The organism is Sulfuricella sp. (assembly GCA_041651995.1).
Lineage (GTDB): Bacteria > Pseudomonadota > Gammaproteobacteria > Burkholderiales > Sulfuricellaceae > Sulfurimicrobium.
In genome coordinates this window covers 458,837-571,618 of sequence record JBAZID010000001.1, presented here as the reverse complement: position 1 = coordinate 571,618, position 112,782 = coordinate 458,837, and the positions used below count along the sequence as shown (strand labels likewise).

Here is a 112,782-nt window from a genome sequence, read left to right as displayed (position 1 = left end):
CTGGTTTTGCGCATCCTGAGCGTCGGTTGAAACCCTCAGATAGACATAAATTGCCATTTTTTCCTCCTCTGAAAAAAACTAACCATGTCAGGATTTAAATTTACCGAGGTGCGATAGGTTTTTCTGTTTTTTTGTTAGCCATGTATTGGGAAGAAGAAACGCTGGTTATTTTTTGCCAGCGTGGAGCTTTCGCTGCCCTTTACGGACGCCATACATCAATCTGTGTGTATTGATGAACAAACATCCATTGGTTTTTTCAAACACGACAGGTTGAGTTTGCTAACGTGGGCAACAGGAGAAAATATAAAATGACCGTTACTTCCAACGAATTTATTCAACTTGTCGTCAGTGCCATTGTCGGTGCTGGACTGGCTGTGCGAATGAGCCGGGAAGGCTTAAGCCTGTCCAATCCGGAGACCAGACGTGCAGCGTTCGAAACACTGATCTTCAATTTTTCTCTCTGGACTTGTGCCATCTGCCTGATTTTCAGCTAAGCGTCACCATTTTTACTGGCTCTGGTGCCAATGTCATTTACTCAACAAACGAATTACTGCCTAACAAGGAAGCTGATTTATTGAAGGTTCTTGCATAAGCAATTCTTCCTCCGAAACCAGAAGGGCGCCAACCATGTTATCAACCATTTCCAAAGTAATAATATCGTCTGGACTATAACCTTTACATACCTGCAGCGCGGCGACCCGTGAGACATATTGCACATCTAAATCCCACGGTTTACCCTCGAATGCCATCAGTCGAGCATCTTCCAAGCGATTGCCCAAAGCCTGCCGAAGGACCCATCTTGTCGCATCGGCAAAAGAAACATTCACTTCCTCGGCAAACAAGTCGATCAATAGAAATAAAGCCCAATCTTCTTCACAGTCTTCGAAAACCAGTTTCAACACCGGGCTTTTATCATAGAGAAGCCCAAACCAATCCATCTTGATCCAATAAAGCAGATCCGGCCCGTGGCTTGCTTTTCCCTTGAATTTTTTAGCTTTTGAATTTTTCTTTTTCTTCATTTTGTATCTCCTGGTTGAATTTAAGCTGTTCTTGAGGTGCATCAGAGGTAATTGGTGTCTTGCGTGGACGTAATTGATGCCCAAGGCTTCCGCAATACATGCCGGTGACGGCCTCACGAAAATGGCCGGCCTCAAGAGACAGCGCAAGCATTGCGCGTTTATATTCAAAGCGATTTTCCGGGAGCGCGGCCCCACCCTTGATTGGTGCGGGCAATCCAACGTAGTGCTCATATTCATCCTGCAGGAACCCGTGACGGAGCCCGTGCGGAGAAACCCCCATCAAATCGTGCGTAGCACCCAAGCGGCGCATCAAATAATAAAAATGGGCCTGCGCCTGGCGCCAGGTCTTGCCTGGCCAACGAAGCTGGGCATTAAGATGCGGACCAATGAGTTCTTTGGAAAAATCGATAATTTCACGCTGCCGATCGCTCCTGATTGGCACCATGCGATGTTTGCCCCCTTTGGTCCCATCGGTAACATAGAGATGCTCATCTCCCTGCGCCGTCGCTCGCCACGGACGCAATTCGATTGATTCTTTTGTCCGTAGGCCAAAATAGCGCTGAAAGCTGAGGTAGAGCCAAAGTCGCTGGTCGACCTCTTTAACCTTTTCAAGGAAAAGCGGAACGTCAATCCCATGGGCTTCCCAGGAAAGATCTATAGTGGCGCCAGTTCGGCGGATTAGATGCTCACGGCCGCCGCAGTACACGCTGATGTCTTGAACAAGGTCTCGCTTCCCAGTCCAACGCGCGAATTCCCTGAAATTTGAGATAAGCCCATGCAGTGTTTTTGGTGCAAGCTCTTTTTGCTGCCAATATTCTGCTAGTGCATGCAGATGTTTTTGCTTCAATGCAGTTGGACTGCTTAAATGGAAGCCAAGCAGGTGCAATTCTGCGAATGATCTTCGAAGGTTGTTTCTTCTTTCCTGACGTGTTTTGGTGCTGCAATCTCTGGAAATAACATTTTTTTCAGCATGCACTTTCCTGTTGTGCTGATTAAAAATGCGCTCCAACTCGTCCCGAAATGATCGCGAAAGGACTCGATCCGCAAGCGACACTCTGCTCATAAATATCCCTCCGCGATGAAGTCAAAATATTTGTGCAGGTGATTGGCAGGTTCTAAAAATGGCCGGAAATTAAATAGATTCGCTGGCCTTGATGTGCGTCTGGTTTTGCCTGGTAAATGTTTCATCGTTGTCGCTCAAAAAATGAGATTCAACGATATCGCCATGAACTAAGTCAGGACAATGGGGAAATAACGCAAAAAAATGGGGTTTAACAGCAGATTTGGGCGTGCTGCCTAAAATATTTTGTTCGAAAGTGTTTTTGTCTAGGCGGATTCAGGAATTTAATGCAATTTTGTGTAACGAGGATTGAGCGAGTGGGGAGCGCGGTAGCACCCATGTTTTTGACTGCCCAGTCAAAACAGCAGAAATGGACCACCCACTTCTGTTATGCAGCAAAGTTCACACGCCTTGGTGGCTTTCAATTATTAAGGTGTGCGTCGTCAGTGATTTGTTATACCAATGTCTGTTGCTCAGCCTTCGGTCTGCTATGGGAACGGCGGAGCATTTGAGCGTATTAGTGGCGATGCTTGCTCGCCTCTCTATGAGCGCGGTAGCGTTTCGCTCGAAGTAGTAAAAACACGCCACCACCGATGGTTAGCACGGCTATTAAGGAAGCCATGAACAAGTCTGTCATCCTGTAAAATGACGATCATTATTTCCCACCCTCAAGCCCAGCCATGAAACAACTGAGTTTTGCTGCCAAAGACTATGTGAAGAAGCCCAAGGAGACGAGGAAGGAGAAGTTTCTGCGGGAGATGGAATCCGTTGTGCCGTGGACGCGTTTGCTGGCAGTAATTGAGCCGCACTACCCCAAGGCGGGGAACGGTCGCCGGCCTTATGCTTTATCTGACATGCTGCGGATCCACTTCATGCAGCAATGGTTCGGCTACAGTGATGCCGCCATGGAAGAAGCCCTGCATGATGTGCCGCTGTTGCGGCATTTCGCCGGGCTGGATGCCGGCACGGATACGATGCCCGATGAGACCACCATTCTCAACTTCCGGCACCTGCTGGAGCGTCATGGCTTATCGAAGCAACTGTTTGCCGAGGTAAATGGCCTGCTCACGGAGCAGGGATTGCTGTTGCGTGAAGGCACCACGGTGGATGCCACGCTGATTGCTGCTCCACCCTCCACCAAGAATCAGGAGGGCAAGCGTGATCCAGCGATGACGCAGACCAAGAAAGGCAACCAATGGTATTTCGGCATGAAGGCGCATATTGGCGTGGACGACCAGAGCGGTCTGGTACACACACTGGTTGGCACCACAGCCAAGGACTCTGACATGTCGCAATTCACCGGTTTGCTGCATGGCGAGGAAGAACGGGTCAGTGCGGATCGGGGTTACGACTACCCGCAGGTGCATGGGCACCTGCAACAGCACTGGGTAGAAGACTGGGTTGCCCGGAAGAGCAAACCCAATCAGGCGCTTGATGCCTGGACACGCGGACTCAATCATGCGATCGCCAGGATACGTGCTATTGGCGAACACCCGTTCCGGATATTGAAGCGCCAGTTTGGTTATACCAAGGTGCGTTATCGTGGGCTGGCAAAGAACACGGCCCAGTTGTACATGCTGTTTGCGCTGGGCAATCTGTTCCAGGTCAGGCGAGCGTTATTGGCATCAGGGGCTTAATCCGCCCGAAAAACGGGGAATCGCCCAGAAACCGGGCGATTCCGGGACAAAATGGCTGTTTTAGGTGGGAAAAGGGCCGGATGCCGTAATTCGTTGAAACCCAAGGCCCTGAATGTTGGCTTGTTCAGAGCTTCCTTAAGGCTAGAAGAATATATTCAGCAGACATGTTCCTCCTTCAAGTCCAATAAAGTTGCAGGCAGGTTAAGCAAAACATGGCTTGCCTTACCTTACCTAGGCACAAGGGAGGCACGATCAAGCCACGGTCTTGGTGGAAACCCTTCTGCAATAGTGGGCGCCTGGGCGCTCCCAGCACCCTCAAGCGACAACACTAATCTGCCATTATCGTCCCCAGCCCTATACCGATCCCAACTGAATCGCCAAGCACACAAGCGGTGGTGCTTGTGTGCCATTGATCAGTGAGGTGATTATGCATGCGGCCAGATATGCGCACTGAATAATACGATTATGCCTCAAGATCCCAAGAAAATTTTTTATGAAACACTGGGGGTGATGCGCTATCGTCAAATTGTAGAAATTTCCTTACTTAAGCCCAAAACTGCTGTTAAAGCCGCCTTTTGTGCAGTATTTCCGGCTTTTCGTGGAGTGATTTGTGGCAGAGAATTATCCCGTCATGATTATTCAACGGGAGAAAAATATGTGTCATGTTGAAAAAAATTCACCTGCAGCAATGATTCGAACAGGATTCTGGAACACGCCTCGTCGGGATAGCCAGTCGTTGGAGGACATTGTATTGCAACTTTATCTGCTGACGGGGCCTGAGCGATCGCCTGTGGGATTGATCGAAATCAATTTGATGTTGGCTGCAGCACGGCTAAAGTGGGATCGGCTTCAAGTACAGACGGTCATGCAGCGACTTGAAGAGCAGGGTGAAATTGTTCGTCATGGCAACTGGCTGTTCGTCAGCTGCTGGTGGGATCACAACTCCAAACCAGGTCCTGGATTGGAAGGCAGGATCATTTCCATTCTCCATGAAGTACCTGAAGCATTGGTGGAAGCATGGGCGCAAGCTACTTTGCAATCCGGAATAAGGCCGGAAATTTGGTTAAATAAAGTGCCGGACTTGAGACATCTATGTGCAATCCATGCTGTGCAGATGAGTGCTATAGGGGATGGGACCGATGGTGCCTCCCAGGGTGCTACCCCTAGTAGTAGTGGGGGTCAAAATAAAACCAAAAATAAATTCAACACAACAACATCAACATTAATTCCGGAAGGTGTTTGTGGTGGTACAGACTTAAGTGGCATCGAGTTGCTACCAGAGGCGGAATTATTTCGTGAGCATCTCAATTTTGCAGTAAAGGAGAATGGTTTGAATTGTGCAATTGCACAAAATCTCGCCGATGAGCTTTCGCAGAGGCTTAATGATCAGTCCAGAAGCATCGGCGTGCCGATCGGAAATGTTGGACCATGGCTCATGTCGTTGGCAAGAGCTGCTGCGGATAACCAACCTATTCAGAATCGAGGAATAGAGCTGGCAAATCGCCGAAAAAAACACCAAAAAGAGATGCAACGAGCAAGTGAAGCCGACGCGATTGAAGAAGTGCAAATGCAACAGCGAGTCGCATCTCGTGAAATGGTTCTGCAGTTTTTGGGTACCCTTGAGGATGAGGAGCTAAATAAATTTGTGGACGAGGTCTGCTCTTCTGTGTTCCTGGCTAAGAAAAAAGAATTAATTGCCAACGCAGTGTTTTCAGGAAGGTTCCCTGAGGCAGGTCTTGCTGCTGCTGAAGTTGAAAAAGTTGGGCTGCGGTGGATTATGGCTAGGGAGGAAAAATGACAGCGGTTTTCGAGATGCCGATAAAAAGCGAGACTCTCGCGCCTGATGAGGTACAAGAAATTACTGGTTGTGCCAGAAAAGGTGATCAGATTGAGTGGTTGGTCGGTAATGGTTGGGAATTCCACAAAAATCGGGCCGGTGAGCCAATCATCGGGCGTATGTATGCACGTTTGCGCATGGCGGGAATAACACCAGCTGCCATGACCACAAGCGGTGGCTGGATCCCCGATTTAAGTAACGTGAGGTAGTGTTGAAATAATGCGGCCAAAATCGTCAGCACGGGATCTCCCGCCACGCATGCTTCGTCGTTCCAAGCGGCTAAAAAGCGGGGGGCTGTGGGTTTCTTATTACTACAATGGGCGAGATGATCAAGGCCGGCGCGTGGAGATCGCGCTGGGGGCCGACCTTAATGAAGCAAAGCGGAAGTGGGCGGAACTGGAGTGCAAGCCTGCACCAGCCGATACCGGCCTGATGAAGCATATCTTCGATCGTTATTTGCGCGACGTGGTGCCAACTAAAGCTATACGCACCCAAAAAGATAACGAGGAAGCGATCAAACAGCTGCGCTCAACATTCGACTCGGCGCCAATCAATGCAATCACCCCGCAGCACATCGCTCAATACCGGGATAAACGCAGTGCCAAGGTGCGCGCGAACCGTGAAATATCGTTATTTTCCCATATCTGGAACATGGCTAGAGAGTGGGGCTATACCGCCAAGGAAAACCCCTGCCGCGGAGTGCGCAAGAATAAGGAAGCGCCGCGTGATTTTTATGCTGACAAGGCTGTCTGGGATGCGGTCTATTCGAAGGCCTGCCAGGAACTGCAGGACGCGATGGACCTCAGCTATCTGACCGGTCAGCGCCCGGCCGATATCCTCAAAATGATGGAGACTCAAATCTCCGACGGCGCTCTCGAAGTGAAGCCAAACAAGACTCGGAACAGCTCAGGCAAAAAATTGCGCATCCTGCTCGACGATACAGATGGCACCCGCACCGAGCTGGGTAAGCTAATCGACCGTATAAAAGCGAGGCCAAGGAAAATCCGCAGCTTGTACCTGATTGCAACACCTGCGGGTGTGAAGCTCAACCGCTGGACACTGAGAACACGATTTGATGAGGCGCGGTCTTGTGCCGTCACAGAGGCAGAGAAAGTAGGAACGCCGAACATGCTTGTGCTGGCGGCAAGGATCAAGGATTTTCAGTTCAGGGATATCCGACCAAAAGCAGCTAGTGAGACTGACCTCGATCACGCCCGCAAGCTGCTTGGACATACCGAAGCACAGATCACCGAGACGGTGTATCGTCGGGTTGGCGAAGTGGTCAAGCCGACCAAATAGGATAACGCAGACAGATATAAAAACGGCCCCGATTGGGGCCGTTTTTATATCTGGCGGAGGCTGTGAGATTCGAACTCACGGACGCTTGCGCGTCGGCAGTTTTCAAGACTGCTGGTTTAAACCACTCACCCAAACCTCCATAAATCTTAAGGAGTTGCGGAAACGATTTCCGCAAGTTGCGGAGATTGTACAAAAAGACACTTAATAATCAATATTGTTTTTGCATCTGCACCGGCTTTCAAGACCGGTGCATTCAACCGCTCTGCCAACCTTCCGAAGCCGGTTATTTTACCGGCTTGCGGGTATTTTTGCCATAGCCGACATGCGGAATGCCTTCTCGCGAGAAGCGTTCAGTTCTTGCCTACAAAACAAAACGTAAGTATTATTACGCGTTTTATCTAATCTCTAACAGGTTTTAAGGAGTTTTAATGGCAAACAGTGCCCAAGCTAGGAAGCGCGCACGTCAGAATGACAAGCAACGCATGCACAATGCCAGCTTGCGTTCTACCCTGCGCACCGCGATCAAAAAAGTGATTAAGTCGATCGAGGGTGGTGACAAGGCTGTGGCTCAGTCTGTGTACCAAGCATCAGTTGCAGTTATCGACAGTATTGCGGACAAGAACATCATTCACAAGAACAAGGCCGCTCGACACAAGAGCCGTCTCTCTGGTGCGATCAAGGCCATGGCTGCCTGAATCTGGCCGGGCGTTCATTCGCCCGACTGCGCTTGCTTAAGTGCGGGCGCTGCTTTCTTCGAGTACTTGTAATCCGTTGTCTTTTGCAAAATTGAGCAGAAACTCAAAGGCGCGTGCATCCACCTCCTGAAGTTTTTTTTCGATGGCGACGGATTTAACTCCTTCGTAAGTCAGTGGTTTTACATAGGGCGAATAGCTCATGCGGCGATCGCCGCCGACGGTAGACATCACCCCCGACAGGCGCTCAGCCCAATCGCTTGGGCGAAAAGTTCGCCCATTCAGGGTGAGGCCTTGAATAATTATGGTTGAAGCCGGGGTCATGTATCATCCTTGAGTCAGGTTTTTGGCAGTATTGCATAAAAATTATTGATTTGCTCATTAGCCATTGCATCTCTATGCCTCTCGACGATTTACTCGTTACAAGTCCTGGTCCGGAGAAAAAATTTTCTCTTGCATGGTTTGGCGCTTTGGGCTAAATATGCTGTTTTCCGTATCGCACGCACACCGTAGCATTTGCTGCCGTGTGCATTTATTTTTCAGGTCATGCTCATGTCTTTCTTGATGAATACCTATGCCAGACAGCCGGTCAGCTTTGCCAGAGGCGAGGGAGTTTGGCTATGGGATGAAGCCGGCAGGAAGTACCTTGATGCTGTGGCCGGAGTGGCTGTCAACGCACTTGGTCATGCGCATCCGCGCCTGGCGAAGGCTCTATGCGAGCAGGCCCATACCCTGATTCACACTTCCAACCTGTATCAAATTCCCAGGCAGGAACAACTGGCTGAGCGCCTGTGCCGTCTGTCGGGCATGGACAAGGTGTTTGTGTGTAATTCAGGCGCCGAGGCCAATGAGGCCGCCATCAAGCTGGCGCGCATGTATGGTCATGGCAAGGGCATTGATATCCCCACCATCATCGTGATGGAAAAAAGTTTTCATGGCCGCACCATGGCGACCTTGACCGCCACGGGCAACCGCAAGGTTCAGGCAGGCTTTGAGCCCCTGCTGAACGGGTTTGTGCGCGTTCCCTATAATGATGTTGCTGCCGTGGCCCAGATTGCCGAGCACAACAAGAACGTGGTTGCCGTTCTGGTGGAACCAGTGCAGGGTGAAGGCGGCATTCAGGTGCCGGCCCCTGCTTACCTGCAGGAACTGCGCCGCTTGTGTGATACCCATGGCTGGCTGCTGATGCTGGATGAAATCCAGACAGGCATTGCCCGGACGGGTTCGTGGTTCGCCTTCCAGCAGGCGGGCATTGTTCCGGATGTCATGGCTCTGGCCAAAGGTTTGGGCGCGGGTATGCCGATTGGCGCGTGCCTGGCAAAAGGCGCGGCAGCGGAAGTCTTCAAGCCGGGCAATCATGGTTCGACATTTGGCGGCAATCTCCTGGCTTGTGCCGCGGCGCTCGAAACGCTGGCTGTAGTTGAAGAGCAGGATTTGTGCCGCCACGCGGCTGAGCTGGGCGAGTTTATCCGTGCTGGATTGAAAGCCCGGCTCAATGGCGTGGCGGGTATTGTGGAAGTGCGTGGCGCCGGCTTGATGATCGGCATCGAACTTGACCGGCCCTGTGCCGATCTGGTGCGGCGCGCTCTGGAGCAAGGCTTGCTGATCAATGTGACGGCGGATAGCGTGGTGCGCCTGTTGCCGCCGCTGGTCATGGGGCGTGAGGAAGCAAGCCAGCTAATTGAAATGTTAGGCAAACTGATCAAGGAGTTCCTGGCGGGTTAACGGGGTGATGCGGGCATCACCTGATAACTCCTCAGTCCCATCATGGAGATCAAACACTTTCTGCAGTTCAAGGACCTGAGCAGCGCCGAGTTCGAATACCTGTTCGAGCGCACGCGCTGGATCAAGTCCCAGTTCAAGCAATATATCCCCTACCATCCGCTGCACGACCGCACCCTGGTGATGATCTTCGAGAAGGCCAGCACGCGCACGCGCCTTTCCTTCGAGGCGGGCATGCACCAGCTCGGCGGCAGCGCCATTTACCTGAACACGCGTGATTCCCAACTGGGCCGCGGCGAGCCGGTGGAAGACGCGGCACAGGTGATTTCGCGCATGAGCGATCTGGTCATGATCCGCACCTTCGAACAGGAAATCATCGAGCGCTTTGCGGCAAATTCCCGCGTGCCGGTGATCAATGGCCTGACCAACGAATATCATCCCTGTCAGATCCTGGCCGACATTTTTACCTTCATCGAGCATCGCGGTTCGATCAAGGGCAAGACCGTGGCGTGGATCGGCGACTCCAACAATGTCTGCAACACCTGGCTGCAGGCGGCCGAAGTGCTGGATTTCAACATCCACGTTTCGACCCCGCCCGGCTACGAGGTTGAGCCGGAGCGCGCCGGCCTGTATGGCACCGATCACTACGAAGAGTTTACCGATCCCATGGAAGCCGCCCGTGGCGCGGACCTGGTCACGACGGACGTGTGGACCAGCATGGGCTTCGAGGCTGAAAATGAAGAGCGCATGCGCGACTTCGAGGACTGGCAGGTGGATGCCGACATGATGAAACTCGCCAAGACGGACGCGCTGTTCATGCACTGCCTGCCTGCACATCGCGGCGAGGAAGTTGCGGCTGAAGTCATCGACGGCCCGCACAGCGTGGTGTGGGATGAGGCAGAGAACCGCCTGCATGCACAGAAAGCGCTGATGGAATACCTGATGCTGGGCAAAATCAATTAGGTGAGGGGTGAGGGGTGAGGCGTGAGGGGAACCCCCTCGCATAAATTCGCCTCACCCCTTACCCCTCTCCCCTCACGGAGAAACAAATGAGCAACGTCAAGAAAGTCGTGCTCGCCTATTCTGGCGGGCTGGATACCTCGGTGATTCTGAAATGGCTGCAGGACAACTACCAGTGTGAGGTCGTCACCTTCACCGCGGACGTGGGGCAGGGCGAGGAGCTTGAGCCGGCACGCGAGAAGGCCAGGAATTTCGGCATCAAGGAAATCTATATCGACGATCTGCGCGAGGAATTCGTGCGCGATTTCGTTTTCCCCATGTTCCGTGCCAACACGGTTTACGAGGGTGAATACCTGCTGGGCACCTCGATCGCACGTCCGCTGATCGCCAAACGCCTGATCGAGATCGCCCGTGAAACCGGCGCGCAAGCGATTTCACACGGCGCCACCGGCAAGGGCAACGATCAGGTGCGCTTCGAGCTCGGTGCCTACGCGCTCAACCCAGAAATCAAGATCATTGCCCCATGGCGCGAGTGGGATCTGCTGTCGCGCGAAAAACTGCTGGCCTACGCCGAGCAGCACGGCATCCCGGTGGACATGAAGCACAAGCAGGGCGGTAGCCCTTACTCGATGGACGCCAACCTGCTGCACATCAGCTACGAAGGCCGCCACCTGGAAAACCCCGCCGCAGAGGCCGAGGAAGACATGTGGCGCTGGACGGTATCGCCAGAGAAGGCGCCAGACCAGGCCGAGTACCTGGACATCGAATACGCCAACGGCGACCCGGTGGCCCTCAATGGCAAGAAACTGTCGCCAGCCGAAATGCTGGCCGAGCTCAACCGCTTGGGCGGCAAGCACGGCATCGGCCGCCTCGATCTGGTGGAAAACCGCTATGTCGGCATGAAGTCGCGCGGCTGCTACGAAACTCCGGGCGGCACCATCATGCTGAAAGCCCACCGCGCCATCGAATCCATCACCCTGGACCGCGAAGTGGCGCACCTCAAGGACGACCTGATGCCGCGCTACGCCAGCCTGATCTACAACGGCTACTGGTGGGCGCCGGAACGCAAGGCGCTGCAGGTGCTGATCGACCATACCCAGAGCAACGTCAACGGCTGGGTGCGTGTCAAGCTCTACAAGGGCAACGTCATCGTGGTGGGGCGCGATTCCAGGACCGATTCGCTGTTCGACTCGACCATCGCCACTTTCGAGGACGATGCCGGCGCCTACAACCAGGCCGATGCAGGCGGCTTCATCAAGCTTAACGCCCTGCGCATGCGCATTGCCGCCAAGGCCGGGCGCAAGTAGCAGGAGGCGGCATGTTCGGTGGCTGGACTGAAGAACAGGTATCCGAATTTGGCATGACCTTTGGTGTGGGCGCCTTCATGCTCTACATGCTGTTCATCATCGGCGAACTGGCATGGAAATCGAAGGCGGGCAAGACCGGAACTTTCGTGCTCTTTTTCGTCCTGGCCTTTGGCATGCTGGGCTTTGTCGCCAAGGCAGTCATTCAAAAAATATGGGGAATCTGAAATGTCGCAGTTCGACAATGTATCCGTAGTCAAAAAAGCCAATGTCTATTTCGATGGCAAGTGTGTTTCCCACACTGTGCAGTTTCCGGATGGAAGCAAAAAATCCGTGGGCGTGATTTTTCCATCCAGCCTGGTATTCAATACCGGCGCGCCGGAAATCATGGAAATCAACGCTGGCGTGTGCAAGGTGCGCCTCAAGGGCGAGAATGAATGGAAAACCTACCGCGCAGGGGAAAAATTCAGCGTGCCGGGCAACAGCAGTTTCGACATCGAAACGGTGGAAATGCTCGATTACGTCTGCCACTTCATCACTGAATCCACCTGTTGCGCGGGTTAAAGGCAGATTGGGTTTGGCGGGTTACGGCCTGCGGCCTAACCCACCCTACATAACACGAGGAGTCAGCCATGCCTTCATTTGATATCGTTTCCGAAGTAGACAAGCAGGAGCTGCGCAACGCGGTGGATCAGGCCAACAAGGTCGTCAGCGGCCGCTTCGATTTCAAGGGCTCCGATTCGCGCGTCGAACAGGCGGAGTATGTGCTGACTCTGTTTGCCGACGATGACTTCAAGCTGGACCAGGTGTTCGACATCCTCAACCAGACTTTCGGCAAGCGCGGCATTGACGTGAGCTGCCTGGACAAGGGCAAGATCGAGAAAATCAGCGGCAACAAGGTCAAACAGACCATCACGGTGAAAACCGGGGTGGAGACCGATCTGGCAAAGAAGATCGTCAAGCTGATCAAGGACAGCAAGCTCAAGGTTCAGGCCAGCATTCAGGGCGATGCGGTGCGCGTTACCGGTGCCAAGCGCGATCTGCTGCAGGACACCATTGCGCTGGTGAAGAAGTCCATTACCGACTTCCCGCTGCAGTACCAGAATTTCCGGGATTAGATTCTTTACCACGGGGCACACGGGGAGCACGGGGAAGATCAAATTCGGTTTTCCCCGTGGCCCCCGTGGCCCCCGTGCTCCCCGTGGTTAACAAAGGGTTTAGCATGCCAAAAGTTCTTGTTCCCCTCGCCGCTGGCTGCGAAGAGATTGAAGCCGTCACCATCATCGACCTGCTGCGCCGAGCCGGAATCGAAGTTGTGGTGGCTGGGTTGCAGCCGGGTATCGTCAGGGCCAGCCGGGGCACGCTGCTGGTGCCGGACTGTACGCTCGACGTTGCGCTGCAGGAAGATTTCGACATGGTGGTGTTGCCCGGAGGCATGCCGGGCATGACGAATCTCAAGGATGATCCGCGCACCATTCCCCTGCTGCAAAAGATGGCGCAAAATGACAAGTACGTCTGCGCAATTTGTGCGGCCCCCGTGGTGCTCGCCGGGGCTGGCTTGCTGAAGGGGAAGGAAGCAACCAGTTATCCGGGGTTCCTGGATACGATGAACTTGCCTGATACCACTTTCAGCAATGCCCCGGTGGTGACGGATGGCAAGATAATCACCTCGCGTGGTCCCGGCACGGCGATGGATTTCGCGCTGGAACTGATCGAAACCCTGGCCGGACGCGCCCGGCGTGATGAAGTGGAAGCCGGTTTGCAGCGGCCCGGAAAATACTGAAGAGACACCCATGAATATCACCGTGCTGGATAATTCCCGTTTACCCGAAAGCGTCCAGTTTCCCATGCCCAGGGCGGCCAAATATGGCTGGCAGGAGTTTGCTCAACTGACGGCTGAGCAGATCGGTGAAAATTGCTGGCGCACACATGTCATCATCACCCTGGGAACTGCGCTGCCAGCCGGATTGCTGGACAAGCTTCCCATGCTGAAACTGGTGATCGAGGCAAAGGACGGGCTGACCGATCTGGAGGCTGCCCTCGCGCGTGGCGTCGCCGTCAGCCGAACCCCGGAAGGGCTGAGCAGCAGTCACTTCTGCCAGGAAGCAGTCGATATTATTGATGATTTCATGGACGGCAAGCGTCGCCATCGCGTGATCTGACACTATTCCCTCGCGCTCCGGGCTACAATAAAGTCATCCTGCTCAGACCCGGAGTGATGCAATGAAAATTCAATTCCATGGCGCCAGCCGTGAGGTAACGGGATCCTGCTATGCGCTGGACGCCGACGGCGTGCGTTTTCTGGTGGATTGCGGCATGTTTCAGGGTGGACGCGAGGCGCGCGACAAGAACCATGCCGCTTTCGAATTCAATCCGCGCGAGATCGACTTCGTGCTGCTCACCCATGCCCATATCGACCATTCCGGCATGCTGCCGCGTCTTGCCGCCGATGGCTTCAGCGGGCCGATTTATACCACCCATGCCACGTCAGAACTGCTTGAAATCATGTTGCGCGACTCGGCGCATATTCAGGAAAAAGAGGCAGAGTGGGGGCAATATGCCAAGGGGCGGAATTCGCGCAAGGCCGGGGATGCAGAGGTAAAACCACTTTATACCGTGGACGAGGCAGAAGCCTGCCTCACCCAGTTGCGTGAGGTTACCTACGACACTGAACTGTCGCCCCATGCCTCGGTGCGCTGCAAATTCCGCGAGGCGGGGCATATTCTTGGTTCGGCGATCATAGAGGTCTGGGTGGAGGATGCCGGGCGGACGCAGAAGCTGGTGTTCTCAGGCGATCTCGGCAACGCCGGCCAGCCCATCCTGCAGGACCCCGCCATCATCGAATCCGCAGACGTGCTTCTGATCGAATCCACCTATGGCAATCGCCTGCACAAAACCATGGACCAGACCATGGATGAACTGGTGCATGCCGTGACCGACACCCTCAAGCGCAAGGGCGGCAACGTCATTATCCCCGCCTTCACGGTGGGGCGTACCCAGGAAATTCTTTACCTGCTCTACGATCTGGTGCGCCAGGGGCGGCTGCATGATCTGGACATCTATGTCGATTCACCCATGGCAACCAGCGCCACTGAAATCACCATGAAGCACATCGAGCTCATGGATACCGAGGCGCGCGGCCTGATGCAATGGATGAGAAGCGGGAAGAACGTGCCGCGCATCCAGTTCACCGAAACCGTGCAGGACTCCATGGCGCTCAACCACATCCAGGGCGGCGCCATCATCATTTCCGCCAGCGGCATGTGCGACGCCGGGCGCATCAAGCACCACCTGCGCTACAACCTGGGGCGGCCCGAGTGCTCGGTGCTGATCACCGGCTTCCAGGCTGGCGGCACCCTGGGGCGGCGCCTGGTGGATGGGGCCAAGATGGTACGCATTTTCGGTCAGGACATCCCGGTGCGCGCCGATCTCTACACCATCGGCGGCCTTTCCGCCCACGCCGACCAGGCAGGCTTGCTGTCCTGGCTGGGGCATTTCAGGAAGCCGCCGCATCATACCTTCATCGTCCATGGCGAAGAAAATGTCGCTTTCGGCTTTGCCGACCTGATCCGCAAAAACTGGAACTGGCATGTCGAAGTGCCGGGGTATCGGGATGAGTTCGAGATTTAGGGTGAGGAGTGAGGAGTGAGGAGTGAGGAGTGAGGAGTGAGGAGTGAGGAGTGAGGAGTTTTCCGGATTAGGCGCAAAGCTGCTGGTGCTGCTGATCGTTTGGTCTTCGGTCATAGCGAATGCAGACAGCTTGCCCGCGCCGGTGCGCGCCGCTCTCAAGGAAGCCGGTTTGCCTCAATCCAGCCTGGGCGTATGGGTGCAGGATACCCAGGCCAGAAGGGCGCTGCTGGATGTGGGCGCGGAGCATGCCATGAACCCTGCATCCAGCATGAAGCTGGTGACCACTTACGCCGCGCTGGAACTGCTCGGGCCGGCGTATCGCTGGAAAACGGAAACCTATGCGGGCGGGCCGCTGACGGGCGAGGCGCTGAATGACGGCCTGATCCTCAAGGGTTATGGCGACCCCAAGCTGACCCTGGAAAATTTCTGGCTGCTGCTGCGCGATCTGCGCCAGCGCGGGGTGCGCGATATCCGTGGCGGAGTGATTCTGGACCAGAGCTATTTTGAGCCCGCCGCGCACGATCCGGCAGCCTTCGATAACGAGCCGCTGCGCGCCTACAACACTCTTCCCCAGGCCTTGCTGGTCAATTTCAACGCCATCCGCCTGCGTTTGCTGCCGGATGGCCATGGGATCAGGGTTGTTCCAGATCCCGCGCCATCTTCATTAAAAGTGGTCAGTTACATCGAAATGGATTCCGCCCCCTGCGGCGACTGGCGCGAAGGCATTGCCACCGAAGTGGCGGCAGCGGGGACAGAGCGAGTACTGACTTTGCGCGGGCGCTTCTCTGCTACTTGTGGAGAAAAGAGTTTCAACCTCAATCTGCTGCCCAATGGCAGTTATGTGGACAGCGTTTTTCGCCTGTTGTGGGAAGAACTGGGTGGAACGCTGAACGGCAGCGTCCGGGCGGGTGAGGTGCCGCCGGGAGCGGCCCTGCTGGCAAGCTTCGACTCGCCTCCGCTGGGCGATGCGATTCGCGATATCAACAAATTCAGCAACAACGTCATGGCGCGCCAATTGTTCCTGACGCTCGGCGCCGCGCAATCCGGCCCGCCCGCCACGCCGCGCAAGGGTACAGATGCGATCGAAGGCTGGCTGGCGGCGAAAGGGCTGGACTTCCCCGAGCTGGTGCTGGAAAACGGCTCCGGCCTGTCGCGTCTGGAACGCATCAGCCCGCGGCACCTCGGGACGCTGCTGGTGAGCGCCAGCAACAGCCCGGTGTTTGGCGAATTCGAGTCTTCCCTGCCCATCGTGGCGGTGGATGGCACCATGAAAAAACGTTTGCAGGATCACGCGGTGGCCGGCCATGCCCACATCAAGACCGGCTCGCTGGAAGGCGTGCGCAGCGTGGCGGGCTACGTGTTCGACGCAAAAGGCAGGCGCATGGCCGTGGTGGCGATGGTCAACCATCCGCGCGCCGGGGCTGCGAGGCCGGCGCTGGACGCCTTGCTGCAATGGGTCTATGAGCGCCATTAACAATATCTTCAAGCTGCCGTCGGCGATGTGGACGCTGTTCGTCTTCTACGGCCTGTTCCTCGCCGCCACCGCGGTTCTGGCGGCGCTGCTGCTGAAATTCTGGGTGGCGCCGCAAGCGCCTGTTAAAAGTGTTTCTTGATTGGGGAATGTGATGATGAGATCAATAATTTACCTGCTGGCGGCCTTCACGGCGCTATGCACGGGCGGCGCGGCTCATGCGCTGACGCTCACGGCGCGCCCCGTGGCGGAGAACGTTTACGCTTTCGTCGGCGATACCGGCATGCGCGCTTACCGGAACGAGGGCATGAACGCCAACAGCGGCTTCGTCGTCACTACGGCGGGCGTGGTGGTGATCGACAGCGGCCCCACCTGGCAGGTGGCGAAGGAAATCCACCGTGTCATCAAAAAAGTGACCAGGCAGCCGGTCAAGTTCGTCATCAACACCGGCGGGCAGGACCACCGCTGGCTGGGCAACGGCTACTTCAAGTCCATCGGCGCGGAGATCATCGCCGCCCGCCCCGCATTGGCCGACATGGAGGCGCGCGGCGAGATGCAGCTGCAAGCCCTGCGCCAGACCATACGCAAGAAAGCGGCGGGCACGCGGCCGGTCTATCCCGGCCGCTTCTTCGACCAGGCGGAAACCCTGAAGCTGGGCGGGCAGGAAATTCAATTGCTGTATTTCCACGGCGGCCATACACCTGGCGACAGCGTGGTGTGGCTGCCGCAGCAGGAGGTATTGTTTTCCGGCGACCTGGTGTATGTGGACCGCATGCTCGGGGTACTGCCCTTCAGCAGCACCCGCGACTGGCTCGCCTCCTTTGCCGCGATGGAAAAACTTGAACCGCGCATCATCGTTCCCGGCCACGGCCAGGTTTGCGACCTGGCCAGGGCGCGGCGGGATACCGGGGACTACCTGGTCTTGCTGCGCGGCCACATGAAGCAGGCGCTGGAGCGCGGCGATGACCTGCAAACGGCCATTTCCTCGCTGGACCAGAGCGCATTCAGGTATCTGCAGCATTACGAATTATTGAGTGGCGGCAATGCCAGCCGGACCTATCTTGAAATGGAAAGCGAGTAATTCCGGAAACAGCGCTCAAATCCAGAGGCGCCGGGATTGCTTGCCGCAAACCCCGCTGGAAGAGGGGGCGTAGTGGCGGTTTACTTTCTCAGGGCGCACCAGGCCTTGCCGAGGGCTCGCGCTGCCCGTCCGATTTCAGCGGCGGTGGTGGATGCGCCGAGAGAAAGACGCACCGCGCCGGCGGCGCGCCCGGAATCGAGCCCCATTGCCCCCAGCACCCCGCTTGCCGGCCCGCTGCCGGCATGGCAGGCGGAGCCGGTGGAGGCGGCCACGTCAGCGGCGGCCATGGCCAGCAGTTCGTGGCCGCTCACACCGGGGAAGGAGACGTTCAGGGTATTGGGCAGGCGGAATTCCGAGGGGCCATTGAGGAGCAGGCCGGGTACTTCAGCCAGCAGTTGCAGGTGCAGCTGGTCGCGCATGGCTTTGAGGCGAGCCTGCGTCTTGGGCAGGCGCTCGTGCGCCAGCCTGGCGGCCATGCCCAGGGCGGCGATAAAAGCCACGTTTTCCGTTCCGGGACGCAGGCCGTGTTCATGGCTGGCGCCCGCCAGTACCGGTGATAGCGCCGTGCCCTTGCGCACGAACAGCGCGCCCACGCCCTTGGGGGCGTAAAACTTGTGTCCGGCCAGGGTCAGCAGGTCGACGCCAAGTTCGTCCACGTTCACGGCGATCTTGCCGATGGACTGCGCGGCATCGCTGTGCAGCAGGATGCCCCTGGGGCGCGTCAGCCGGGCGATTGCGGCGATGGGCTGGATCGTGCCCACCTCGTTGTTGGCATGCATCACGGAAACCAGTGCCGTGTCCGGACGCAAGGCCCGTTCCACGGCTTGCGGGTCAACGCGGCCGCTGCTGTCCACGGGCAGGATGCTCAGCTCCCAGCCTTCGTCGCGCAACCTGAGGAAGGGCTGCATCACCGAGGGGTGCTCGACGGCGCTGGTGACGAGGTGTTGTTTTTCGCCGCCCAGCGCCCGCGCCACGCCCAGGATGGTGAGGTTGTTGGCCTCGGTGGCGCAGCCGGTGAAGACGATTTCATCAGCCTGGGCGCCGATCAGCGTGGCCACTTCTCCCCTTGCCTGTTCCACCGCCTGTTTCGCCCGCTGCCCGTAAACGTGGCTGGAAGACGGGTTGCCGAAATGCTCGCGCAGGTAAGGTTCGATGGCGTCCGCGACTTCCGGCGCGACCGGGGTGGTGGCGTTGTAGTCGAGGTAGACCGGGGTATTTTCCATGTTTTCTCTATTTGCTGCGTCTAAGTTCAGAAAATTAGCTTTATGTCTGCCTGAATAACCACGCCTGAAGCTTCCCCTGTGATGAATTTTAAAAGATGGGAATCAGCGCGTAACCTTTGGCCTGGTACCCGATCAGCGAATTGAAGGTGTTGGCTACCGGCTGTGCGCCCTTTACCAACGTGGCATTGTCCATCTTCATCATGCGCGTGGTAATGCCACAGACTTCGACGCGCACCCCGCGTGCGGCAAGTTGTTCGATGCGCGCTGAAAGTTCCATTGCGGTAGCGGCATGTTCCGGCGGAATGCGGTTGCTGTCGCTGGTCAAAAAGCGCACCGCCGGGCCGCGAAAGGCGATGACAATTTCAGGTTTGATGCCATAGCGCTTTAAGTCATCAATAGTTTCTCCAATGACGTCGAGGGTCGTTACCATGGCATTGGGATTGCCGGTGGCGATATCGAACACCGCTTTGCCGGTCTTTACGCCATCAAGGGCATATCGATCATTCAGCTCGGCAGCGCTGGCACCCAAGGTAAAAAGCAGTGCGAGAAGTGTGGCGAGAAAAGTCATATTGCGCAGTGTATTCAAATACATGGTTAAACTCCTTAATAAGTGGGCGCATCAATAACATAAAAATGCGAGGTTTCAAGTTGTAACGACACCCCGCCGGGGATACCGGTAGAGCGTTCAAATCAGAAGGTCAGGTTCATGTCTGCCTGGATGACCACGTCCTTGTAATATGTGGCTGGGTCGGCCACTTTTACCCCGTCCACGAGGTCGCTGGCGCTCATGCCGAAGAGCGGGACATTCAGCGGACAGGCCAGCAGGGTGGCCCCTTCTGCCACGAGCGCGACAAACATGTCCTCCGGCAGCGGCAAGCCAAGCTCGTCCATGCGCGCCGTCACCTCCGCCCCCAGTTCGGGCATGTCCGGCATACAGACAAGACTGTTCACATGCTCCTTGTGCACGGCAAAAACACCGCGCGAGCCGAAAAAAATCGTCACCCTGGCGCCGTTGCGCAACAGCGAAAGCGCAGTCATCAAGGCATTGAAGACCTGGCAGAGCTCGTCGTGGAAACACATGATGGATACGTTTTTGGAAGGATTCATGATGTCGTACTCCTTTAGTGGTGGCCGGTTTGATGCGGCCGGGTGATGAGCCGTCCGGCCAGTTTGCCGAGGCGGTAGATGCGCAGTTCTCCAGCGGCGAAGGGCGTCCATCCCGCATCCCCGTTCAGTGGCTCGGTGACGATCATGACGCTCGCGGCGGCGGCAGAGTGCCGTTCCAGGTAGTGCAGCCGGTCGTGGCCATAGGCAATCAGGTACTCCCCTTCGGACATGAGGAAATTAAACTTGCCGTGCGAGGCGATCAGTTCGCTGACCATTGCCACGGTTGCGAACGAAGCGCTACTGTCGGCGGCAGGAGAGTGACGGATGTTCTGGGCAATGTGGCTCAGGAGATGGCAAAAGGCATACTCCGAATCGGTGTCTCCCGTTGGCCAGCAGATCGGGCTGTCGTTTGCCTGTTCCATTTCCACAATATCCGGCACCAGGCCATTGTGGGCAAACACCCACCCTCTCCCGCAGCATACGCGCTGGAAAGGATGGGTGTTGTTCAGGGTGTTGATGGGCGGAAACTTCGCCTTGCGTATATGTGCGACGATCAGGTTCGAGCGCGTGGTTTCGCACAAATTTTCAAATATCGCGCTCTGGTGTGCCGGCAGTGGCTCCTTGGAAAGCTGAAATTCACCATTTTCCAGCCAGGCGAGCCCCCATCCGTCCGGGTTGTCCGCCGCCAGTCCGCCGCGCAGGCGGAATTCACGGAGCGATCCCTTCGCGCTCACGGGGCAGCTGGCGGACATGCCGAAAAGTTCGCACACGATTCGTGGGGTCCGTAGCGCGCTAACCCAGCGCCTGCTCCAAATCGGCGATCAGGTCGGCGGCATCCTCCAGACCGGCGGAAAGCCGGATCATGGTGTCGGAAATGCCGCGCCGCGCCCGTTCCGCCGGGGCCAGGCCGTGGTGGGTGGTGGTCACCGGCATGGTGGCGAGGCTTTCCACCCCGCCCAGGCTGGGCGCGATGGCGAACAGCTTGAGCCGGTCCACGGCGCGCACCGCATCCTCGTAGCCACCCTTGATTTCGAGCGTCAGCATACCGCCATAGCCCTTCATCTGTTTCCGCGCCACGCCGTGGCCGGGGAAGCCGGGCAGGCCGGGATAAAGCACGCGCGACACTTTGGGATGCTGCGCCATCGCTTCGGCCACCGCCTGCGCCGTGGCGTTCTGGCGCTCCACCCGCACCACCAGGGTGCGAATGCTGCGCATCAGCAGCGCGGCGATTTCCGGGGCGATGGTGGTGCCGAGGTTCTTGCGCCATGGCCACACCGGGGCGAGCAGGTGGGTCGAGCCCATCAGGGCGCCGGCGGTGAGGTCGCTATGGCCACCGAGGTACTTGGTGGCGCTGTGAATCACGAAGTCCGCGCCGAGTTCGAGCGGGTTCTGGTTTACCGGCGAGGCGAAGGTATTGTCCACCGCCACCAGCGCGCCGTATTCGTGCGCCGTGTCGCTGATGGCGGCGACATCCAGCACTTCCAGGGTGGGATTGGTGGGCGTCTCGAAAAACACCAGTCCCGCGCCCTGTTCCAGGAAGGTTTTCAGCCCGTCCAGTTCGCTGCCCAGCAGAAACCAGGTGGGGATGCCCAGTTCGGGCAACTGGCTGGCCAGCAGTTCCATGGTGCCGCCGTAGGCATCGCCGATGCAGACGATACCCTTGCGGCCATGCGTGAGGAACAGCGCCACTTCCGCCGCCATGCCGGAGCTGAAGGCCCAGGCCGCTTCCGCGCCTTCGAGGCTGGCGAGCTTCTCTTCCAGCGCGCGGATGGTGGGATTGAGGCCGTAGCGGGTATAGAGACTGCCCGCCTTGCGCCCTTCCACCACGTCAAGCAGATCGGCGGTGGAATCGAATTTGAAAGTCGTGGTGGTGTAGATCGGCGTGTGCGGCGAGCCCTGGGCATCTTTCAACTCGCCGCCATGCACGCAGCGGGTGGAAAGGCCGGTTTGGTTTTCGCTCATCGGTTGCGGCATGATTTTCCCTTTATTTAAGTTGAAGAGGGGTTCAGCCGGTCATCGTGGCCTGGTGTACCCCGGTCAGGATTTCCAGCAATTCTACCGGCGCATCGGCCAATGCGGCGCAGACATCCCGCGGCAACAGCACTTCGCCATTCGCAGGAACCAGCGCCACGCCCCCCACCAGCAAGGCTGGCGCAATCCGCCCTTGCACCGGATGGGGCGAGTGGAAGATGGCGGAAAATGGCGTGCCGAGATGCTGGCCGATTTTCTCTGCGTAGCGGATATACAGGGTGCAGCGCTTGCCGGGCGGATTGTTGGCTTCGATATGAATAGTGTAGCTCATGCTCGTTTCTCCTTACAGCACGGTCTTGAGCAGAATGTAGCTCGCCACGAACACCAGGAACACGCCGAAGCTGCGCTTCAGTGTCTCCTGCGAGAAGCGATGCGCAACGCGCGTGCCGATGAAGCTGCCGGCCACCGTGACGGTGGTGAACAAAGCCATGGTGGTCCAGTCCACCGGCACCGCCCCGACATAACCGGCAAAACCGGAGTAGGACTTGGCGGCGACAATGACCAGCGAGGTGCCGATGGCGAGCTTCATCGGAATGCCGGACAGCAGCACCAGCGCCGGCACGATCAGGAAGCCGCCGCCTACGCCCACCAGGCCGGTCAGAATGCCGACACCGACGCCGTGCGCCGCGATATGCCCCATGTGCGCCGAAATGACTTCATCTTCCGGCAGTGGCGGGCCGCCCGCCGTGGCCAGTTGGGCGGCTGGCTGCTTTTTGGGCTGCAGCATCTTCCAGGCAGCGGCATACATCACCAGGGCGAACAGGGTGAGCTGTACCTGTACCGGCGTGTAAACCCCGAGACGGGCGCCGCCGTAGGTGCCGATCACGCCGAACAGGCCGAACCACATCGCCACCTTGAGATCCACATTGCCGCGCCGCCAGTTGTCCCAGCCCGAAATCGTGGCGGTAACGGCGACGATGCCCATGCTCATGGCGATGGCCGATTTGGCCTCCACGTCGAGCAGGTACATCAGCGCCGGCATGGCGATGATGGAACCGCCGCTGCCGAACAAACCCAACACGATGCCGGTGATCGCACCGGAAATAATGGCCAGGAAAATCATGCTGCCTCCTACGCTCTAAAGTTTGCAGGGTTAATAATAAACTATTCAAACGAACTTTAGAATATAAGAGCGTAAAATTATTACGCCGACTTGCCGGGCTCTTGTCCTCGGGTGCATTGGCCGGGGAGAAGCCTGACCTACAGGGCTTCTCCGATGAGGTCGTTTCGTAGGTCGGGCTTCAGCCCGACATTGTTTGCTATTTTTTCGGGCTAAAGCCCGACCTACGAAATCAGGCGCCGCAAATACCACCATTCATACAAGCGCTTCAGCCAGTGCATCCCGGAAAGCGGGGGCAGCATCACGCTCATTCCGGGCGTGCGCCAGATGAACATGCCAGCGTCGAGTGTATCCATAATGCACATCAATTCGACCCTGAAGGTGTGCGACGGCGCGCGCCCGTCCAGCTCGGCCAGCAGGTTGGCCGCCGCGGCGGCGGCCTGCAGCTCGGCCATGTGCGCCTGCTTCGGCATCCAGTCGGGGCCGGGGAAACTGCCGGAATCGCCGGCCACGTAAACCTTGTCCCATCCCTCGACATGGCAGTATTGGTCCGCCTTGAGCAACCCGCCCGGCGAGCGCGGCAGTTCGGTGCTGTCGAACCAGGCGTTGCCGGTCATGCCGGGCATGAACAGGATCAGATCGGCGGGGATGTCGCCGCCCTCGGTCATCACCTTGTCCGCCGCGAAGCCGGTGATCTTGTGGCCCAGGTGAGTTTCGATGCCGCGCGCCGCCATGGCGGCAAGCAGCCCCTTCACCGCCTTGCCGCCGAGGCGCTTGCCCGGCTCCGCCATCGGGTTGAAGAACACCAGCCTGAAACGGTCGCGCCGGCCTTCGCGCAGCAATTGTGTGTGCAGGCCGAAGAGGAATTCGAACAGCGGCCCGCCGCGCATGGCGGAAGGCTCGTTGGGATTGCCGCCGAAGCCGAGGGCGATGGTGCCGCCCTGCATTTCCCGCAGCCGGTCGCGAATCCTGAGCGCTGCGGTCACCCCTTCGCATGGCGTGATGGCATGCTCGATGCCGGGCAGTTTCCTGATGAAGCGCCCGCCGCTGGCGATGATCAGGCCGTCGTTTTCCACCTCCCCGGCATCGGTGAGCACCACCCGTCCACCGTCCCTGAGGCCGGTCGCTTCGCCAGGGTGAAATTTCACCCGCATGCGCCGGAAAAAACCCTCCAGCGGAACCACCAGGTCTTCCGGCTGGCGCAGGCCGGAAGGAATCCAGATCAGGCTGGGCTGATAAACGAATTCGGCCTTCCTGCCGATGACGGTGATTTCCGCTTCGGGGTCGCGCGCGCGCAGCTTGCGTACTGCAGCCAGCGCGGCAAAACCGGTGCCTATGATGGTGATTTTTTTCATGAAATATCCTGGATGATGTGTCAACTGTCATTGCGAGCGTAGCGAAGCAATCTGATCTTTGTCGTTGAATTCAACAAAACAAGATTGCTTCGCTACGCTCGCAATGACCGTCAGGATGTGGGCGCGCCAGAGCATCTATGGCATCCATGCGTTTTATGTTGACTGCAAGTATTCAACATTAGAGACGCCCATACGTTCAAAACGTGAGCACCTTCTCCGCCCATAGGGTCCACTCGGCCAGATGCTCCAGCGTGCTGTGCTGGCTGCCCGGGATGAGTTCTTCATCCTTCAATCCCCGCGCATCCATGCACACCCCGCATACGCCGATCTCCCCGCCGCGCTTCAGGATGCTCTGGGCGAAGAACTCGATGTTGTAATAGCCTTGCGGCACCTTCTGTCCCGCCTTGGCGCACAGGGCCGCATCGCCCAGCAGGAACACGCGGATTTCGTTGCCCTCGATCTTTGTCAGCGCCCGCGCCAGGCGAAAGCCGTTGTAGCTGCGCTCGGTGCCGTAGGGCGGATCGTTGAGGATGAATAGAGTTTTCATGTTGCTCTCCTTTACTTTAACGAAGTCAGATAAGCCACCAGGTCTTCCACTTCCCCGTCGCGCCATTCCATGTCGGGCATCAGGGAAACGCCGTTGGCGCCATAGCCCTTGCCCGGTACGATAAAGGAAGAAGATTGCAGAATTGCGCGCCGCATATAGCCCGGCCAGTGGATGCCGCCGGCGTTGAGCAGGGCGGGGCCGGTGTCGAAGGCCGGCCCGTCGGGCAGGCGGTGGCAGGCGCTACAGCCGCGCTCCGCCGCCAGTTTCTCGCCGCGCATGGCGTTGCCCACCGTGAACGCCTCGGCGGCGTAAGCGCGCAGCCGCGCCCGGTCGTCCCGCATGCCGGGCAGGCGCAGCAGTTGCCAGGATGACAGCCATTTGCGCCCGTCTCGCCCTTGGGCCGCACCGTCCCAGACAGCGAAAGCGACCGGCAGGGGGCTGCCCGCATTGGCTGCAAGCGGCGCTCGCAGAACCACCGCCCATTCGCCTGCGCCATGTACCGCATCGACTTCCGGACCTGTGCCCGGTCGTGCGCTCAAGGAGCCGAAACCGCGCGCCTCGGCCAGTTCGGGCACCGTTCCGGCGCGCCAGAACCACAATGAAACCGGATTGTTCGGCTCACCCATGCCGATGTAAGGCAGAAGCCGCCCCGGCCTGGCGGGAAACTGCACCGCCGCCGCATCGGCGAAGCGGTCGGTGCTTTTGGGGTCAAGCCGGTCCTCGCTTTTGTCCGCCCACGCCAGCCTCAGCGCGAGATGGCCTTTCCCCGCCAGCGCCTGCACTTTCAGCGTGGCCGGAGCGGCCTCCTCGAAGCCGGGCGCCGTGCTGCGCTGGGGATAGATCTTGAGCAGCATTGCGGGCGCTGTGCCCCAGGCCGGGTCGCCTGGGGCCAGCGGTGGCATGTCCGTAGTGACGCCTGCCTCCATGACCCGCCCCGCCTGGCGCAGCAGGTCGAGTTCGGAGGGCGCCGCGAGCGCGCTGCCCGGTGCCAGCAGCGGCAACAATAGAGAGGCGAGCATCAAGTATTCGCGGCTTGATGTAGGTCGGCCTTCAGGCCGAGTTGTCGGCCTGAAGGCCGACCTACATATATTTAAGCGCATAGGCTTCATCATCCCTCCTTGGGCGGGTTCAGCCTAAACATGTCGCCGTGGCGGAATGCGATCAGCAGGTCCATCATCGCCGAGGGTTCGCCCTTTTCCTTCCGGGCGATTTCCTGCTTCAGGGTGGCCAGCGCGGCATGAACCGCCGGCCCGAACAGTTCTTCCAGATATTCGTCAGGAATGCGCGGCTGGCCGGTGGGTTTGCCATCAGCGTCGAAGGTGGAAGGCGACAGCGGCGGCACGTAATAGACATTGGGCTGGGTGCCGTGCTCGGGGTGAAGCGGTAGCGCCACCTTCCATTCGTTGACCAGCCGGTGCACCGCCCCGCCAGTGTCGTCCAGATAGGCGACGTGGCGCGCCCGCCCGACGCACTGGTAGGCGCAGGCCTGGGGCAGGCCGCTTTCCACGCGCGGATAGCAGAAAATGCACTTTTCGGATTTGCCCGCCAGCGGGTTGAAGTAAATCTTCTTGTAGGGGCAGGCGGCGACACAGTAGCGGTAGCCGCGGCAGCGCTCCTGGTCGATCAGCACGATGCCGTCCTGCTCGCGCTTGTAGATTGCCTGGCGCGGGCAGGCGGCGAGGCACGCGGGCTTGGTGCAGTGGTTGCACAGGCGCGGCAGGTAGAAGAAATGGCTGTTGGGAAATTCGCCCGCGCCCTGGTCTTCCTGCCAGTTCGGCCCCCACTGCATCGTCTCCTTCGGGCGCAGCGGGGCGTCGCCCGGCTCGAATAGCGCGTCGTGGTTGAACTCTGCCGGCACGCCGTAATCTTCCGCCAGGCGCGGCAGCCGCCCGGGCTTGAGCTTGCCGTTGTCCCAGCCGCCGCCGGCCTTTTCCCAGTCGCGCGGGTAGCCCAGGCCGGGCCTGGTTTCGACGTGGTTCCAGTACATGAACTCGCGCCCGCCCCGGTCGGTCCACTGGGTCTTGCAGGCCAGGGTGCAGGTCTGGCAGCCGATGCATTTGTTGAGGTCGATGACCATGCCGAGCTGTCTCATGCCTCCGTCTCCTTCTCCACATCCACCGCCGATTCGAAGGCGATCATGTTGCCGTCCCAGTTGGGGTTGAAGGTGAGGTGGCCCCAGCCGTCCACCAGTTCCAGCGGCGAGAGCAGCCCGGCCACGGCGTTGTTGAGGCCGAGGCGTTGCTTGAACTGGTAGGGCTCCCAGGCATGGTCCATCACCACCGAATCCGGCGGCACGCCCGGCATCAGCTTGGCGCGCGCCTGAAATGCTCCGATGTCGTTGAACACCCGCACCGGGTCGCCCTCGGCGATGCCTTTCCCCGCAGCCGTCCGGGGGTTGAGCCAGATATAAGGCTCGCCGCGCTGCAGGCGCAGCAGCAGGGTGTTGCTGCGCCACTGGGAATGGATGCCATGGCGGGTGTGGGGCGTGTAGAAGGCGAAGGGGAAGGTATTGGGCCGCAACGGCTTCATCGCCGTGGGCGTGGGGCAGCCCAGCTTCTTGAACACCGGGTGATCAACATAGAACTGCTGCCGCCCGGACAGGGTCTTGTAGGGCTGGCGCAGGTAGACGTTGTACTCGAAGGAATGGAACGGCCGGTTGGCATAGAGCGGCGAGTTGAAACCCGCCTCGCGGTTGAGCGTGACGAAGCCGCGCTTCATCGCATCCTCCGGCGTCCACGGCTTGATCGCCGGGACGTTGTTCATCACCCAGCGCACCACGTCCTCGTCGGTCATCAGCTTGCCGCCGTCCGTGAAATCCTCCGGCAGGCGCTGAAGGTCGCGCATCACCGGCGCGGCCTTGTCGCCCTTGGTTTCGAGATAGTCCGGGTCGGGGATGGCCGCGATACCGCGTTTCTGCGCCTCTTTCGAGATCGCCTGGGCCAGCAGCAGGCAGATTTCCCATTCAGATTTGGTCTCACCCACCGGCTTCAGCCCCTTGGGCGGCACGGTGATGTTGCAGAAACGGTGGTAACCGAGTTCGCCGCGCAGGTCCCAGCTTTCGTACTGGCTCTTGGCCGGCAGCACGTAGTCCGCCCACAGCGCGGTGGAATCCATGCGGTGGTTGACGTTGACGAACAGCTCCAGGCTTTCGATGAAGTTGCGCCGGTAGTTCGACTCCGACTTGTTGCGCTGCAGCATGTTGTCGGCGAACAGCAGCACAGCCTTGGGCTTGCCGAAATAGGCGTTGCTGGTCTGGCGGAACTTCTCCGCGAGATGGGCGGTTTCGGCGTGGTCAAATCCGGCCGTGCTTTTCAGGTGGGCGTCGGAGTAATGGCGCCGCATGGTTTCCTCCATGCCGCCGTTCATCCATTCGCTGAAGAAACCGGAGGCGAAGCGCGCCGGCTTGGGGCTGGAGAGCGGCCCGATGCCGCCCAGACTCCAGTTGTTCTCGGTGTCCAGCCCGCCGCGCTCCCCCGCGTGGCCGGTCAGCGCGCAGGCCAGCGCCGCGCCCCAGCAGGTCATGGTGCCGGAAACGTACTTGTGCAGCGAGAAACCGATGTTGATGATGGCCTTGTCGGCACCCGCGAGGTCTTTTGCCATGCGCTCCACCAGATCGGGGTGGACGCCGGTCTGCTCCCGTGTCAGCGCAGGCGGAAATTTCAGCGCCTCGGCGCGGGCCTGCTCGTACACCGTGGTGACGGGGATGGACTTGCCGTCCTTGCCCTTGACTTCCCAAGTGCCGCTCAGCGCGGGCTTGAGCTTGACGAGTCGCAGCGATTTCTTGAAATGCCCCATGGTGCCGGGCATGGTCTGGGCGCTGTTGGTCGCCTCGTCCCAGCAGTAGAACACGTCGTCCTTGCCCTTGTCGCGCAGGTCGCGGTGACGCAGCAGATCGCCGTTATCGAGCCGCACCAGGAAAGGCAGGTCGCTCTGCTCGCGGACGAAATCGGTATCGATGAGGTTATCGCGGAACAGCACGTGCAGCAGCGACATCGCCAGGAAGCTGTCCGTTCCCGCCTTGACCGGCACCCAGTCGGTGGAAAGCTTGGCGGTGGCGTTGTATTCGGGCGTGATGCAGTAAATTTTGGCGCCGTTGTAGCGCGCCTCGCTCAGGTAATGCGCGTCGGGAATGCGCGTCACCGCCGCGTTGATGCCCCACAGGATGATGGTTTTCGCCTCGAACCAGGCATCCAGCGAATGGCCGACGGTGGCGATGCCATAAGCGAGCGAGGCGCCGGTGAACATGTCGCCCACCGCGCTGGCAGGGTAAAGCCGCTGCGCACCCAAAAGAGACCCCAGGCGCAGCGGCCCGGCGCGCCGCCCCTGGGAGAGGATGCCGGTGCCGCAGTGCAGCATGAGCGCGCTGAGACCGTCCTGGGTCAGGGTGTCCACCACGCGGGTGGCGATGTCGGCGGCGGCTGACTCCCAGGAGACCCGCTCCCATCGGCCTTCGCCGCGCTTGCCCGTGCGTTTCATGGGATGGAGCAGGCGGTCGGCCTGGTACATCTGTTTGGAATGAATAATCCCCTTGTTGCAGCCGCGCGGGTTGGCGTCGGGGATGTTCGGATTGATCTGCGGATAGGAGGCCGACTGCTCCTCGCGCGTCACCTTGCCGTCCTTGGCGTACACCTTCCAGGCGCAGTTGCCCTGGCAGTTGGAGCAGTGGAAAGCAAAGCCCTGGGCGTCGCCACGGGTGCCGAGGAATTCCTGGCGGTAAAGATTCTCCCAGGCGCGGAGCGGGCCGGGCGCGGCGGCAAATGCGCGCAGGCTGGTGAGCGGCCCGCCGAAGGCCAACGCCAAGCCGCAGTAGGCGGTGCTTTTGAGGAAATCGCGCCGTTTCATAGCTACCTCTCGATTGGCCGAGCCGGGTCGGAGGCCCACTCGATCCACGAGCCGGGATAGACCCTGACCTTGTCGTAGCCGAGCTGGGTGAGTGCGGCGAACAGGAAGGTGGAGCGTCCCAGGCCGCCGTTGCAGTAGGTGACGATTTCCTTGTCCGGGGTGATGCCGGCGTCGAGCAGGGCTTTTTTCATCGCCTCGGCCTGCTTGAAGGTCGCCAGGTCGCCGCTCAACTGGCTCCAGGGAAAGCTGCGTGCGTTCGGGATGTGGCCGCCCTGGCGCGCGCCGCCGTTATCCTTGCCGGAAAACTCCGCCAGCCCGCGCGCGTCCAGCAGCAGGGCGCCCGACGCAGGCAGCGAGCCGGTCTTCACCGCCCAGTCGGTGCGCGGCTTGGCCGCGTAAATCGCCTTGGCGGGCTTGGCCGTTTCCTGGGTTACGGCGCGGCCCTCCTTGAGCCACTTTCGGAAGCCGCCGTCGAGGACGCGTACCTTGTCGTGCCCGAGATAGCGCAGGATGTACCACGCCGCCGAGGCGCCGCGCCCGTCGCCGCTGTCGTACACCACGAGGTCGGCCTCGCGCGTCAGCCCCAGTGCGCCGAACTTGGAAGCCGCCAACTGCGGGAAGATCGGCTGGCCGGTCTTGGCGTTTTCCTCGGCGTCCTCGAGATCCATGAAGTAGAGGTTGACTGCGCCGGGGAGGTGGGCGCGGCTGAAATTCTCGCCGTTCTCGGTGTCGAGCAAGCGGACCTTGCCGGTCTTCAGCTCGGCCGCCAGCTGTTCGGTGGAAACCAGGAAAGACGGCTCGTTTGCCGCCTGGACGGCGAACGGTAGACACATTGCTATCAGCCAGATGAAACGCATGTTTCTTCTCCTTGCCTTATCTCGTTTAGAGCCAAACCCCCTCCAACTCCCCCTTATCAGGGGGAGAGCCTGTCACCTCCCCTGATAAGGGGAGGCCGGGAGGGGTTTGGGGTACAACGCAGAGCAATCTTGTAAGGTGTTTCATTAACCGAGGTGGCCACTACCAAGCGGCTCATTGAGCTTTCTCGATCGCCGTGCGGATCAACCGCTGCATTTCCGCGCTATCCCACGCTTGCGGCCCGGTCTTGCCTGCCAGCATGCGCCCCTCGCGGTCGAGCAGATAGGTCACCGGCACGCCCATGGCGCGGTAGTTCTGCGCGGTCTTGCCCTCGGTGTCGAGCAGCACGTCGAAGGGCGGCGCGCGGCCACCAAGGAAGCGGGCGATGCCGTCCTCGCTGTCGCGCACGCTCACCGCCAGCACGGTGAAATCCTTGCCGCCCAGGGCCTGCTGCAGGCGTTCCAGCGAGGGAAACTCTTCGCGGCAGGGCGGACACCAGCTAGCCCAGAAGTTGAGCAGCACCACCTTGCCCCGGTAATGCGCCTTGGCGCGCGCTTCGCCTGTCAGCGCGGGCAGCTCGAATGCCGCCGCCTTGAGCGGCACCGGATAGGCTTCCATTCCCGCCGCCTTGGCCAACTCCCGATCCAGCGTGCCCGCCCCCGCCGGCAGTGCCAGCATTGCCGTCAGCAGCATGACAAGAAGGATGCGGCCGATCACAGGCAGCCCTTGAAGAACTTGCGCTCGCCGCTGATTTCCAGCAGGTCGAGCTTGACCGGGTGCAGCACGCCGCTCTTGACCTCGCCGCTGAGGCGCACTTTCTTGGCGTAGGCCTTGTCCACCTCCTCGGCGGAAATGGCCTTGCCCTCGCCGGACAGGAAAGCCAGTTTCTGCCCGTTTTCCAGCAACAGCACCGGCTGGTCCACGTAATGCAAAGGGCAATCAGCCACCTGGAGCCGTTCGGCGCACGGCCCGCCCACGATCCAGCCTTCCCATGCCTGCAACTCCCCGGCATGGGCGGCTGGGAAGGACAGCGCAACAACAATGCCAGCCGCCAGCCGCCTCATGTCAGTTGCCCGCCTTGATGGCGGCCTTGAGGGTATCGAAATCCTTTTTGACTTCCATCAGGCGGCCCTGCTGATCCTGCTTCGGCACGCTTTCGATTTCCAGGATGTCGGCGATTTCGGCATAACTCACCATGCCATTCAGCTCGCCCTCGTCCACCGCGATCAGCTGGTCGCCGTAATACACCGCGGGGGCTTTGGCGCCAGCGCCGGCGAATGCCACCGGGACGATCTGGACCGGCAGCTTGTATACATTGGACAGCTCGGCGGCGATCTGCATGTTGTTGTTGCAGCGCACGCCGGGGGGGTCGCGGCTGATCAGGGTGAGCACCTTTTGACCGTTGAGCACCGCCTGACCCGGCGGGCCGCCCGCGTAGGAAACGTGGGGGAATGCCGCGAATGCCAGCAGCAGAACAAGGGGAAAACGTAATTTGTTGAATGACATATCAAGCTCCTTCGGTATGGTTGAATCGCCTGCCTTTACTTCTTGCCAGAACGCCGTGCCGCGCGCCGGTTGGCGTCAAAACCGCCCTTGGCCTTCCACTCGCTGAATCCGCCCTGCAGGATGCGCACGTTGTCCAGCCCGGCCACTCGCAGCGCCAGCCCGGCCTGGGAGGAGAGCGTGCCGGCATTGCAGTACAGCAGCACCATCCTGTCGGTAGGCAGCTCGGCGCGGCGTCCAAGTACCTGGCGCCAGTCGATGTTCACCGCGCCGGGAATATGGGCCTTGTTGAATTGCTCGGCATCGCGGGTGTCGATGACGTGGATTTTCTTCCAGTCCTCCGCCGGGATCTGCTCCGGCAGGATGGTCGCGCCGCCGTATTCGGAAAATTCGAAATATTCTTCCAGCGCTTTCACCGCGGGGTTATCAGCGGCCATGACGGGCAGGGAAGTAATGGCGCACAGGGTGGCGGCGATGAAGATGTTGCGCAGAATGGGCATACTGGCTCCTCGTTTTGCAATTCAAATGAACGCTTGAATAGTGTGCTGAGAAAGAGAGCGGGTGTCAACGATTTTTTATCAGGGGGCGGGGGGCGCGATTCAAACTGATGTGGCGTAGAACAAATGCGTAGGTTGGGTTGAGCGGTTTTTTGCGAAACCCAACAAACCCAAACTTCAAGAGCCGGCTTTGTTGTTTAGATTTGTTGGGTTTCGCGATAGGGCCGCTCAACCCAACCTACAGGCTGCATTTTCACATCAGTTTGAATCGCACCCGGGGAGGGGCGCGCTATTGCAGTTTCAGACTTATTTTCCGCCGATGGGGCGTTGCTCGGCTTTCCATTCGGGGAAGCCATCTTCCAGGCGGCGGGCGCGGAAGCCTTCCTCGCGCAGCCGGGCCACGGCGTCGAAGGCCAGCATGCAGTAGGGGCCGCGGCAGTAGGCGACGATCTCCTGGTCGCGCGGCAACTGGTCGAGCCGATCGGCGAGGGAGTCGAGGGGGATGTTGACCGCGCCTTCGATGTGGCCGGCGGCATATTCGGACGGGGGGCGCACGTCGATCACCATGGCGCCGCCGGCGCGCACCTGCTCCAGCAACTCCTCGCGCCGTAGCGGGGTGAGATTGTCCTTGCTCTCGAAGTTGTCGCGCACGATGCGGTCCACTTCGGCCAGATGTGCTTCCGCCACCTGGTGCATGGCGCTGATGAGATGGAGGACATCGTCGCCCGTGAGGCGGTAGATGACCTGTAGCCCCTCCTTGCGCGACTGCACCAGGCCGCCCTCGCGCAGGATCTGCAGGTGGTGGGAGGTGTTGGCGATTGACATACCGCTGGCCTGTGACAACGCGTCCACGCCGCGTTCGCCCTGGGCGAGGGCTTCCAGCAGCTCCAGACGGTTGGCGCTGGCGAGGGATTTTGCCACGCGGGCGAATTGCTCGAACAGGCGCTTCTTGGGGGAGAGGGGTTGGGTCATGGTGGTTTATTCCTAAAAACCTTGGTTTGAAACCACGGAGAACACGGAGGGCACGGAGAAAAGCGATCTATGGTTATAGGGTTTTTTCAGGCAGGCAGATGCAGAATCGAAGTCGTCAATTGTTTTAACTCCGTGCCCTCCGTGTTCTCCGTGGTTAACAAACTGTTTCAGAATCACAGCCCCAGCTCCCGCCACATCTCGTCCACCCGGCGCTTCACCGCTTCATCCATGACGATGGGCCGGCCCCATTCACGGCTGGTTTCACCCGGCCACTTGTTGGTCGCGTCCATACCCATTTTCGAGCCCAGGCCGGAGACCGGGCTGGCGAAGTCGAGGTAGTCGATGGGGGTGTTTTCCACCAGCAGCGTATCGCGCGCCGGATCGACGCGGGTGGTCATGGCCCAGATCACTTCCTTCCAGTCGCGGATGTTGACGTCCTCGTCGGTGACGATGATGAACTTGGTGTACATGAACTGGCGCAGGAAGCTCCACACCCCGAACAGCACGCGCTTGGCGTGGCCAGGGTACTGTTTCTTGATGCTGACGATGGCCATGCGGTAGGAGCAGCCTTCGGGCGGCAGGTAGAAGTCGGTGATTTCCGGGTACTGCTTCTGCAGCAAAGGCACGAACACTTCGTTCAGCGCCACGCCGAGGATGGCCGGCTCGTCCGGTGGCTTGCCGGTGTAGGTGCTGTGGTAGATCGGGTTCTTGCGCAGGGTGATGCGCTCGATGGTGAACACCGGGAACTCGGCGACTTCGTTGTAGTAGCCGGTGTGATCGCCGTAGGGGCCTTCCGGGGCCATTTCGCCAGGGTGGATCACGCCTTCGAGCACGATCTCGGCCGAAGCGGGCACTTGCAGGTCATTGCCCAGGCATTTCACCAGCTCGGTTTTCGAGCCGCGCAGCAGGCCGGCAAACTGGTATTCGCTCAATGAATCCGGCACCGGCGTCACCGCGCCGAGTATCGTGGCCGGGTCGGCGCCGAGCGCAACGGCGATGGGGAAGGGCTGTCCCGGATGGGCTTCCTGGAAGTCGCGCAAATCCAGCGCTCCGCCGCGATGGGCGAGCCAGCGCATGATGACCTTGTTGGGGGCGATCACCTGCTGGCGGTAGATGCCCAGGTTCTGGCGTTTCTTGTATGGTCCCTTGGTAATCACCAGCCCCCAGGTGATGAGCGGCGCCACGTCGCCCGGCCAGCAGGTCTGGATCGGCAGCTTGGCGAGATCGACGTCTTTGCCTTCCCACACCACCTCCTGGCAGGGTGCGCTGGAAAGCTCTTTCGGCGCCATGTTGAGCACCTGCTTGAAGATCGGCAGCTTGTCCCAGGCGTCTTTCAGTCCCCTGGGCGGTTCAGGTTCCTTGAGGAAGGCCAGCAGCTTGCCGACTTCGCGTAGCGCTTCGACCGAATCCTCCCCCATGCCCATGGCGACCCGCTTCGGCGTGCCGAACAGGTTGGCCAGCACCGGGATGCTGTGGCCCTTGGGATTCTCGAACAGGATGGCCGGTCCTTCGGCGCGCAGCACGCGGTCGCAGATTTCGGTCATTTCCAGGCGAGGGTCCACTTCGGCGCTGATGCGCTTGAGTTCGCCCTGCTTTTCCAGTTGCGCGATAAAGTCGCGCAGGTCGTGGTATTTCATTGGGTGGTGCTTTCGAATGGAGGAAGTTGGCGCAAGAGCGCGATAAGTTCCGGAATGTCGCGGCTTGCGGCAAACCAGATTTCATTCACATCCACGGTATCGTAGGCATGAATCAGAATGTCGCGCATACCTGCCATCTTTCGCCAGGGAATGCCGGGATGGGTGATCTTGAATTCCGGGGAAACCCGTTTTGTGGCTTCGCCGACAATTTCAAACTGGCGAATCACGGCAGACTGTGTTTTCAGGTCGCGGTGAAATGTGCCCTGATCAACACCTTCGAGAAAAGACAGAATAAGCTCGGAGGCTTTCAGGATGTCATCCAGGTGGGCGGCATCACGCTGCGGCATGAATGACCTCGGCCGATTCCAGAATGGCGCGCCGGCGAATTTGATTGCGGCTTTGCTCGACCGCATTGCGGGTCAGCAAATCCACCTTGCGCCCCAGCATGGCGGCCAGTTCGTCGCGCATTTCCACGTGATCGAACAGACTCCAGCTTGCATCGGGCAAAAAAGTCACCAGCACGTCAATGTCACTGTCGGGCCGGAAATCATCGCGCAGCACCGAGCCGAACAGGGCGAATTCAGCGATTTTCCACTGGCGGCAGAAGCGGGAAAGCTGGTCCTGAGGCAGGGAGATTTTCGGCTGGGACATATGGATTTCCTGACTTGGGTAAGGGAAATATTCTACGCCGGATTCACTTCCTTGCCTTCGTTGAGCTTGAGCCAGCCCTTGACGATGCGGTAGATCACCCAGACGGCATCGGCGGCCAGGATGAACCAGCCGACCAGGACGATGAGCAGGATGCTGCCGATCACCCCCCACAGCAGGCCGAACCAGAAGGTGCGCATCTGCCAGCGGAAGTGCGATTCCAGCCAGGTGCCCTGAACGTCGTCGATTTTCACGTAGTTGATCACGATGGCGGCGATGGCGGTGATGCCGACGAAAAAGGAGGCCGCCTGCAGGGCATAGACCACGGTGGCGAGGGTCTTGGCGGAATCGGGGTCGGGAGTGTTGGCGGGTTCGTTCATGGCGATATCCTGTTTAACGGGTGCGGAACGACATATGGCAGGCCACGCAGCTCGAAGTCACCTGTTGCAGTGCTGCCATGGTCTTGGCCTTATTGCCGCTCTTCGCCACCTTGGCGAACTCTGTCGCGGCGTCGTGCATGTTCCAGCCCATCTGCTGCATGGTGCTTGGCATGAAGCGGCCCGGCCCCTGGCCGCGCGCGATGTAGGCGTGCTTGCCCATGGAGCTCTGGCCCATGCGTTGTTCGGCGGTTTCGGCTGCGGCGGCAAGCTTGTTTTCTGCCAGGTAGCCGATGATTTCATTCAGTGCCATCAGATGGTCCTGCATATCGGCGCGCATCAGGCTGCGCGGCAGATCCGGCATGTCGACCAGTTGGCGGGTGTCCTGTGGCGGCGCGGGCGGTTGCGCCTGGGCTGGCAAGGCGGCCAGAAGGAGAGCGAAGGGAAGCAGAAGATGGCGCATGATGGGCTCCTAGTTGGATTGGCTGCGAAGGCTGGTGATGGACTGCCGCAGTACGCTGACGGCGGATTTCAGGAACAGGGCTGCAATGATGCCACCGACGAGGATGTCAGGCCAGCGCGACTGGCTGTAGATCACCGCGATGCCCGCCAGAATCACGCCGCCATTGGCGAACAGGTCGTTGCGCGAACACAGCCACACCGAACTCATGTTGAGATTGTCGGCGCGGTGGCGGTAGAGCAGCAGGAAACACCAGGTGTTGGCGGCCAGGGCAAGCAGGCCGATCAGGCCGATGGTTTCGCCGTGCGGCAGGATGGGGTGCAGGGTTTTGTAGATCGCTTCTGCTGCCACGCCCAAGCCAAAGGCCAGCATGAACAGGCCCTTGAGCAAGGCGGCGCGGGCCTGCCAGCTTTCGTCACGGGTCAGCACATAGAGACTGAAGCCATACACCAGGGCATCGCCCAGCATGTCGGAAGCGTCCGCCAGCAATGAGGTGGAATGGGCAGCCAGACCAGCCAGGGCTTCCACCACGAACATGACGGCGTTGATTGCCAGCACGATTTTCAGCACTCGACCGTGATTGGCGCGCATGGCATCGAGCGTGCAGGACTTGTTTTCGCAGCAGCCGGCCATGGTGGATTCTCAGAATGCTTGCTGGACGATAAACCTGGTCGCCTGCCAGTAGTTCAACAGGATGCCGCCAAAGATCGCCGCGCCGAACCAGTTGTTGTGGATGAAGGCCTTGAAACACTTGTCCCGCTCCCGGCCCCTGATCAGGGTGTAGTGGTAAGCGGCGATGCCGAGTGCCACGGCGAGCCCGAGATAATAATACAGCCCGAGCTTGAGCGCCGCGCCGACCCCGGCGAGGATGGCTAGGGTCATGCCGTAGCAGATCAGAACTGCCAGCACGTCGAATTGTCCGAAAGTGATGGCGGAGGTGCGGATGCCGATCTTGAGGTCGTCCTCGCGATCCACCATGGCGTATTCGGTATCGTAGGCAACAGCCCAGAAAATATTGGCCAGCAGCATGAGCCAGGCGAAGAGCGGAACGGTGCCGGTTTGCGCTGCAAATGCCATGGGGATGCCGAAGCCGAAAGCGACGCCGAGATAGGCCTGTGGAATGGCGAAGAAGCGCTTGGTGAAAGGGTAGCTGGCAGCCAGGAAGAATGCGACGACGGACAGCATGATGGTCAGTTTGTTGAGGCTCAGAATCAGCAGCAAGGCGCAAATAATGAGCGCGGCAAATAGTGTCAATGCTTCTTTCTTGCTCACCAGCCCGGCGGCCATGGGGCGGTTGCGGGTGCGCTCGACGTGCGGGTCGAAATTGCGGTCGGCGTAGTCGTTGATGACGCAGCCCGCCGATCTCATCAATACCGTGCCGAGCATGAAAATCCACAGGATGATCCAGTTTGGCTGTCCGGCGGAGGAAATCCATAGCGCCCACAATGTCGGCCATGCCAGCAGCAGGATGCCGATGGGCTTGTCGATCCGCATCAGCCGTTCATAGAGATCGAGCTTTTGTTTCAAGTGCATAAAATCAAGTTTCATGGAGACAGATCCAGTATTCCGGGCAGAAACACCTCGGTCACCAGGATCGGGTGACGCTGCAGCACAAAGACCGAGCGTCGTGCCCAGAGGTGCGCCGGGCGCTTGTCCAGAATGCGGCAAGCGCGGCGGTATAGCTCGTGGCGCCGGTTGAGTTTCTTGAATTGCAGGGGCTCGCGCCGGACTTTCGGGTTGCTGAACAGCGTGGCGCCCAGCGGCTTGTTGCCCAGTTTGCTGAGCGATTGCCATGGGCCGCGCAACCCGGCGCGAGGGATGACGCTGTGCGCGAAAACCACCGGCGTCTCGCCGCAGTACAGGTGCACTTCGCGCAGCAGGGCGAATTTGCGTGGATTGAGGTTGACCGAGGCCGCTTCATCCCGGCCGGGCTTGCCCAGCACGAGGCGCAATCCGCGCACGCTGAACGCGTTGCAGCGCGTCTGGATACGGTGCGTCAGCGAACCCCGGTCAATCAGCCAGGGGCGGTACGGGCAATGCATGACAGGCGGACGGGGTTGCCAGAACAGGGGCAGGTGGCGCATGAAAAAGGGTGCCTGATTTGTTTGGGGCCGGGTTTACTTTTTTTCCACCCAGTCCTGCAGGTCGAGATAATCTTGCTGGTTGCCGGGCACAAAGCCCTTCACGCCCAGTTTCTCCAGTAGTTTCTTGCCGTCTTCCGAGTTTTCCAGGTTGATCAGCGCGGTCTGGATTTTCAGTACATTCTCCTTGCTCATGCCGGGCGCCGCGATCAGCGACCAGAAAGGCATCTTGCGGCTCTCGAACAATACCCTGCCGCCCTTGGCGCTCCAGTTCTTGGCGACGATGGGAGAAACCATGCCGACATCCGCAAAGCCTTTTTCCACGATGAATTCGATCGCATCCTGGAATTTTGCGGCCTGGATCTGGCTTTCATCCGGAGTCAAATGGCGGTCGCGCAACTCGGCCATGCCCGCCTTTTCCATGAAGGTCCCCTTGGCCAAGGCGATACGCTTGCCCTTGATGTCCTCCGGTTTTTTCAGGGGGGAATTGGCGTTCACAATGAATTTGACCGTGAATTCACCCTTGGCCATGGCGACCAGTTGATATTTCTGATCGCGTATGGCCTTGGCCGTGACGTTGGCCGGCTTGGAGAAAAACAGGGCATAGCGGCCCTTGGCCAGATTGCTGCTTGAGCTTTTCAGGTTCTGCGAGGATTCCAGCTTGACGGGCTGATTGATGGTTTTGGCTAGATAATCAGCCAGCGCCTTGTATTTGCTTTGCAAGTCGCCGAAATCCTTTTGCCCGGCCGTGCCTTCATTGATGCCGAACAGCAGGCCATCCCTGGCCGCTTCGGGTGTGGCGGCGGCCTGGGCGGAGAACGGGAAAACCAGGGCAATGGCCAGATATGACAAAAAGCGTTTCATGTGTTTTCCTGAACAGAGGTTTTTGATGTGGGTGACCGAGGCCAATTCATAGGCACGAACCAGGCTGAAAATTTTAGCAGTATTTGAGCCATGCAATGGATTTATGCCATCAATTTCTCGCATGGAGCATGCATGGCTTTACTCCGTTTCCTGCTCCAGGGTGAAGCATGCCCCGGCATCCTGCCCCAGTGTCTGCACCAGAAAAGGCATGATTTCCGTCAGCGTTTTCTGCAAAGTCCATGGCGGATTGATGATGAACATCCCGCTGCCATGCATGCCGAAGCCGTCGGAACTTGGTGTGTGGACGGTCAGGGAAGCGTTCAGCCAGTTTTTTAGAGGCAGGTGCTTGAGCTTTTCCGGCAGCTGACGAGCCTCCGGTCTGGAGAGTTGCGGATACCAGATCGCGTAAGTGCCAGTGGGAAAACGCTCCAGGCCGTCCTTCAGCGCCGCGATGACATTCGGGTAGTCGTCGCGGGTTTCGTAGGAGGGATCGATCAGCACCAGCGCGCGCCGTGGCGGCGGAGGCAGCAGCGCCTTGAGCGCATCGAAGCCGTTGGCGGCGGTGATGCTTACGCGTTTGGCCTGGGTGCTGAAATTTTCCTGCAAAATCCGGCTGTCGCTGCTGTGCAGCTCGAACAGGCGCAAGCGGTCCTGCGGGCGCAAGGTTTGCAGCGCCAGCCAGGGGGAGCCGGGATAAAAACGCAGCATGCCATCCGGGTTGATGGCGCGCACCAGATCCACGTACCCGGCCAGGGCTGGCGGTAAATCCTGACGCCCCCACAGCCTGCCTATGCCGGTTTCAAATTCCTTCAGCTTGGCCGCATGGTCCGAATCCAGAGAATAAAGCCCCGCGCCGGCATGCGTGTCAATGATCCAGAAGGGTTTGTCTTTCTGCCCCAGATAACGGCTCAGTTCGATCTGCAGCAGATGTTTCAGCACATCGGCGTGGTTGCCGGCGTGGAAGGCGTGGCGGTAGCTCAGCATGAAAAAAGTCCGGTTAGCAGGGCGAGGAAAGCATGCAGGATTCCCCGGCCAGGGTTACAGCACTTCAGCGCAAAATACGGCGGGCGTGACAATCCGGGTGCGTTCGATATGTCCGCGTTGCAGCAGGCCGGCACGGCGATCGCCAGTCACCAGGTAATCCGCATCGCCAGCCAGGGCCATGGCCAGCAGGAACGCGTCGTCTGGATCATCGGTTTCCTCCTTGAGGTTTAGGTGGTCCAGAACCACGGCGCGTTGCAGGTTATTCATCATGGCGCCCACTTTGGCGGGCTGCAAAACGGCCTGAAACTTGGGGTAGCGGCTGGCCCGGCGAATCTCGTCGAGCTGCATGCTCGATGTCACCACTTCGAAGCGTGCCGAACGCCAGGCACGATAGATTGCATCGGGGAAACCATGCGGCGAGATCAGTGCGCTGAACAGAATGTTGGTGTCCAGAACGACCCGCATCAGTTCCTGCGCGCCCACTGGAGGGCTTCATCGACCATGGCGGTCAAATCCGCTTCGCTCACGCCTGCATTGGTGGCCTTGGCCTGCTCGGCCGTCAGTTCCAGAATGTGCGCCCGCACCGCCTCTTCAATAAAACGCGACAGGTCACCTTTCCTGCCGCCGCCCTGGCTGGCCAGAAACATGCGCAGGGATTGGTCGGTGTCGGCAGAGACGGCAACATTCCAGCGAATCGTGTCCATGGTGACCTCTATTGATTGGTGTTTATGTGTTTATACACCGATTAATGAGGTCGTGCAATGGTCCGCATAAATCCAAAATTGTCATGCTTTCAATAACTCCTGCTGCCGCCCCAGCCAGCGTTCAAGGTGGAGCCCGGCAAGGTCAGGAAAATCCGCCAGCATGCGTTCAGCAGTGTGCCGGGCGGCTTCGAGCAGCCGCTGGTCGCGTTCCAGGTCGGCGAAGCGGAGCATGGGGACGCCACTCTGTCGTGCGCCGAGAAATTCTCCCGGCCCGCGCAGGGCCAGGTCCTGGCGCGCGATTTCGAAGCCGTCGCTGTTCTCGAAAATGATCCTGAGCCGCGCGCGGGCGGTTTCGGAAAGAGGGGGCTGGAACAGCAGGATGCAGGTGCTCTGGGCCGCGCCGCGTCCCACCCGGCCGCGCAGCTGGTGCAATTGCGACAGCCCGAAGCGTTCGGCGTGCTCGATCACCATGAGCGAGGCATTGGGCACGTCCACGCCGACCTCGATCACGGTGGTGGCCACCAGCAATTGGATCTCCCCCGCCTTGAAGCGCGCCATGGTGGCGGCTTTTTCCGCTGCCGGGAGGCGGCCGTGCACCAGGCCGATGCTGAGTTCGGGAAAAGTCTGGCTGAGCAGCTCATGGGTTTCGAGCGCGGTCTTGAGTTGCAGGGTTTCCAGCCCCTCTCCCCTGGCCCCTCTCCCGGCACCCGCAGGGAGTGTCCCCGCCGAGAGCGGCAGCGAAGCTGCTCGCACTGGCGAGAGGGGAGAGGGGAACGTTTGCTCACTCTCCCGCTGGCGGGGGAGGGTTGGGGAGGGGGTTTCCTCGATTAGCGGGCACACCCAGTAGGCTTGCCGCCCCTGCACGCAGGCAGCGCGGATGCGGGCGATGACCTCGTCGCGGCGCGAACTGTCCACCAGTTTGGTGACGATGGGGCTGCGCCCGGGCGGCAGCTGGTCGATCACGGAGACATCCAGGTCGGCGTAGTAGCTCATCGACAGGGTGCGCGGAATGGGGGTGGCGCTCATCATCAGCTGGTGAATTTCGCCGCCCTTCTGGCGCAGGGCCAGGCGCTGGTGGACGCCGAAGCGGTGTTGTTCGTCAATGATGGCCAGGCCCAGCTGGCGGAATTCGACCTGTTCCTGAAACAGGGCATGGGTGCCGATGGCAAGCTGCGCCATGCCGCTGGCGACCTGCTCCAGCGCGGCTTTCCTGTCTTTTTTGCCGAGGCTGCCGCTGAGCCAGGCCACGCTGATGCCGAGCGGTTCCAGCCAGGCGGAGAGTTTCAGGTAATGCTGTTCGGCCAGAATCTCGGTCGGTGCCATGATGGCGGCCTGGAAGCCGTTTTCGATGGCTTGGCAGGCTGCCAGCGCGGCCACCACGGTCTTGCCGCTGCCTACGTCGCCCTGCAGCAGGCGCTGCATGGGGTGGGCGCGGGCGAGGTCGGCGCTGATTTCGGCGCAGACGCGCTGCTGCGCCGCGGTGAGCGGGAAGGGCAGCTGTTCCAGCAGGGCGGCGCCGAGCTGCTGCCGCGGTGGCAGGGGCGGGGCGCCGCGCGCACGCCGTTTCTGGTAATGCAGGCGCATGGACAGCTGCTGCGCCAGCAGCTCGTCGAAAATCACGCGCTGCCAGGCAGGGTGGTTTCTTTCATCCAGCGCGGCCGGGACAATGTCGGGCGGAGGCTGGTGCAACAGGGTGATGCTGGCCGCAAAGTCCGGCAGGTTCAGGGGCGTGCGCAGCGCATCCGGCAGGGTGTCGCACAGGTCCGCGCCGGCCAGCGCCTGGCCAATCAGCTTGCGCAAGGTGCCCTGGCCCAACCCCTGGGTGGTGGGATACACCGGGGTGAGCGCCTCGGCGAGCGGCTCGTCTTCCTTCACGATGCGGTACTGGGGGTGGACCATTTCCGGACCAAAGAAACCGTGGCGCAGTTCGCCCAGGACGCGCAGGGTGACGCCAGGGGTCAGGGTCGCGGCCTGGCTGGGGTAGAAATGCAGGAAACGCAGCTGCAATGCGCCGCTGCCATCCTGCATTTTGACAGTCAGCATCTTGCGCGGTTTGTAAGTGACGCTGGCGTGGGTGATGCGGCCTTCGAGTTGCACCACCTGGCCGAGCGGCGCATCCGCAACGGGGTAGAGATGGGTTTCGTCCTGATAGCGCAGCGGCAGGTGGAGCAGCAGGCCGAAGGCGTTGTGGATGCCCAGCCTGGCCAGTTTATCCCGGGTGGCCTTGCCGATTTTCTGGAACATTAGCCTAAAGCCTTATTTTAACCACGGGGCGCACGGGGAACACGGGGGATTCAAGTGTTCAAAAAGTGCACCCACTTTGCTTTGCTATCCCCGCGCGCCCCGTGTTCCCCGTGGTTAATTTTCCCCAGGATCATTCTCCCAGATGCAGCACCGCATCCATTTCCACCAGCGCGCCACGCGGCAGTTCTTTCACCCCCACGGCGGCGCGGGCGGGGTAGGGCTGGTCGAAGTGCCGGGCCATGATCTCGTTGACCTTGGCAAAGTGCACCAGGTCGGTGAGGTAGACGTTGAGCTTGACCGTGGCATTCAGGCCTGCGTCAGCTGCATTGGCCACGGCGCCGAGGTTGATGAAGACCTGATTGATCTGGGCTTCGATGCCTTCGGCCACTTGCATGGTATGGGGATCAAGGCCGATCTGGCCGGAGAGGTAAACCGTGTCGCCAACGCGGATCCCCTGCGAGTAAGTGCCGATGGCGGCGGGGGCGTTGGAGGTGCTCAATACTTGTCTGCTCATGGATGTTTCCCTTGTTTGTTGTTCAAGATTTTCTTGCAAACCCAAACCCCCCAACCCCTCCCGGCCTCCCCTTGTCAGGGGAGGTGTGTGCGCCTCCCCCTGACAAGGGGGGACTGAGGGGGGTTGGGGGTTAGCCCTTGGTTCGGTTGATCCTTACCACTTCCTGCAACTGGCGCAGGCCGCGCATGACGCGGGCGAGGTGCATGCGGTTTTCCACCTGCAGGGTGAAATACATGGTGGTGTAGGCGCTGCCGTCTTCCTCTTCCATGCTGACATTGTCGATATTGGAGTCGGCATCGGCGATGGTGGCCGCTACCTTGGCCAGTACGCCACGCTGGTTGGCAACCACCAGCTTGATCGAGACATCGAAGAATTTCCTGGTGTCCGGATCCCACTCCACGTCCACCCATTTGTCCGGATCGTTGCGGTAATGCGCGATGGTGGGGCAATCGTGGGTGTGAATGATGAGTCCCTTGCCCTTGTTGATGAAGCCCAGAATCGGGTCGCCGGGAATGGGGCGGCAGCAGCTGGCAAGTTGTACCGCCATGCCTTCCGTGCCGCGAATGGTCATGGCGCTCTGTGGCCGGCTTTCGTCGGGCGGCGCTTCGCCGAGGGTTGCCAGTTGCCGTGCCACGACAATGTTCAGGCGCTTGCCCAGGCCGATATCGGCGAGAATTTCGCTTCGGGTTTTTCCTGCGTTTTCGCGTAGCAATTTTTCCCAGGGACCATCGCCGATACTCGCCGGAGCGATCTGCAGGGCGCGCAGCGCCTGCTCCAGCAGGCGTTCTCCGAGCGCGACGGATTCCTCATAGTGCAGGGTTTTGAGGTAATGGCGAATATGGGAGCGTGCCTTGCCGGTGGCGACATAATTCAGCCAGCCCGGATTGGGGTTGGCGTGGGTGGCGGTAATGATTTCCACATGATCGCCATTCCGGAGCTCGGTGCGCAAGGGAGCATGTTCGTGATTGATCTTGACCGTCACGGCCCGGTTGCCTACATCGGTATGCACTGCATAGGCAAAATCCACTGCCGTGGCCCCGCGCGGCAAGGCCATGATCTTGCCCTTGGGGGTGAAGACATAGACTTCGTCTGGAAATAGATCGACCTTGATGTGTTCCAGGAACTCGGCGGCGTCGCGGCTCTCATTCTGGATTTCGAGCAGGTTCTGCAGCCACTGGTGGGTTTTTTGCTGCATGTCGCTGATGCCGGTTTCGCCGCTCTTGTACAGCCAGTGCGAGGCGACGCCCGCCTCGGCAATGTGGTGCATTTCCTGGCTGCGGATCTGGATTTCGATCGGCGTGCCGAAAGGGCCAAACAGCGTGGTATGCAGCGACTGGTAACCATTCGCCTTGGGGATGGCGATGTAATCCTTGAATTTCCCCGGGATCGGCTTGTACAGGCTGTGCAGGGAGCCCAGGGCGAGGTAGCAGGTCGATGCGTCCTTGACGGTTACGCGGAAACCATAGATGTCGAACACCTCGGAAAAGGCCAGGTTTTTTTCCTGCATCTTGCGGTAAATGCTGTAGAGGTGTTTTTCGCGTCCGGTGACGCTGGCTTCGATATTGCAGCTGGCAAGCTTGTTCTTGATCGCTTCCAGCACCTTGCTGACGACCTCCCTGCGGTTGCCGCGCGCGGCTTTGACGGCCTTGGAGAGAACAGTGTAGCGGTTGGGATAGGCAAAGTGGAAGCCGAGATCTTCCAGCTCGCGATACACATTGTTGAGACCGAGGCGGTTGGCAATGGGCGCGTAGATTTCCAGGGTTTCGTGGGAAATGCGCTGTTGCTTCACCGCCTGCATCGACTCCAGTGTGCGCATGTTGTGCAACCTGTCGGCCAGCTTGATCAGGATCACCCGAACGTCGCGTGCCATCGCGAGCAGCATCTTGCGGAAATTTTCCGCCTGGGCGTGGGCTTCTGACTGGAATTCAATCTTGTCCAGCTTGGAAACCCCATCTACCAGCTCGGCCACCTGCTTGCCAAACTGCGCGCCGATTTCATCGCTGGTGGTCGGGGTGTCTTCCACCACATCATGCAGCAGCGCGGCCATGATGGCCTGGGCGTCAAGGCGCCATTCGGCCAGGATGGTGGCGACTGCGAGCGGGTGGGAAATGTAGGCTTCACCGCTTTTGCGCATTTGCCCGTGATGGGCTGCTTCGGCAACGCGAAAAGCTTCCTCGACCTGGGTAATGTCCTCAGGCTTGAGGTAGGTGGAGAGAATCTCGGTGAGTTGGGACGGGTTGGACATGGGGGTTAGGGGTGAGAGGTGAGGGGTGAGGCGCTAGACATCATTGCCATGTTTTTCGCCTCGCCCCTCACCCCTAACGCCTCACGGTGTTACGCCTGTCCGCGGTTGAGAATTTCCCGGCCTACCTTGCCCAGTGCGATTTCCTTCAGCGCGACAACGGTCGGCTTGTCGCGGCCGGCCTCTACCAGGGGCGTGGCGCCGTTGGCCAGTTGCCGGGCGCGGTAGGTGGCGGCCAGGGTCAGTTCAAAGCGGTTGCCGAAATTTTTCAAGCAGTCGTCTACGGTAATACGTGCCATGGTAAGGGTTCCTAATGGGTTTTCAGGTATGTTCAGGTCAGGCTGGCGATGAGTTCGCCATGCCGCGCCAACTGTGCGGCGATAGTGAGCCGCTCTGCCCGGACCACTGCCAGCAGATCCTGCTGCGCGGTCTCGAAATCGTCGTTGATAATAACATAATCAAATTCGCTGACATGGCTGATGTCCTCGCGCGCGGCCGCGACACGGCGCTGAATCACTTCTTCCGCATCCTGGCCCCGGCCCCGCAGACGCAGTTGCAGAGCATCCACAGATGGCGGCAGTATGAAAATACTGATCGCGTCCGGAATCAGCTTGCGCACCTGGGCGGCGCCCTGCCAGTCGATTTCCAGCAGGATGTCCGTGCCAGTCCTGCGTGAGGCTTCAATCCATGGCTGCGAGGTGCCGTAGAAGTTACCATAGACTTCCGCGCTTTCGAGAAAATCGCCATGTTCCAGCCTCTGCATGAAAGTTTCGCGGCTGACGAAGTGGTAGTGCTGGCCGTCCACTTCGCCCGGACGCGGTGCGCGTGTGGTGTAGGAGATGGAAAGCTGGATGCCCGTGTCGGCGGCAAGCAATTTCTTTACCATGCTGGTTTTTCCCGCACCCGATGGCGCGGCGACAATAAACAGGTTTCCGGTGGTCATGATGGTATGCTCTTTTCAAGAAATGCAAATTTCGCTAACGATACCAGATTTATATTTTGCGCTGAATGCTTCATGAGTTCTGTTCAAGCCCGGCACGGCGAGTAAAATCGCGTTTATTATTTATGCTCATATCCTGTTTATATGCCCCCCTGGTTTTTTGTGGAATCTGACACCCCGAAACGTTTATCACTCAGACGCCTGGCCCGGTTTCTTGCTCTTGGCGCCGCAGCCCTTTTTTTGCTCGCGCTGCTCGCACTGGGTGCGCTGGCCTATTATGAAGGCCAGACTTCGACATTTCAGGCCGGATACCTGGCCCGGCTTGGCAAGTCGCTGAATTTCGAGCTTAAAAACGGACCCAATCCATCATTTAATGTCATCCAGGCCGGCCCTTACGACGAGCGTATGGGTTATAGCCGAATCAAGGGCTGGACACCGCGCCTGCTCGAACAGGGTTTTCAGGTTAGCCATCAGGCGCGAATTTCAACACAGATGCAGGACCTGATCGATCGTGATCTCTTTGCGCCCTACCGTGAGAAAACCCAGGCCGGACTGAACATTCTCGATCAGCATGGCGAACGCCAGTATGGTGGCCTTTTTCCCACGCGCATTTACCCGAATTTCGATGCTGTCCCATCGCTGGTGCGCGATACCCTGCTGTTTATTGAAAACCGGGAATTGCTTGATCAGGCCAATCCAAAAAAGAATCCGGCGCTGGAGTGGGAGCGCCTTGGGCGCGCCGTGCTGGACAAGGGGATTCAGGCCGTCAGGCCGGAGCATGATGTACCGGGCGGCAGTACGCTGGCCACGCAGATCGAGAAATACCGCCATACGCCTAATGGCCTGACGCTGAGTGCCGAGGACAAGCTGCAGCAGATGGCATCGGCTTCGGTGCGTGCTTATCTGGATGGCGAAAACACCTTGCCATGGCGCAAATCTATCCTGGTGAGTTATCTCAACACCGTGCCGCTCGCGGCAGTCGGCGGGTTCGGCGAAGTCAATGGCATGGGCGATGGGCTATGGGCCTGGTACGGTCTGGATTTCGAGCGTGTCAATCAGACCTTGCGTGCCTGGTCCGGCACCCCAGCCGAAGTCGAAGCCGTGGCGCCGGTCTACAAGCATGTGTTGAGCCTGATGATCGCGCAGCGCCGGCCATCGGGCTATCTTGGAGGCGGGCACGAGGCCCTGGATGCGCTGACCAACAGCCATCTGCGCGTACTGGCGGCCGAGGGTGTGATTCCGGCAGGTTTGCGCGATGCCGCGATGCGGGTGAAATTGCAGTTCCGCAAGGCGGCGATCGTCGAGGATAGCGGCGCTTATTCCTCGCGCAAGGCGGTGAACGCGGTGCGCGTGCGGCTTGCCTCGTCGCTCGGGATGGCTCGCCTGTATGAACTGGATCGTCTCGACCTGACGGTGAAAACCACGCTCAACAAGGATCTTCAGCAGAAGGTCACCACTATTCTGCGCCAGTTCGGGCAGCCGGAATACGCCCGAGCCGCCGGCCTGTATGGCGAACGCTTGCTGGGCGCGGCCGATCCGGGGCGTGTCATCTACAGTCTGAATATTCATGAATTGACGACGGAAGGCGCCAAGCTGCGCATCCAGGCGGACAATTATGACCAGCCCTTCGATATCAATCAGGGCTCCAAGCTGGATCTGGGCTCTACCGCCAAGCTGCGCACCCTGGTGAACTATCTCGAAATCATTGAAAAACTGCACCAGCGCTACGCCGCCACTCCGGCAGACGCGTTGCGCAAGGTCGAAAGCGCTCCCATGGATGCCCTGACGCGCTGGTCGGTCGATTACCTGCTTGAGCATGAAGATAAAAATCTGGCGGATATGCTGGATGCCGCTCTGGAGCGGCGTTATTCCGCCAGCCCCGGCGAGGCGTTTTTTACGGGGGGCGGGCTGCACTACTTCCATAACTTCAAGCGCGAAGATGATGGCCAGGTGCTGAGCGTGCGCGAGGCCACGCGTAACTCGGTGAATCTGGTATTCATTCGCATCATGCGTGATATCGAACGTTATTACATGTTCAATATGCCGAATTCATCGGCCAATATCCTCAAGGATGCCAAGGATCCCAATCGCAAGATTTATCTGAAACGCTTCGCCGACAAGGAAGGCAAGGAGTTCCTCAGCCGTTTCTATCAGAAATACCGCAACAAGAAGCAGCAGGAAGTCAGTGATGTCTTCTTTTCCGGCATCAAGCCCGCCCGGCGGCGGTTGGCGGCGGCTCATCGCTACATTTACCCCAAGGCTTCGCAGGCTGAATTTGTTGCTTTTATGGATGCACGCCTTCCCGGTTTCAGGAGCGAGGGGGAGCGCGCCACCACCGCTTTGTACGAAGAGCTTTCTCCCGGCCGGCTATCGCTGGCGGATCAGGGGTACACGGCGCGGGTTCACCCGCTTGATCTGTGGCTGGCGGCTTTTTTCGTGCAACATCCGGGCGCACTTTACAAGGATGCCATCGAGGCCAGCGCGGCAGAACGCATCGAAGTGTACAGCTGGCTTATCAATACCAGCCGCAAGAACGCCCAGGACGGCCGCATTCGCAGCCTGCTGGAAGTCGAAGCTTTCCTGGAAATACACCGCGACTGGAAGCGTCTGGGCTACCCCTTCGACTATCTGGTGCCCTCTCTTGCTACCGCTATTGGCAGTTCAGCCGACCGGCCCGCGGCGCTGGCGGATCTGATGGGCATCATTCTCAACAATGGCGTGCGCCCCCCCGCCAATCTGATCGAGGAACTGCATTTCGCTGCCGGTACGCCATTCGAAACGATCTACAAACGTACACCAGAAAAAGGGGAGCGAATGTTCTCCCCGGAACTCGCTTCCGCCGTGCGCGGGGCGCTGATCAACGTGGTGCAGCATGGAACCGCTTCCCGTCTGGCAAATGCCGTCGTCAAGGATAATGGCGAGCACATCGCCATTGGCGGCAAGACCGGCACCGGCGATCATCGTTATGTCACATTTTCGTCTGCTGGTGTGATCAAGGAATCTCGCGCGGTGAATCGTTCGGCCACCTTTGTTTTTTTTATCGGCGATCGCTTTTACGGTTCGCTTACCGCCTTCGTTCCGGGTGTGGCCGCTGCCGATTACAAGTTCACATCGTCACTTTCCGCGCAGGTCCTGAAGCATCTGCTGCCCACCCTGAAACCGCTTACCGATACGGCCCACCCCTTGCCGGAGCAGATCAAGCCAGGGAAGAAGGAAACGCCGCATGTCGCGCCACAAAAATCCACTCCTCGCCAGGATGAGCTTGTTGATTCAACAATAAAGGAAACGGTGGGCGAAGCCGAATAATCCTGGAAAAAGCAGTTGCACCGCAAAGGACGCTAACTCCCATCCCAGCCTTCCCCCGTGATTATCCATTCGAATGCGCATTCATGTAGCATGTAGGAGGAGCGGCGCCCTCGCCGCGAATGCGATTGCAATTCGCGGCGAGGGCGCCGCTCCTACAGCGGTGTTTTGGTGCTATGGATAAAATTACATCTGCATCCAGCAACCTGAATCCATTTTCTCCGGCGCAGCGCCATCTGAAAGAACTAGTCCCTTTGTGCTATTGCAAAGCCACACTGGTAACATGGCATAATTACCCTGGAGAAATTGTCTGTTGCCGATGCAGGTTGCGGTGAATGTCCATGAAATTTTTGTGGGCATATTGCGGATAATGCGATCTCAATGATAGACTGCCATCAGATAATATGATCCGAACATAAAATTAAGTAATGAGATGGCTGCGGCGATTTAGGAAAACAATGAAATTTAGTTGGTCTGAGTGGAAGCATGTTTTGATGCTGGCCTGCCTGGGTGTTGCCTCGGCGGGGCTTTTTGGCTGCGCGACAGAGGCGCCGAAGAAGAAGGATTACAGTGACCTGACATGGCCCATGCCACCGGAGCAACCGCGGGTCCGTTTTGTTGCCGAGTATTATGGGCAGAGTGATCTGGCGGTAAGGGATGAGTTGAAAGCGGCGCTGCTGGGCGAAGAGCGGGCTGGACTGGTCCTTCAGAAGCCCTATGGGGTAACGGCTACCGCCGATGGCAAGTTGATCTACGTCACCGACACCAAGCTGCGAGCTGTTGTGGTGTTCGATCTCGAGAAAAAAGAGTTGCGTGCGCTCCAGACCGATGCGCAGGGCGCCATGTATAACCCGCTGGAGATCCGTCTCGACAGCCGGGGCCGCATTTTTGTTACGGATTCCGAGCGCAAGGAAGTGCTGATACTAAGCCCGGAAGGCAAGACGCTGATGGCTCTGGGCAAGAAGGAAGACATCGGGCGTCCGACCGGCCTGGCCCTGGATGAGGCGCGTAACCGGTTTTATGTCGCGGATACCTCCAAGCACCGGGTGCTGGTGTACGACATGGAGGGCAAGCCTTTGTCCGTGTTCGGCGAGCGGGGCTCGGAGCCGGGGCAGATGAATTATCCGGTCAATCTTGCAGTGGACCGGGAGGGCCGGTTGCTGGTGTCCGATACCGGCAATTTCCGGGTTCAGGTGTTCGATGGCGAGGGGAAGTTTCTTAGTGCGTTCGGTCAGCTTGGCGATTCGTATGGCAGTTTCAGCCGCCCTAAAGGAATTGCGCTGGACTCCGATGATAATGTTTATGTGCTGGATGCGGCATTCAACAACTTCCAGATTTTTAACCGCGAAGGGAAAATTCTACTCTTTGTCGGCACCATGGGCCGTGAGCCGGGCATGTTCTGGTTGCCAGCGGGGATATTTGTGGATGGGACAGACAAAATTTACGTAGCTGACTCGATAAATGCACGCATACAGGTATTCCAGTATCTAAAGGGGAAAGGAGCCGCTATTGACAAATAAAGCAGCAAAGGGTTTCGCCAGAGCATAAAATTAATGAAAGCCGGGTAAAAACCCCGGAAGGGTTGCAGGCGGTATGAAGTTTTCAATACTGGCTGTTGCCAAAAAATCAAGATTAATTTGGAGGAGTAATATCATGAAACAAACTTCAGTAAAGCGGGCCTGGATAGCGGGGCTGGTTCTTGCCCTGACAGGCGTTTTCTCCGGAGGGGCGATGGCAGGCATAGCGCTAACCAAGCATAACCTCTCCACATCAAAACCGGTTGGTGCGACAATTTATTCGTCTGACCAGACAGAGATCTGCATTTTCTGTCACACCCCGCACGATGCGATCAAGAACAACAATATTCCGCTGTGGAACCACACGCTTTCAACGACTGCTTCGTATGGTGTTTACACCAGCCCGACCTATCAGGCTACTGATACCGCAGATGTGGGTGGAGTGACGGCCTCGACGGCCGCGGTCAGCAACCTGTGCCTGTCCTGCCATGACGGTACCGTGGCAATCAATTCCTTCAACAATCCCTCCAACCTGAACCCGACCACCACCATGGTGGGGACAACTGGCGGGAATCTGCCAACTGGAAACAGCAATCTGGGTACGGACCTGACCAACGATCACCCGGTCAACTTTACTTACAACACAACGCTTGCCACGAACGATGGCTCACTGGTCAATCCTGTGGATGCAACGGGTAGCGGTTTGTCAAACGGCGTCAAGCTCTACAGTGGCAAAGTCCAGTGCGCTTCCTGCCATGATCCACATACCAGTGCTCAAGGTGCATTCCTGCGCACCGCGATGACAGGCAGTCAGTTGTGCTTCTCCTGCCATAGCAAGTAACGCCTGGGTGTGGCTAAGGAAGGTGGTCGATACGGCTCCGGGAGGGTCGGGGGTGCGTTTGTCGCACTTCTGCTCCTGTTTCCCGGGCCGGCCCTGGCACTGAGAAATTCGGAATCGCAAGGCGGGGCGGGTCGGCTGACCTTCTACGGCTCGGTGGGCGTGGAGGCGGAAGACTACCAGTATGAATCGGACTATGGAACGCGTGACCGAACCAGGTTTCGCACGCGGTTCGACCTGAATGGGCGCGGATTTATCTGGGATCCACGCTTTGCGACATTCGATGCGGGGGTAACCCTGCAAAGAGAAAGTGTGCAGACCAACGAGAATGATACTGGGGGAGATACCAGTTACAACATGCTCGGCTACCGCCTCAATACGACCTGGTTTGCCAACAAGCCCTACCCCCTGACGCTTTATGCCAATCGCAGCCAGAGTACCGTTTCGGACTTCTGGAGCCCTTCCTACGAGCTGACCACAAACAATCTCGGCGCACGCTGGGGCCTGCAAAATAAATGGCTGGGACGAAGTAATTTTTACCTGGACCGGACCAGTTCTGAATCGTCCAGTTCTCTGGTGCCACGCTCGGAACAGCAACTTTCTCTGGGTATGGATTCGAGCCAGAAGTTGCGCCCCAAGCAATGGGGGGAGTCTGACCTGTCCTACGGCTACCGGTATACCGCCTGGGAGGAGCAGGTGTATGGCGGCAACCAGCGCCAGAATTATCTTTACCTCAATGACCGCTCTCTCTTTGGCGACAAGGCAAACCTGACGGCCAATCTGACCTATTATGATCGTAGCGACGAGTGGGGCGGGACAGGTTTGGGCAGCAATGCCATGGAGTCAAGGTTTCTCGGCTTCAACAGTATGTACACCGTGCAGCAAACAGATAACTTCCGCCATTTCTACGGGCTGGGCCTGGGGATGAATAACACCGGAAATTCGCAAAACACTTCCCACAATATTTCAGGCGGTGCGAATTACCGCTTTAACGCGCAGTGGCAGGTCACCGGAATGTTGGGCATGAGCGGTTCCAGGTCAGAGACGTCCGCAACGAGCTTGGGTGATCCTGGGCAGCAACAGGAAACGACCTCGCTGACTGGCAACGTGGCGGCAATGTACACCGATACTTATTTCGGGAACTACCTGGTGAATGGCGGTTACACCCTGGGACTGATGCGATCAGAGACCACGTCAACCTATGGCATGCCAGCGCAAGAGAATACCATTCACACCGTCAATCTGGGCTACACCCGGATGAACTCGCCACTGTTTTCCGATTCGCTGCAGCTGCGCTTGAGCCAGACGATGGGTGAGCCCAGCGGTAGCGAATCCAACATCCGTTACAGCGTAACCAGCATGCTGACGCAAAGCGACATGCTGCAGGGGATTGTTGAATTTCGCCGCTATCAACAGGAGTATATGATCTGGACGAATGATCCCGCCACGTCAGATTATTATTACTACGGTATGAATTCACAAAGCACGCGCATGGATTTCGGCTGGTCGCATCGCTTTCAGGACTCAGGGAGCCTGATGTTATCCGCCGGCGCCACACGCGGGGATAGCCAGGGCGTTGCCCTGGATACCCGCTATATGCAGGCGCGCGCCGTCATGCGATTGCGCAGCGCACTGAACTGGACAGCCCTTGCGCGTGCGGAACAGATCGAAGGGTCGGCATATATTGCGGGCCGGAAGGTAACACTCGAATCGGACCTGAATTACCGTATCGGAAAATGGCAGGCGACCGCGCGCTACCGCTATCGGGATGCCCAACAGGAGTTTGCTCCGTTCAAGGAACATTCGATCAACTTGATGCTGAAGCGGGATTATGGCTTTCGTTTGTGATTTGTTTCGCGTAGCCCTCGCTTTATCCTTCCTTGCGTGCCAGTCATCTGCGCTGGCGGCCAACTGGCCGATGCTTGGTGGTGGTCCGCAGCATGCCCACCAAAGTTCGGATGCGTTGCCTGCCAGAGAAGCGGTACAGCAGTGGGAGCTTGCGACGGGAGGTAAGGTTTCTGCCGGGCCGGTTTCCGATGCCCGCATGGTATTTGTCGCCAGCAGTGACCGCCGGCTGAGTGCGCTGGATGCTAGAAATGGACATGTTTTATGGCGTTTTGAAGCGGGCGGGCCGCTTTTGTCCGAGCCGGTGCTTGCTGACGGCATGGTCATCGTTGCCGCCAGGAATGGTGAGGTAACGGCATTATCCGCCTTCGATGGCAAACAGCGCTGGCAGGTCAAAAATGTAGGTGGCGGGGTCGTTGCCGCACCGGTTGTGCGTGACGCCAAATTATATCTGGCTAGCGTGGACCAGTTTCTCTATGCGCTGGATGTGAAAACCGGCAAGGAACTCTGGCGCTACCGCGCAATGGATTATAAGTATGGTGGTATCTACGCTTCTCCAGCGGCTGATGGCGCGAGGGTGTATGTTGGTTCCAAAAACGGGGTGTTGCATGCCATCCTTGGTGATACCGGAAAACTTGTTTGGCAGGCAGATCTGGGCTCATCACTTTATGGCGCTCCGGCATTGGTTGAGGGTAAGGTGTACCAGGGTTCATATGATCGTCATGTTTATGCGCTTCAGGCTGAAGATGGGAAAGTTCTATGGCGCACGGAGCTGGATGATTGGCCGCAAGGGACACCGGCGCTGGCAGGCAACATGTTGTATGTGTGCAGTCGTAGCGGGATTCTTTACGGCCTGAATAAGGATGATGGCCAGATCGTGTGGCAGATGCCACTGGGCGGGGAAGTTCGGCATTCGCCCAGTATTGGACGCAACCACATCGGTGTCGTGGCTACCATAGATGGTATTCTGGTCGCAGTGGATCTGGAGCGGCGGCGGGTGGCATGGGAACGGAAATTGAAAGGTGGCGCTTTTGGAGGCCCGGCGATCAACGACGGTGGCGTGCTGGTTACGACTCAGGAGGGTGTGGTGAGCGCATGGCGCTAGGGGGTCTGGGGCGCAGTTTCGGTGATCTCCGGTGGTGGGTTTGTTTGTTGTTGATGCTTATGGCATTTCCTTTGAGCGCCGCGCCTCAGGAAAGCACGAAACCAAAAACAATATGGGATGAAAAAGCGCTGTTTGACCGGGCTGACGAAATTCCGCAACTGTTGCGCAAGGGAATAATTAATGCGGAACAGATCCCCGATCCTCACTGGCGCGATGATGGCAAGGGATGTCAGTCCTGCCATCGTGACACCCCCCTTGGTAATGACGCAAAGCTGCGCACTAAGGACATCAACGCCCTGTGCAATAATTGCCATGACACGGTTTCCGTGCACAACTACATCCATGCGGTGGGCATGGAGCCTACCGCCGAGAAACGCGACCGGATGCCGGACCACTTCCGCCAGGCGGTAAAGCGTGGCGGTGGTGTGCTGACTTGCATCGCATGCCATGATCTGCCGATGCAGTGCAAAAAGGAGCGCTTTGAGGAAAAAGGGCTCAACCCAAGATTCTTTCGTGGCGGGCCATACACGGCTCGTACGGATCTTTGCTTTAACTGCCACAACCCGACGCACTATGAGCGCCTCAACCCACATGACCAGATCAGCGACAAGGGAGAATTGAATACCCAGCGCTGCCTGGTATGCCACAGCGTGACGCCAAACCGGCGGGCGGCCAAAAGCATTGATGACGTAAGCTTCAACGTGACGGACGACCTGACAAAATTATGTACCGGCTGCCACCCTTGGCGGCCCCATCCGGGCGGAGGGTGGGCAACATTCGCGACAAACTCGAACCGGGAAGGGCCGAATCATCTGGTCAAGCCGCCTGAAGCAATACTGAAACGCCTCAAGGAATCCGAGGTAAAGCAGGATGTTGTTCTTCCGCTGGACCCTTCGACCGGGCAAGTTTTTTGTGCTACCTGCCATAACCCGCACGAGCGCGGGGTGCAGCGGCATGCACGTGCCGATAAGGGTGCCGATGGGTTCAAGCGCTTGCGCTTAACAGCGAAGGTGCCAATTTGTAACAACTGTCACAACAAGTGATGGGATATTGCCGGCCCGATCTCAGGATGCCTCACCATGAAGCCCCGCTCTGGGCTGCATAATTCACTTCCCCTGGAAGAGTTAAGCGGGTGATTCTGATTCGAGTTGCTCTCGGCTTAACCCAGTACGCCCACTGCCTGTGGCTTGCTTCGTCGCAACGCTTCTCCCGTGCTGCTTCTGCTTTGTTTTTCATCATTGCGAGGAGAAGCGACAAAGCAATCTGCAGCTTGTTGATGTTCAAGAAATGAGATTGCTTCGCTACGCTCGCAATGACAGGGCAACGGAATACAGCACTTCCTTAAACCCGGGTTGTAGGTCGGGTTTTAACCCGACATGTCGGGCAGTACCCGTTAAGGGCATCCCCGCCGGGAATGGATGCTTCGCATCTCGTTCCGGCGAGAAAGCCCGACCTACGCCCAAATGGATTGTCTGGGTTAAGTCTGCACTACCATGGCTTTAGCGCTCACTCCGGGTATTGCGCATGAGCGAAGGCAGATAAAAGTCCTTGTACTGCTTGATGATATTCGCGCCTTCGCCAAATGTCAGGAGCTGTGCCCTTTGTGGCGAATACATGAGTTGCACGAAATCCAGCGGACCATTTTCTCTATGGCATTCATCACAAAATATGGGCTTCGGCGAAAACTCCTTATGAATGTCCGTGTTAAGGCGCATCTTGCGCTTTTCGTAGTCTCCGTCGCTATCCTTGGCCGCAGATTCATCCAGGAATTGTAGTGCTTCCGGGTTTTCATCCAGGCGTCTGGAAACACCATTTTCGGTCTTGAATGGAATGATTGTCCCTCCATAATCACCCGGTTGGCCTTTCAAAGCGGTCAGGGGTGTATTGGAGCCACGCTGCAGCCATTTGTATTCGAACTTCTCGCCTTCCTTGGGGGCGATGTGGCAAACCTCGCAGGCCAGGAAGAACGAGTGGGCGTTGAGCATTCCCCTTGCTTCCTTGGATTTCGAGTGTGACAAATCTTCATGGCACTTCAGGCACCACGATTTCGACTTGCTTCCGGCAAGCACGGACTCGTCGATGCCGTGAAAAGACTCGTAAAGCATCTCTTGTCGCGGGACTGCCTTTTTCGCCAGCGTCTCCTCGTCGCGTTGTGCGCCCTTGAAATAAGTTAGATAGACCAGCCAGATAGAGAAAGATACCAGCAGAATTCCTATCGTAAGCATCACGAAATGGACGAGGAGCCTTTTCGGAGCGCTTGCGCCGCTTCCTTTATGCATTGCGCCCTCCTTCGGTGGCGTTCGCGGTGTTCGCTGATTTAGATGCTTCATCCGCAATGATTCGTTCGTACCAGAGCGAATGCTCATCCTTCATCATCGATTCCGATATGTTTCCGTCGATAAAAGCCTTGTTCATCGGGTAGACATGCGGGTTGTAATGAACCGTAAATATATGGCCAACAATAATCGCCAGTGCGGCCAGGGTTGCCTCTCCCAAATGCAGCGCGTCGGCCACGTCGAGGTAAAATTTCGGCCAGTAGGATTGTGTCCACATCATGGTTCCGGTGCTGATAACGATGAACATGCCGAAATAGACGGAAAAATACTCCAGTTTTTCAAGGTAGGTAAATCGATCCATTTTGGGACGCGCATCCCGCTTGCCTAACATGTACATGACGTTCTGATACGCATCCACCCCGTCTTTAAGCCTGGGCAGCATGGCGCGTATCCAGCTTTTGCCATCGGTTTTGAGCAGAACGTAGTAGAGGTGATAGAAGCATACCGCGGTAACCGCCACGGCAGCGATGCGGTGAACGATTCCGCGCCAGTAGAAGATGCTTTTCCCGGCCGAGCCGAACAGCTTGATGGCCCATACTTCGCCCATTAACATGAACCCCGTCAAGATCAGCAAGCCTGTTGAAACAAAAAGAATGACGTGCTGAATTCTCTCGCTCTTGGTAAGCCGAACGAAGGCCCTTTCGTTATTGCCGTGCCCGCCCATCTCAGTGCCCTCCTTTTTTACTGTCCCGGTATGTCGCATAAAGATCCAGCAGTCTGTGCCCGCCAAGCCCGAGAACTACCCCTGCAATGAGAATCTGATAGAAGAGGTTGATCAAGTTCAACACCATGGTCTGGAAAGCCTCGTCCTGGAGAACCGAATCGGTGCCTGCCTTGCCACCCGCCGTCTCGAGGACTGCCTTGAACTGGGATGCGTGCGCCTTGCTGCCCGTGGCAAACTCTTGCGTTGCCGAAGCATGGCAGCCAGCCTGTGCGCAGGTTTCACGCTTGTTATCGGCATTGACCGGCGAGTTCTTCATCTTGTGCGCAGTGATCTTGTGGGGTGAAAATCCCAGCGCATAGGGCGCATGGCAGTTCAGGCAGTTTGCTACTTCCTCGTCGCCATACAGAATCGCCTTGCCATGGTAGGTATCCTGAAATCCAACTACCACATCCAGCTTGTGTCTTGCCATCATGCTCGGATTGGCGTGGCATTTGCTGCACAGCCTGACCACCTCGGATGATGGGCGGCGGCTTGAAAGCCGGTAATCGATGTGGCTCAGAAAGCGGGTGATCCATGCTTTATCTTCGTGGCATTGGTGGCAAATCTCCATGGATGCCTTCGTTTTCAATTGTTGCTGAAGATTGAGCAGGTAGGGTTTGTTCGTATGGCAGTCCCTGCAGGCGGGTAAATCGGACTGGTTTTCAGCGCCGGCACCCTTTGCACCGTGTGCACTCTTCTCCAGATCTTCCACAATGGCCTTGTGCGAGAATTTCTTGCCGGAAGAGGGTTCGTTGAGATGGCAGGTCTTGCCGCAATCAACTTTTTTCGCGTCCGTATGAGGGATTTTATCCACGCCTTCATGGCAATCCGAGCAGTTGAATCTGCCATGGTATGAGGCATTGTGCATGTCTTCATTGACGTAAAAGACCCGCTTTACGATCCGGTTCCTCGCGTCTTTGTCATAGCGGCCCAAGCCGGGATACTTGTGGCATAAGAGACAGCCATCCTGACCTTTTGGGACGGACACCTGAACGCTGGACGCGGGAACCGCATGTCCTGGGTTCAGGAATCCTGGAGTGGGCGCCGCGACAGTCGACGCGAACCCTGAAGTTGCCGTCATGGCCATCGCCGCTGCAAAGGCAATGCCTGTAAGAAATGCCCAGACTCTTCCTGGGGGCTTGGCGGGTAGGTATTTCTGCGATTGGTGCTTCATCTGTTGCCCTTTATGCCATCAGACGGATTTTGCTGATCCGATATGGGTGGGGCCATCCCTCCCATATCCGGCCGCCAGGCAGCCGAAATGTTCGTTCCTGTTTGCTTCCTGGCCGATCGATCGCGTGCATTTGCACTCCATCTGCCGGCGCTGTTAACGCGCATAAAAAGCTCTCAATGTCCTTTTACGTAGCATTTTAACTCTCTTTTTTGCCGTTTGTGTGCCTTGCTGCGCATTACAAGCCGGTACACGCTCGGCGTACCGATATTGACCTTTTCATGCGGATGATCCCGGATTTAAGGAGTCGTTCCCGCAGTTTCAATCGCCCATGCTATAGACCGAGATCTTGTTGCGTAAAATCTCGGCGGTATAAATCCGGTTGTCGCTGCCGACTGCGATTCCGCCAGCAGATACAAATCGCTGCGGCTTGCCGCCTCGGCCCAGAACGTGCAGGAATCGGCCTTCATTGTCAAAAACCTGAATCACATCCATATAGCTGTCGCTGATGTAGATGTTTTGTTTTCCATCGATGGCCACGCCTTTGGGGCGGAAGAGCTGGCCCGGGAGCACGCCCCAGTTACCGACCTGAATAAGCAATGCGCCCAGATCATCAAACCCCTGCACGCGGGAATTAAGCGCATCCGCTATATATACGTCCCCTTCCGAGGATAATGCAACAGATGCAGGGTAGCGGAATAGCCCTCCACTCTCGCCATTTCCGCCCCACTTTCCGACAAGTCTGCCCGGTGCCGCAAAGGCCATGATTTTGTGGTTGTTGTTGCCACTCACGAAAATTTTGCTGCCCGTGATATCCGTTGCCACATCTATAGGGCGTATCGCCAGGCCGTCTTCGATAACCGGGAATGCATATTGAAATCGTCCGTCGGAAGCGAATACCTGGATGCGGTGGTTCCCCGTGTCGGCCACATAGACACGCCCCTTCCCATCGGCCCCGACACCAACCGGGTCCTTCAGTTGGCCCTCTCCAGACCCTTTTCGGCCAATGGTAAAAAGAAATTTTCCATTCCGGTCAAAGGCAACAACTCGATGATTGCCGCCATCAACTACAAATATACGACCGTCGCTGCTGACTGCCACATCGGTAGGCAGGGATAGCCCGCCAGCGCCCTGGCCGGTGATGTCGAATAAATGGCGGATGTCTGCGGTGGGTATCCCGGCCGCAAATGAAATGACCGCCCAGCCCATAAGCAGGGCTGTGATGCCCAGCTGTGACGATCGCCGGAAAGCCGTACCCCACACACTCATACCAAACCCACGTAACTTCTGCATCCATGCCCTCATCAGCTTATATCCGGATTTCATGCTTGCCAGGCCATGCATGGCTGTGTCTGACTTTCCCAATCATCGTACTCAATTTGCGAGGGGGTGAACAGGGCGATAAGGGGGCGACACAAACGTATTTGTTTTTCCGTGGAACGTGCCAGGGGCAATGCTTGGTCGCAGAAGTGAAAACAAGAGCGGGTTCCGTCGCTTGAATAAAAAATCGAATCAGTAAAGCTAATGCTATGGATCAGTAAAACTAATAGGTATATGATATAGGGCGAATCGTTGTTGTCAATAGCTCACTTCGAACGGTTGTTTCAAATGTATCGCTTTTGCTTTGGATGGGGTGCGTGCCGGGTGCGGGATTCAAGCGAGGATTGTTCGAAGGCGGTAGATGTGAGGGCTGAAGTTGGCCGGGTGGCGTCGCTTTTGGTGGCGTTCGCATGTTTGGTCATGGCTTTTTTTTTCGGGAGTAGCGAATCCTTTCATCTTTCCGTCACCGTTGTGGTTCTTCCGCTCGGCTGCATTTGGTATGGCAGTGAGATCGGCAGTTTCGTGGGCATGACCGCGAATGGAGAGAGCGAGGCCGGCAATTTTTTTGGTGTACTGGTGGTGGCAATCGGCTGGGTTGTGCTTTTTGCCATGCTGGCGGGTATTGTGTTTTCTACATTTGGACGTTTGTAGCAATGCGGTGGCTTGCTGTTTCGCCAGCCATGCTTCTACGAAATTTTGCCATTTAGCCGCGTTGCCACGGTGGATTGTAGAGAGTGAGGACTTGCTTTGATTTTATTAAGACAATATGATCTTGTGATCGTGTTGTTTAATTTAGTTGATTCATGTCAAGTATTTTATGGGGAGTGCCCGAATAAACTAGAAACATGTTTTTGCGGTGCAACTGGCGGAAAGGTTGGCAGTGCTTGAATGTGTGGAAGTGGCGGGGTTGAACCCTGAAGCGGTAATCGCCAGGGTAGCGTTGGATAGTCATGTGGGCTGATGCGGCATGAGTTCAACTAAAAAAGAGACAAAAATATAAGGCCAGGTCAATGGGTAAGTCATCCTTCAAAACTCGTGTTATTTTGTTTTTCGCGGCCTTGCTTCTTTTCGGTGTGGGGGGGGAGACCTATGCCGAGGACGAATTGAACTGCGTTCTCTGCCACAAGCATCGCGGCCTGAGCCGCATTGATGAAAATGGCAATTTCCGTCTGTTTTACATCAACGAAGCCCTGTTTGAGGAGGGCCCTCATGTCCGGGTGAAGTGTATGGACTGTCATCAGGATATCAGCAAAATCCCCCATGACCCCGCCAAGAAGGTGGATTGCACCACCGAGTGCCATCTGACCGAACCCTCTGGCAAGAAAAAATTCTCGCACAAGCCGGTGTCGGATCTGCTGGCCAAGAGCGTTCACGGCAAGCTCGATGCCGAAGGCAAGCCCAAGGAACACCAGCAAGACTACCCCAGCTGCAAGGATTGCCACGAAGAGCCTTTGTACCGCCCGTTGTCCTTCTTCAAGGGCAAGTCCCATGGCGTATCCGAGCGCGGGCTCAGCCGATGCAAGACCTGCCACAGCACGGGGAACTTTGCTGAGTCCTTTTATAAACATGTGACTTCACGTCTGCAAAAGATGCGCAAGCCATCTGAAATTGTAGGTATCTGTGCCAGGTGCCACGGAGACAAAGGGTTCCAGCAACGGCACGATCTTGACGATGTGGTCACTTCCTACAAGGAAACCTTTCACTGGAAGGCGATTCGTTTTGGCTCCGAGGAGACGCCGGACTGCATGGACTGCCACGTGGTCAAGGGTGAGAGCGTGCACTTCATCGAGGGTCAGGACTCCCCGACATCGGCCAGCAACAAGAAAAATGTCCCGACAACCTGCCGCACCTCCGAGTGCCATGAAAAAGCGGGCCCGAAACTGGCCGGTTTTCAGGTTCACGTCACCTATGACAAGGACAAATACCCCTTGCAGCATTACATGTTGAAATTTTTCACGGCGCTAATGGCGGGCGTGATGTATTTCTTCATGGTTCTCATTATTCTGGAACTGCTGAGGAGGCTCTTCCCGAACTTCTCCTTCAGGAAGTCGCCGGATGATGATCACCACTCCTCCAAATAACAAGCCGAAAATATGTACTGATTGAGGGTTACTTGAAAATGGCCATGCCGAAATATCCGATAATATGTGAAAGAAACGGGCGGAGATATTTCTACCGGTTCTCGCTGCATCAACGATTGCAGCACATTGTACTGTTCACCACGGTGATCACCCTGTCATTAACCGGGTTCCCGCTGAAATACCACGATCAGCCGTGGGCGGAGTCCATCTACAAGGTATTCGGCGGCATCGACCATGCGCCGACGATTCACCGTATCGTGGGCTCCGTCCTGCTGGGCCTGTTTGTCTACCACACCATTTACTGGATGTATCTGTTCTATACCCGGCGGGTGCTGCGCCTGAAGAAGGAAGGGCGTCTTACCCTGGGCAATATTGGCAGGGAATTCCTGGCCCAGGAGATGGTTCCGAACAAGAAGGACTTCTTCGACCTGATCGACATGTTCAAGTACCTGTTGTACTTCACCAATCGGCCACCGCGCTATGACCGCATGTCATGGAAGGAGAAGTTCGATTACTACGCGCCCTACTGGGGTATTCCCATCCTGGGGCCGGCAGGTTTCGTTCTCTGGTGGCGGGATGAGTTCAGCCACATCCTTCCCGGCATTGCGATGAACGCCTTCTACATCATGCATACCGACGAAGCATTGCTGGCAGCGCTGTTCCTGTTCTTCGTCCATTGGTACAACGTGCATTACTCGCCCGAAAAATTCCCCTTGGGTACGGTATTCATCACCGGATATCTCACGGAAGACGACATGATCCACGAGCATTATGCGGAATATGCGCGGATCATGACCGAACAAGGCCTCCAGGACGAAATCAGACCTCAGCACCACTAAGGGCCGGAGAAATATATGTATAGTCGATTCAAAACACTTATAGGCAAGCTCTACGCAATCGTCCTGATCATCTTCGCGGTATGGTACGGAAATTTCATCTACCCGATTATCTTCAGCCATGCGGATCATCATGAAGAGCCGCCAGTGGAACAGCAGGTTTTTGGCACCACGGTGAAAGCACCCGAAGCCGCGTCTTTTGAAGAAGAGGCGCTGCAGAAGGTCATGAAGGAGCAGAAAGCGACGGCCACCACCGATCTCGGCTATACCGTTGTGAAGGAACAGTATGTGAAAGGCCACTTTCACCATATCGGCATGATGGTGGAGCCGGACGAAACCAATGTGTGCACGCGCTGTCATGGCGCGGTGCCTCATGACAAGTCCAAGCCCATACGCGCCTTCCTGAACATGCACGCGTTCTTCGTCGCCTGTGAAACCTGCCACATCAAACAGAAGCCGGACCAGGGGCCGTGGGCATTCCGTTGGTACGACAAGGCAAACGGCCAGGTAGTGGCCAACCCCCCGGGGCTGGTGGCAACCGAGAAGGAAAAATATGGCAACTACGGAACCAAGATTGCGCCCGGAACATTGGCCGCTGACGGCAACTTCCGTTTCCTGAATGGGGATCGTGAACGGGCGTTTGTGACTGATTACCTGAAAAACAAGGACGGCCTCAGCACTACCGAGCAATCCAAGATGAAGAAAGTGATTCACCGCATGGTGGACGAGAAGCCTCTTCTATGTGACAGCTGCCATACTTCAACGCAGACGCCCTATGTTCCGTTTGCGGAGCTCGGTTATCCGCCCCGCCGGATACAGCAGCTGACCAACACCGAGGTGGTGGGAATGTTGCATAAATATAGTGATTTCCATATTCCCAAGTTTCTGCTGCCGGGCACAGGCGCGGCCTGGACCGAGGGAGAGAAGTCCAAGCCAGGGCAGTCTCCGGACCCGAAGGTAGAGTGGGCCGAAACATCGAAAGCTAAATAAGTATCAGGTTTCAGGCCGGTTTTAAGCAAATGGGAGCGTATTGAAGCACCCATTTGCTTTTTTCCGTTCTTGGTCCGATGCGGCAACAAAATGGCATTCCCCGCAATGACCGGTCAGACTAAAAGCGAGGCTTGATTTAACAGGCCACACAGGCTTGTGCGGCGGTGATCGGATGAACCATTGGTAAGCAGGCCCGGCCGGGTTATCTGGCCGTAGAGCCGTGTTTGAATGCAGGTTCAGCTCGCAGGGGAGGGCAGCAATGAATTCATTGGCTTCCATTGTTGACAACCAGGCACTCTTCGCGAAAGATGCCGGGTCGCGCTGGTGGATGTCTCTTCCGGAGTGAAAAAGGCGGGAAGAATGGCAGTGGACGATCCCGATTCAAGCAGTAGACGGGAGCGTGCTTAAAGCCCTGATGCGTCACGATGTAAAACTTGTTTTATGCCTGAGTCCCTGGGGTGGCGTGGATGCCTTCGCCATTGCCCCAAGACCACTGCAGGCCTGGGGTTAAACGGGCAGTTGTTGAGGTTGTCTGACTGAACGGTGTTGGATCAGGTTGCTGAAATAATAAAAGGATAAAAGAGGATGGAGATGCTTATCAGATGGTGCGTTGCGGGCATGTTGTCCCTGTTTCTGGGGTATGCCGGGGCGGCTTTGGCCTTCGAGGATGATGAGGCCTGCCTGATGTGCCACAAATACCCAAAAATGGGGCGTGTAACCGAGGACGGGTTGCAAAAGACGTACTACATTATGCCGAACGTTTTTTCAAAAACCGTGCACCGCAATGTGCCCTGCCGCGACTGCCACAGTTATATCAAGGAGTTGCCGCACAAACCAGTGACGGAAGGGGTGACCTGCAACGCAGAGTGTCATTCGATCAAAAATCCTGCCACCGGCAAGCCGTTCAGCCACAAGCCAATTTATGATGCATTCAAGAAAAGTGTCCATGGCCGGGAGAAAGTCGCCAAAGGCAATGATGCCGACAAGCCCTATTGCGTCAACTGCCATACCAACCCGCTCTACAACGCCAAGGAAGATAAACCGCCCAAGCACATCATTGACCGCTGCGTGGTCTGTCACGAGGACGCCAAGTTTGCGGAGAAGTGGTACAACCACACCAGCCGCCGTATTCGCGAAGTCAAGCGTTCGCCCCAGGAAATCGTCGCGATGTGCTCATCGTGCCATTCCGACAAGCAGATGCTGGATCGCCACCAGCTGGCGGCCAAGGAAGAAGGGCGCGAGTTGGGGCGGAAATTCCCGATCGCGGCGGAATCTTACGAGGAAAGCTTTCACGGCAAGGTGACCAAATATGGCAACACCAAGGCGGCCAACTGCCTGGATTGTCATGCCAAAACCGTGAATTACTATCTCAGCGTGCATGAACTGCTGCCCTCGCGAGACCCGAACTCACCGACAAGCGCGGAGAACAGGGTAGAGACTTGCAAGCAATGCCACGTCAGAGCCGACAAGAACTATGCCGAGCTCGATCCGCATCCATCCAGCAAGCGGGAAGACAACCCCTTCAAGCATTATGCCGAGATGATCTATACCATCGTGGGCGATAGTGTGCTGCTGTTACTGGTGGGGATGGCCGGATTCGAAACCTGGGGACGTTTGCGCGATGGCGCAAGCTGGCGCTTCCGTGATGGGTCATCGTGGTGGCGGCGCACCCGGCGCAATAGCAACCGGCTTCCCTGATGAAATCCATTGCAGGCCGGGCGGCACCCGCAAGGAGTGTCCCCGCCTGCAGGTGGTTAACCAGGTAGTGCAGAATTTATAAAGCTTTGACGCATAAGGACACGTAGAACATGAAATTAACACAAGAAGCACGCGAGGTGCTGGACACCGCAAAGCGCCACAACAGGGTGAGCCCGGAAGAAGAGCGCGATATCGAGGAAGTGGTTGCCCTGCTGCCGGACGATCGCTCGATGCTATACAAAAATGTGGATTCAAACCCGATTGGCGATTTCTACCGCTACAACATCCATATCCGTATTCAGCATCTGCTGATTTTCAGCACTTTCCTGTTGCTGGCCTTTACTGGATTGCCTATTCACTACAACACCGCTTTCTGGGCGGAGCCGTTCAACTCCGTACTGGGTGGACTGGAAGTGACGCGGGTGATACACCGCACGCTGGCGGCGGCCATGATTTTTGCCATGGTTTATCACTTCGTCACCATCGGCCTTGGCTCGTTGCTGAAACTGCGTGCCCGCGTATTTGAATTGCGCCGCACCATCCTGCCGGTATGGAAGGATATTAGCGACTTCAAGGAAGACATGCAGTTCTTCGGCGGCAAGCGCACCGTACGTCCGGAAATGGACAAATTCATGTACAAGCAGAAAATTCACTATTTTGCTGCCGGCTTCGGCAACACGGTGATGGTGATTTCCGGATCGACCTTCCTGTTCCCTGACGTCTGGGCCAGCATTCTGCCGCTGGAGATGGCCTCACATTTTCAGGAAATGATGCGCCTGTCCCATCCCCACGAGGCCCTGCTGGCCTTGCTGGTGATCGCATTCTGGCATTGGTACAACGTCCACCTGGCACCTGGGCGCTTCCCCATGCAATGGACCTTCCTTACCGGCAAGATCACGCGTGAACACCAGATCGAGGAGCATTTTCTCGAGTATCTGCGCTGCATCGTGACCATGCCCGAGGAACGCAGCTATCTCAGGAAACTGATCGAGAGCAAAAAATTGTGGGGGACGCAACCTCATGATTAGAAATCAACATGAAGAAAATGACGCCGGATATCGCGATCTATGAGAGCCGAGCTTAAACCCTGGCAGAAAGTATTGGCCTATGGCTCGCTGGTGTTTGTCCTGGCGTGGACCGTTTTCGGGCTGTACGCGATCTGGCTGATGTTGACCCAGGGCTGATGATTATTTTAAGGATTGACCATGCATCATACCGTTGAACTCGATAGTTATTTTATTGCGCTGGCAGTGGTGATGTTCCTCCTCTTCGCCATCGCGCTGCTGATCATTGTTGACCACAAGGCACGTATTCCGGGCGAGATCAGGCGCGACGCCTTCAGCATTTCCGGTTTGCGCCGCAACCACCCGATATGGGCGTGGATGGTGTCTTTTCTGCTGTGGATCATCATCGCGGTTTTGCTTGCCTCTTCCGTCTATTCCATGATGGGCGGCGGCCATGAAAAAGAACCCGAGGCGCCAAAGCTTCTGGAAAGGCTGGATATCGAGCGGCAGAAGGAAAAAATCAAGCACTTCCACAATTTGCCCAAGGTCGACCCCCTGACTCTGGGGAAACGCCCGATCTGCTATACCTGCCACAGCGAATATCCGCACGCGAAAAAACCGATGATACGGACCCTGCTCAACATGCACACCCAATTCATCGGCTGCATGACCTGCCACACCGACGATCGCAAGGTGCCGGAAAGTTCCATGACCCTGCGCTGGCTCAACTATTCGGGGATCGAGGTCAAGGGCAAGCCGTATGGGCTGGATGTTGAACCGGGAACAGGGTTCCTGCTCGAAACCGACGACTACTATTCCAAGGTTGTGGCCTATACCAACGTCAACGGGCGGGAGGCATTGCTGGAAATCACCGAGGATGCGCCCGAAGCACAGGAATTCATCAAGCTGCGCAGTCAGCTTTCCGATCAGGACATGGGGTCGATCAAGAAAGCCTTCCATAGCCAGGTGAACCCGGTTGGGCGTTTCTGCACCCGCTGCCACGCTTCCGAAAATGAGAGTTTCCTGCCGTTCCGCGCGCTCGGCTTTTCAGACAAGCGCATTGCTGCCCTGACCAATGTGAATATCATCGGCATCACGCAGAAATACAAGGAATTCTATATTCCTACCATTTTCCTCGACGATGCCAGCAAGTCGCGTCAGGGCGTGCTGTTTGGCCCATCCGGCAAGGCGCCCGAACCGCCTACGGAGGAAATGAAGCGTGATCCGCGCGGCTGGTGGCGCAATTCGTTCGATGCGCCATCCCAGCCCGCCGCAGCGCCATAACATGAGTGGCATCACTATGCGCCAGTTTCACCTGTTCGATTTGCCGAGAGTTGAATGTTCAATCGCGTGATTGGATGTCGCCCCGACGGATTGTTCATGAAACTGGCGCTGATGCTCGTGCTCCTGTTCGGCATGGCGCGTGGCGCGGAGGCTGCACGCGATATTTCCCCGCAGCGTGAATGCGCCAACTGCCACATCGCGTGGCTGGTCGATTTCAACCGCAAGGATGTCACGCCACTGATCGCACACAACCCCAGGCCGGTGGAAACAACCGGCAAGCAGGATGTGGTGAGCACCGATCGCATGTGTTTTTCCTGCCATGATGGTTTCGTGCTGGACTCCCGGTTTGCGTGGCAAAATCGACAGAATTTCCACCCCATCGGCGTCAAGCCATCGGACAAGGTGAAAATTCCCACGGCCGAAGGAAAGATGGTGTTTCCGCTCAACGAAGATGGCAAGGTGTATTGCGGCACTTGCCATAGCGCCCATGGCGTGGCCTGGGGGGACAAGACTGCCACGGTGTTCATGCGCATGAAAAACGCGGATTCCGCCATGTGCATGGCCTGCCACCTGGAGCGCGGCACCGGACCGGAAGAGGGCAACCATCCGGTACAAAAGGAAATGAAGGAAACGCCGCACGCGCTGATGGAAGCTGGCGCGAAAACCGGAATCGGCGGCACCGTGATCTGCCAGTCCTGTCACCGTGTCCACGGCGCGCCCGAGAAGAAACAGCTGATAGTGAAAAATGCCAATTCCGAACTGTGCGGGACCTGCCATGCCGACCGCTACGCCAATACGCCTGCCGAGGCCGGGCACAAGGGCACTCATCCGGTGAATATCCGGCCCGGCAAGGTGAAGATTCCCCAGGCTCTGCTGGAGAAGGGCGCGAAACTGGGCGAGGGCGGCACCGTGATCTGCCAGACCTGCCACGAGCCGCATTTTGCCGGAGCAGGCCCCAAGCTTCTGGTTGCGCCCAATCCGCAGTCGCAATTGTGCCAGTCCTGCCACCTCGAACAGCGCAAGGTGGCGAACAGCAAGCATGACATGACGCTGGTCAACAACTCGGACAAGAATATACGCAGCCAGGAAGTGGGTCAGGCCGGGGTGTGCAGCGCCTGCCACCTGCCGCATGGCGGGCAGGGGCCGAAAATGTGGGCACGCCCGGTGAAGCACGGCGATGACCCGGTGGCCGATCTGTGCCTGACCTGCCACAGCGAGGGCGGATTGGCCAAGGACAAGCAGGTCGGCCAGCATACCCATCCGGTGGGCCGCGCCATGGCAAGTCTGGGTGAGGTGGTGGAGTTGCCGGGCTACACCAGGGAAGGCGTCAAGTCGGTGGGCGACAGCAAGGGCCGGGTCAGCTGCCCCAGTTGTCACGAGCCGCACCAGTGGGATCCGCTCGACCCGGAAAAAACCTCGAAACCGGGCGATGATAGCGATGGCAGCAACAAATTCCTGCGCAAGCCCAATGGCCCTGAGGCCAGCCTGTGCCTGACTTGCCACAAAAACAAGATTGGTGTCGTCAACACCAAGCACGATCTGGCCATCATGGCGCCGGAAGAGCGCAATATCAAGGGCCAGAAGCCGTCCGAAACCGGTGTCTGCGCCAGCTGCCACCTGCCCCACAACGGCAAGGGCTCACGCATGTGGGCGCGCGAACCGCTGGCCGGGGTGGACCCGGTTTCTTCAACCTGCCTGAGCTGTCACAACCCAAAGGGGGTGGCGAAGGATAAAATCATCGGCGCCAACAGCCATCCGGTGGATGTGCCCATTGCCAATATCGGCATCACGGCCAAGGACGGGAAATGGGTGGCACCGCCGCAAAGCATTGCCCAGCCAGGCAAGGTGCTGCCACTTTACGACCATCGCGGGGTGCCGGCGGCTGAAGGCGGCAACGTGGTGTGCGGAACCTGCCACGATCCGCATAACTGGTCACCTTTGAGCAAGAAAGCCCCCGCCGGGGACCCGCGCCAAACGAAGGCCACGGGTGATAGCAGCTTCCTGCGCATGCCTAACGACAATAAAGGCACGCTGTGCGCCAACTGCCACGTAGACAAGGGGCCGATTGCCCTGTCCAAGCACAATCTCGCCATCTCTGTGCCCGAGGCGAAAAATTTCCAGGGGAAGACCACTGTCGAAACCGGCGTGTGCGGCTCCTGTCATCTGCCGCACAACGGTAATGGCGCAAAAATGTGGGCGCGCGCCACCGGCCCGGGCCAGGACGGCGTCGAGGTGCTGTGCAACGAGTGCCACCGTGACGGGGGTATGGCGGAGAAGAAGCAGACCGGCGCCAATAGCCACCCCTTGCGCGTGGACCTGAAAAATACCGGCGGCAAGACCACTCTGCCGCTTTACACCGCCGAGGGTAAAAAAGACACGGTCAACGGCAAGGTCGCCTGCGCCACCTGCCATAACCTGCACCAGTGGGATGCGGCAGACCCCGCCAGCAAAGCTGGCGCGAAGGCAGATGTGGAGGGCGGAGCTGCCGACAGTTTCCTGCGTCAGCCCGCCTGGCCCGCTCCCCAGCTCTGTGCCAACTGCCACCAGAACAAGCAGCAGGTGAAGAAGACCGACCACGACCTTTCCGTCACGGCGCCGGCGGAGACCAACACCCGCGGCCAGAACGCGCAGCAGTCCGGCGTGTGCGGGCAGTGCCACATGGTACATAATGCGGTGGTCAAGGAGCGCTTGTGGGCGCGTCAGTCGGGGGAGGGCAATGACGCCATGGAGCGCCTGTGCCGTTCCTGCCATGCCGCAGGCAAGGTGGCGGCGGCCAAGTTGCCAGTCAAGGGCAGCCACCCGGCCAAGGTGAACGTGATTTCCAACCCCGGCAGCCAGCGCGAGGGCGGCGGGAATTTTCCGGTGTTTACACTCGATGGCGTGAGAAGCGGCTCGGGCATCATCTCCTGCCCGAGTTGTCATAACGCCCATCAGTGGAACCCGCTCAAGGCCGAAGAGGGCGAGGGCCGGAATATAGAGGGTGATGCGCGCAACAGTTTCCTGAGAAATACCAGCGATTTTTCGCTGTGCGCCGACTGTCACGGCCTGGATGCGCTGTTCCGCTACAAATATTATCATGGTGAAACTTCGCGCAAGAAGCATATGCTTTACAAGTGAGATTAAAATCTGCCGTTGTAGGTCGGGATGAATCCCGACCTACAACGGCGGCTCGGACTCGTAGGTCGGGTTTTAACCCGACAAATCCATGCAATGAATATGGAGAAAAATGTTGCATCTTGCCGTAAAAACAATGCTGGCTGTCATCGCTGCCCTGTTGCTGGCGGCAGCACCTCTCCGGGCGGAAGAAAGCCCGTCTGCCGAGGCCGCTCCGCAAGCGAAAGAGCAAGCTGCCGCGGCGCCCGAACTGGTCTGGCCGGCGCCGCCGCTACAGCCGCGGATCCGTTTCCTCGGCTCGATTTCCAGCCCGGAAGATTTCGGGCGCAAGAAAGGTTTCTGGCGCAAGGTGTGGGAATTCATTCGCGGCGATGAGGACGACGAGCGGGTGAATCGCCCCATGGCCGTGGCGCTGGACAGCAAGGACCGGCTGCTGGTGGCCGATACCCAGCGGGGAAGAGTGCACATTTACGACCGCCGCGAAGGCGAATATGCCCACCTGCGCGGCAGCGAGTGGGAGCCCATGCGTCTGCCCATCGGCCTGGCGGTGGATGGCGGGGACAATGTTTATGTCGCGGATGGTGAACTGAACAAGATTTTCGTGTTCCGGTCGGATGGCAAATTTGACCGCATGCTGGACACTGCGGACTGGCTCAAGCGCCCCTCAGCGCTGGCAATCGACCGTGAGCGGCAGCGGCTGTACGTGGTGGATACGCCGTCCCACGACATCAAGGTGCTTGACCTGCCGACAGGGAAGGTTCTCAGTGTGATCGGCGGCCGTGGCGTGGAGCGCGGGCAGTTCAATTTCCCCACCTACGCCACGCTGGACCGCCAGGGGCGGCTGGCAGTTACGGACAGCATGAACATGCGCGTCCAGATCTTCGACAGCGAGGGGCAACTGGTTGCCGCTTTCGGTAAAAACGGCGATGGCTCCGGTGATTTTTCCGCCCCCAAGGGCGTGGCGCTGGATAGCGAAGGACATGTGTATGTCGCCGATGCGGGTTTCGATAATGTTCAGGTTTTTGACGAAACCGGGAAACTGTTGCTGTTCTGGGGAACTTCGGGCCAGGAAGCCGGAAAGTTCTGGTTGCCAGCAGGCTTGCTGATCGATGCCCAGGACCGGATTTATGTTGCGGACTCGTACAATAACCGGGTGCAGATTTTCCAGTATCTTGGAGGCAGCGATGCAAAGTAGGCCGGGTTTTATTACCCTGCCCATGGAACCCCCTGTAGGTCGGGCTTCAGCCCGAAATTCCGGGCTGCACCCGCTAGGGGCGTCCCCGCCGAGAGCGGCAGCAAAGCTGCTCGCTCTGGCGAGAAAGCCCGACCTACAGGGTGGCCGCATGCTCTTAACGGGTATAACCCGACAAACAACAAATACGTCACGTCATTTGACCGGAGTCTTTCCGCTATGAATACGCGCAACTATGCATGGTTAACTGCCATCCTGCTGATCGCGGGCCTGCTGGGCTGGACCGCACCTGGCATGGCAGGCATCGCCACCACCAAGCACAATCTTTCCGCTTCCGGAACGGGCACTTACAAGGCGACCAGCGAGACGCAGCTCTGCGTGTTCTGCCATACCCCGCACAACGCCAATCCCGCCGTGCCGCTGTGGAACCATAAGCTTTCGGCGGAAATTTATACGCCCTACAGCAGCAATACGCTGGCGGCAGCCGCGCCGGGTCAACCGAGCGGCACATCGAAACTGTGCCTGACCTGCCACGATGGCACGGTGGCCCTGGGCGGGGTGCAGAACCTGCCCTTCGCCCACCAGGCGGGCACGGTTTCCGGGCTGGAGGCCTTCCTGACCGGACCCGCCAATCTGGGCAGCGATTTGCGCAATGATCACCCGATTTCCTTCCTTTACGATCCTGTGTTGGCAGCCACCAACCTTGAGCTGGTGTCACCCGCCCTGCTCACGGGCAAGATCAAGCCCGACAGCACCGGGCAGATGCAGTGCACCAGTTGCCACGACGCGCACAGCGATGCCAATCCCAAGTTCATGCATGTGGGCTATACCGACGGTGCGGGCTATGGTTCGCCGCTGTGCCGCACCTGCCACAGCAAGATGTACTGGTCCACCGTGACCAACCAAAGCCACCGTGAATCCCTTGCCCAGTGGAACGGTACCGGTGATAACCCCTGGCACGTGCCGGGCCACAACCTCCCCCTGGATGCCAATTCCACGCCCAAGGCCAACGGCTGCGAGAGCTGCCACCAGCCGCACAACGCCGCCACCAGTGGTAGCCGTATCCTGAAGCAGGACGGTGAGGCCAAGGTGTGTCTGGTGTGCCACAGCGGCAGTGTGGCAACCGGTACCAAGAATATCGACTATGCCCTCGGCCTGGCCTATGTGCATCCGGCAAAGAATCCTGCCTATGACGGACGCCATAACCCCAAGCGCATCGGTGGCGCGGTGCGCGAGGAAGCATCCAACCTGGGCACCAACCGTCACGCCGAGTGCGAGGACTGCCACAACCCCCATGCTGTTTCCCCCGGCGTCTCGCCCAACGTGGGTAGTGGCACGCCCACCTCCAACCTCGCCTCCAACGTGCTCAAGGGCATCTGGGGCGTGTCACCCACCTGGCCAGCCATTTGGGGGAATGTCACCAGCTACACCGAGGTGAATGATGTGCAGTACCAGTACCAGTTATGCCTCAAGTGCCATTCCTATTATGCGTTCGGACTGACTCCGCCTCCCGAGCCGTATGCTCACGACCCGGTGACGATGCCTAATCTGACCGACCAGGCCAAGGAATTCAATCCCAACAACAAGTCCTTCCATCCGGTGGTGGCGCCGGGCAAGAATGACTTCATCGCATACGATGGTGTGAGTTATACGGCAGCGCTGATCGGCGGCATGACGCCCGCCAGCGTGATGGGCTGCGCCGACTGCCACTCCGACAGCCAGAATCCCACCGGCATGAAGGGTCCGCACGGCGCCGATTACTGGCCCATCCTGTGGGGGCCTTACGATTTTTCCACCGGCATGAACGGTACCGACCATCACCTGTGCTTCAAATGCCATGATCGCGGTATTTATGGCGGCGGTACCAATACCAGCGCATACAGCACCGGGTTTTCCGGTCGAATGGGCGGCGCGGCCAAGAATCTGCACAATCGCCACATCGACTTCCGCAATATGCCCTGTTACGCCTGCCACGCGGCGGTACCGCACGGCTGGAAGCGGCGTGCCTTCCTGGTTTACGGCACCGGCACGCCGGATGAGGCGCCCTACAATGCACATGCCCGTTACCCAATCAACGGCAGCACCATCTATGGCCTCAATTCCGGCATCAACCTCGATGCCATTCAGAGCGGCAACTGGAGAAGGACGGATTGCCATAGTGCCAGCGACCCCGGCACCACCGGGGTGACCGGGGTAGGGAGCTGCAGCTGAGCAGGGTGCGCCGCCTGCTTGCCAGTTTGTTTCGCCATGCGGCTTCGCCCGGTCTTGCCCTGGCTTTGCTTGCCCTGCTTGGCTTGGCGGCGCTGGCAGGCGGAACTCTGCCGCAGAGCTGGCGCCTGTCGCCCCAGGAGCTGGATGCCTGGCATCAGTCCTGGCCGGTGGTCTCGCTGTGGCTGGAACGTCTTGGCCTGGCAGATGTGTACGCCTCGACAGGGTTTCTCGCTCTCTATGTGGCCTTGATTGTAAACCTGACGGCGGGCACGGTTGCGCATGCAGCCTGGCTGTTTGTCTGGTTCAGGGGATTGACCCCCGCCCGCGCCCTTTCCTTTTCCGCACTGCCCCCCACCCTGCAAGCGCTGGAGGATGCCGGGCCGGACGGGCGCCGCAGCGGCAACTTTGGGCTGCCTGGGCTGCCGCTGCTCCATGCTGGTGTCGTGGTCATCGTCATTGCGGCCTCGGTCCATGCTTCCCAGCGCCTGGGCGCCCATTTCGAGCTGGCCGAGGGGGAGGTGCTCAGCCAGGCGAAGGGCAAGCTGCTGCTGGAGCGGGGCTCGCGCCTGCCGGACAATGAACTGGGCTTTCAACTGCGCCTCGATGCCCTGCGGGTGGAGATGGAGAGCGGGCGCCTGAAGGAGTTGCAGGCGCTCCTGACGCTACAGGAGGCGGGTGGCCCCGTGCGCCAGGAAACCCTGGCGGTGAATCATCCGCTCAGGATTGGTCCCTATCAGGTTTACCTGGACAAGAACGTGGGGCAGGCGGCGCTGTTCGAGCGCACCCTGCCGGATGGACAGCGCCGCAATCTGCTGATCAATTTCAGCGTGATGAAGAAATCCTGGGGCAAAGATACCCCGCTGGAGCGCGATGAAGTGATGATGTTCGAAAATCGCCCGGTGAATTTCCGCATGGCCCTGACACCCGGCGCTGCCCCCCGTTTCCTCCTCGTCGCGGAGCATCGCGGTAAGCCGGTTTTCGATGGCGTGCTGGCGCCGGGAGAGGTCGCGGATCTGGGCCTGTACCAGCTTAAATTTATCGGCACGGCGCCCTGGGCGGGCCTGTATCTCGCTTCCGGCCAGGCATTGAAATGGGTCTTTGCCGGCTTTGTCCTGGCCCTGGCGGGGTTCGCTATGCACCTTCTGTTTCATCCGCGCCGCCTGCGCCTGCGCCGTGACGGAGATGGATGGCTGCTCGAAGCTTGGACCCTGCGCGACGACTGGCGCTTTGAGCGGCAGTGGCGCGAGTGGGAGGGCGGAAGATGACCGTGACCGCATTTTTTCAGGGCGGCATCGCGGCCCTGTACCTGGGCGCGGCACTGCTGCTCTGGCCGTCAAGTGCGCGCACGCAGCGTCTTGCCATCGCGCTTGCCCTGCTGGGCGCCCTGTTGCACCTCGGCTTGTTGTCCCTGCGCTGGCAGGATATCGGGCAGATTCCCATCATTACCCGCTACGAAGATCTGACGGTGGATGCCCTGGCGGTGACCCTGGTCTTTCTTGCCGTGCAATGGCGCCTGCCGGAGTTGCGTCCGGCAGGCTTGCTGGCGTTGGGCGTGGCGGGGCTGGGCGTGGCATGGGCCTTGTTCCATAGCCGGGGCGCTTTCCCCATGGACCCTTCGCTACGCACTAACTGGCTGATTATCCACGCCCAGCTCAATTCCTTCGCCATCGGCGCGGGTACGCTGGCGGCAGGCGTGCACCTGGCCTGGCTCGCGGGGCGCATCACCAGCCCCGACCTGCCAGCACTGGCGGGGAGGCTGGCGGGGTGGGCATTCTTTCTCTGGGCAGCGATGGTGGCGGCTGGTTCGTACTGGGCCAGCCTGGCCTGGGGCCGTTACTGGGGCTGGGACCCGATCGAGAGCTGGGCATTCGCCACGCTTATGGCTTATGCGTTCGTGCTTCACCTGCGGCACAAGCCGGCATGGCGCGGAAAACGCTGGGCGGTGGTCGCGCTCTTGCCCTATGCCATGATGCTGTTTACCACCTACGGCCTGCTGCTGATCATGCGCAGTATTCATGGGCAGTATCTGTTCAAGTAGGGGTTGTCGGGCTGAAGCCCGACCTACAAAAAATCGTGGGTGCTGAACGCAGGTCGGGTTTCAACCCGACAAGGCGTCATCCAACCAGACCGCATCCCACAGCGGATAATCGCCGATGCTGTTGACCAGGTTGGCGCGCAATGGGTTGGCCACCATGTAGCGTGCCATCTTGCGTAAATCCTCTTCCTGCCGCACGGCATGGTCGTAATAGTTGGCTTGCCAGAGTGCTTGCCCGATGGCGTGGGCGGAACGTCCTTTCAGCAGACGCATCACCTCGGGCAAATTGTCATCCTGCAAGACCATGAGCCAGTGCAGGTGATCTGGCATCAGGACGTAGCATAGCGTTTCTGCCTTGCCTTGTTCCTGTAGGGTTTTCAGTTCCCGCACCACCTTGCGCCCCTTGTCGAGCTCCGCAAAATGCGGCGTCCGGTCAAGAGTGACAGTTGTGACGTGATACACCATCCCGGTTTGGGAGAACCTGCTTTTGCGGAGATGGGTGTAAGGCATGGCGGCGGGTCCGTAGGTCGGGTTTTAACCCGACATTTTCGGGCTGAAGCCCGACCTACAAATATCCAGATTACGGATGTAGGTCGGGCTTCAGCCCGAAATTTTGTAACTTACTTCAGGCTCCTGGCCGTTCTATCCCAGCGGATGCCGCCTTCGTCGAAGTTCCACGACCAGAATACCTTGGTGGCCGTGCCGCCGACCTGGTCTTCGTGGATGTAGCCAAGGATACGGCTGTCGATGCTTTCGTTGCGGTTGTCGCCCATGACGAAGTAGTACCCGGATGGAACCAGTTTGGGGCCGAAATTCGAGCGTTGTGTGCTATTGAAGCGGAGCACGCCCTTGAAGTGCGCATAGGATTCGTCGATTTTCTGGCCGTTGATCCACACTACGTCGTCACGGATTTCAAGTGTGTCGCCGGGAAGGGCGATAATGCGCTTGATGAGTTGATCGTCGATGAGCTGTGTCAGTTTGGCGCTGGGTTTGCTCTTCCCTAATTTGATCAGCGCGATTTCGCCACGTTTGGGAAAGGCCAGTTTGTTGATCAGCACGATATCGCGGTCGAGGATGGTCGGCGACATGCTGATGGAGTTCATGAAAAAGGCTCTTACTACATGCTGGCCAACCAGGAAATCCATCAGCGGGTTGACCGTGAACAGCAGGGTGAGGAAAACCACGGCATAAATCCAGGGCTTGTTGAACCACTGCAGGTGATAGTCGCGTGGCTGGCGGCGGGCACAGGCGTAGGCGTCGAGCGCGATCAGTCCCACACCGATGAAGGGTACGCCGAGGAGGATGATGCTGAGCTTGCTTTGAATCGACATGAAGGCGATCGCCGCCATCCAGGAGGCGATGACCAGGGCGATGTAGAACAGGATCCCACGCTTCATGTGGCCCGCGTAGTGCTGCCCCAGCCCCGGGCAGGCGGACATCAGTAGCGCGAAAAGAGGTTTGCGCGGGGAGGTTCCGTACATGCCGCCGCCGGAGCTGATATTAGTGCTGGACATTTTGTGGCCTTTCTTGAAAATTAAGTAAGCGTCAGATGGTCTCGCCACGAATCGAACGGACAAAAGCGAGGAAGCTGCCCTTCTGGGCGCTTACGCTTGCAGCCTTGCCGTGAAGCTGGATGATGAGGTTGCCTTCGGGTGTTTCCACTACAGCGGCGAGCAGGGTCTGACCGGGCTTGGGGACGCCCACGGGGCCGACACCGATTCCGCGCGCATAGGCGCCATGCAATTCGGCAGTGGTGATGGTCATGCCGTTGGATTCGAAGCGATTGACGGCCGGGATGACGGGGTGGTCTTTCGTGCTGACGAATTGGCCTTGCCAGCGTTCGATGTTGGCCTCTGCCGTTCCTCCGTCGCCCTTGCCGAAATAATAGACGATCACTTCAGCCGTCATGCCCTCGCCGGGTGTTGTAATCTTGAATTGCGCCAGCCGTTTGTCGGTCGCTGGCGGCACCATGGTCCAGGCTGCTGGCGCGTGCGCCTCAAGGCCGATAAAGGCGAGTTTTGTCGTGGCCTGTGCGGATGGCGCCGGCTCGGCAGCGAAAGCCGGAGCAGCCGGAGCGAGAGACAGAATCAGGAGAGGCAGCGCAATATGAACAGGGAGGCGAGGCATGATGGTTCCATTAGAAGCCTGATGGGCTTGTTCATTGGCGAGCTTAACGGCCGAAATCGAGTTGGGGCGTGCCAAATGAATTACGCAGGAAGGCCAGCACGTCGTTCATGTCGCGGTCATTCATCATCTGGGGCGGGCACTGGCCTGCCGAATAGATTTTGCCCTGGGTTCGCAGGGCGCCCGAGCGCAGGTTATGGCTCAGTTCCTGGTCGGATTTGGTGAGCCGGTGCCATTCGCCCACCAGATCGGCAGCCATGCCATCGCGTCCGCGTCCATCTTCGCCATGACACATGGTGCAACGCTGGGTGAAAATCATTTTTCCCCGGTCCGGGTTGCCCATGCCGCCGAAGGCGTGGGCTGCGGGGGCGCTGCATAAAAGCAGTAGTGCGATAATCAGGGGCGATTTCATGGCGTGCTCCTAGGTGGAGTGGTGGTGTCAGGTGGATTTGCTGCATCCGGTGGTGCGTCAAAAGGGGTTTTGATGCTGGTCTGGATAATGAGCACAGGCGCTGCCCCGTAACGTCCGCCGCCGAAACGAGAGCCTGGAATTCCATCGCCATCCTGATCGCTCAAGGTTTTGACGGCTGCGGTAATTTTTTCCGGGCGCTCTTCTTTTTTCAGGGCAAGGACGCTGCTTACCAGTTGCGGCAGATCGTCCTGAATGAACGCTTCCGGTTGTCTGGGTTCTCCCGTGGCCGGGCCTTCAGCCTGCATCAGGCCGCCCTGCTTGAGCACTGCTTCGATCAGGCGGTCGCCATGCTGTCTGGCTTCGCCCGGCGGGAGCCGTTTTTCAAGGTGCCGCCAGGTGGCCAGCGTCAGCCCGAACACGCGCCCGTCATAGGCGGTGACTGTCTGGCCCGCAGCGGAACGGAAAATTCCTGCCTGGGCTGACCAGAGGAGCGGACGGACGGCATTGAAGATATCCAGCGCGACCTTGCCGTAATGTTCCTTGCCGATGGCTTGTTCCGCAGCCAGCAGGCCATTTACGATGGAAAACTGGTTTTCGAGCTGTAATAGCATGCCAGCGAAGGTCTGGTTGTTTTTTACCAGGAAAGTTTTCGGCGCCGCTGTCTTCCCTTCCATGCGCGCTACTATGTAGTCGGCCTGTGCGCTCAGGCGCCCGAGTACATCCGCGCGCAGCGGATCGTTTTTTTGCAGGGCCGCTGCCAGGTCCGCCAGTGCTTCCATGGTGTAGCCAGCGTCATCTGCGGCGAGCCGCTCCGCGGCGCTCTTGCTGTTGCCATGATCGCTGATGAAGCTGCCGGATTTGCTGTCATGGTGAAGCTTGAGGGTGGTTTGATAAACCTTGTCCAGCGTGCGGCGGACTTCCTTGCGCCATTCCGGTACGCGCTTGCCTTCGATCGTTTCGTTTTCCAGCGAGGGAAGCGAGAGCAGGGCGTGCAAGCGGGAAAGCCCCTGGATCAGGGACATCTGGCCGTAGAGATGGCTGGAGGCGCTGACCGCCGACCATTTGTCGTGTTCCAGCTTGAGCAGGGCGGGCATGTGACTGGCGCCCTTGTCACCGCCCAGTTCCAGGAGAGGAAGAATGGCCTGAAATTCGTGCAGGGCAGATGCCAGTAATATTGCTCTGAGTTTTTTCCCGTCTTCGGAAGTGTCCTCCAGCACGTAGAGTGACTTTGCAGCAAGAGACTGGCCGACGGTTTCCGGGGCGGTTTGCCGCTCGAAGCGGGCAGGGTCCCATTTGAGCGTTGCCGGCTTGGCAAAATCCGGCTGGGCGGTGTAGCGCGGCAGGCCCTTGCTGAAAAGCAGCCCGACAGGCTGTCCTTCCCATTTGCTGCCGGGAAGGGAAAGGCCCATCCCGGAATCACGTACCACCGCTTCCAGTCCGGCGCGCGTCATGGCCACGAGATCGTTGCGTTGTTGTTGGGGCGCCGCCTGTGCCCAGAGCAACAACTCGCGGTAGGCATACATTCCGTGAAAGCTGGAGAAATTAAAGTCAATCTGGTATTTGTCAGCCTGATTGACATTCAGGGTCAGAATCTGGCGCTGGATGGCCTGGCTCAGTTCCTTTTGATTTTGCGCCGGATCGTCGGCTGCCCGTGCTTCAAGCATGATGCCGTTGCTGACCAGCATTGCACCAAGCAGGGGGAAAAAGCGGGACTGATTCATGCGTATGCCTCTTGGCCGGGCCGTAAGCCGGTCTTTATTTCTTGGTGGGTTCGGCGGAGATCAGGCGTATCTTGACCTGTTCGCTGCTGAACGAATTGAATTCGGGAAGGTTCTGGAAAATCCAGCCTTCACTGACTACCTGCCCGTTTGCGATTGCCTGAACCTGAATGGCGGGATTGATCTGCTGGTTGGACGAACTGGTCACGGTCTGAAAGTCGCTGGTGTATGCCGGAAGGTAATGAACCAGTTGCAGTTGCAGATTTTTCCCCAGGGAAACCTTGTCGCCAATGGCCAGTTTGATTTCCTTTTCTGCACCATCGGCGGTGACGGCGAGCGTGGCCGAGGCCCACTTGCCTTTTACGCTGTCAGGCACGACCACGGCGAGTTTCTTCTTGCCCTCGGGTTTGGGGTGCTGGGAGGCCAGTTGCTGGTTGAGGTCGGCAGGATTGCCGGCGTCGCTGGATGGGTGGGGCGGCGGGGCGGACGGCAATGGCGGGTGGCTGGGCGGAAGCGCCTCATCACCCTTGACCGGGATATTGGAGCGCATGTTCCCTGCCGGCGCGGGTGCGGTGTTGGCCTGGCCCGCGGCAGGGGGCGTTTTTTCAGCAGGAGGGGGCGGGGTCTGATTGCAGCCGTTGATCGCCACGAGGCAGACAAGAATCAGGCTGGTTGATGCGTAGCGGGCAGCAGGTGGAATGAGGCGCATGGGGTTTTCTCTCTGTTTCAGGGCGTTTGTTGTGCTTTGGAATGTACTTATGTCAGTATAAGTAAAAATTGTGCGCAATTCTATCAGAGTTCTGGCGATAATTGCGACCGGGCTATCCGTTTTGTGGGGGACGTGGCATGACTTTTGAGGGTGGCTTGATATGAATAAAACGGCTTCCAGCTTGGCTGAAAAAAGAAATCCTTACCGTGTCGTGTGGGGCGCTCAGCGTTTCCGGCTGTCGATTGGCTGGAAAACACTGATCGCCTTTTTTATTGTGGCCTTTATCCCGCTGATTGGCGTCACCATGCTGGTGGAAGATGTTCTGACCGGTGTGGCGCGTCAGCACGTCTCCAACACACTGGCTGCCAGCTTGCGCACCGCCCAGGCGGCACATGTCGACCGGCTGGGTACGATTAGCGTGATTCTGGGTTACTCGGCCTCTTCCCCTCTGGTCAAGGAGGCGCTGGCAGAGAAGAAAAAAGCCCCGCTTGTAGACCTGTTGCAGGACTATGCATTCAATCTTCCGTTTGTGGATTCATGGCTGGTGGTGGATACCAAGGGCAATGTGATTGCCCGGCGCAACGGCAGCTCCGGCGATCAGGTGGCATTGAGCGCTCTTCTGCCGCAGGTGGTGAGCAACGGTTATGCCGTCGTGTCGACCGAGGCTCTGTCACGGGATGTTTTTCTGCGCGAGAACCCGGAACGCTACCTGCGCCTGGAGCGGGTGGTGATGTCCAGCGTGGTGGCAGTTCCGGTAATGAAAGATGGCAGCGTGATCGGCGTCCTGATCGGCATGGTACTGCTTGATGGTTATGATTGGCTGCCCAACCTGATCCACGATGGCTCGGGTGAAGGGGCGCGCCTGTTCGGTGCGCTGGTGCAGGAATCCAGGGTCGTGGCGGCATCGCGGCGCCCCGGTAACTTCTGGGTCGAAGGCCAGTTGCTGCCGACGGAAGTGAATGATCCGCTGCTCAAGGGCAAGCCTTTCAGAGGGCAGGCGATAATCAATAACGAGCGCTGTTTCATCAGCGCGGAGCCGATCCTGAACGCTCAGAAGCACGTCATCGGCTCACTGGTGGCGAGTAGCAAGACCGGCGCCGTCGATGCCTTCATCCGCAGCAACATGCTGACCGTTTATGGCTTCATGGTGCTGGGTGGTTTTCTTTCACTGGTTATTGCCTTTTTTTCCCACCGTGACACCCTTCGCCCAATCCGGGCACTGGTCAGCGCGATGGATGATTTTGCGGCAGGCAGGCTGGAAGTGCGCACCGAGATCGTGACCAAGGATGAATTTGATGATCTGGGCAAAGGTTTCAATCGCATGGCGGATGCCATCTGCGTGCAACAGACGCGGGTAGAAAAATACAACTCCCTGGCCAAGTTGCTGATCACCACCCTGAATCCAAAGGAACTGCTGAAAAATGCACTCGACAAGGTGCTTGAGCTGACCGGATCGAAGTTGGGCGTGATCTATCTGATGAATGAGCAGGGTGAAGAGCTGGTGCCATTTGTCACCTACGGCATCGAAGCTTCCGCCCTGCCAGCGCTGAAGCTGGGTGAGGGCGTTGCCGGATTTGCTGCCCAGGAACGCCATTCGGTGGTGCTGGATCATATTCCGGAAAATTGCTACATCCGGGTCGATCTGGGGTTCGCCGCGGCCTTGCCCCGTGAAGTGGCCGCATTTCCCTTGATGTACAAGGAGAGAGTGCTGGGGGTCATGCTGCTCGGTACGTTTGAGCACTATCAGGCTGAGGAGTTGCCTCTGATCGAATACCTGGCCAACCAGATTGCAATAACGCTCGACAACGCCCTGACGCACGAAAAGGTGGAACGCCTTTCCATCGCAGATGGCCTGACCGGCCTTTACAACCGCCGCTTCATAAGCGAGAGGCTGGACGAGGAATATTCCAAGGCGGTGCGTTATGAAATGCCGCTATCCCTCCTGATCATGGATGTGGATTTCTTCAAGCGGGTGAACGACACATTCGGGCACCAGGTTGGCGACAACGCCCTGATTGCAGTAGCGAAGGTGCTGCGGGAGTCGGTACGCGAATCAGATCTGGTGGGGCGCTATGGCGGAGAAGAGTTTGTGATTTTGCTGCCGCATACCGGCCTCGAAAAGGCGTTGAGCGTGGCGGAAAAAATTCGCCAGGCAGTGAGCGAGACGCCAATCGAGGGTATGGGTGAAAAGCGTCTCACCATCAGCATCGGCGCGGCCGGCCTGCCGGACATCAAGGTGGTCAGCATGGAAGAATTGGTACGCAAGGCCGATGAGGCGTTATACCGCGCCAAGGAAGGCGGGCGCAACCAGGTCGTCAAGGCAGAATAATCTTTCTGTCTGGGGGTGCGCCATACCAAAAGTGAGCGTGCCGCCAGAGCAAAAAAACAGCCGGTTTTTGCCGGCTGTTTCTTTGCTGTTCCCCTTTTTGAAATGCCGACTTACTGCTTTTTCTTCGTGGCCGCCTTCGGCTGCGGCACGCCCTGGAAGGTGTTTTCCACCAGCGGCGGGGCATCGACCTGCGGCACATGGCACTGTACGCAGGCGTGACGTGCGGCGGACACCTGTTTCATGATTTCGCCGGTTTGCATGTTGCGGAAGTGGCTATCGCCGATTTTGGGTGATTTCTTTTCCTTGTATTTTTCCGGGCCATGGCAGGTCATGCACTGGTTTTCCTCCAGGGTGATTTCATCGAAATTTTCCGTTGCGTGCGGGATCACTGGGGGCTGCTGCTCAAAAGTGCGCGGGACCGGTTTTTGCGAACCGGGGCGTTTCCCCGGGTTGAATTTCTCTTCGGGCGCCTGATCCGCTACCTGGGCGTCCACGCCGCGCAGTGAGTGGACCGCGCTTTCCGCGGACAGCGCCGGAGCTGTGGCGGCGAGTGAGAAAGCAGATGCAGACAGTGCCACCAGGACTAAGCGCAGTGAGTTTTTCATGGTCGATCTCCTCTTTGATGATGTCATGGCCTGTGATCATGGCCTGTTGCCGAGCGCGGTTGTTTCCCCTTGCGGGGCGTTGTTGTCCGCCTTGTTGATGAAACGAAAACCAAATCTGAATACTTCTTTCGAGCACACATCGATGCAGCGTCCGCAGTTGGTGCAATTGGCTGCGGTGATCACCGGCCCGAGGCCTTTCGCCGCGCCTTTGAGAGCGGGTTTGATGACCTGCGCTTCGGGGCACACCACGAAGCAGTCCATGCAGTCGTTGCATGCAGCCCGCCGCGCTGCATTGACACGTAACAGGCTGGTTTTGCCCATCAGGCTGTAAAAGGCGCCCACCGGGCAGAGATGGCCGCACCAGCCATCCGGGCTGATGAACAGATCGAACAGGAACACTGCAAGGATGATGGCCCACGCCGTTCCCAGGCCGAAAATCAGGCCGCGATGCAGCATCGATACCGGATTGAGCATTTCCCAGGCGATGGTGCCGGTGGCGCCCGCCAGAACCAGTGTCATGGCCAGCATCCAGTAGCGGGTCTGGCGCGAGAAACGTGCGCCGCTCTTGATGCCGAAACGGCGCCGCAGCCAGGCAGCGAAATCGGTCACCATGTTGACGGGGCAGACCCATGAGCAATAGCTGCGGCCTCCTGCCAGAATATAAAATCCGATCACGATGGCGCCCCCGGTAAAGGCGAGTTTTTCCGGTACGTGCCCGGTCAGCAATGATTGCAACAGCACATAGGGATCGGCCAGCGGCAGAAAATCGAGCGTCAGGCTATAGGCCAGGTTGCCCTTGACGAACCAGATGCCCGCCAAAGGGCCGAGCAAAAACAGGGCGAGGATGCCAAGCTGGGTGGCACGGCGCAGCAGCAGCCATTTGTGAGCGGCCAGCCAGCCTTTTGCCATGACGGCGTCGGCCCCCATTTTCTTGTCCGCGCTCACAGCTTGTCTCCGTGCAGCGCCTGGGGAATGCCGGGCTGCGCTCCCGGTGCCGCGGGCGGAGCGACAGCCTCGCCGCTCAGGCCCGGTCCCTGTTCATACTTGAGGCCTTCCGGCAGGGTGTACTGGTGCTCGATCTCCGGCGCCACCAGGCTCTCGCCGGCCTTTTTCTTTTCTTCCCAGCCGAGCCGGTAATGCTTGCCCAGTTCGCCCTTGGCAAGCTGGACCGGGAATACCTTGATGGCCGCCACTTCCAGGACGCAGGATTTCTCGCACTTGCCGCAGCCGGTACAGTGCTCCGAGTGCACGGTAGGCAAAAACATGGTGTGCTTGCCGGTACGGAAATTGTGCACCCGCTCCAGCGTGATGGCCTTGTCGATCACCGGGCACACGCGGTAACACACATCGCAGCGCAGACCGAGGAAGTTGAGGCAGGTCTCCTGGTCGACCAGCGCGGCCAAGCCCATTTTTGCCTTGTTGATGTCGCTTAGCTGGTGGTCCAGTGCTCCGGTGGGACAGGCCTTGACGCACGGGATGTCCTCGCACATTTCGCAGGGTATCTTGCGCGCCACGAAATAGGGCGTGCCGGTGGCGAGATCGTCCTCCGGCTTCGCCAGTTCCAGGATGTGGTAAGGGCAGTCGCGCACGCACATGCCGCAGCGGATGCAGGCACCCTGAAAATCAGGCTCCGGCAAAGCGCCCGGCGGGCGGATGGCCGTCGGCGGCAAGGCGCGCGCCTGCCGGGCGTACAAGCCCAGCCCCAGGCCGAGCATACCAACACCGCAGGCGGTCTTGGCCATGTCGAGCAGGAACTGCCGCCGGGAGTTAGTGTTGGCTGCCATGATATTGGTCAGGGGAAAGGGGGTTTTTCTCCTCACCCCTCACTCCTCACCCCTCACGCCTTAACGATCTTCGCCGCACATTTCTTGAAGTCGGTCTCTTTCGAGATCGGGCAGGTGGCGTCCAGGGTCAGCTTGTTGACCAGGCGCGACTCGTCGAAGAAAGGCACGAATATCAGTCCAACGGGTGGCTTGTTGCGTCCGCGGGTTTCCACCAGGGTGGTGATTTCGCCGCGCCGGCTGATCACCTTGACCTTGTCGCCGCGCTTGAGGCCGCGCTTCTTGGCATCCTCCGGGTGCATGAACACCCAGGCATCCGGCACCGCCTTGTAAAGCTCCGGCACGCGCCGCGTCATGGAGCCGGTGTGCCAGTGTTCCAGCACGCGGCCGGTGCACAGCCACAGGTCGAACTCGTTGTCCGGCATCTCGGCGGCGGGCTGGTAGGGCAGGGCGAAGATCACCGCCTTGCCGTCGGGGTTGCCGTAGAACTTGACCCCCTCGCCTTTCTTGACGTAAGGATCATAGCCCTCGCGGAAGCGCCACAGGGTTTCCTTGTTGTCCACCACCGGCCAGCGCAGGCCGCGCGCCTTGTGGTAGGTGTCGAAGTTGGCCAGATCGTGCGCGTGGCCGCGGCCGAACTGGGCGTATTCCTCGAACAGCCCTTTCTGCACGTAATAGCCGAAGGCAGTGGATTCGTCATTGCTGTAGTTCTTGATGCCGTGTTCGTTGACCTTCTTCAGCTCGGCCAGCGGGAACTTGTTGACCTCGCCATTGGCGAACAGCACGTCATACAGGGTTTTGCCCTTGTATTGCGGCGCCTTTTCCAGCAGCTCGGCCGGCCATACTTCTTCCATCCTGAAGCGCTTGGAGAATTCCATGTACTGCCACAGGTCGGAGCGGGATTCGCCCGGCGCCTTTACCTGCTGGCGCCAGAACTGGGTGCGGCGCTCGGCGTTGCCGTAAGCGCCTTCCTTCTCCATCCACATGGCGCAGGGCAGCATCAGGTCGGCGGAAACGGCCGATACCGTGGGGTAGACATCGGAGACCACGATGAAATTGTCGGGATTGCGCCAGCCGGGATAAATCTCGCCGTTGATGTTGGGGCCAGCCTGCATGTTGTTGGTGGTGGAGGTCCAGTAGAAATTGATCAGGCCGTCCTTGAGATCGCGGCTTTGTTTCACCGCATGCGAGCCGATCCAGTCGGGAATGGTGCCGGCGGGCAACTGCCAGATTTTTTCCGTGGCTTCGCGGTGTTTCGGGTTCATCACCACCATGTCGGCGGGCAGGCGGTGGGCGAAAGTGCCCACCTCGCGCGCCGTGCCACAGGCCGAGGGTTGGCCGGTGAGGGAAAAAGGGCCGTTGCCGGGCTCGGAAATCTTGCCCACCAGCAGGTGCACGTTGTAGATCATGTTGTTGACCCAGGTGCCGCGCGTATGCTGGTTGAAGCCCATGGTCCAGTAGGATGTGACTTTCTTCTTCGGGTCGGCGTAGAGCTTGGCCAGTTCAATCAGCCTTTCCTTGGGCACGCCGGAAATTTCAGAAGTTTTTTCCACCGTGTACTCGGACACGAACGCCTTGAATTCGTCGAAAGTCATCGGCGAGGCATTGTTCGGGTTGCCCTTGGGCTTGCCATCGGCGCCGGGATAGCCGTTGTTGTTGGCGGCCACTTCAAGAGGGTGCTTGGGGCGCAGGCCATAACCGATGTCGGTGACCCCTTTCTTGAAGTTGACGTTCTTCTTAACGAACTCTTCATTCACCGCATTGTTCTGGATGATGTAGTTGCAGATGTAGTTGAGGATCGCCAGATCGCTCTGGGGTTTGAAAATCAGCGTGTTGTCAGCCAGCTCTGTGGAACGGTGGTCAAAAGTCGAGAGCACGTGAATCCGGACATCCTTGCCGGTGAGGCGGCGGTCGGTGATGCGCGACCACAGGATGGGGTGCATCTCGGCCATGTTGGCGCCCCACAGCACGAAGCCGTCGGCATGCTCGGCATCGTCATAGCAGCCCATCGGCTCGTCGATACCGAAGGTGCGCATGAAGCCGGCCACGGCGGAAGCCATGCAGTGGCGTGCGTTGGGGTCGAGGTTGTTGGAGCGGAAGCCTGCTTTCATCAGCTTGGCGGCGGCATAGCCTTCCCACACCGTCCACTGGCCCGAGCCGAACATGCCGACACCCTTGGGGCCCTTGGCCTTGAGCGCGGCCTTGCATTTCTCCGCCATGATATCGAAAGCCTGGTCCCAACTGATGGGAGCGAACTCGCCGTTCTTGTCGAATTTGCCGTCCTTCATTCTCAGCATGGGCTGGGTGAGGCGGTCCTTGCCATACATGATCTTGGAAAGGAAATAGCCCTTTATGCAGTTGAGGCCCTTGTTGACCGGCGCGTCCGGATCACCCTGGGTGGCCACCACGCGGCCATCCTTGGTGCCCACCAGGACGCCGCAACCGGTGCCGCAGAAACGGCATACGCCCTTGTCCCAGCGCACCCCGCTATTGCCTGCCGCTGCCAGCGCTGCCTGGGCGCCGGGTACGGTGACGCCGGCGGCTGTGGCGGTGGCGGCGACTGCACTGAGTTTTACAAATTCACGGCGAGTCAATTCCATTTTGGGTCTCCTCTGCTGAATTATTTTGAATCTGTTTCGGGTTCGAAATGGTGGTACACCATGGTGGCGGAGAGCACGTCGGGTAGCTCGTTGAGCAGTCCGAAAGTATCCACCGTTGTCTGTTCGTCCTCTTTTTCGAGGGTGACGATCAGTTTGCCTTCAACGTCGCTGTTATGGACTTCCACACCGGGAATGGCGGAAAGCCGTTCATGGACCTGCGCAGCACACCCGGGGCGGGCATGTACGAGTACTCCGGAGATATGCATGTTTTGGATGTTCATCCTGGCTGAGAATACTGGATACAAGAATGTGGGTATTTGTGTTGTTTTGCATTGACACAGATCAACAATTCTTCATTCTTGAGTTGCATGGTTGTTATTGGCTGGCGCAAGCTTGTGCAAACGTCTGAAGTCAAAAAAACTTGACGTGCATCAAGGTTCGCTCCCTTCCCTTGGAACATGATGCGGCCATAGGGTTTATGACCCTGTGGTGTTCATGGATTTAAATAAATCTTTTAAGGAGGTGTCAAATGAAGAAGCCGTATTTCGCTGCATCGGTTCTTGCCATGTCGGTTGCTGGTGTTTTCAATGTTGCGTCTGCTGCTGATGAGCCTACGCTGACGGCGGAACAGAAGGCAGCTGCTTCCAAGATTTATTTCGAGCGTTGTGCCGGTTGTCACGGCATTCTGCGCAAGGGCGCCACGGGCAAAAATCTGGAGCCGGTCAATACGCTCAAGCTGGGCCAGGCAAGGCTTGAAAAAATCATCAGTTATGGCACCGATGGCGGGATGGTCAACTTTGACGACATCCTGACCAAGGATGAGCTTTCCATGATGTCGAAATACATCCAGATGACTCCTGATACGCCGCCGGAGTGGGGCATGAAGGAGATGATGAACAGCTGGAAGCTGGTCATCAAGCCGGAAGATCGCCCCAAGAAGCAGATGAACAAGATCAACCTGAAGAACGTTTTCTCGGTGACCTTGCGTGATTCCGGCGAAGTTGCGCTGATCGACGGTGACACCAAGCAGATCTGGGGTATCGTGAAAACCGGCTATGCCGTGCATATTTCCCGTGTATCCAAGTCCGGCCGCTATGTCTACGTAATTGGCCGTGACGGCAAGCTGGACCTGATCGATATGTGGTTTGACAAGCCCACCGTGGTGGCGACTCTCAAGATCGGCATCGAGGCGCGTTCGGTGGAAACCTCCAAGTTCAAGGGCTATGAGGACAAGTACGCGATCGCCGGCTCCTACTGGCCGCCTCAGTACGTGATCACCGAAGGCGATACGCTGAAGCCGCTGAAAATCATGTCCACCCGTGGCATGACGGTAGACGGTGAGTATCACCCCGAGCCGCGTGTGGCTTCGATCGTGGCGACCGAGGACAAACCGGAATGGGTAGTGAACATCAAGGAAACCGGCATGATCAGGCTGGTGGATTATTCCGACATCAAGAACCTCAAGGAAACCACCATCGAGTCCGCCAAGTTCCTGCATGACGGCGGCTGGGATTCGACCAAGCGCTACTTCCTGGTGGCAGCAAATGCTTCCAACAAGGTGGCAGTGGTTGATACCAAGACCGGCAAGCTGGCTGCACTGGTCGATACCAAGGCCAAGCCGCATCCCGGTCGTGGCGCCAACTTCGTGCATCCCAAATTCGGACCGGTATGGGCGACTTCCCACCTGGGTGCAGACGTGATTTCACTGATCGGTACCGATCCTGCCAAGCACAAGCAGCATGCCTGGAAGGTGGTGGCCGAGTTGAAGAATCACGGTGCGGGTTCTCTGTTCGTCAAGACCCATCCCAAGTCCAAGAACCTGTGGGCTGATGCGCCTCTGAATCCGGACAAGGAAGTGGCCGAGTCAGTGAGCGTGTATGACATCAGGAATCTGGACAAGGCGCCGGAAATCATCAACATCGCCAAGCTGGCAGACCTGCCCGAATCCAAGGCGGTCAAGCGCGCGGTGCATGCGGAATACAACGCGACTGGTGATGAAGTGTGGTTCTCCCTGTGGGCCGGCAAAACCGAGCCATCCGCGATCGTGATCATGGATGACAAGACCCGCAAGCTGAAGCACGTGATCAAGGATCCGAAGCTGATCACGCCGACCGGAAAGTTCAACATTCTTAATACCCAGCACGACATTTACTAAGACCTGACCCGGCGGGCGGGGGAACAACCCTGGCCCGCCGCATAATTTTCAGCTGAGGAGAGAAATATATGGCAGCAAAACAGGGATGGTGGGCAAAACTGCGCTCGCCCAGTGCGAAATACTCTCTCCTCACTTTGCTCGGCGGCGGTTTTGTCGCCGGAATTTTGTTCTGGGGGGGCTTCAACACCGGTATGGAAGCCACCAACCAGCTTGAGTTCTGCATCGGTTGTCACGAGATGAAGGACAACGTATATCAGGAATACAAGAAAACCATTCACTATTCCAACCGCACCGGCGTACGTGCGGCGTGTTCCGACTGCCACGTGCCCAAGGACTGGTCGCACAAGATGATGCGCAAGATCCAGGCTTCCCGCGAGGTGTGGGGAAGAATCACGGGAACCATCGATACCAAGGAAAAATTCGAGGCCAAGCGCCTGGAACTGGCGCGCCACGAATGGGCGCGGATGAAAGCCTCGGATTCACGCGAGTGCCGCAACTGCCACACGTTTGAAGGCATGGATGTGGAAAAGCAGAAGAGCAGGGCAGCAAAACAGCATGAAAATGCCAAAAAAGACAACATGACCTGTATCGACTGCCACAAGGGTATCGCCCACAAGAAGCCTGAAGGGATGACAGAGGAAGAGGCTGGCGGTTAAACACTGCTGATCGCCGCATGAATGAAATCGCACAACATATTCGATAGGAGCTTGAACATGAATAAGACTTTGATTGCCACTTCCGCCTTGGGCTTGTTGCTGGCCGGTATGGCTGGGTCCGCGGTGGCTTCCCCGGACTGGAGCAAGGTGCCGTCACGCAGTGTGACCGTGTTTCACCCGGGCACTTCGGGCCTGGAGTGGATCATGAAGGGCACTGATCACGGTGGCGCCAAAGGAATTTCAAAAGGTGAGCGCTGCACCGGCTGCCATGAGGATGAAAAGAAACACACCATTGATATTGCTGCCGACAAGATTCTCAAGGGCGAGAAGCTCGAGCCCAAGCCAATCAGCGGCCATACCGGAACCATCCCGGTGACCGTGCAGGCAGCCAATGACGGCGCCAACCTCTACCTGCGTTTCAGCTGGAAAGAGCCCAAGGGCGGCGTTGAGAAAATGGACAAGGACAACCCTGTCAAACTGGCGGTGATGCTGGAAGACAACAAGGTGGTGACCAAGGACTCCAAGGGCAAGGATGTGCAGATGGGTCTGGCGGGCGGTTGCTGGGGCACTTGCCACACTGACGCACGTACCATGCCCGGTGCCGACGACAAGAAAACCAAGTATGTCACCGGTGGTTCGCTTGCCAGCGGCAATTACTACGACCTGATGCAATGGAAAAGCGGCAAGGGCGCCAAGCCGGTTGACGGCTATGTGGCCGACAAGCGTGTGATGGAAGGCGGCAAGGCGCTGGTGAGTGCGGAAGGCAAGAAAGATGGCGATACCTGGACCGTGACTTTCACCCGCAAACTGACCGGCGGGGAGGGTGATATCGCCTTGGCTTCCGGCAAGACCTACAACATGGGCTTTGCCATTCATAACGATCACTCGGCTGGCCGTTTCCACCATGTTTCCTTCGGTTACAGCCTGGGGATCGATTCCAAGGCCGATATTACGGCAGCTAAATAATCATGGAGAGGGTGGCCAAGGGTGTGGTTTTTTGCGCTTGATGTGAACAGCCTCTCCCTCCGGGTACAAAGGGGGCTGCATGGCCCCCTTTTTTATGGCCTGCTGTGTCTGGTTCTCAGTGTGACGGGCGGAGTCAGGAGTGTTCTGGCGGATGAACTCCCGGGATTGCAGCGGCAGGCCGATCTGGTGAGGCTGGTGCGCCAGGATTGCGGTTCCTGTCACGGCATGACGCTGGCTGGAGGTCTCGGCCCGGCGCTGTTGCCCGCCCAGTTGCGCGACAAACCTCCGGAGAGCCTGGCCGCTACCATTCTCTATGGCCGTCCGGGCACCCCGATGCCGCCGTGGGGCGCATTCCTTAACGAAAATGAGGCCAAGTGGATTGTGGACAACTTGCTAAAAGGATTTCCTGATGAGCATTAAAGCCGTGATGGCGGTGCTTGCAATCTCCCTGCTCTCCGCCTGCGCTACGCCTCAACTGCGCGGCACGGGTGACTTGGGGGTGGTAATCGAGCGTGCCAAAGGCCGGGTGGAAATCGTGGAGACCAGCGGGCGCTCCGTGCTTGGAAGGGTGCCCGGCCTGGGTGATCTCTCTCATGCCTCCTTGAATTTCTCTCGTGATGGCCGCTTTGCCTATGTGTTTGGCCGTGATGGCGGCCTGAGCAAGGTCGACCTGCTGGAAATGCGCATCGTCAAGCGAGTATTGCAATCCGGCAACAGCATTGGCGGCGCAATTTCCCAGGACGGCAAGCTGGTCGCGGTAGCCAACTACACGCCGGGTGGCGTCAAGGTATTCGATGCCGCTACGCTGGATCTGGTGGCGGATATTCCTTCGCTGGACGAGGCCGGTAAACCTTCCAAGGTGGTGGGGCTGGTGGATGCACCGGGTAACCGCTTCGTGTGGAGTCTGTTCGAAGCGGGGGAAATCTGGGTGGCGGATATGACAACGCCGGCTTCGCCCGCGCTGCGGAAATTCAAAAATATCGGCAAGGAACCCTATGACGCCATGATCACGGCCGATGGGCGCTATTATCTGGCAGGACTGTTTGGCGAGGACGGTCTTGCGATGCTCGATCTGTGGAATCTTTCTGCCGGAGTGAAGCGCGTCCTGGATGGTTATGGCAGGGGCGAGCAAAAGCTGCCGGTATTCAAGATGCCTCACCTTGAGGGATGGGCGGCCACAGGAAATGAACTGCTGGTGCCGGCGGTGGGGCGTCACGAGGTGCTGGTGGTTGATCAGGGCGGCTGGAACGAAGTCGGGCGCATTGCGGTGCATGGCCAGCCGGTTTTTGTGGTGGCGCGCCCGGATAACCGCCAGGTGTGGGTGAATTTCGCTTTTCCTCACAATGATACGGTGCAGGTGATCGATGTGCCGAGCCGCAAGATTGTTCACACTTTCAAGCCCGGCAAGGGTGTGTTGCATCTTGAATTTACCCCGCGCGGGGAGCATGTCTGGCTTTCCTTGCGTGATGAGAATCGCGTAGAGATTTACGATAGCGAGAGCTTTGCCAGGCTGGGCGATCTGCAGGCAGACAGCCCGAGCGGCATCTTCTTTACCCACCGCGCACATCGGACCGGCTTATGAATACATCACTGGAAAATCGTCTTCTAAATGACTATCAGCATGAATTCCCGCTGCTGGCGGCGCCATTTGACGCAATAGCGCACGAGCTGGGTGTCACCGAGGGTGATGTGGTGGACAGCCTGAACCGCCTGCAGCGGCAGGGCGTGGTCAGCCGCGTCGGAGCCGTTTTCCGCCCACGCAGCATTGGTGCCAGCACGCTGGCTGCGCTGGCGGTGCCGGAGGAAAACCTGGAAAAAGTTGCCGCAATGGTCAGCAGCTATCCGGAAGTGAATCACAACTATCAGCGCGAGCACCATTACAACCTGTGGTTTGTGGTGGCGGCTCCGGATGAAGTCGCGCTGCAGCGGGTGCTGAAGGAAATCGAGGAGCGCTCGGCATGCCGGGTGCTGTTTCTGCCTCTGATGGAGGATTATCATATTGACCTGGGCTTCGACATGACCGGCAGCCGGCGCAAAAGCAATGCCTTTGTCGATAGCCACGCCGGCTCGCCGCGCCAGCCTTATCTGCCCAGCCCGGACGAAAGTCGCGTGATCGCAGATATTCAGTCCGGGCTGCCGCTGGTGGCGCACCCTTATGCGGCAGTGGCTACAAGCCAGGGAATGTCCGAGGCCAGGGTGATCGAGTGCCTGCAAAGCCTGATCCGGCAGGGCGTGATCAAGCGCATGGGGGTGGTCGTGCGCCATCATGAGCTGGGTTATCGCGCCAATGCCATGGTGGTGTGGGATATTCCGGATGAGGAAGTCAGCTCGCTCGGCCACTGCCTGGGCAAACTGGAATTTGTGACCCTGTGCTACCGCCGCCCGCGCCGCCTGCCGGTCTGGCGCTACAACCTGTTCTGCATGATCCATGGCCACGACCGCGAGGAAGTTCTGGCGCGCGTGGATGAAATGCGTCAAGGATGCGGACTGCAACATATTTCTTATGAAGTGTTGTTCAGCACTCGCCGCTTCAAGCAGTGTGGCGCACGTTATGCCAGAGCGGCGGCATGACCGGACTGGATGCGCTTGACCGTGCCATCGTCAATCGCCTGCAGGATGGCTTCCCCGTTTGTGAACGCCCTTATGCTGCAATAGCCAGGGAATTGGGCATTGACGAGCAGGATCTGCTTGGCCGGCTGGGACGTCTTTTGCAGGAGCGGGTGCTCACTCGCTTCGGCCCGATGTACCACGCTGAGCGCATGGGTGGCGGGTTGAGTCTGGCGGCAATGAAAATTCCCCCGGGGGATTTTGAGCGGGTAGCCGGGGTAGTCAATCGGATGCCAGAGGTGGCTCACAACTATGCCCGCGATCATGCGCTCAACATGTGGTTCGTGCTCGCCACGGAAACTCCGCAGGGCCAGCAGGAGGCCATTGCCTCGATAGAGCGCGAAAGCGGTTATCCCGTCTACAACATGCCGAAAATCAAGGAATATTTCGTTGAATTGAAGTTATACGTCTGATCATGATGGATTCTCCGGGAAAGTTCCCATAAAATGGACGCGTTTGTCCACATAGTGGAAACGCTGATAACGAAATAGGGGATTCCATGATGACGTGCCGGTTTTCGCAAGTTTTTCCATATCAAATTGTCTGTTCCGAAAAGAAAAAGGCGGGAAGAAAGGAGGCGCCAATCAGGAAGTTTCTGGCAACTCTTCTTTTTGCGTGCCTGGTGATTCTGTTAAGCAGCGCCAACAATTCTGCGATGGCGGAGATTAATGACATCAACTCGGCGATCAACAAGGCTGGCCGCCAGCGCATGCTGTCACAGCGTATGGCCAAGGCATACCTGCAGATCGGCCAGAAGATAGATACCCAGCGCTCCACGAAAATATTGGAAAGCTCGGTCGCGCTATTTGACCAACAACTGGTTGAGTTGAAGAATTATGCCCCGACCCCCGAAACCAGGAACACTTATGCCAAACTGGAAAAAACGTGGCTCACCTACAAGGATGTGCTGATCGGCATTGCCCCCGGTCGAGAAGGCGCAAAAAAGGTGATGGAGATCAGCGATGCTGTATTGCAGCTTTCACATGAAGGTACACTCCATTTGGTCAGCCTTTCAAAGTCCGAGAGCGGTCCTCTGGTCGGTGTTGCTGGCCGTCAGCGCATGCTGTCCCAGCGCATGGCAAAACTTTACCAGGCGATCAACTGGGGGGTGGCGTCTGCCAATGAAACCGCTGAACTAGGCAAGGCGCGCGGAGAATTCACTACCGGCTTGAAGGCGCTCTCCAGCGCACCTGGCACATCGCAGGCAATCCGGGGTGAACTGGAATTGGCGCGCCAGCAATGGATGTTTTTCGAAACCGCGCTGGGTAATGGCGGCAGTGACAAAGCCATGCAGGCCACTACGGTTGCAACCACAAGCGAGCGCCTGCTTGATGCGATGGACAGAATCACCTTGCTGTTCGAAAAAATGGAGGCAAAGTAGGCCTTGATGTCACCTGAAACCCCGCGGCTTGAACAACTTGACCGGCTGATCATTCTTGCCACCCAGGACGGCCTGCCGCTGGTGCCGCAGCCATATCATGCGGTGGCGGAACAAGTCGGAAGCACGCCGGAAATGGTGATGCAGCGTATGCGGCTCATGCTGGAAAGCGGCGTGATACGCCGCATTGCCGCAGTACCCAATCATTACGCACTGGGTTACAGTGCCAACGGCATGACGGTGTGGGACGTGGACGGCGAACAGATCGACGAACTGGGCGAGCGCATCGGCCAACTCGAATCCGTTAGCCACTGTTACCAGCGCCCGCGTTATCTGCCGGACTGGCCCTACAACCTGTTCGCCATGGTGCATGGCCATGATCGGGCCGAAGTGGAGTCAAAGGCGAGGCAGATTGAAGAAATGCTGGGGAATGCTTGCCATGGGCACGAAATTCTTTACAGTACGAAGATATTAAAAAAAACAGGTTTGCGGATAATCTGATTGTTGTTGATAACTGGAGGCTTTATGTTCGAGTTCTTGTGGAAAAGAAAAAAACCGGCGACACAGGAAGTGGCAAGGGAGCCAGTAAAGACTGCAACACCTGCCGAATCCGGGGTTGCAGCCGGAACTCAGTTGCATTATGACCCCAATCTGGTGCCCAATCTGGTATCGGATCATCACATGTTGCTTGGAATCTTTGGCGAAATTACCGCCGCGATGGAGCAGAAAAACATGATCCGTACCAAGGAAAAGCTGGGCGAATTCGGTGATGCCCTGCGTGGCCACCTGCTCAAGGAAAATGTACGTTTCTACGTCTACCTTCAGCACAGCCTGGAAGGCGATGCCGAGAATGCCGCGATCATGCACGAATTCCGCAGGGAAATGCAGCACATCGGTAAAGCGGTGGCTGATTTCCTGCACAAATACACCGCCGAGGGCGAATGGGACGGGAGGATGTGGCAGAGCTTCCAGCAGGAGGTGGGAGGGATTGGCAAGGTGCTGACCAAGCGCATCGAGACCGAGGAAAACAGTCTCTACCCGCTCTACCTGCCGCAGCAGGATTATCGCTAGTACCATGTAACACATGAATCTTCGCAAACCAACCCCTCCAAACCTCCCCTTGTCAGGGGAGGCTTAAAGGCTTCCCCCTGGCAAGGGGGGGCTGAGGGGGGGTTAAGGTGTTACATGGCGCTAGTTTTTTGCAAAATCCGGGTGCCTTTGATCTAAATCATTTCCGGCGCGAATTGGGCCGGGTACATTCGTCCCAATATTTTTTTCCGAGACTCCGGAGTGTTTCATGTTTCGCATTTCCCAGTTTATGCAGGAAATCGCTCAACCTACCCCGCTCGGGCCCAAGCGCAATCCGCCCGGCCCGGTGGTGATCTGGAATCTGATCCGCCGCTGCAACCTTACCTGCAAGCATTGCTACTCAATTTCGGCTGATAAGGATTTTCCCGGCGAGTTGTCCACGCAGGAAGTGTTTGGCGTGATGGACGACCTCAAGCGCTTTCATGTGCCCGTGCTGATTCTTTCGGGTGGCGAACCCTTGCTGCGAGCAGATATTTTCGAGGTATCCCGCCGTGCCAGGGAGATGGGCTTTTATGTCGGGCTTTCATCCAACGGCACGCTGATCGACGAGAGCAATATTGAGCAAATCGCTGCTATCGGTTTCGATTATGTCGGCGTCAGCCTGGACGGCATTCAGGCTACGCACGATAAATTCCGCCGCATGGATGGGGCGTTCGAGAAGTCTATGCACGGCATCCGCCTGTGCAAGCAACGCGGCATCAAGGTCGGCATTCGTTTCACCTTGACCGAGGACAATGCGCACGATTTGCCGGCGTTGTTGCAACTGATGGAAGACGAGGGGCTGGATAAATTTTATCTCTCCCACCTCAACTACGCCGGGCGCGGCAACAAGAACCGCAAGGACGATGCCTTTCACCAGACAACCCGGCAGGCCATGGACCTGCTCCTCGATACTTGCTGGCGTGACCAGCAGGCGGGCAGGCCGAAGGAATTTGTCACCGGCAACAACGATGCCGATGGCGTGTATCTGCTATTGTGGGTGAGGAAAAACTTCCCGCATCTGGAGAGCCACATTCGCGCCAGGCTTGAGCAGTGGGGAGGCAACTCATCCGGGGTGAACGTGGCCAATATCGACAACCTGGGCAATGTTCATCCCGATACCATGTGGTGGAACTACAATCTGGGCAATGTGCACGAGCGCTCTTTTTCGGATATCTGGGCAGACACCTCGGACCCCATCATGGCCGGGCTCAAGGCGCAGCCGAGAACCGTGAGCGGCCGTTGCGGAGCATGCGCCTACTTCGCAATCTGCGGTGGAAATACGAGGGTGCGGGCATGGCAGACAACGGGCGACCCGTGGGCGGAAGACCCGGCCTGTTATCTGGATGATGAGGAGATTGGGGTTTGAGATGAAAACTAACAGGGAAGGTGATATGGAAGGCAAAAGGCAAAGGGCAAAAATGGAAAGGCAAAAGGGCGGGGCCGCTGCGCGGCGATTTTTGCTTTTTGCTTTTTGCTTTTTGCCTTTTGCCTTGCCCTTCAAAGCCCAGGCCGCGCCGGATGTGAATCAGCTCTACACCGAGCATTGCGCTTCCTGCCACGGCGCAGACCGCCTGGGCGGTATCGGTCCGGCGCTGTTGCCGGAAAATCTGGCACGCTTGCGCCGCCCGGAGGCGGTCAAAACTATCGCCCAAGGCCGCGCTGCTAGCCAGATGGCTGGGTTTGGCGACAAGCTGGGCAAGGAAGAAATTGAGGCGCTGACAGGGCTGATCTACAGCAAGCTGCCGCAGATGCCGGTGTGGGGCGAAAATGAAATCATTACTTCCCATATTCAGCATGTGCCTGCGGGTAGTCTGGCGGACAAGCCGATATTCAGCGCCGACCCGCTCAACCTGTTCGTGGTGGTGGAACTGGGCGACCATCACGCCACCATTCTTGATGGCGACAAGCTGGAGCCGATTCACCGCTTTGCTACCCGCTTTGCCTTGCATGGCGGACCAAAGTTTTCTCCCGATGGGCGTTTCGTCTATTTCGCCTCGCGCGATGGCTGGGTGAGCAAGTTCGATATCTACCATATGAAAACCGTGGCGGAAGTGCGGGCCGGCATCAATACCCGCAATCTGGCGGTATCCGGCGACGGCAAGACGGTGCTGGTGGGCAATTACTTGCCGCACAGCCTGGTGCTGCTGGATGCTGAAAACCTCACGCTGCTCAAGGTGATTCCGGCCCAGGGGCTGGATGGAAAGAGTTCACGGGTATCCGCCGTGTATCAGGCCGAGCCGCGCGGCAGTTTTGTGGCGGCGCTGAAAGACACGCGCGAGGTGTGGGAGATTGCCTATGGCGAGAAGGATTTTCCGATCCGCCGCATCGCGGTGGATGATTACCTCGATGATTTCTTTTTCGATCAGAGCTACAAACTGCTGATTGGTACCGCACGCGACAGCCACAAAGGGCAGGTCATCGATCTCGATACCGGGAAAAAACTGGCGCAACTGGATCTGCCCGGCATGCCGCATCTCGGTTCAGGCATTACCTGGGAATATCAGGGACGGCTGGTGATGGCCACACCCAACATGAAAGACGGCGTGGTAAGCGTAATCGATATGCAAAGCTGGAAGACAATCAAAGAGATCAAGACGCTGGGGCCGGGTTTTTTCATGCGCAGTCATGAAAATACGCCTTATGCCTGGACGGACGGATTTGCCACCGGCAATCCGGCGAGCAACGACGTGATGCACCTGATCGACAAGAAAACTCTGGAAGTCGCGCATATCCTGCGGCCAGAGCCGGGCAAGACGGCAGCCCATGTGGAATTCTCCCGCGATGGAAAATATGCACTGGTAAGCGTCTGGGAAATGGATGGCGCGCTGGTGATTTACGATACCGCGACGCTGAAGGAAGTGAAGCGTATCCCGATGAAAAAACCATCGGGCAAGTATAACGTCTACAACAAGACTACCCGCTCTGCCGGAACCAGCCACTAGCCCGTCATTGCGAGCCGAAGCCGCGAGCGGAGCGTGGCGGTCAGCGAAGCAATCCTGTTTTCCCTGGGCGGCATGAAACAGATTGCTTCGTCGCTACGCTTCTCGTATACGATTCCACATGAGCTTTAGCTCGTAGTGGATCGGTATCCCTTTCTGGGGCAATGACATCAATAAATTACTGGCGTACTTTAATGATCGCCGCCCCGATCTCGTAACCCTTGTGGTCGCCCTTCTGGCTGCAGCGGCGCACCTGAACCAGCGCCTTGAAGGGTTTGACGCTGGAGCCGAGCGGTGACTGCAACTGGATTTCCATCAGCTCGCCATAGCGAGGCACGTAATGGGCGGTGAACGCGACGCCATCCACGCTCAGATCCTTGCTCATGGCATAGAAAACCTCGCCACTTTCCGTCATTCTGACCTTGACGTAGCATTCCATGGGGATGCGGCGGGAGCAGCGCAACTCCCCGCGTGGTTCGTTGATGCGCTGGCCGCCATTGATAACGCGAAGATGAACTTGATGCGGGCGGTGTGCTTCGGATTGATTATTCTGCTGGTAGGCTTTGGCGAACGGCATTGAATCCTCCTCACGTTATTTCTAATTGTGAGGAAGATTATAACAACATATTGTGGTTACTTGTAAATCAAAAACACTACAGGTGGTGGCGGGGTGTTTTACGCCAGCAGGCGGGTCCTGAGCTTTCCGAACAGGTGCGCGGGCAGGAGGCTGCTGAAGTCCAGCGGTGGCAGTTCCAGGCTGTCCAGCGTGTTTTTTACCAGCAGTCCCAGTTCGGTATCGCCTTCCATCACCAGTCTGCGGGAGAAAAACAGGGTATCCGGATCTTCCTTGCGCAGCGCCAGCAGCATGAAATCCTGAGCGCTGGCGCTGATGGACAGGTCGGCCTGCGCGGGGTGACGGGCGGAGATGCCATGCGGGTTGAAGGTGAAATGGAAGGTGATGCCCGCATCCCGCACCCGGACGCTGACCTGTTTCCCATGCAGCGGTTGCCAGACCGGGTCATGAAGTTTTGCACCCAGCGCCAGATTCATTGCACGGCAAAAAATCAGTGAATGGGGATATTGCGGCAGCTTGGAAAGCAAGTTGCTGATTGGCTGGGGAATGAAGAATGGACGCATGGTGTTCCTTTCAGGCGCTTCTTGCGAGAGCGGGTTGAGGGATGAAATCCAGGCCGGGTTTGCCGTGCCAGTAGCCGTTGCAGGGCAGTTCGGGCATCAGTTTTTCCATCTGGAGCAATGCCAGGCTGGGCGGGATGCGCTGTTCCAGCGTTTCGCGGAACAGATGCAGGATTTTTTCGGTGTGGTACGCCTGTGGGCTGATACGCACCACGTCCACGCCAGTGGTGCGCATTTCTTCAAACTCGCCCAGCAAATTGTAAACTCGTGCAGACATCGTCTGGATGCCATTGAGCGTGAGAAATGGCTGGCCTTCGCGGGTTTTGAGGGTGAGGCCGTTTTCATAATCGAGGCAGCGGAACTGGCAGTCGTCCTTCTGCAGATTGTGGTGGCGTGCGGTGAAACAGCGCGCCGAGAATGCCAGCGGTAGTCGTCCATAGGCGAAGGTTTCGGTTTCCACGCCGTCTGGACAGCTTTGCCGCATCGCCTCCAGTGCCGATCTGGACATCTCCACCGGCATGACCCAGCGCATGGCGCCCATCCCGGCCAGTAGCTGAAGAGTTTGCGGGTTGTAGATGTTCAGGGTGGGACCGGCCACGAAGGGCACCCGGTTCGCCAGCAGGCGCACCGCGCCCATGTCGTTGGCCTCGACCCTGAAATTGACGTTGCCGGTAATTTTGCGCAGGGTTTTGAGGTCGGATTCAGATTCGATCAGGGTCTGGGTGGAGAGCACCACTTCCTTGCCTGCATCGCTGAGTTTTTTTGCCACTTCAAGCCAGTCATCCAGCCGCAGAAGATGGCGGCGCGAACACACCGTTTCGCCAAGGTAGACGATGTCCACTGGAGAATGCGCCACTGCGTCGTAAAAGGCGTTTACTTTTTCGCTGTCCCAGTAGTAGAGGAGGGGGCCGAGTGAGAGTTTCATGTTCTTATTTCCAGGGGCGGTAGTAGGCGCCCAGCGTTTGCTGCTGGCCTTCGGAGACCTTGCCAAGTTCATTCATCCAGGCCGGTTTGACGGTAAATTGTTCGCGATTGCGGCGGCAGGCGTCAATGGCTTCGCGCCATACCTTGGTGACCTGGCCGACATAGGCCGGGCTACGCTGGCGCCCCTCTATCTTGATCGCTGCGATACCCATGCGCATCAGCTCCGGCAACAGTTCGAGTGTATTGAGGCTGGTAGGCTCCTCGATGGCGTAATAGGTTTCTCCCCCCACATCGAAGCGCCCCTTGCACAGCGTGGGGTAGCCGGTGTTCTCGTCCTTGGCGTAGCGGTCGATCAGGATGCCGTTGAGGCGCGATTCCAGCCCTTCGGGGGTTTCCTGCCAGCGCACCGCCTTGGGTGGAGAGCACACGCCGCAGGTGTTGGGCGATTCTCCCGTGGCATAGGATGAGAGCGCGCAGCGCCCTTCCACCATGACGCACAGACCACCAAAACCGAACAGCTCGATTTCAACCTGGGTATTGGCCATCAGTTGCTCAACCTGTGCCAGTGCCAGCACGCGCGGTACTACGGCGCGCCGGATTCCGAAGTGTTCATGGTAGAAATTGATCGCCTCGTAATTGGTGGCGGAGCCTTGCACCGAAAGATGCAAACGAAGGTCCGGATGGGTTTTGGTGGCATATTGCATCAGTCCCGGGTCGGCGAGAATGACCGCGTCCATACCCAGGTCGGCAGCATTGTCGATGGCGGATGTCCAGCGTTGCCAGCCGGTGATCTGAGGGTAAGTATTGAGGGCCAGCAGAGCCTTCCGGCCCTTGGCGTGAGCATAGCGCACCCCCTCTTTTGCATTCGCAAGATCGAAATTCAGGCCGGTGAAATTGCGCGCGTTGGTGTCGTCGCGAAATCCCATGTAGACACAGTCCGCGCCATTATCAACCGCAGTTTTCAGGGCCGGCAGACTGCCAGCGGGGCATACCAGTTCGAATTTTCCTGTTTCAGGCTGCATCGGGAATTTCCTCATTGATCCATGGTAAACCGGCGAACCGGCCTTGACGGTGGCCACGTCGCGCGAGTTCGCACTCGATGCCGTTGAGCACGTTCCATTTCTGTGAACACCATTCAGGCGCGAGCAGAATGTCTTTGCTCGCGGTGCCGGTGACGCGGTGGTAAATAATATGTTCCGGAGTCCGTTCGATCAGGTCACAGGCGTGCCGGATGTAAGTCTCGCGCGTCATCGGCTGGTATTGGCCGCGCCGCCACTGATTGGCGAGAACCGTGTGTTTTACGACATGCAGGGGGTGAAGTTTGAGTCCGTCCACGCCAATATCGAGCACCCTGTCCAGAGTGGTGTGGTAGTGGTCCTCGCCCTCGCCCGGCAGTCCCAGGATGAGATGGGCGCACACCGGAATGCCGCGCCGCCGCGCCGCAATGGCGACATCGCGGTATTCTTTCAGGCCGTGCCCGCGATTGACCCGTTGCAGGGTCTCGTCAAAGGATGATTGCAGCCCGAGTTCCAGCCAGACGAGCCGTCCCTGGGACTGATAACCGGCCAGCAGGTCCAGCACCTGTGGCGAAACGCAGTCTGGCCGCGTGCCGATAGACAGGCCAATGATGTCCCGGGCCTGCATTGCCTCGCAGTAGAGCTTGTCCAGCTCGGCCACATCGGCGTAGGTGTTGGTATAGGCCTGGAAGTAGGCGAGAAATTTTTTCGCGCGCGTTCGCTTCGCGATGGCGCGCCGTCCACTGTCCAGCTGCGTTTCCATTGCTTGCGGCTGTTGGCCGTTGGGGTTGAATGAACTGTTGTTGCAGAAAGTGCAGCCGCCGATGCCCTTGGCGCCATCGCGATTGGGGCAGGTGAATCCTGCATCAAGGGCGATTTTGTGCACCCGCTCACCGTGAAGTTGGAGCAGGTGTTGGCCAAATGTATGAATGTAGTCGGATAGCGCCATAATTTCAGGACAAGAAGACTAGCATGTCCCGATGCCATGTTCAACCGCGTTGTTGATGGGGGTATAAATCAGGCTTCCAGCACCCTGTTAAACTTGTTGTAACAGGCGCTGTCACAGCAAGAAGGGAGTGCGGTGGTAAACTGTTTTGCATGTGGCGTACCAGGCAAATCTGATATTTTTAGACTTTAAGGAAGGGAAAATTCATGAGCACGATTAAAGCGGCAGGTGCAATGCTGATTGCAGCAATGGTTCTGGGTGGATGTGCTTCGAGTATGTCGGGCGGCGCCTATACACGTTCGCAGGCACGCCAGGTACAGGAAGTCCAGATGGGCGTGGTGGAGAGCGTGCGCCAGGTGAACCTTGAAGGCACCAAGACGCCGGTGGGTACGGTCGCGGGCGCCGCAGTGGGCGGCATTGCCGGCAGCAGTATCGGCAGCGGCAAGGGCAGCGTGGTCGGCGCCGTTCTGGGCGCGGTTGCCGGTGGTGTGGCAGGTTCTGCCATTGAAGAAGGCGTGACCAGAAAAACCGGCTTGGAGATCACCGTCAAGCTGCATAGCGGCAGAATGATCGCCGTCACCCAGGAAGCCGACGAAGACATCCGCCCCGGCGACCGGGTGCGTGTGCTGAGTGGCGGTGGCGTGACACGTGTGACGCGCGACTGATAAGTTCCAGTCGTTTTCACCAAAAGGGCGTACCACTGGCACGCCCTTTCTTGTGTCTGACTGAGTACCGGTGGTCGCTGCTTACTTCGTTTATGGCAAATGGGGCCGGATTTGAGTAAACCGTTATTGAAGTATCTTTCACGCGCATTGTGCGCCCTGGTTTTGGTTCATGGCAGTTTTGCCCAGGCCGATTTCGCCGAAGAAGCCTCTTTCTGGGGTGAGAGCAAGACAGTGATCGCGCCGCCCCTGGGGGACGCTTCTTCGCCTGGCCGGGTGGATGGGGCCAGAATCGTCGCGGCGCACAATAAATGGCGTGCCGAAGCCGGTGTTCCGGGGGTCGCGTATTCCAAAAAGCTGGCCTCCTCGGCGCAGGCATGGGCAGACCAGCTAAAAAACAGCCATGACTGCGACATGAAACACAGCAATGGTGCGGCAGGTGAAAATATTTTCTGGCAAAGCGCAGTCATCTGGTCAGATGGCAGGCGAGAGCTGCGTCGGGTCGATCCTAAAGCGGTGGTGGATGCCTGGGGTAGTGAAAAAAAGCATTACCGCCATGCGGATAATGCTTGCGCACCTTCCGAAGTGTGCGGACATTACACCCAACTGGTATGGAAAAAGACGACGTCCGTAGGATGCGGCATGGCTGTGTGCGGGAGCCGGGATCAGATCTGGGTCTGTCAGTATTCACCCGTGGGAAACTGGGCCGGCCAGAAGCCATATTGATGATCGGCCGGAAGGGCTGCCATGTGCCATTTGCGGTCAGACAAGAACTTGAAATGGCAGTCAGAAATATGGTGCACAGCGGCCATTCAGTAATGTGATGGATGGTGATTTTCTACAGCGCCAACGTGGAGTTGAGGCGCCTGCGCGGCTTTTCGCGCAGGTGCCTCAAACGAAAGTTGGGTTTCTCGGCGAGCAATGAGTTGTTCCTCAATCTCAGCAACAAGGTGGGTGCACTGCTTTACTAGCTCAATGATTGCATCGCTTTCGATTTGTTGCTGATTCCCGGCCTTGTCAAACCCATTGCGATGAACGCAATCATGGCGGACGATAACAGCCTTGAAAAGCCATGCGACGTCGCCGAAGTCGATATCCAGTACGGCTAGATACATTGGCTTGATTTTCTTGAGATCGTGGAAGATCAAATCTTTGAGGTGGCGTGCAACTAGGTGCTTCAGCTCTTCCCATTGGGTGAATATCTCCCTCAATGAGAACTGCCTTTTCGCCAATTCAGGGTCCGTTTCGACAAGGCGTCGAATAAGTGCTTCGTCATTAACGACCGTCGAGATAAAGCTGCTCGAAAGATAGGCTTCCATAGCGGTTACTACTTGGGCGAAGAGCATGTTGTTCAATGTTGCTTGGACTTCTGCTGAATGTGGATTGCGCAAAAGCGAGATTATGTCCGTTGATACTTTGCGGTAGACGTCCAGTTGTCGGGTGCTCTCGATTTCTGATACCACATCCTCCTGCTCGAAGAGATCGTGAACGTCAAAGGCAAGGTCGACAACATTGGGTACGCTAATGTTGGTATCGGAAAGTGTGCAAATGATGCGAGTGTCGTAGTCCTTCCCACAACCATCGCAAATGATGGTTTCCCAATACTCACGAAGGCTGGCCGAATTAGTCTCTGCCAAGACATTGGGGCCGTCACATGCGACCGTTTCATCGACGAAAGCGCCGCACTGGCATGAGAAAGTGAGGTCTATTTCCATGGCAGAAACCTAATGTCTTTTTATGGGGACGAGCGGACTGTGGCCAACAAGGCCATGACCGTCTGATACGGGTCGAAAGCGGAATTCGCGGTCTGAAAGAGCCTGTCAGACCGCAGTCGGCACTGCGGCAGCTTATTTTTGCCGCTTCATCATTTCCTGGAATTTCGGGTCATTCATCATTTCGTTGATATTCATGCCCTTCATGTTCGGCATGATCACGTCGCCGGGTTTCTGACCCGCCTTGCAAGGCCCCAGCCATTTGGCTTCCATGGCCATTTTTGATTCGCTCATTCCATGCATGGGCGGGCTGTAGCGGGTACGCATGTCGCCCTTGTATGCTGAATCAAATGTGCCGGTGAACACCGCATCAGTCGTTGCGGTGGTGTTCTCGATTTTGCAGACCGAGTGCATGGTGAGCTTGTTGCCCTGTTGTTTAACGTCCATCACGCTGCAATTGGGTTTGTCCTTCTGCGCCTGCTGCTGCATGAGATTGTCGGTGTTCTTGTCAATGCATTGCTGGATGGGGCCCATGTTGGGGATTCCCTCCATGCGGGTGCTGATTTCCCACAGGCCGGATTTCCGCTTGGGTGTATCGGCGGCGAGCGCCCCTCCTGCCAGCGACGTGGTGACAAGGCCCAGCAGCAGCAGGGAGAAAGGGCTGAGAATGTCGAATCTGGATTTCATCGTTGCTCCTTGAGACGAGAGTACGGGGGAGGTGCAATATTAACCCAGATTATGCTCGTACATGTAGGAGCCCCGCCCCGGCGCGAATGCAACCACAAATCGCGGCGAGGGCGCCGCTCCCGCCGCAATGTTTTGGCTCTAATAAAACGCCCGGCTTGTCCCGTTGTTCAGGAAGCGGCTTCCTGAAGATAGGTATTGAGTTCTGACATGGCAGCAAAGCGCGCGGGTGAAATACCTGCTCCACCCAGGTTCAGTGAGTCCGGATAAGGGCTGGCCGCTTCGGCGCGTGTTCGGGCATCGCGGTGCCAATCCGCTACCCAGCTGGCAGCGGAGAGCAATGCCGGGTCCGGCAGGTGCCGGATGGCAGCCAGCACGGTCTGGTGGAAGCCGTTGCGTGATAGCGCGGCATGCACGTTTTGAATGTCGCCCAGATTTTTCTCGCCAAGTGCGCCAAGCAGACGGGCGAGGTTGTCTTCCATCACGTGTTTGCGCGCCGTGGCGATATGCTGTTCGAGGACCAGCTTGATGTTTTGGTAAGCGTTACCGGTCTTGTTGCCGGGCTCGGCTGTCGCCGCGATGAATGATTGCAGGGCAATCAATGCCGCCAGTGCCTGCCCGGAATGCCGGTTTTGCGTGACCAGAGTCCGGCAATGGGCATCAGCCTGCTCGGAACTCAAAAGCAGAGTCAGCTTTTCCATGGCTCAATTCAGAACGATCAGCCGGGGATCGTCGATGTGCTCGATCAGGATGCGCCTGACCCGATCCTGCCACAGTCTGGCGAATTCATTTTGTTCCAGCGGGGTGGCGGCACCCGCCTGTGCCGCTTGCATCAGCTCCTTCATGGCTGCTTCCGGGGGCACGATTTCAGGGTGGTACGTGGTGTTCACGGCAATTCCCGTATCACTGCGTTCGAAACATATCTCGCCACGGATGGGCGCATCAAAGAACAGCAGATTGCGCCGGTCGAATTTTCCGCCAATCCCCTTGAAGCCTTTGTCCTCTGTGGCGCCCGTGATCAGTGTGGCGATATTCGCCATGACGCCGGTCACGCCGCTGCTGCCGGATGCGCGGAAAGATACCTTGATGCCGCCACGTTGCGGCATGGTTCCGGGGTAAAGGTGCCCTAATGCCTTCAGGGTTGCCAGGTAGGCACCTGCCACAGTGGGGCAGGAGTGCCCGGCGAGTTTTACCGCGTCGAGATAGGTGTATTCGATCTGGCCATCCTCCATCGCGCCGAGGAAGGCGGCCAGGGGATCGTACAGTCTGATGGTGCGGACAGCAGCAAAAAAGTGAGGGGTTTGCATGGAGTTTTCTGTTCCGGACGGATCAGCGCGCCTGTGGTGAGTTTCCTGCACAAACGAAATTCAGGGCGCCTTCGTCGATGCTCCCTTTGGTCACGGGCAAATCCTGCGGTTGCAGGATTTTTTGCTTGCTGATCAGCACCATTTTCTCGTCGTAAGCCTCGGTGGCGAGTTGGGCCAGGGTGCGGAAGCCACAATTGGCGCGGGAGTGAATCAGGAGATATTGCGCTTCGCGCCGGCTCACCTTGTATTCGTTCCGGTCCACGAAGGTGTGACGTGCGGTGAAGGTCACCAGCGGACCATTCTTCTTGATGCTGGCGGTGTCTATCTCGCGTACTGTATGATCTTCCTGCTTGATCGGTGCCCATTCGGCCGCCAGTACCTGGCCGCCGAGCAGCATTCCGGCCAGTGCTGCCGCGCGAGTCCATGTGCCCATCGATTTACTCCTTGAATGTATTCAGACTAAACTGGCCGGTATTTTAGCCAATGCCGTCAGTGGCATGAATTGATTTTATAACAGGATGAAGAAATGACCCCAGCCCGCATTATTACATCGATTGCTAGCACTATTGCGCTGGTCGCCAGTTTTTCTGCCTCTGCCGTTACCATACACGAAGCCGTGAAGGCCAGGGATGCGCAGGCAGTCAGCAAATTCATTGCCGCAAATCGCGGCATGGTAAATGCAAAAAACGATCTGGGCTCAACGCCGCTCCACATCGCGGCGAGCACTCCCGCGCCGGACATCACCAGGCTGCTGCTCGACAAGGGTGCGGCCGTCAATGTAAAGGACAGCAGTGGTGCCGCTCCGCTGCATATCGCCGCGTTCTCCGGCCAGAAGGCGAATCTTGAGCTGCTTCTCGCAAAAGGCGCCGATGTGCATGCCAAGGACAATCAGGGGAAAACCGCGCGTGATTATGCAGACACTGCCGTAAATCGCGAAATTTCGGCCATCTTGTTGATCAAGATGCTGGCCACGCCCGCACCGGCGGTGCGGAAATAAAAGACCCAATATATTTTGCTACAAAAGGAAAAATTGATGATGAAACGTTTTGCTCTTGCCCTGTGTCTTCTGGGCCTTGCCCTGCCAGTTGCCGCGGATTCCCATTCCGATGCCGGATTGGCGGAAGTGCGTGATCTGGGGCTGCTCAATGGCCAGGCACTGGCCTGTTCCTACAAGCCTGCGGCTACGCGTATCAAGGCGGTTATGATCGAACATGCGCCCAAATCACGGCGCTATGGAGAGGTTTTTGAGTCGGCCACCAACGAGGCTTTTCTTGCCCAGGTTAAAAAAGATCCGGCTGTCTGCCCGGACGAGTCCGCGCTCACCAGCAAGGCAGAAGACTTGACGGCACGTTTGCGGGCCGCCGTTCCGGCTCCCGCGTCCCAATAGGATATTCGCCATGAAAAGATTATGCCTTGCTGCCCTCGCCGCCGTGCTGATTGGCGCGCCCATCGCATGGGCCGAGGTTGCGCCAGCGGACAGCGAAGAGCAGCCGGAAGCCGGAATCGTCTCGCGCTACCTGCTCATGGATCACCGGGGGCGTGCCGTTACCGACCAGGATTTTCCTGGCCGTTTCCAGCTCATTTCCTTCGGTTACACTTTTTGTCCGGACATTTGCCCAACCACTTTGGCGGAAATGTCGCTCATCATGGGTAAACTGGGCAAACAGGCCGATCGTTTGCAACCGCTGTTCGTCACGGTGGACCCGGAACGTGACACGCCGGAAGTGCTGCGCCGCTATACCGCTTTTTTCCATCCCCGCATTATTGGGCTCTCCGGTTCGCCGGAACTGGTACGCCGGGTGGCGGACCACTTCAAGGTGCGCTATGAAAAACACTGGGAACCGGGGGCCGCGAAGGATAAATATTCGGTCGATCACTCGGCCGGCATGTATCTGCTGGGGCCGGATGGGCGCTTCCTTGCCAAGTTCGCCTATGCCTCGCCGCCCGCCGAGGTGGCCGAACGCATCCGGCGCTTGATGGATGAACGGCCCTTGCCGGCGGATGGCGTTCGGGATTAAGCCGGATTTTCTGAACTCCTGTTCCAGATCAAGTTCAAAAATGAGTGGAAAAGTATAAAATTGTCCGTTTAATCGCAATAAACTCGAGATGGTGTCGTAATGAAAATACTGGTGGGGCTGTTCGCCCGTTCTCCTTCAAAAGAAAAAATGGCATGTCGCAATAGCGGCAAATTTCTGGCGGGTTTTTTCGCGTTGGCGCTGGGTATGTCCAGCCTCGAAGCAAATGCTTTCGATGCGGAAAGCGCCCGTGACATGATGGGGGTCTGCGCGACTTGCCATGGCGAATTCGGCCAGGGCGGCTCGCGCGGCGAATATCCCCGGCTCGCCGGACAGTCGGAAAAATACCT

General features: G+C 58.0%; 119 protein-coding genes and 1 tRNA gene (2 of these 120 only partly in view). 55 read left to right on the top strand and 65 right to left on the bottom strand.

Annotation, left to right across the window (positions count from 1 at the left end):
* Positions 1-57, bottom strand: the beginning of a protein-coding gene (locus WC392_02765) for a recombinase family protein (protein ID MFA5241279.1). 564 nt of this gene lie to the left of the window's left edge; 57 of the gene's 621 nt are visible here — the first part of the coding sequence; its start codon is at positions 55-57; its stop codon lies off the left edge, out of view.
* A gap of 251 nt (positions 58-308) precedes the next feature.
* On the opposite strand from WC392_02765, the gene WC392_02760 reads away from it, so the two are divergent.
* Positions 309-494: a hypothetical protein gene (locus WC392_02760; protein ID MFA5241278.1), complete on the top strand. Its 186-nt coding sequence runs from the start codon at positions 309-311 to the stop codon at positions 492-494.
* A 60-nt stretch (positions 495-554) separates the two neighbouring features.
* On the opposite strand, the gene WC392_02755 is transcribed toward WC392_02760, so the two are convergent.
* Together WC392_02755 and WC392_02750 are read right to left on the bottom strand one after the other, a co-directional pair.
* Positions 555-1,019 carry a hypothetical protein gene (locus WC392_02755; protein ID MFA5241277.1) on the bottom strand — a complete coding sequence of 155 codons (465 nt, stop codon included), beginning with the start codon at positions 1,017-1,019 and terminating at the stop codon, positions 555-557.
* Positions 991-2,082, bottom strand: a complete 1,092-nt coding sequence (locus tag WC392_02750; protein ID MFA5241276.1) for an integrase domain-containing protein — start codon at positions 2,080-2,082, stop codon at positions 991-993. The genes WC392_02755 and WC392_02750 overlap by 29 nt, the downstream gene beginning before the upstream one ends.
* Before the next feature lie 677 nt (positions 2,083-2,759).
* Between WC392_02750 and WC392_02745 the strand changes: the two genes are divergently transcribed.
* From WC392_02745 to WC392_02730, 4 genes are all read left to right on the top strand, one after another.
* Positions 2,760-3,716 carry an IS5 family transposase gene (locus WC392_02745; protein MFA5241275.1) on the top strand — a complete coding sequence of 319 codons (957 nt, stop codon included), beginning with the start codon at positions 2,760-2,762 and terminating at the stop codon, positions 3,714-3,716.
* A 610-nt stretch (positions 3,717-4,326) separates the two neighbouring features.
* Entirely contained in the window at positions 4,327-5,514 is a 1,188-nt protein-coding gene (locus WC392_02740; protein ID MFA5241274.1) for a hypothetical protein, read from the top strand.
* Entirely contained in the window at positions 5,511-5,762 is a 252-nt protein-coding gene (locus tag WC392_02735; protein ID MFA5241273.1) for a DUF4224 domain-containing protein, read from the top strand. The genes WC392_02740 and WC392_02735 overlap by 4 nt, the downstream gene beginning before the upstream one ends.
* Before the next feature lie 49 nt (positions 5,763-5,811).
* Positions 5,812-6,852 (top strand): integrase, encoded by a 1,041-nt coding sequence (locus WC392_02730; GenBank protein ID MFA5241272.1) that lies wholly within the window; start codon positions 5,812-5,814, stop codon positions 6,850-6,852.
* A 51-nt stretch (positions 6,853-6,903) separates the two neighbouring features.
* Here the strand turns inward: WC392_02730 and WC392_02725 are convergent.
* Positions 6,904-6,991, bottom strand: a tRNA-Ser gene (locus tag WC392_02725).
* Between the two features lie 289 nt (positions 6,992-7,280).
* Between WC392_02725 and rpsT the strand changes: the two genes are divergently transcribed.
* The gene (rpsT, locus tag WC392_02720) at positions 7,281-7,547 is read left to right on the top strand and encodes a 30S ribosomal protein S20 (protein ID MFA5241271.1); all 267 of its coding nucleotides are present in this window, start codon (positions 7,281-7,283) and stop codon (positions 7,545-7,547) included.
* Between the two features lie 36 nt (positions 7,548-7,583).
* Here the strand turns inward: rpsT and WC392_02715 are convergent, their stop codons facing one another.
* Positions 7,584-7,868, bottom strand: coding sequence for a DUF3579 domain-containing protein (locus tag WC392_02715; GenBank protein MFA5241270.1), 285 nt, complete (start codon positions 7,866-7,868; stop codon positions 7,584-7,586).
* A gap of 228 nt (positions 7,869-8,096) precedes the next feature.
* Between WC392_02715 and WC392_02710 the strand changes: the two genes are divergently transcribed.
* The 12 genes from WC392_02710 to WC392_02655 all read left to right on the top strand — a co-directional run bounded on the left by WC392_02710 (position 8,097) and on the right by WC392_02655 (position 17,712).
* Positions 8,097-9,269 (top strand): acetylornithine transaminase, encoded by a 1,173-nt coding sequence (locus tag WC392_02710; protein ID MFA5241269.1) that lies wholly within the window; start codon positions 8,097-8,099, stop codon positions 9,267-9,269.
* Between the two features lie 42 nt (positions 9,270-9,311).
* Complete coding sequence (gene argF, locus WC392_02705) at positions 9,312-10,229, top strand: ornithine carbamoyltransferase (GenBank protein MFA5241268.1); 918 nt, start codon at positions 9,312-9,314, stop codon at positions 10,227-10,229.
* 86 nt (positions 10,230-10,315) lie between these two features.
* A complete protein-coding gene (locus WC392_02700) occupies positions 10,316-11,533 on the top strand; it encodes an argininosuccinate synthase (protein ID MFA5241267.1) in 1,218 nt (405 codons plus the stop codon).
* 11 nt (positions 11,534-11,544) lie between these two features.
* Positions 11,545-11,757, top strand: a complete 213-nt coding sequence (locus WC392_02695; GenBank protein MFA5241266.1) for a DUF2788 domain-containing protein — start codon at positions 11,545-11,547, stop codon at positions 11,755-11,757.
* 1 nt (position 11,758) lies between these two features.
* Positions 11,759-12,094, top strand: a complete 336-nt coding sequence (locus tag WC392_02690) for a pyrimidine/purine nucleoside phosphorylase (protein ID MFA5241265.1) — start codon at positions 11,759-11,761, stop codon at positions 12,092-12,094.
* Positions 12,095-12,162: 68 nt separating this feature from the next.
* Positions 12,163-12,648, top strand: coding sequence for a YajQ family cyclic di-GMP-binding protein (locus WC392_02685; protein ID MFA5241264.1), 486 nt, complete (start codon positions 12,163-12,165; stop codon positions 12,646-12,648).
* A 104-nt stretch (positions 12,649-12,752) separates the two neighbouring features.
* Complete coding sequence (locus WC392_02680; GenBank protein ID MFA5241263.1) at positions 12,753-13,313, top strand: DJ-1 family glyoxalase III; 561 nt, start codon at positions 12,753-12,755, stop codon at positions 13,311-13,313.
* Between the two features lie 10 nt (positions 13,314-13,323).
* Positions 13,324-13,692 (top strand): hypothetical protein, encoded by a 369-nt coding sequence (locus WC392_02675; GenBank protein MFA5241262.1) that lies wholly within the window; start codon positions 13,324-13,326, stop codon positions 13,690-13,692.
* 61 nt (positions 13,693-13,753) lie between these two features.
* Entirely contained in the window at positions 13,754-15,160 is a 1,407-nt protein-coding gene (locus WC392_02670; GenBank protein MFA5241261.1) for an MBL fold metallo-hydrolase, read from the top strand.
* Between the two features lie 43 nt (positions 15,161-15,203).
* Complete coding sequence (gene dacB, locus WC392_02665) at positions 15,204-16,634, top strand: D-alanyl-D-alanine carboxypeptidase/D-alanyl-D-alanine-endopeptidase (protein ID MFA5241260.1); 1,431 nt, start codon at positions 15,204-15,206, stop codon at positions 16,632-16,634.
* Positions 16,621-16,773, top strand: coding sequence for a hypothetical protein (locus WC392_02660; protein MFA5241259.1), 153 nt, complete (start codon positions 16,621-16,623; stop codon positions 16,771-16,773). The genes dacB and WC392_02660 overlap by 14 nt, the downstream gene beginning before the upstream one ends.
* 12 nt (positions 16,774-16,785) lie before the next feature.
* Positions 16,786-17,712 carry an MBL fold metallo-hydrolase gene (locus tag WC392_02655; GenBank protein ID MFA5241258.1) on the top strand — a complete coding sequence of 309 codons (927 nt, stop codon included), beginning with the start codon at positions 16,786-16,788 and terminating at the stop codon, positions 17,710-17,712.
* Between the two features lie 80 nt (positions 17,713-17,792).
* On the opposite strand, the gene WC392_02650 is transcribed toward WC392_02655, so the two are convergent.
* From WC392_02650 to gmk, 35 genes are all read right to left on the bottom strand, one after another.
* The gene (locus tag WC392_02650) at positions 17,793-18,935 is read right to left on the bottom strand and encodes a cysteine desulfurase family protein (GenBank protein ID MFA5241257.1); all 1,143 of its coding nucleotides are present in this window, start codon (positions 18,933-18,935) and stop codon (positions 17,793-17,795) included.
* A gap of 88 nt (positions 18,936-19,023) precedes the next feature.
* Positions 19,024-19,527: a DsrE family protein gene (locus WC392_02645; protein MFA5241256.1), complete on the bottom strand. Its 504-nt coding sequence runs from the start codon at positions 19,525-19,527 to the stop codon at positions 19,024-19,026.
* Between the two features lie 98 nt (positions 19,528-19,625).
* Complete coding sequence (locus tag WC392_02640; protein ID MFA5241255.1) at positions 19,626-20,042, bottom strand: DsrE/DsrF/DrsH-like family protein; 417 nt, start codon at positions 20,040-20,042, stop codon at positions 19,626-19,628.
* 14 nt (positions 20,043-20,056) lie between these two features.
* Positions 20,057-20,812: a class II glutamine amidotransferase gene (locus WC392_02635; protein MFA5241254.1), complete on the bottom strand. Its 756-nt coding sequence runs from the start codon at positions 20,810-20,812 to the stop codon at positions 20,057-20,059.
* A gap of 22 nt (positions 20,813-20,834) precedes the next feature.
* Positions 20,835-22,004 carry an aminotransferase class I/II-fold pyridoxal phosphate-dependent enzyme gene (locus WC392_02630; protein ID MFA5241253.1) on the bottom strand — a complete coding sequence of 390 codons (1,170 nt, stop codon included), beginning with the start codon at positions 22,002-22,004 and terminating at the stop codon, positions 20,835-20,837.
* A 43-nt stretch (positions 22,005-22,047) separates the two neighbouring features.
* Complete coding sequence (locus WC392_02625) at positions 22,048-22,344, bottom strand: hypothetical protein (protein MFA5241252.1); 297 nt, start codon at positions 22,342-22,344, stop codon at positions 22,048-22,050.
* 12 nt (positions 22,345-22,356) lie between these two features.
* Positions 22,357-23,136 carry a sulfite exporter TauE/SafE family protein gene (locus WC392_02620; protein MFA5241251.1) on the bottom strand — a complete coding sequence of 260 codons (780 nt, stop codon included), beginning with the start codon at positions 23,134-23,136 and terminating at the stop codon, positions 22,357-22,359.
* Positions 23,137-23,357: 221 nt separating this feature from the next.
* Positions 23,358-24,488 (bottom strand): FAD-dependent oxidoreductase, encoded by a 1,131-nt coding sequence (locus WC392_02615; protein ID MFA5241250.1) that lies wholly within the window; start codon positions 24,486-24,488, stop codon positions 23,358-23,360.
* Between the two features lie 196 nt (positions 24,489-24,684).
* Positions 24,685-25,035 carry a DsrE family protein gene (locus WC392_02610; protein MFA5241249.1) on the bottom strand — a complete coding sequence of 117 codons (351 nt, stop codon included), beginning with the start codon at positions 25,033-25,035 and terminating at the stop codon, positions 24,685-24,687.
* Between the two features lie 11 nt (positions 25,036-25,046).
* Positions 25,047-26,054: an ethylbenzene dehydrogenase-related protein gene (locus tag WC392_02605; GenBank protein MFA5241248.1), complete on the bottom strand. Its 1,008-nt coding sequence runs from the start codon at positions 26,052-26,054 to the stop codon at positions 25,047-25,049.
* An 89-nt stretch (positions 26,055-26,143) separates the two neighbouring features.
* Positions 26,144-27,127: a 4Fe-4S dicluster domain-containing protein gene (locus WC392_02600; protein MFA5241247.1), complete on the bottom strand. Its 984-nt coding sequence runs from the start codon at positions 27,125-27,127 to the stop codon at positions 26,144-26,146.
* A complete protein-coding gene (locus tag WC392_02595) occupies positions 27,124-29,877 on the bottom strand; it encodes a molybdopterin-dependent oxidoreductase (protein MFA5241246.1) in 2,754 nt (917 codons plus the stop codon). The genes WC392_02600 and WC392_02595 overlap by 4 nt, the downstream gene beginning before the upstream one ends.
* Positions 29,878-29,879: 2 nt before the next feature.
* Positions 29,880-30,734 carry a sulfurtransferase gene (locus tag WC392_02590; protein ID MFA5241245.1) on the bottom strand — a complete coding sequence of 285 codons (855 nt, stop codon included), beginning with the start codon at positions 30,732-30,734 and terminating at the stop codon, positions 29,880-29,882.
* A 172-nt stretch (positions 30,735-30,906) separates the two neighbouring features.
* Positions 30,907-31,449 carry a TlpA disulfide reductase family protein gene (locus WC392_02585; protein MFA5241244.1) on the bottom strand — a complete coding sequence of 181 codons (543 nt, stop codon included), beginning with the start codon at positions 31,447-31,449 and terminating at the stop codon, positions 30,907-30,909.
* On the bottom strand, positions 31,446-31,796 hold the full coding sequence (locus WC392_02580) for a hypothetical protein (GenBank protein ID MFA5241243.1): 351 nt from the start codon (positions 31,794-31,796) through the stop codon (positions 31,446-31,448). Before WC392_02580 ends, WC392_02585 begins: the two co-directional genes overlap by 4 nt.
* A 1-nt stretch (position 31,797) precedes the next feature.
* Positions 31,798-32,238, bottom strand: coding sequence for a hypothetical protein (locus WC392_02575; GenBank protein ID MFA5241242.1), 441 nt, complete (start codon positions 32,236-32,238; stop codon positions 31,798-31,800).
* Positions 32,239-32,273: 35 nt separating this feature from the next.
* Complete coding sequence (locus WC392_02570; GenBank protein MFA5241241.1) at positions 32,274-32,735, bottom strand: rhodanese-like domain-containing protein; 462 nt, start codon at positions 32,733-32,735, stop codon at positions 32,274-32,276.
* Between the two features lie 303 nt (positions 32,736-33,038).
* Positions 33,039-33,704 (bottom strand): metalloregulator ArsR/SmtB family transcription factor, encoded by a 666-nt coding sequence (locus tag WC392_02565; GenBank protein ID MFA5241240.1) that lies wholly within the window; start codon positions 33,702-33,704, stop codon positions 33,039-33,041.
* A gap of 173 nt (positions 33,705-33,877) precedes the next feature.
* Entirely contained in the window at positions 33,878-35,341 is a 1,464-nt protein-coding gene (gene ubiD, locus WC392_02560; GenBank protein MFA5241239.1) for a 4-hydroxy-3-polyprenylbenzoate decarboxylase, read from the bottom strand.
* Positions 35,338-35,688 carry a DUF86 domain-containing protein gene (locus WC392_02555; GenBank protein ID MFA5241238.1) on the bottom strand — a complete coding sequence of 117 codons (351 nt, stop codon included), beginning with the start codon at positions 35,686-35,688 and terminating at the stop codon, positions 35,338-35,340. Before WC392_02555 ends, ubiD begins: the two co-directional genes overlap by 4 nt.
* Entirely contained in the window at positions 35,675-35,992 is a 318-nt protein-coding gene (locus tag WC392_02550; protein MFA5241237.1) for a nucleotidyltransferase family protein, read from the bottom strand. The genes WC392_02555 and WC392_02550 overlap by 14 nt, the downstream gene beginning before the upstream one ends.
* A 32-nt stretch (positions 35,993-36,024) precedes the next feature.
* Positions 36,025-36,369, bottom strand: a complete 345-nt coding sequence (locus tag WC392_02545) for a hypothetical protein (GenBank protein ID MFA5241236.1) — start codon at positions 36,367-36,369, stop codon at positions 36,025-36,027.
* Between the two features lie 13 nt (positions 36,370-36,382).
* Positions 36,383-36,829: a cytochrome c gene (locus WC392_02540; protein ID MFA5241235.1), complete on the bottom strand. Its 447-nt coding sequence runs from the start codon at positions 36,827-36,829 to the stop codon at positions 36,383-36,385.
* Positions 36,830-36,838: 9 nt separating this feature from the next.
* Positions 36,839-37,459 carry a cation diffusion facilitator family transporter gene (locus WC392_02535; protein ID MFA5241234.1) on the bottom strand — a complete coding sequence of 207 codons (621 nt, stop codon included), beginning with the start codon at positions 37,457-37,459 and terminating at the stop codon, positions 36,839-36,841.
* A gap of 9 nt (positions 37,460-37,468) precedes the next feature.
* Complete coding sequence (ubiA, locus tag WC392_02530; GenBank protein ID MFA5241233.1) at positions 37,469-38,359, bottom strand: 4-hydroxybenzoate octaprenyltransferase; 891 nt, start codon at positions 38,357-38,359, stop codon at positions 37,469-37,471.
* A gap of 11 nt (positions 38,360-38,370) precedes the next feature.
* Complete coding sequence (locus WC392_02525; protein MFA5241232.1) at positions 38,371-38,910, bottom strand: chorismate lyase; 540 nt, start codon at positions 38,908-38,910, stop codon at positions 38,371-38,373.
* 33 nt (positions 38,911-38,943) lie between these two features.
* A complete protein-coding gene (locus WC392_02520; protein MFA5241231.1) occupies positions 38,944-39,771 on the bottom strand; it encodes a PhnD/SsuA/transferrin family substrate-binding protein in 828 nt (275 codons plus the stop codon).
* 138 nt (positions 39,772-39,909) lie between these two features.
* Entirely contained in the window at positions 39,910-40,755 is an 846-nt protein-coding gene (rlmJ, locus tag WC392_02515) for a 23S rRNA (adenine(2030)-N(6))-methyltransferase RlmJ (GenBank protein MFA5241230.1), read from the bottom strand.
* 54 nt (positions 40,756-40,809) lie between these two features.
* A complete protein-coding gene (locus WC392_02510) occupies positions 40,810-41,220 on the bottom strand; it encodes a putative toxin-antitoxin system toxin component, PIN family (GenBank protein ID MFA5241229.1) in 411 nt (136 codons plus the stop codon).
* Complete coding sequence (locus tag WC392_02505) at positions 41,220-41,459, bottom strand: ribbon-helix-helix domain-containing protein (protein ID MFA5241228.1); 240 nt, start codon at positions 41,457-41,459, stop codon at positions 41,220-41,222. The genes WC392_02510 and WC392_02505 overlap by 1 nt, the downstream gene beginning before the upstream one ends.
* Before the next feature lie 81 nt (positions 41,460-41,540).
* Positions 41,541-43,703 (bottom strand): ATP-dependent DNA helicase RecG, encoded by a 2,163-nt coding sequence (recG, locus tag WC392_02500; protein ID MFA5241227.1) that lies wholly within the window; start codon positions 43,701-43,703, stop codon positions 41,541-41,543.
* Positions 43,704-43,833: 130 nt separating this feature from the next.
* Positions 43,834-44,217, bottom strand: a complete 384-nt coding sequence (locus WC392_02495) for a RidA family protein (protein ID MFA5241226.1) — start codon at positions 44,215-44,217, stop codon at positions 43,834-43,836.
* A 130-nt stretch (positions 44,218-44,347) separates the two neighbouring features.
* Positions 44,348-46,462: a bifunctional (p)ppGpp synthetase/guanosine-3',5'-bis(diphosphate) 3'-pyrophosphohydrolase gene (locus WC392_02490; GenBank protein ID MFA5241225.1), complete on the bottom strand. Its 2,115-nt coding sequence runs from the start codon at positions 46,460-46,462 to the stop codon at positions 44,348-44,350.
* Between the two features lie 89 nt (positions 46,463-46,551).
* Positions 46,552-46,758 (bottom strand): DNA-directed RNA polymerase subunit omega, encoded by a 207-nt coding sequence (rpoZ, locus tag WC392_02485; protein ID MFA5241224.1) that lies wholly within the window; start codon positions 46,756-46,758, stop codon positions 46,552-46,554.
* Positions 46,759-46,790: 32 nt separating this feature from the next.
* Positions 46,791-47,402, bottom strand: coding sequence for a guanylate kinase (gene gmk, locus WC392_02480; protein ID MFA5241223.1), 612 nt, complete (start codon positions 47,400-47,402; stop codon positions 46,791-46,793).
* Positions 47,403-47,639: 237 nt separating this feature from the next.
* On the opposite strand from gmk, the gene WC392_02475 reads away from it, so the two are divergent.
* From WC392_02475 to WC392_02450, 6 genes are all read left to right on the top strand, one after another.
* A complete protein-coding gene (locus tag WC392_02475) occupies positions 47,640-50,705 on the top strand; it encodes a transglycosylase domain-containing protein (GenBank protein MFA5241222.1) in 3,066 nt (1,021 codons plus the stop codon).
* A 455-nt stretch (positions 50,706-51,160) separates the two neighbouring features.
* Positions 51,161-52,222 carry an SMP-30/gluconolactonase/LRE family protein gene (locus WC392_02470; GenBank protein ID MFA5241221.1) on the top strand — a complete coding sequence of 354 codons (1,062 nt, stop codon included), beginning with the start codon at positions 51,161-51,163 and terminating at the stop codon, positions 52,220-52,222.
* 133 nt (positions 52,223-52,355) lie between these two features.
* Positions 52,356-53,060, top strand: a complete 705-nt coding sequence (locus WC392_02465; protein ID MFA5241220.1) for a cytochrome c3 family protein — start codon at positions 52,356-52,358, stop codon at positions 53,058-53,060.
* Between the two features lie 9 nt (positions 53,061-53,069).
* The gene (locus WC392_02460; protein ID MFA5241219.1) at positions 53,070-54,905 is read left to right on the top strand and encodes a hypothetical protein; all 1,836 of its coding nucleotides are present in this window, start codon (positions 53,070-53,072) and stop codon (positions 54,903-54,905) included.
* A 1-nt stretch (position 54,906) separates the two neighbouring features.
* On the top strand, positions 54,907-56,007 hold the full coding sequence (locus tag WC392_02455; GenBank protein MFA5241218.1) for a PQQ-binding-like beta-propeller repeat protein: 1,101 nt from the start codon (positions 54,907-54,909) through the stop codon (positions 56,005-56,007).
* The gene (locus WC392_02450; GenBank protein MFA5241217.1) at positions 55,905-57,050 is read left to right on the top strand and encodes a cytochrome c3 family protein; all 1,146 of its coding nucleotides are present in this window, start codon (positions 55,905-55,907) and stop codon (positions 57,048-57,050) included. The genes WC392_02455 and WC392_02450 overlap by 103 nt, the downstream gene beginning before the upstream one ends.
* A 456-nt stretch (positions 57,051-57,506) precedes the next feature.
* Here WC392_02450 and WC392_02445 read toward each other — a convergent pair whose 3' ends face one another.
* The 4 genes from WC392_02445 to WC392_02430 form a co-directional block, all read right to left on the bottom strand.
* The gene (locus WC392_02445) at positions 57,507-58,286 is read right to left on the bottom strand and encodes a hypothetical protein (GenBank protein MFA5241216.1); all 780 of its coding nucleotides are present in this window, start codon (positions 58,284-58,286) and stop codon (positions 57,507-57,509) included.
* Positions 58,279-59,007 (bottom strand): hypothetical protein, encoded by a 729-nt coding sequence (locus tag WC392_02440; GenBank protein MFA5241215.1) that lies wholly within the window; start codon positions 59,005-59,007, stop codon positions 58,279-58,281. Before WC392_02440 ends, WC392_02445 begins: the two co-directional genes overlap by 8 nt.
* A gap of 1 nt (position 59,008) precedes the next feature.
* A complete protein-coding gene (locus WC392_02435; protein MFA5241214.1) occupies positions 59,009-59,860 on the bottom strand; it encodes a hypothetical protein in 852 nt (283 codons plus the stop codon).
* Positions 59,861-60,538: 678 nt separating this feature from the next.
* Entirely contained in the window at positions 60,539-61,561 is a 1,023-nt protein-coding gene (locus WC392_02430) for an NHL repeat-containing protein (protein MFA5241213.1), read from the bottom strand.
* Between the two features lie 339 nt (positions 61,562-61,900).
* Between WC392_02430 and WC392_02425 the strand changes: the two genes are divergently transcribed.
* The 12 genes from WC392_02425 to ccsA all read left to right on the top strand — a co-directional run bounded on the left by WC392_02425 (position 61,901) and on the right by ccsA (position 77,985).
* A complete protein-coding gene (locus WC392_02425; GenBank protein MFA5241212.1) occupies positions 61,901-62,188 on the top strand; it encodes a hypothetical protein in 288 nt (95 codons plus the stop codon).
* A gap of 359 nt (positions 62,189-62,547) precedes the next feature.
* The gene (locus WC392_02420) at positions 62,548-63,618 is read left to right on the top strand and encodes a hypothetical protein (GenBank protein ID MFA5241211.1); all 1,071 of its coding nucleotides are present in this window, start codon (positions 62,548-62,550) and stop codon (positions 63,616-63,618) included.
* Positions 63,619-63,734: 116 nt separating this feature from the next.
* Entirely contained in the window at positions 63,735-64,457 is a 723-nt protein-coding gene (locus WC392_02415; protein ID MFA5241210.1) for a hypothetical protein, read from the top strand.
* A 15-nt stretch (positions 64,458-64,472) separates the two neighbouring features.
* Positions 64,473-65,444 (top strand): hypothetical protein, encoded by a 972-nt coding sequence (locus WC392_02410; GenBank protein ID MFA5241209.1) that lies wholly within the window; start codon positions 64,473-64,475, stop codon positions 65,442-65,444.
* Between the two features lie 591 nt (positions 65,445-66,035).
* Positions 66,036-67,142: a hypothetical protein gene (locus WC392_02405; protein ID MFA5241208.1), complete on the top strand. Its 1,107-nt coding sequence runs from the start codon at positions 66,036-66,038 to the stop codon at positions 67,140-67,142.
* Positions 67,143-67,252: 110 nt separating this feature from the next.
* The gene (locus WC392_02400; protein MFA5241207.1) at positions 67,253-68,170 is read left to right on the top strand and encodes a cytochrome b/b6 domain-containing protein; all 918 of its coding nucleotides are present in this window, start codon (positions 67,253-67,255) and stop codon (positions 68,168-68,170) included.
* Positions 68,171-68,347: 177 nt separating this feature from the next.
* Positions 68,348-69,430 (top strand): multiheme c-type cytochrome, encoded by a 1,083-nt coding sequence (locus WC392_02395; protein MFA5241206.1) that lies wholly within the window; start codon positions 68,348-68,350, stop codon positions 69,428-69,430.
* 96 nt (positions 69,431-69,526) lie between these two features.
* The gene (locus WC392_02390) at positions 69,527-72,547 is read left to right on the top strand and encodes a cytochrome c3 family protein (protein MFA5241205.1); all 3,021 of its coding nucleotides are present in this window, start codon (positions 69,527-69,529) and stop codon (positions 72,545-72,547) included.
* Positions 72,548-72,656: 109 nt separating this feature from the next.
* Positions 72,657-73,739 (top strand): 6-bladed beta-propeller, encoded by a 1,083-nt coding sequence (locus WC392_02385; protein MFA5241204.1) that lies wholly within the window; start codon positions 72,657-72,659, stop codon positions 73,737-73,739.
* A 216-nt stretch (positions 73,740-73,955) separates the two neighbouring features.
* Positions 73,956-75,947 (top strand): cytochrome c3 family protein, encoded by a 1,992-nt coding sequence (locus tag WC392_02380; GenBank protein MFA5241203.1) that lies wholly within the window; start codon positions 73,956-73,958, stop codon positions 75,945-75,947.
* Positions 75,948-75,952: 5 nt separating this feature from the next.
* Positions 75,953-77,212: a cytochrome c biogenesis protein ResB gene (locus WC392_02375; GenBank protein ID MFA5241202.1), complete on the top strand. Its 1,260-nt coding sequence runs from the start codon at positions 75,953-75,955 to the stop codon at positions 77,210-77,212.
* Between the two features lie 2 nt (positions 77,213-77,214).
* Complete coding sequence (ccsA, locus tag WC392_02370) at positions 77,215-77,985, top strand: cytochrome c biogenesis protein CcsA (GenBank protein ID MFA5241201.1); 771 nt, start codon at positions 77,215-77,217, stop codon at positions 77,983-77,985.
* Between the two features lie 60 nt (positions 77,986-78,045).
* Here the strand turns inward: ccsA and WC392_02365 are convergent, their stop codons facing one another.
* The 6 genes from WC392_02365 to WC392_02340 all read right to left on the bottom strand — a co-directional run bounded on the left by WC392_02365 (position 78,046) and on the right by WC392_02340 (position 82,945).
* Positions 78,046-78,492, bottom strand: a complete 447-nt coding sequence (locus WC392_02365; GenBank protein ID MFA5241200.1) for a transposase — start codon at positions 78,490-78,492, stop codon at positions 78,046-78,048.
* Between the two features lie 110 nt (positions 78,493-78,602).
* Positions 78,603-79,496, bottom strand: a complete 894-nt coding sequence (gene lepB, locus WC392_02360; protein MFA5241199.1) for a signal peptidase I — start codon at positions 79,494-79,496, stop codon at positions 78,603-78,605.
* 31 nt (positions 79,497-79,527) lie between these two features.
* On the bottom strand, positions 79,528-80,109 hold the full coding sequence (locus WC392_02355) for a hypothetical protein (protein ID MFA5241198.1): 582 nt from the start codon (positions 80,107-80,109) through the stop codon (positions 79,528-79,530).
* Between the two features lie 43 nt (positions 80,110-80,152).
* Positions 80,153-80,518, bottom strand: a complete 366-nt coding sequence (locus tag WC392_02350; protein ID MFA5241197.1) for a cytochrome c — start codon at positions 80,516-80,518, stop codon at positions 80,153-80,155.
* Positions 80,515-82,239, bottom strand: a complete 1,725-nt coding sequence (locus tag WC392_02345) for a hypothetical protein (GenBank protein ID MFA5241196.1) — start codon at positions 82,237-82,239, stop codon at positions 80,515-80,517. Before WC392_02345 ends, WC392_02350 begins: the two co-directional genes overlap by 4 nt.
* A gap of 34 nt (positions 82,240-82,273) precedes the next feature.
* On the bottom strand, positions 82,274-82,945 hold the full coding sequence (locus WC392_02340) for a hypothetical protein (protein ID MFA5241195.1): 672 nt from the start codon (positions 82,943-82,945) through the stop codon (positions 82,274-82,276).
* Between the two features lie 181 nt (positions 82,946-83,126).
* Here WC392_02340 and WC392_02335 point away from each other — a divergent pair, with 181 nt between their 5' ends.
* Entirely contained in the window at positions 83,127-85,274 is a 2,148-nt protein-coding gene (locus WC392_02335) for a diguanylate cyclase (protein ID MFA5241194.1), read from the top strand.
* A gap of 110 nt (positions 85,275-85,384) precedes the next feature.
* Here WC392_02335 and WC392_02330 read toward each other — a convergent pair whose 3' ends face one another.
* The 5 genes from WC392_02330 to WC392_02310 are packed head-to-tail and all read right to left on the bottom strand — an operon-like array spanning position 85,385 to position 90,526.
* Positions 85,385-85,879, bottom strand: a complete 495-nt coding sequence (locus WC392_02330) for a nitrate reductase cytochrome c-type subunit (GenBank protein ID MFA5241193.1) — start codon at positions 85,877-85,879, stop codon at positions 85,385-85,387.
* 36 nt (positions 85,880-85,915) lie between these two features.
* Positions 85,916-86,824 carry a quinol dehydrogenase ferredoxin subunit NapH gene (napH, locus tag WC392_02325; GenBank protein MFA5241192.1) on the bottom strand — a complete coding sequence of 303 codons (909 nt, stop codon included), beginning with the start codon at positions 86,822-86,824 and terminating at the stop codon, positions 85,916-85,918.
* Entirely contained in the window at positions 86,821-87,699 is an 879-nt protein-coding gene (napG, locus tag WC392_02320; GenBank protein ID MFA5241191.1) for a ferredoxin-type protein NapG, read from the bottom strand. The genes napH and napG overlap by 4 nt, the downstream gene beginning before the upstream one ends.
* A 17-nt stretch (positions 87,700-87,716) precedes the next feature.
* Positions 87,717-90,260 carry a nitrate reductase catalytic subunit NapA gene (gene napA, locus WC392_02315; GenBank protein ID MFA5241190.1) on the bottom strand — a complete coding sequence of 848 codons (2,544 nt, stop codon included), beginning with the start codon at positions 90,258-90,260 and terminating at the stop codon, positions 87,717-87,719.
* 20 nt (positions 90,261-90,280) lie between these two features.
* Positions 90,281-90,526, bottom strand: a complete 246-nt coding sequence (locus WC392_02310) for a chaperone NapD (GenBank protein MFA5241189.1) — start codon at positions 90,524-90,526, stop codon at positions 90,281-90,283.
* A gap of 263 nt (positions 90,527-90,789) precedes the next feature.
* Here WC392_02310 and WC392_02305 point away from each other — a divergent pair, with 263 nt between their 5' ends.
* The 12 genes from WC392_02305 (at position 90,790) to WC392_02250 (ending at position 102,035) form a co-directional block, all read left to right on the top strand.
* Entirely contained in the window at positions 90,790-92,415 is a 1,626-nt protein-coding gene (locus WC392_02305) for a cytochrome D1 domain-containing protein (protein ID MFA5241188.1), read from the top strand.
* 68 nt (positions 92,416-92,483) lie between these two features.
* Positions 92,484-93,071, top strand: a complete 588-nt coding sequence (locus WC392_02300) for a NapC/NirT family cytochrome c (GenBank protein ID MFA5241187.1) — start codon at positions 92,484-92,486, stop codon at positions 93,069-93,071.
* 57 nt (positions 93,072-93,128) lie between these two features.
* Positions 93,129-94,037, top strand: a complete 909-nt coding sequence (locus WC392_02295) for an ethylbenzene dehydrogenase-related protein (protein MFA5241186.1) — start codon at positions 93,129-93,131, stop codon at positions 94,035-94,037.
* A 42-nt stretch (positions 94,038-94,079) separates the two neighbouring features.
* Positions 94,080-94,457 carry a cytochrome c gene (locus WC392_02290; GenBank protein ID MFA5241185.1) on the top strand — a complete coding sequence of 126 codons (378 nt, stop codon included), beginning with the start codon at positions 94,080-94,082 and terminating at the stop codon, positions 94,455-94,457.
* The gene (locus WC392_02285) at positions 94,447-95,619 is read left to right on the top strand and encodes a cytochrome D1 domain-containing protein (protein MFA5241184.1); all 1,173 of its coding nucleotides are present in this window, start codon (positions 94,447-94,449) and stop codon (positions 95,617-95,619) included. Before WC392_02290 ends, WC392_02285 begins: the two co-directional genes overlap by 11 nt.
* On the top strand, positions 95,616-96,608 hold the full coding sequence (locus tag WC392_02280; GenBank protein MFA5241183.1) for an Lrp/AsnC family transcriptional regulator: 993 nt from the start codon (positions 95,616-95,618) through the stop codon (positions 96,606-96,608). The genes WC392_02285 and WC392_02280 overlap by 4 nt, the downstream gene beginning before the upstream one ends.
* Positions 96,605-97,057, top strand: a complete 453-nt coding sequence (locus WC392_02275) for an AsnC family transcriptional regulator (protein MFA5241182.1) — start codon at positions 96,605-96,607, stop codon at positions 97,055-97,057. Before WC392_02280 ends, WC392_02275 begins: the two co-directional genes overlap by 4 nt.
* Before the next feature lie 242 nt (positions 97,058-97,299).
* The gene (locus WC392_02270; protein ID MFA5241181.1) at positions 97,300-98,025 is read left to right on the top strand and encodes a type IV pili methyl-accepting chemotaxis transducer N-terminal domain-containing protein; all 726 of its coding nucleotides are present in this window, start codon (positions 97,300-97,302) and stop codon (positions 98,023-98,025) included.
* Positions 98,026-98,031: 6 nt separating this feature from the next.
* Positions 98,032-98,523 carry an Lrp/AsnC family transcriptional regulator gene (locus WC392_02265; protein MFA5241180.1) on the top strand — a complete coding sequence of 164 codons (492 nt, stop codon included), beginning with the start codon at positions 98,032-98,034 and terminating at the stop codon, positions 98,521-98,523.
* Positions 98,524-98,547: 24 nt separating this feature from the next.
* Positions 98,548-99,093, top strand: coding sequence for a hemerythrin domain-containing protein (locus WC392_02260; protein MFA5241179.1), 546 nt, complete (start codon positions 98,548-98,550; stop codon positions 99,091-99,093).
* A 226-nt stretch (positions 99,094-99,319) separates the two neighbouring features.
* Complete coding sequence (gene nirJ, locus WC392_02255) at positions 99,320-100,459, top strand: heme d1 biosynthesis radical SAM protein NirJ (protein MFA5241178.1); 1,140 nt, start codon at positions 99,320-99,322, stop codon at positions 100,457-100,459.
* Between the two features lie 124 nt (positions 100,460-100,583).
* Positions 100,584-102,035, top strand: a complete 1,452-nt coding sequence (locus tag WC392_02250) for a cytochrome D1 domain-containing protein (GenBank protein ID MFA5241177.1) — start codon at positions 100,584-100,586, stop codon at positions 102,033-102,035.
* 175 nt (positions 102,036-102,210) lie between these two features.
* On the opposite strand, the gene WC392_02245 is transcribed toward WC392_02250, so the two are convergent.
* The 5 genes from WC392_02245 to WC392_02225 all read right to left on the bottom strand — a co-directional run bounded on the left by WC392_02245 (position 102,211) and on the right by WC392_02225 (position 106,055).
* Positions 102,211-102,609, bottom strand: a complete 399-nt coding sequence (locus WC392_02245) for a PilZ domain-containing protein (protein ID MFA5241176.1) — start codon at positions 102,607-102,609, stop codon at positions 102,211-102,213.
* Between the two features lie 98 nt (positions 102,610-102,707).
* Positions 102,708-103,169: an SCP2 sterol-binding domain-containing protein gene (locus tag WC392_02240; GenBank protein ID MFA5241175.1), complete on the bottom strand. Its 462-nt coding sequence runs from the start codon at positions 103,167-103,169 to the stop codon at positions 102,708-102,710.
* Positions 103,170-103,179: 10 nt separating this feature from the next.
* Positions 103,180-104,091 (bottom strand): U32 family peptidase, encoded by a 912-nt coding sequence (locus WC392_02235; protein MFA5241174.1) that lies wholly within the window; start codon positions 104,089-104,091, stop codon positions 103,180-103,182.
* Positions 104,092-104,095: 4 nt separating this feature from the next.
* On the bottom strand, positions 104,096-105,112 hold the full coding sequence (locus tag WC392_02230; protein ID MFA5241173.1) for a peptidase U32 family protein: 1,017 nt from the start codon (positions 105,110-105,112) through the stop codon (positions 104,096-104,098).
* Positions 105,102-106,055: a TIGR01212 family radical SAM protein gene (locus WC392_02225; protein MFA5241172.1), complete on the bottom strand. Its 954-nt coding sequence runs from the start codon at positions 106,053-106,055 to the stop codon at positions 105,102-105,104. The genes WC392_02230 and WC392_02225 overlap by 11 nt, the downstream gene beginning before the upstream one ends.
* Before the next feature lie 203 nt (positions 106,056-106,258).
* Here WC392_02225 and WC392_02220 point away from each other — a divergent pair, with 203 nt between their 5' ends.
* Together WC392_02220 and WC392_02215 are read left to right on the top strand one after the other, a co-directional pair.
* Positions 106,259-106,717, top strand: a complete 459-nt coding sequence (locus WC392_02220; GenBank protein ID MFA5241171.1) for a glycine zipper 2TM domain-containing protein — start codon at positions 106,259-106,261, stop codon at positions 106,715-106,717.
* A 111-nt stretch (positions 106,718-106,828) separates the two neighbouring features.
* Positions 106,829-107,440, top strand: a complete 612-nt coding sequence (locus WC392_02215; protein MFA5241170.1) for a CAP domain-containing protein — start codon at positions 106,829-106,831, stop codon at positions 107,438-107,440.
* An 86-nt stretch (positions 107,441-107,526) separates the two neighbouring features.
* Here WC392_02215 and WC392_02210 read toward each other — a convergent pair whose 3' ends face one another.
* The 5 genes from WC392_02210 to WC392_02190 form a co-directional block, all read right to left on the bottom strand.
* Entirely contained in the window at positions 107,527-108,429 is a 903-nt protein-coding gene (locus WC392_02210) for a hypothetical protein (protein MFA5241169.1), read from the bottom strand.
* A gap of 132 nt (positions 108,430-108,561) precedes the next feature.
* A complete protein-coding gene (locus WC392_02205; GenBank protein MFA5241168.1) occupies positions 108,562-109,113 on the bottom strand; it encodes a DUF3617 family protein in 552 nt (183 codons plus the stop codon).
* Positions 109,114-109,280: 167 nt separating this feature from the next.
* The gene (locus WC392_02200) at positions 109,281-109,811 is read right to left on the bottom strand and encodes a hypothetical protein (GenBank protein MFA5241167.1); all 531 of its coding nucleotides are present in this window, start codon (positions 109,809-109,811) and stop codon (positions 109,281-109,283) included.
* A 3-nt stretch (positions 109,812-109,814) separates the two neighbouring features.
* Positions 109,815-110,417: a hypothetical protein gene (locus tag WC392_02195; protein MFA5241166.1), complete on the bottom strand. Its 603-nt coding sequence runs from the start codon at positions 110,415-110,417 to the stop codon at positions 109,815-109,817.
* A gap of 22 nt (positions 110,418-110,439) precedes the next feature.
* Entirely contained in the window at positions 110,440-110,850 is a 411-nt protein-coding gene (locus WC392_02190) for a surface-adhesin E family protein (protein MFA5241165.1), read from the bottom strand.
* Positions 110,851-110,943: 93 nt separating this feature from the next.
* Between WC392_02190 and WC392_02185 the strand changes: the two genes are divergently transcribed.
* The 4 genes from WC392_02185 to WC392_02170 all read left to right on the top strand — a co-directional run.
* The gene (locus WC392_02185) at positions 110,944-111,414 is read left to right on the top strand and encodes an ankyrin repeat domain-containing protein (GenBank protein MFA5241164.1); all 471 of its coding nucleotides are present in this window, start codon (positions 110,944-110,946) and stop codon (positions 111,412-111,414) included.
* Positions 111,415-111,450: 36 nt separating this feature from the next.
* Complete coding sequence (locus WC392_02180; GenBank protein MFA5241163.1) at positions 111,451-111,804, top strand: hypothetical protein; 354 nt, start codon at positions 111,451-111,453, stop codon at positions 111,802-111,804.
* A 10-nt stretch (positions 111,805-111,814) separates the two neighbouring features.
* Positions 111,815-112,435, top strand: coding sequence for an SCO family protein (locus WC392_02175; protein MFA5241162.1), 621 nt, complete (start codon positions 111,815-111,817; stop codon positions 112,433-112,435).
* A gap of 99 nt (positions 112,436-112,534) precedes the next feature.
* On the top strand, positions 112,535-112,782 hold the start of the coding sequence (locus WC392_02170; GenBank protein MFA5241161.1) for a c-type cytochrome. Its footprint extends 475 nt past the window's final position; the window shows 248 of its 723 coding nt (coding positions 1-248); the start codon lies at positions 112,535-112,537; its stop codon lies off the right edge, out of view.

Coding starts and splice junctions, on each gene's coding strand:
- WC392_02760 (MFA5241278.1), top strand. CDS start 309: ATGACCGTTACTTCCAACGAATTTATTCAACTTGTCGTCAGTGCCATT.
- WC392_02755 (MFA5241277.1), bottom strand. CDS start 1,019: ATGAAGAAAAAGAAAAATTCAAAAGCTAAAAAATTCAAGGGAAAAGCA.
- WC392_02750 (MFA5241276.1), bottom strand. CDS start 2,082: ATGAGCAGAGTGTCGCTTGCGGATCGAGTCCTTTCGCGATCATTTCGG.
- WC392_02745 (MFA5241275.1), top strand. CDS start 2,760: ATGAAACAACTGAGTTTTGCTGCCAAAGACTATGTGAAGAAGCCCAAG.
- WC392_02735 (MFA5241273.1), top strand. CDS start 5,511: ATGACAGCGGTTTTCGAGATGCCGATAAAAAGCGAGACTCTCGCGCCT.
- WC392_02730 (MFA5241272.1), top strand. CDS start 5,812: ATGCTTCGTCGTTCCAAGCGGCTAAAAAGCGGGGGGCTGTGGGTTTCT.
- rpsT (MFA5241271.1), top strand. CDS start 7,281: ATGGCAAACAGTGCCCAAGCTAGGAAGCGCGCACGTCAGAATGACAAG.
- WC392_02715 (MFA5241270.1), bottom strand. CDS start 7,868: ATGACCCCGGCTTCAACCATAATTATTCAAGGCCTCACCCTGAATGGG.
- WC392_02710 (MFA5241269.1), top strand. CDS start 8,097: ATGTCTTTCTTGATGAATACCTATGCCAGACAGCCGGTCAGCTTTGCC.
- argF (MFA5241268.1), top strand. CDS start 9,312: ATGGAGATCAAACACTTTCTGCAGTTCAAGGACCTGAGCAGCGCCGAG.
- WC392_02700 (MFA5241267.1), top strand. CDS start 10,316: ATGAGCAACGTCAAGAAAGTCGTGCTCGCCTATTCTGGCGGGCTGGAT.
- WC392_02695 (MFA5241266.1), top strand. CDS start 11,545: ATGTTCGGTGGCTGGACTGAAGAACAGGTATCCGAATTTGGCATGACC.
- WC392_02690 (MFA5241265.1), top strand. CDS start 11,759: ATGTCGCAGTTCGACAATGTATCCGTAGTCAAAAAAGCCAATGTCTAT.
- WC392_02685 (MFA5241264.1), top strand. CDS start 12,163: ATGCCTTCATTTGATATCGTTTCCGAAGTAGACAAGCAGGAGCTGCGC.
- WC392_02680 (MFA5241263.1), top strand. CDS start 12,753: ATGCCAAAAGTTCTTGTTCCCCTCGCCGCTGGCTGCGAAGAGATTGAA.
- WC392_02675 (MFA5241262.1), top strand. CDS start 13,324: ATGAATATCACCGTGCTGGATAATTCCCGTTTACCCGAAAGCGTCCAG.
- WC392_02670 (MFA5241261.1), top strand. CDS start 13,754: ATGAAAATTCAATTCCATGGCGCCAGCCGTGAGGTAACGGGATCCTGC.
- WC392_02660 (MFA5241259.1), top strand. CDS start 16,621: ATGAGCGCCATTAACAATATCTTCAAGCTGCCGTCGGCGATGTGGACG.
- WC392_02655 (MFA5241258.1), top strand. CDS start 16,786: ATGATGAGATCAATAATTTACCTGCTGGCGGCCTTCACGGCGCTATGC.
- WC392_02650 (MFA5241257.1), bottom strand. CDS start 18,935: ATGGAAAATACCCCGGTCTACCTCGACTACAACGCCACCACCCCGGTC.
- WC392_02645 (MFA5241256.1), bottom strand. CDS start 19,527: ATGTATTTGAATACACTGCGCAATATGACTTTTCTCGCCACACTTCTC.
- WC392_02640 (MFA5241255.1), bottom strand. CDS start 20,042: ATGAATCCTTCCAAAAACGTATCCATCATGTGTTTCCACGACGAGCTC.
- WC392_02630 (MFA5241253.1), bottom strand. CDS start 22,004: ATGAGCGAAAACCAAACCGGCCTTTCCACCCGCTGCGTGCATGGCGGC.
- WC392_02625 (MFA5241252.1), bottom strand. CDS start 22,344: ATGAGCTACACTATTCATATCGAAGCCAACAATCCGCCCGGCAAGCGC.
- WC392_02620 (MFA5241251.1), bottom strand. CDS start 23,136: ATGATTTTCCTGGCCATTATTTCCGGTGCGATCACCGGCATCGTGTTG.
- WC392_02615 (MFA5241250.1), bottom strand. CDS start 24,488: ATGAAAAAAATCACCATCATAGGCACCGGTTTTGCCGCGCTGGCTGCA.
- WC392_02610 (MFA5241249.1), bottom strand. CDS start 25,035: ATGAAAACTCTATTCATCCTCAACGATCCGCCCTACGGCACCGAGCGC.
- WC392_02605 (MFA5241248.1), bottom strand. CDS start 26,054: ATGCTCGCCTCTCTATTGTTGCCGCTGCTGGCACCGGGCAGCGCGCTC.
- WC392_02600 (MFA5241247.1), bottom strand. CDS start 27,127: ATGAGACAGCTCGGCATGGTCATCGACCTCAACAAATGCATCGGCTGC.
- WC392_02595 (MFA5241246.1), bottom strand. CDS start 29,877: ATGAAACGGCGCGATTTCCTCAAAAGCACCGCCTACTGCGGCTTGGCG.
- WC392_02590 (MFA5241245.1), bottom strand. CDS start 30,734: ATGCGTTTCATCTGGCTGATAGCAATGTGTCTACCGTTCGCCGTCCAG.
- WC392_02580 (MFA5241243.1), bottom strand. CDS start 31,796: ATGAGGCGGCTGGCGGCTGGCATTGTTGTTGCGCTGTCCTTCCCAGCC.
- WC392_02575 (MFA5241242.1), bottom strand. CDS start 32,238: ATGTCATTCAACAAATTACGTTTTCCCCTTGTTCTGCTGCTGGCATTC.
- WC392_02570 (MFA5241241.1), bottom strand. CDS start 32,735: ATGCCCATTCTGCGCAACATCTTCATCGCCGCCACCCTGTGCGCCATT.
- WC392_02565 (MFA5241240.1), bottom strand. CDS start 33,704: ATGACCCAACCCCTCTCCCCCAAGAAGCGCCTGTTCGAGCAATTCGCC.
- ubiD (MFA5241239.1), bottom strand. CDS start 35,341: ATGAAATACCACGACCTGCGCGACTTTATCGCGCAACTGGAAAAGCAG.
- WC392_02555 (MFA5241238.1), bottom strand. CDS start 35,688: ATGCCGCAGCGTGATGCCGCCCACCTGGATGACATCCTGAAAGCCTCC.
- WC392_02550 (MFA5241237.1), bottom strand. CDS start 35,992: ATGTCCCAGCCGAAAATCTCCCTGCCTCAGGACCAGCTTTCCCGCTTC.
- WC392_02545 (MFA5241236.1), bottom strand. CDS start 36,369: ATGAACGAACCCGCCAACACTCCCGACCCCGATTCCGCCAAGACCCTC.
- WC392_02540 (MFA5241235.1), bottom strand. CDS start 36,829: ATGCGCCATCTTCTGCTTCCCTTCGCTCTCCTTCTGGCCGCCTTGCCA.
- WC392_02535 (MFA5241234.1), bottom strand. CDS start 37,459: ATGGCCGGCTGCTGCGAAAACAAGTCCTGCACGCTCGATGCCATGCGC.
- ubiA (MFA5241233.1), bottom strand. CDS start 38,359: ATGCACTTGAAACAAAAGCTCGATCTCTATGAACGGCTGATGCGGATC.
- WC392_02525 (MFA5241232.1), bottom strand. CDS start 38,910: ATGCGCCACCTGCCCCTGTTCTGGCAACCCCGTCCGCCTGTCATGCAT.
- WC392_02520 (MFA5241231.1), bottom strand. CDS start 39,771: ATGAAACGCTTTTTGTCATATCTGGCCATTGCCCTGGTTTTCCCGTTC.
- rlmJ (MFA5241230.1), bottom strand. CDS start 40,755: ATGCTGAGCTACCGCCACGCCTTCCACGCCGGCAACCACGCCGATGTG.
- WC392_02510 (MFA5241229.1), bottom strand. CDS start 41,220: ATGCGGGTCGTTCTGGACACCAACATTCTGTTCAGCGCACTGATCTCG.
- WC392_02505 (MFA5241228.1), bottom strand. CDS start 41,459: ATGGACACGATTCGCTGGAATGTTGCCGTCTCTGCCGACACCGACCAA.
- recG (MFA5241227.1), bottom strand. CDS start 43,703: ATGTTCCAGAAAATCGGCAAGGCCACCCGGGATAAACTGGCCAGGCTG.
- WC392_02495 (MFA5241226.1), bottom strand. CDS start 44,217: ATGAGCAGACAAGTATTGAGCACCTCCAACGCCCCCGCCGCCATCGGC.
- WC392_02490 (MFA5241225.1), bottom strand. CDS start 46,462: ATGTCCAACCCGTCCCAACTCACCGAGATTCTCTCCACCTACCTCAAG.
- rpoZ (MFA5241224.1), bottom strand. CDS start 46,758: ATGGCACGTATTACCGTAGACGACTGCTTGAAAAATTTCGGCAACCGC.
- gmk (MFA5241223.1), bottom strand. CDS start 47,402: ATGACCACCGGAAACCTGTTTATTGTCGCCGCGCCATCGGGTGCGGGA.
- WC392_02470 (MFA5241221.1), top strand. CDS start 51,161: ATGAAATTTAGTTGGTCTGAGTGGAAGCATGTTTTGATGCTGGCCTGC.
- WC392_02465 (MFA5241220.1), top strand. CDS start 52,356: ATGAAACAAACTTCAGTAAAGCGGGCCTGGATAGCGGGGCTGGTTCTT.
- WC392_02450 (MFA5241217.1), top strand. CDS start 55,905: ATGGGAACGGAAATTGAAAGGTGGCGCTTTTGGAGGCCCGGCGATCAA.
- WC392_02445 (MFA5241216.1), bottom strand. CDS start 58,286: ATGCATAAAGGAAGCGGCGCAAGCGCTCCGAAAAGGCTCCTCGTCCAT.
- WC392_02440 (MFA5241215.1), bottom strand. CDS start 59,007: ATGGGCGGGCACGGCAATAACGAAAGGGCCTTCGTTCGGCTTACCAAG.
- WC392_02430 (MFA5241213.1), bottom strand. CDS start 61,561: ATGCATGGCCTGGCAAGCATGAAATCCGGATATAAGCTGATGAGGGCA.
- WC392_02420 (MFA5241211.1), top strand. CDS start 62,548: ATGGGTAAGTCATCCTTCAAAACTCGTGTTATTTTGTTTTTCGCGGCC.
- WC392_02410 (MFA5241209.1), top strand. CDS start 64,473: ATGTATAGTCGATTCAAAACACTTATAGGCAAGCTCTACGCAATCGTC.
- WC392_02405 (MFA5241208.1), top strand. CDS start 66,036: ATGCTTATCAGATGGTGCGTTGCGGGCATGTTGTCCCTGTTTCTGGGG.
- WC392_02400 (MFA5241207.1), top strand. CDS start 67,253: ATGAAATTAACACAAGAAGCACGCGAGGTGCTGGACACCGCAAAGCGC.
- WC392_02395 (MFA5241206.1), top strand. CDS start 68,348: ATGCATCATACCGTTGAACTCGATAGTTATTTTATTGCGCTGGCAGTG.
- WC392_02390 (MFA5241205.1), top strand. CDS start 69,527: ATGAAACTGGCGCTGATGCTCGTGCTCCTGTTCGGCATGGCGCGTGGC.
- WC392_02385 (MFA5241204.1), top strand. CDS start 72,657: ATGTTGCATCTTGCCGTAAAAACAATGCTGGCTGTCATCGCTGCCCTG.
- WC392_02380 (MFA5241203.1), top strand. CDS start 73,956: ATGAATACGCGCAACTATGCATGGTTAACTGCCATCCTGCTGATCGCG.
- WC392_02365 (MFA5241200.1), bottom strand. CDS start 78,492: ATGCCTTACACCCATCTCCGCAAAAGCAGGTTCTCCCAAACCGGGATG.
- lepB (MFA5241199.1), bottom strand. CDS start 79,496: ATGTCCAGCACTAATATCAGCTCCGGCGGCGGCATGTACGGAACCTCC.
- WC392_02355 (MFA5241198.1), bottom strand. CDS start 80,109: ATGCCTCGCCTCCCTGTTCATATTGCGCTGCCTCTCCTGATTCTGTCT.
- WC392_02350 (MFA5241197.1), bottom strand. CDS start 80,518: ATGAAATCGCCCCTGATTATCGCACTACTGCTTTTATGCAGCGCCCCC.
- WC392_02345 (MFA5241196.1), bottom strand. CDS start 82,239: ATGAATCAGTCCCGCTTTTTCCCCCTGCTTGGTGCAATGCTGGTCAGC.
- WC392_02340 (MFA5241195.1), bottom strand. CDS start 82,945: ATGCGCCTCATTCCACCTGCTGCCCGCTACGCATCAACCAGCCTGATT.
- WC392_02330 (MFA5241193.1), bottom strand. CDS start 85,879: ATGAAAAACTCACTGCGCTTAGTCCTGGTGGCACTGTCTGCATCTGCT.
- napA (MFA5241190.1), bottom strand. CDS start 90,260: ATGGAATTGACTCGCCGTGAATTTGTAAAACTCAGTGCAGTCGCCGCC.
- WC392_02310 (MFA5241189.1), bottom strand. CDS start 90,526: ATGCATATCTCCGGAGTACTCGTACATGCCCGCCCCGGGTGTGCTGCG.
- WC392_02305 (MFA5241188.1), top strand. CDS start 90,790: ATGAAGAAGCCGTATTTCGCTGCATCGGTTCTTGCCATGTCGGTTGCT.
- WC392_02300 (MFA5241187.1), top strand. CDS start 92,484: ATGGCAGCAAAACAGGGATGGTGGGCAAAACTGCGCTCGCCCAGTGCG.
- WC392_02295 (MFA5241186.1), top strand. CDS start 93,129: ATGAATAAGACTTTGATTGCCACTTCCGCCTTGGGCTTGTTGCTGGCC.
- WC392_02285 (MFA5241184.1), top strand. CDS start 94,447: ATGAGCATTAAAGCCGTGATGGCGGTGCTTGCAATCTCCCTGCTCTCC.
- WC392_02280 (MFA5241183.1), top strand. CDS start 95,616: ATGAATACATCACTGGAAAATCGTCTTCTAAATGACTATCAGCATGAA.
- WC392_02275 (MFA5241182.1), top strand. CDS start 96,605: ATGACCGGACTGGATGCGCTTGACCGTGCCATCGTCAATCGCCTGCAG.
- WC392_02270 (MFA5241181.1), top strand. CDS start 97,300: ATGGCGGAGATTAATGACATCAACTCGGCGATCAACAAGGCTGGCCGC.
- WC392_02265 (MFA5241180.1), top strand. CDS start 98,032: ATGTCACCTGAAACCCCGCGGCTTGAACAACTTGACCGGCTGATCATT.
- WC392_02260 (MFA5241179.1), top strand. CDS start 98,548: ATGTTCGAGTTCTTGTGGAAAAGAAAAAAACCGGCGACACAGGAAGTG.
- nirJ (MFA5241178.1), top strand. CDS start 99,320: ATGTTTCGCATTTCCCAGTTTATGCAGGAAATCGCTCAACCTACCCCG.
- WC392_02245 (MFA5241176.1), bottom strand. CDS start 102,609: ATGCCGTTCGCCAAAGCCTACCAGCAGAATAATCAATCCGAAGCACAC.
- WC392_02240 (MFA5241175.1), bottom strand. CDS start 103,169: ATGCGTCCATTCTTCATTCCCCAGCCAATCAGCAACTTGCTTTCCAAG.
- WC392_02235 (MFA5241174.1), bottom strand. CDS start 104,091: ATGAAACTCTCACTCGGCCCCCTCCTCTACTACTGGGACAGCGAAAAA.
- WC392_02230 (MFA5241173.1), bottom strand. CDS start 105,112: ATGCAGCCTGAAACAGGAAAATTCGAACTGGTATGCCCCGCTGGCAGT.
- WC392_02225 (MFA5241172.1), bottom strand. CDS start 106,055: ATGGCGCTATCCGACTACATTCATACATTTGGCCAACACCTGCTCCAA.
- WC392_02220 (MFA5241171.1), top strand. CDS start 106,259: ATGAGCACGATTAAAGCGGCAGGTGCAATGCTGATTGCAGCAATGGTT.
- WC392_02210 (MFA5241169.1), bottom strand. CDS start 108,429: ATGGAAATAGACCTCACTTTCTCATGCCAGTGCGGCGCTTTCGTCGAT.
- WC392_02205 (MFA5241168.1), bottom strand. CDS start 109,113: ATGAAATCCAGATTCGACATTCTCAGCCCTTTCTCCCTGCTGCTGCTG.
- WC392_02200 (MFA5241167.1), bottom strand. CDS start 109,811: ATGGAAAAGCTGACTCTGCTTTTGAGTTCCGAGCAGGCTGATGCCCAT.
- WC392_02195 (MFA5241166.1), bottom strand. CDS start 110,417: ATGCAAACCCCTCACTTTTTTGCTGCTGTCCGCACCATCAGACTGTAC.
- WC392_02190 (MFA5241165.1), bottom strand. CDS start 110,850: ATGGGCACATGGACTCGCGCGGCAGCACTGGCCGGAATGCTGCTCGGC.
- WC392_02185 (MFA5241164.1), top strand. CDS start 110,944: ATGACCCCAGCCCGCATTATTACATCGATTGCTAGCACTATTGCGCTG.
- WC392_02180 (MFA5241163.1), top strand. CDS start 111,451: ATGATGAAACGTTTTGCTCTTGCCCTGTGTCTTCTGGGCCTTGCCCTG.
- WC392_02175 (MFA5241162.1), top strand. CDS start 111,815: ATGAAAAGATTATGCCTTGCTGCCCTCGCCGCCGTGCTGATTGGCGCG.